Raw genomic sequence first — 108032 nt, 5'->3', positions numbered from 1 at the left:
TGGCCACTTCGGCGACGCCCGGGAGGCTCTTCAGCTCATAGCGCAGGAACCAGTCCTGCAGGCTGCGAAGCTGGGCGAGGTCGTGTCGCCCGCTGCGATCGACCAGGGCATATTCGTAGATCCAGCCGACGCCCGTGGCGTCGGGTCCAAGCGCCGGCTTGGCGGACGCGGGGAGCCGCCCCTGCACCTGGTTGAGATATTCCAGCACCCGCGACCGCGCCCAGTAGAGGTCGGTCCCGTCTTCGAACAGCACATAGACGAAGCTGTCGCCGAAGAAGGAATAGCCCCGCACCGTCTTGGCTCCAGGGACCGAGAGCATGGTAGTGGCGAGCGGATAGGTGACCTGGTTCTCGACGAGCTGAGGCGCCTGTCCCGGGTAGCTGGTGCGGATCACCACCTGGACGTCGGAGAGGTCAGGCAGCGCGTCCACCGCCGTGGAACGGACCGCCCAGAGCCCGGCCAGCAACAGGCCGGCGGCCGCGATCAGCACGTAGAACCGCCCCCGGACCGAGGCGCGGATAAGGGCGGCGATCATCGGGCCGCATCCAGCTTGGCGATCCGCCGAACGGTGGGCACGCCGCCGGCCTGGTCGAAGGCGAAGCGCACCTGATCGCCGGTCTTCAGACCCTCGGCCAACTTCGGGTCGGCGAGGGTGAAGCTCATGGTCATCGCCGGCCACTGCAAGGCTGGGACGGGCTGGTGGCTGAGCGTGATCGACCGGCCGTGCAACCGCTCGAGCCGTCCGGTCGTCTCGTAGGCGGTCGGTGGGGCCGCCGCGGGCGGCCTCGGCTGGATCGGCCGCGCCTGCACGCCGGCAAGGCTGGCCTCTGAGTCGAGCAGGAACTGGCCGGAGGCGACCACCTGTTCGCCCGCCTGGAGACCTGCCAGGATCTCGGTCCGGTCTCCCGCCTCGCGGCCGACCTGCACCTCGGCAGGCCGGAATCGTCCCCCAGGCTGGGCCAGCATGACGAGTGCGCGGCGACCAGTCCGGATCACCGCTTCGGAGGGGACAAGCAGCGCGGGCGAGGCGGCGCCCGCGAACTGCGCCTGTCCGTACATGCCCGGCCGCAGGCGCCCGCCGCGGTTCGGCAGTTCCACCCGCGCGGTGAGGGTGCGGCTCTCGGCGGCCGCTTCCGGCAGGATGGCTGAGACACGCCCGACAAACTGCTCGCCCGGAAAGGCCGTGAGCGTGACCGTCACGGCCTGTCCGGGGCGGACTTGGCCGGCCGTGGCTTCCGGCACCGAAACGTTGAGCCAGACGCTGCCCAGCCCGCTGATCTCAGCGAGCGTCTGGCCCTGGCTCACCGTCATGCCATTGCGCACGCTCAGCGTTCGGATCACGCCGCCACCCGGGGCAGTTATGCGGACGACCGTCTGCGGCCGACCACTGCGTGCGACCGAGGCGATCAGGCTGGGCGACATGCCGAGCAACGCCAGGCGCTGGCGCGCTGCCGCGATCAAGGCCGGATCGCCGGTGCGGCGGATGGCCAGGAACTCCGTCTGGGCGCCGCCCCACTCCGGCACGAGCACATCCGCGAGCGGCGCGCCCGCGGCGATGATGTCGCCGGGCGCACGCGCATAGACACGCTGCACGAAGCCGCCGGCGCGCGCCTGGACGACCACGAGGTCGCGCCCGTTGAAGTCGATGACCCCCGGGGCGGTGATCTCGCTAGGCAGGCGCCCCGGTTCGGCTGTCGTCAGACGCACGCCGAGGCTCTGGACCCTCGCTGGATCGATCTGCACGCCGGCGTCCGCCCCCGCCTCGTCGGCGTATTTCGGCACCAGCTGCATGTCCATGAACGGGGACTTGCCTGGCTTGTCGAACCGTTGGCTGGGGACCATCGGGTCGTACCAATAGAGCACCTGGCGGCCGGCGCTGGTTGGGGCGGGCGCCGGCTTGTCGGATGAGCTCAGCCTCGAGAGGCCGTAGCCGCCGGCGCCGCCCAGCAGGAGCAGGATCATGCCCCCGGCCGCCAGCTGCGCGCGCGTGATGGGGATGCTCATGGCGCGTCGGCTCCATAGGTGAGGGTGATGCGCACCGCGTCGCGGGCCACTGCCGCCTCGCGTTCGAGCAAGGTGAGCCGGGCTTCGGCCAATTCGGTGAAGGCCTGCAGGACGTCGCCGAGCCCCGCGCGCCCGGCGCCGTAGCTGGCGGTCTCCAGATCAGCTTGCCGCTGCGCCGCGGGCAGAACGACATCCTTGGACCGCATCCACTGTTCATGGTGCATCAGGTGGTCGGCGAGATCTCCGTCGAGCCCGGCGCGCAGGGTGCGGCGCGCGACTTCCGCCTCCGCATCCACCCGAGCCGCATCGGCGCGCCGCGCGGCGATCAGCGGATCCTGCCGCTGACCCGCGAAGAGGGGCAGCCGCACCGTCACACCGGCCGAAACCATGTCGCCGAACATCCGGTCCCGGCGCCCGTAGCTGGCCTCCAGCGCAAAGTCCGGGCGCTTTGCCGCCCGCGCGGCGTCCACATCCGCTTGCGCCCTCGATCGCGCCGAGTCGTAGGCCCGCAGGGTGGAATGCGCCTCAAGGCCGGCCCGCAGACTCGCCGGCTCGATGTCGAGCGAGGGCGGCGGTCCGGCGACGGCTGGGTCCGGGTCGCCGGTCCAGCGTGACAGCTCGGCCTTCGCCCGCTCGGCGGCGGCCGCGAGCTCATCGCGCTGGTCCTGCAAGGCGGCTCGCGCGCGGATCGGAGCGAGCGCCATCGCCGGACGGTCCGCGCCCGACGCCACGCCCGCCGGGGCCGAGCGCCAGATCGGCTCGATCTGCCGCAAGATCGCATCCAAGGCCGCGAGGCGGCTCTGGGCGTAGTGCAGATCGACCCAAGCCAGCGCCGCGCCGAGCTGGACCTCACGTGTTGTGACCGCCCGTTGGGCTTCCGCCATGGCGACATCGGCGCGGGCGCCCGCCGCCTCCGCGCGCCGCCGCCCGGCGTTCGGGAACTCCTGCATGACGCCGACTGTCGCCATGGTCATCTCGTCGGCGCCGAAACGGCCCGCCATGGGACCGGAGATCGGGTAATTTTCGACGCCGAACCTCAGCTGAGGATCCGGCAGACGTCCCGCCGCGACCGCGCTGCTCCGAGCCGCCCGCGCCTTGAGGTCGGCGGCGGCAACCGCAGGAGCGGTCTGGCGCGCTCGCGCGAGCGCCTCTTCGTAGGTCAGGGGGCTGCTCTTGGCCTGCGCCGTGCTGAGCAGGCTAGCAGCCGCCGAAGCAACGCACAGCTGGGCAAGTCGAATTGGACGCATGTGGGAACCCATGTTGGGGAAGGCGCCGGCGGCAAGCTATGCCGCCGGCGCCCCTCCGTCTCCCGCAGAGGGGATACTCGAAAGCGATCGGGAGCCGGTCAGCCGTTGGGGGTCGGCGCGACGGCGCGATGGTCGCCCATCATGCGGTGGCACATCGCCCTCATGGCGGCGTCGTCCTTCATCATGGGGCAGTCCGAAGCCTTGGCGACGGCCTGCGTCTTCGGGACTTTTACGATGCGCACGAAAGGGTCCTTGCCGTTGGGCGATCGGACGGTGCGGATGACGTAGCCGTCGTCACCTGCTGCCGCTGCGGACGCAGCGGTCGAAAGACCAGTGATCGTCAGGGCGGCCAGGGCCGCCGAAATCAGCTTGAAGCGTTGCATGTTGCATTCACCTGAAAGGAATTGAGCGAGGCTGCGCGGTCGCGCAGCAGTCGGCCCGGTCCTCGCGAGGCGGCTTGATCGCCGGCTCGTCGCGAACAGGGCATCCCTAGCCGCGGGCGCGGCTGGCTTCAGGCGTGGTGCTTGGGGGGTCGCTTCAGGCCCGGGGGACCGTGGGCGTGCAAGGGCACCGGCGCCGCCGGCTCGAAGCGGGCGTGCACCACGGTGAGTGCGAGCTCCGCCGGCGCTTCGGGCAGGGCGACGTTCACCCCACAGACGACCGCGCAGGCCTGGGCGCAGGCCTGGCTGTCGTGCGGCTTGGCTTTACCGGCATCGTCGTCGCAGCAGGGCATGCCGCCGGCTTTGCCGGCGTCCTGCGGACCCGCCATGCCCATCATCGCGGCCATCTGCGCCGCGTCGTGATGATGCAGGCACGCCGGCGCCGCGGCGGAGGCCGCGATCGGGCTGATCAGCAGGCCGACGAGGGCCAGGAGGGCGAGCAGGACCCGCATGTCGGAGATATGACGTCCCCGTCTGTGACTGTCACATGAAATATTGTTATCGACGTCAGATAGCCCGCGCCCACCAATCCTCCCCCGCCCGTGCTTAGACGGTACGCTCACGAAGTGTCTTCGTTGGGGGCAGACGCGTCCGGTTAGCCGAAGACGATCTGATCTCCGCGGGCACGCTCGAAGGCTGGCTCGGTAGATCATTGTTAAGCCGCCGCGCGCAGCTCGGTGACGGGTACGTCGACGGTGCCCCGCGGGCCGCAGCCGCGGTTGGTTCAGCGCGTGACCTCCACCACCTCGCCGTCCTCCTTGGTGAAGCTCTGCGGTTTGCGATCGAGCAGGTCCAAGACCGCTTCCGAAGGCCGGCTGAGCTTTGCCCCCTTCGGCGTGACAACGATCGGGCGGTTCACCAGGATCGGGTGCTCGACCATGGCGTCGAGGACCGCATCGTCGCTGACGTGCGGGTCAAGCAGGCCGAGCTCGCCGGCCGGCGTGCCCTTCTCGCGCAGGATTTCGCGCGGCTTGGCGCCCATGGCGGCGAGCAGCTCCCGCAGCTGCGGCTTCGTCCAGCCAACCTGCAGGTACTCGACGATCTCCGGCTCGTAGCCGGCGGCTTTGACCATTGCGACGGTATTGCGGGAGGTGCCGCAGGCCGGGTTGTGGAAGATGGTGATCGGGAAGTCGGACATGCAGCTCACCTCGTGATCGGCGGGGCGCAGCGCGCCGCCACCCGTTGAACGGCCGCGCCCCGCTCGTACCAGCCCTTGGACCGGTTCACGATGGCGACGATGGTCAGCATCACCGGCACCTCGATCAGCACGCCCACGACTGTGGCGAGCGCCGCGCCGGAGGAGAAGCCGAACAGGCTGATCGCGGCGGCGACCGCGAGTTCGAAGAAGTTGCTGGCGCCGATCAGGGCGGATGGGCCGGCGACGCAGTGGGCTTCGCCGGTGAGGCGGTTGAGCAGGTAGGCGATCGCCGAGTTGGCGTAGACCTGGATCAGGATCGGCACGGCCAGCATGGCGATGATCGCCGGCTGGGTGAGGATCTGTTCGCCCTGGAAGCCGAACAGCAGGACCAGGGTGGCCAGCAAGGCGGTGAGCGAGACGGGACCCACACGGCCGAGCACGCGCTGCAGCTCGGCTTCGCCGCCGCGCTTGAGGAGCGCGCTCCGCAGGAGCTGCGCCAGGACGACGGGGACGATGATGTAGAGCCCGACCGAGAGCAGCAGCGTCTCCCAGGGGACGGTGATGGCGGATAGGCCGAGCAGCAGTCCGACGATGGGCGCGAAGGCGACAACCATGATCGCGTCGTTCAGCGCCACCTGGCTGAGCGTGAAGTGCGGCTCGCCGCGCGTCAGGTTGCTCCAGACGAACACCATCGCCGTGCAGGGCGCCGCCGCCAGCAGGATCAGGCCGGCGATGTAGCTGTTGATCTCGCCCGCCGGCAGATAGGGGCGGAACAGGTAGCCGATGAAGACGGCCCCCAGCGCCGCCATCGAGAACGGCTTCACCGCCCAGTTGACGAACAGGGTCACGCCGATGCCGCGCCAGTGCTGGCCGACCTGGCGCATGGCGCCGAAATCGACCTTCATCAGCATAGGGATGATCATCAGCCAGATCAGCACCGCCACCGGCAGATTGACCTTGGCCACTTCGGCCGAGCCGATGGCCTGGAACACCGACGGGAAGAGGTGTCCGAGGCCGACGCCGATCACGATGCAGAGCGCGACCCAAAGGGTCAGGAAGCGCTCGAAGCGGGACATGGCCTTGGGCCCCTTGGATGGGGCGGGGGGCTCGATAGTGGTCATTGGGCGGACTGGGGATCGTCGACGGTTCGGCCGATCTCGGCCAGCTTCGTCTGCAACGACATGCGGTCGATCGAAGCGAGCGGCAGGCTGAGGAAGATGCGGATGCGGTTGCCCAGCATCCGCGCCGTCTCGGAGAAGGCGGCGGCGATCTCGGCCTCGGAGCCCTGGACCGCAGCCGGATCGGGCACGCCCCAATGGGCGGTCATCGGCTGGCCCGGCCACACAGGGCAGACCTCGCCCGCGGCGTTGTCACAGACGGTGATGATGAAGTCGAGCGGCGGGGCGCCGGGCTTCGCAAACTCGTCCCAGGACTTGGAGCGGAACGCCGTGTCCTCGAAGCCAAGGGCTCGGGTGATCGACAGGGCGTGCGGATTGACCCGTCCGGTGGGCATCGAGCCCGCCGAGTAGGCGTTGAAGCGGCCGCGGCCCTCCTTGTTCATCAGCGCCTCGGCGATGACCGATCGGGCCGAGTTGCCGGTGCACAGGAAGAGGATGTTGTAGGTCTTGTCGCTCACGGTGGGCTCCTCAGGCTCGGGCGCCTTCGGCCACGCAGCACTGGCTGGCGATGGCGGCGAGCGGCGCGCAGATCTCCGGCGAACCGCCGCAGCAGTCCTCCATCAGGAAGGCCAACAACTCGCGCATGGCGTCGTAGTTGGCGGTGTAGATGATCGAGCGTCCGTCACGGCGCGAGGCGATCAGGCCGGCGTGGCTGAGCACATTGAGGCTGGCCGACAGGGTGTTCGGCAGCACGCCCAGACGGCGGGCCACTTCGCCGGCTGGCAGGCCGTCAGGTCCCGCCTGCACCAGGAGGCGGAAGGTGGACAGGCGAACCTCGTGCGCGAGGGCGGACAGGCTTGCAACGGCAGGCTTGGTTTCCATATTTCGACAATATAGGAAATCTACGACAGTTTGAAGTCGGTTCCACCGCGTTCGAGGTCCAGATGACTGAGTTCCCCGCCCTGCAGCCGCAGTTCCTCGACACGCCAAGCCTGGAGAAGCTGAACGCGCCGACGGCGGCGACTCACCCGCCGCGCATCCTGCTGCTCTACGGCTCGCTGCGGGAACGGTCCTACAGCCGGCTGCTGACGGAGGAGGCCGCCCGCATCCTGCAGCGGTTTGGCGCCGAGACGCGCATCTTCGATCCGCGGGACCTGCCGCTGCCCGACGCCGTGTCGCCGGACCATCCGAAGGTGCAGGAGCTGCGGGCGCTCTCACAATGGTCCGAGGGCCAGGTGTGGTGCAGCCCGGAACGCCATGGGGCGATCTCCGGGATCATGAAGGCGCAGATCGACTGGATCCCGCTGGAGATCGGCAGCGTGCGGCCGACCCAGGGGCGCACCTTGGCTGTGATGCAGGTGTCCGGCGGCTCGCAATCCTTCAACGCCGTGAACACCCTGCGCCTGCTCGGCCGCTGGATGCGCATGATCACCATCCCCAACCAGTCCTCGGTGGCCAAGGCCTACCAGGAGTTTGATGAGGCGGGCCGGATGAAGCCGTCCGCCTATTACGACCGCGTCGTCGACGTGATGGAGGAGCTCTACAAGTTCACCCTCCTGACCCGCGATCGCGCGGACTATCTGGTCGATCGCTACAGCGAGCGCAAAGCCGCCGGTCGCGTCACCGAGGGCGATCAGCTGGCCGCCGCGGCCATGGCGCATGAGGCGGCGACCTGACAAGAGCGCCGGTCGGGGACCGCTGCTGCGCCCGGGGCGTTAGTCGAGGATGTGCAACGACTACCGCTACACGAAGTCGCCTGACACCCTCCGGGAGGAGTTCAGTCAGCTGAAGATCCCGCTGCGGTTCGCGGGCGACGCCACCCCGAACTACCCGCCCTACGACGACATTCGGCCGAACCAGACGGCGCCGATCATCCGCGGCGGTTCGGAGGGGGTGGAGCTTTCCGTCACGCCTTGGGCCTGGAAGTCGTCCAGCGGCAAGCCCGTGTTCAACTTCCGGTCGGAAGGACGCAGCTTCGCCAAGAGCGACCGCTGCCTGATCCCGTCGGACGGCTTTTACGAGTTCACCAAGTCCGACGATCCTAAGCAGCGGCTGAAGGACAAGCACCTCTTCACCCTCGTCGGCGAGCCCTGGTTCTGGATCGCAGGCCTGGTGAAGGAGGGCGCCTTCGCCATGCTGACCACATCGCCGGGACCGGACATCGCGCCGTACCATGACCGGCAGGTGGTGGTGTTGCCGCGCGCGAAAGGCCTCGACTGGCTCAACCTGCGGAGGCCGGAGGCGGAGATTCTCCGCCCGCTGCCCAGCGGCAACCTCATCCACGAACAGGTGCGGTAAGCGCCTGGTGTGCCGGGCGGAATGACTGGCGACTGGGGAGGCTGCGGACGGTTCGCTGTTGTGGGCGGCGCGGCTGCCCACCTCGGCCCGGCCGCCCGGATCGAGATGGCGGAGGGCCGCGGCCAGAACGCGCGCCATTGGATCGCGAAGGGCTTGAGGCTGCCTTCGCGCGTCGCCCATGCATCGCCTCGCCGCCCTTGGGACGACGAGGCGACGATCTGAGAGGTGAACCCTGGCAGCTTACGCCGGGAAAATCCAATCCGAACCGGCGGTGCTGATCCCCGGGACGAAGCCGGGCTCATCGATGAACATGAAGTCGCTCTGCCGGAGATCCGCCTTGAAGACGCCCAGCAGCAAGACGCCGCCTTCCGGATCGGCGTCGCGGTCGGTGTTCCAGGAGACGAACGCCCCTTCCGCGCGATCCACGACGGAGACCTGATCCGGCCGGATGTCGCGCAGCGCGAGGTGGTCGAACGCCCCCTGCGCCTCACCGCGGACTTCCATATCGGTGACGACGTCGAAGCCGCTGTGCGGATCGACGATGAAAGCGTCGGCCCCCGTGCCGCCGGTGATGGTGTCGTTGCCCATGCCGCCTTCGATCATGTCGTGGCCTGCGCCGGCGTCGATCGAGTCCGCGCCCTCCATGCCCATGATGTCGTCGACCATGGCGCCGCCGATCAGGGTGTCGGCGCCCATGCCGCCGTCGAGGCGATCCATGCCGTCGCCGCCTTCCAGTCGGTCGTCGCCAGCATCACCTTGCAGCACATCGTCGCCGCCAGCGCCGAGCAGAGTGTCGGAGCCATCCCGACCGAAGATGTTGTCGACGCTCTCCCCGCCGGTCAGCTGATCGGCTTCCCGCTCGCCGACGAGCACCTGGTAGGTTTCGTCGCCCGTAAAGGTGAGCGCGACATCACCATCCCGCATCGCCGCGTCGGCGGCTTGGTCGAAACGCTCGCCTGGCAGGTCGCCGTGCCTGGGGTCCGGGCCTTCAACGCTGGCTGTGGGCCGCTCGGGAGTGGGCGCCGTCGCCGGCCGCGAGGCGGGCGGAAGGTCCGGCTCCTCCGCGAACATGAAGTCGTCCTGCGCGAGATCCGCCTGACGCACGCCCTCCAGCAGCACGGAGCCGCCCTGCCAGCTGACCCGCACACCCGCAGGGGTGTCTTCGAAACTCAGGTCTTCCCACCGGAGGTCCCGCAGCGCGAGGTGGTCGAACATGCCGGGACCCGCGGTGAAGTCGCGGATCACATCGTCGCCGCTGGTGGGGTCGACCGCGAAGGCGTCGGGTCCGAGCCCGCCGACCAGCGTGTCGTCGCCCATCCCGCCCTCCAGGTCGCCATGGCCCGCGCCCTCGTCCAGGTAGTCGTTGCCCATGCCGCCCATCAGGGCGTCAGCGTCCCTGCCGCCATAGAGCCGGTCTCCGTCCATGCCGCCCGTGAGCCGGTCAGCGCCGTCGCCCCCGCTGAGGGTGTCGGCGCCGGAGTCGCCATAGAGCACGTCGTTTTCGCGGTCCCCGCTCAGCAGGTCGTTGCCGCCAAGTCCCCAGAAGTGATCGCGGTCGCCGCGTCCGACGAGGGCGTCGTTCCCCTCATCCCCGATCGAGACCTGATAGTCGTAGCGCTCGCGACCGGCATCGAAATCGAATGTTAGACCGTCTTGGGCGAGATACTGACTGGCCAGCTCCTGGATGGGAACATCCCTCCAGCCATGGGATAGTTTGTGTGACATTGGCCGTTCCTGCGCAAGATTACAGCGATGGGAATGTTTCTCCCCGCAACAACGGGTGAGCGATCCGTCAACTCTGTATTGAAGCTCGCAGTTCCGAGTATTGTCAGTTCGCCTGTCTCTGCCGCAGCTAAGCTTATCGCGCTCTTGCCTTCACTCGCTCGAGCGGCGTGGTCGGCTCGGCCCCGGCCGTCAGGTCGGCAAGGATGGGGCAGTCCGGACGATCGTCGCCGGCGCAGCAGTGCGACAGGTGCCGCAGGGTGTCCGCCATGGCCTGCATTTCGGCGATCCGGGCGTCGAGATCGGCGACGTGTCGGTCGGCGATCGCCTTGACCTCGCGGCTCGGCCGCTCGCGATCCCGCCACAGCGACAGCAGTTGCGTGATCTCGTCCATCGAGAAGCCGAGACTACGCGCGCGCTTGATGAAGCGAAGCTCGTTGATCTGGCGGGCGTCGTACTCGCGATAGTTGGAGTCGGTCCGGCTCGCGGGGCGCACCAGGCCGATCTCGTCGTAGTAGCGGATCATCTTGGTGGTGACGCCCGAGGCCTTCGAGGCCTGACCGATGTTCATGGCCGTGCTCCTTGGAAGGCGGCGTCGCGGAAGCCTCGCAGGCGAAGCGCGTTCGTCAGGACGCTGACGCTGGACAGCGCCATGGCGCCAGCGGCCACCATCGGGGACAGCAGCAGGCCGAAGGCGGGGAAAAGGGCGCCGGCGGCGACGGGGATCAGCACCACGTTGTACCCGAACGCCCAGGCGAGGTTCTGGCGGATGTTCCGCAGCACCGCCCGGCTGAGCGCAAGCGCGGTGGCCACGCCGCGCAGGTCGCTGCGCATCAGCACCACGTCGGCGCTTTCGATGGCGATGTCCGTGCCAGCGCCCATGGCGATCCCGACGTCGGCTGCGGCGAGCGCCGGGGCGTCATTGACCCCGTCGCCCACGAAGGCCAGCCAGCCGAAGCGGGCCTGCAGATCACGAACCGCCGCGACCTTGCCGTCCGGCAGCACCTCGGCCACGACGTCGTCGAGCCCGAGCTGTTCAGCGACGGCGTTAGCCGTCCGTGCGTTGTCGCCGGTGATCATCACCACCTTCAGCCCTTGGGCATGCAAGGCTTGCAGCGCCGCCGCGGTCGTCTGCTTGATAGGGTCCGCGACGGCGACGATCGCCACCAGCTCGCCGTCGACCGCCGCGTAGAGCGGGGTCTTGGCCTCGCGCGCCAAGCGCTCAGCCTCCGCGGACAAGGCGGCGACCGAGATGCCAAGCCGGGTCATGTACCGGTCGGCGCCCACTTCGACGGTGCGGCCCTCCACCTGCGCCGCCACGCCGAAGCCGGGGATGCTCTGGAAATCCTCCGCCGGCGGGATGCTGAGTTCGCGGGACTCGGCTGCGTCGACGATCGCCTGCGCAACAGGATGCTCCGACGAGGCCTCAACGGCGGCGATCAGGCGCAAGACCTCCGCTTCATCCCGTCCGTGCGCCACCTGAAGATCGGTCAGGGCAGGGCGGCCCAGCGTCAGGGTGCCGGTCTTGTCGAAGGCCACCACCTGGACGTCGCGCAGGCTCTGCAGGGCTTCGCCGCGCCGGAACAGGATCCCGAGCTCAGCCGCCTTGCCCGTGCCAACCATGATCGAGGTGGGCGTGGCCAAGCCCATGGCGCAGGGGCAGGCGATGATCAGGACGGCGACGGCGTTGACGAGCGCAAAGCTCAAAGCGGGCGAGGCGCCGAACAGCAGCCAGGCCGCGAAGGTAAGCGTGGCGATTCCGATGACGGCCGGCACGAACCAGGACGTGACCTGATCGACCAGCGCCTGGATGGGCAGCTTGGCGCCCTGCGCGGCCTCCACCATGCGGACGATCTGGGACAGCATGGTCGCGGCGCCGACCTTGGTGGCGCGGAAGCGGATGGCGCCGGTCTTGTTGACGGTGCCGCCGACGACCGCAGCGCCGGCGGCCTTCTCCACCGGGATCGGCTCACCCGTGATCATCGACTCATCCACGAAGGAGCCGCCGCCCACCACCTCTCCATCGACGGGGATTCGCTCGCCGGGACGGACGAGGACGACGTCGCCGACGCGGACCTCGCCGATCGGCACCTCGAGCGCCACGCCCTCCCGCTCAACGCGCGCCGTCTTGGCCTGCAGGGTCATCAGCCGCTTGATGGCCGCGCTGGTGCGCCCCTTGGCCTGGGCCTCGAACAGCCGGCCCACCAGGATCAATGTCACGATGACGGCGGCGGCCTCGTAGTAGACGTGATCCGCGCCGGCTGGCAGCAGGCCGGGCGCGAAGGTCGCCACCACCGAATAGAGGAAGGCGGCGCTCGCCCCCAGCACCACCAGGGAGTTCATGTCGGGGGTGCGACGAACCAGGTTCGGCACGCCCTTGCGGTAGAAGCGCAGGCCTGGACCGAACAGCACGAACGCCGCGAGGGCGAAGCTCGCCAACCGCCAGGGCTGTTCTCCGATCGCGCCCGCCAGCCAGTGGTGGACGCCGGGGACGAAGTGGCGGCCCATCTCGACAAGGAACAGCGGCGCCGTTGCGGTGGCGGCGGTGATGACGTTGCGCTTGAGCCCTTGGATCTCGGCTTCGCGCGCCTCGCGCTCACGATCGGCGAGCTCCGGTGTGGCCTCCGCCGTGGGTCGCGCGTCGTACCCGGCCTTAGCAACCGCGGCGGTGAGCGCGCCGATGTCGGTCCCGTCCAGCACCTGCACCTGAGCCCGTTCGGTCGCGAGGTTCACCTGGGCAGAGATGACGCCGGGCGTCGCCCGCAGAGCTCGCTCCACTCGGCCGACGCAGCTGGCGCAGGTCATGCCGGCGACGGTGAGCTCGATCCGCCGCACGAGCGGCTCATAGCCGACCTTGCGAATGGCTTCGATGACGGCCGCGGTCTGCCCGTCTGACGTGAGCTCCACGTGCGCGCGCTCGGACGCTAGATTGACGGATGCGGCGGCCACCCCCGGCACGGCGGCGATCGCCTTCTCGACACGGCCGACGCAGCTGGCGCAGGTCATGCCGAGCACCGGAATGTCGATGGGGCGAAGGATTGTTTCGGGCACGGTCGGCTCCTGAACGGCGATGCCCAGCTCAGATAGAGATTCCCATCATGGTAAGGTCAAGGGACCTCGGACGCGTCAGCGTCCTCTAGGTGCTACGCAGCGACGGGGCGTCCCCCCTGAAACTGGAGATGACGCCGCGCCTTTCGCCTGCGCTTTCAGAGGCTGACGGCTCGAAGGCGCAGGGCGTTGCCAACCACGCTGACGCTGGAGAGGGCCATGGCCGCCGCCGCAATGGCGGGCGAGAGCAGCCAGCCGAACACCGGATAGAGCACGCCGGCGGCGATAGGGATGCCGGCGACGTTGTAAGCGAAGGCGAAGAAGAGGTTTTGCCGGATGTTGCGCATCACCGCCCGCGACAGCCGCCGGGCCTGCACGATGCCCTGCAGGTCGCCTCTAAGCAGGGTCACGCCGGCGCTCTCGATCGCGACGTCCGCGCCGGCCCCCATGGCGATCCCGACCTCGGCGGCGGCCAAAGCCGGGGCGTCGTTCACCCCGTCACCAGCCATGGCGACCTTGCGGCCCTCCACCCTGAACTTGTCGACCACAGCGGCCTTGTCCTGCGGCAGCACTTCGGCCTCGACCTCGTCGATTCCGAGCTTGCGCGCGACGGCCTGCGCGGTCGTGCTGTTGTCGCCCGTCATCATCACCAGGCGCACGCCTTCGGCCTTGAGGGCGCTGACCGCCTGCGGAGTTGTCGCCTTGATGGGATCGGCGATGGCGAAGATGGCCGCCGGTCGGCCGTCCAGCGCCATGAAGATGGCGGTGGCCCCATCGGCGCGCAGTGCGTCCGCCTCGGTTTCGAGCGGCTGGGTGTCCACGCCCTGTTCCATCAGGAACTTGCCCGAACCGAGCGCCAGGCGGCGGCCGTCAACGACACCGACAACACCCTTGCCGATGGGCGAGTCGAACTCGCTGGGCTGCGACAGGTCGAGGTTCCGCTCCGTCGCGGCCCGCACAATGGCGTCCGCCAGGGGGTGTTCGCTGGCGCGCTCCAGGCTGGCCGCCAGGCGCAGCGCCTCCGTTTCATCGACGCCCGGCGAGGGTCGGATCGCGGTGATGGCCGGTCGGCCTTCGGTCAGGGTGCCGGTCTTGTCGACGACCAAGGTGTCGATCTTCTCGAAGCGCTCCAGCGCCTCGGCGTTCTTGATGAGCACGCCGGCCTGCGCGCCGCGGCCGACCCCGACCATGATCGAGATCGGGGTGGCCAGACCGAGGGCGCACGGACAGGCGATGATCAGCACGGACACGGCCGCCACCAGCCCGAAGGCGAAGCGGGGCTCGGGTCCGAACAGCGCCCAGACGGCGAACGCGACGACGGCGATCGCGATGACCGTCGGCACAAACCACCCGGACACCTGATCGGCCATCCGCTGAATCGGGGCGCGGCTGCGCTGGGCCTGCGCCACCATCTGCACGATCTGCGAGAGCAGGGTGTCAGCGCCGATCTTCTCGGCTCGCATGACGAAGGACCCGGTCTTGTTGATCGCGCCGCCGACCACCTTGTCGCCCGCTTCCTTGGTGACCGGCATGGATTCGCCCGTGACCATGGACTCGTCGATGGACACCCGTCCTTCGAGCACTTGCCCATCCACCGGGACCTTCTCGCCGGGTCGGACACGCAGCTGGTCGCCGACGACGATCTGGTCCAGCGTCACCTCCTCGTCCGAGCCATCCGGGCGTACGCGGCGCGCGGTTTTCGGCGCCAGGTCGAGCAGCGCCTTGATCGCGCCGGAGGTGCGTTCGCGGGCGCGCAGTTCGAGCACTTGGCCCAGCAGCACCAGGACGGTGATCACGGCTGCGGCCTCGAAGTAGATCGGCACCGATCCGTCCGCGCGCCGGAACGCGGCGGGGAACAGCTGCGGCGCTAGTGTCGCGACGACGCTGTAGGCCCAGGCGACGCCGACGCCCATGGCGATAAGGGTGAACATGTTGAGGCTGCGGTTGGCGATGGACCGGGCGCCCCGCTGGAAGAACGGCCAGCCCGACCAGAGGACGACCGGGGTGGCGAGGGCGAACTGGATCCAGGCCGACGTCTGACCGCCGAGCCGCATGGTGAGCCCAGTGAGGTGGCCGCCCATCTCCAGCGCCAGGACCGGCAGCGCCAAAGCGAGGCCGATCCAGAAGCGTCGGCTCATGTCCTTGAGCTCAGGGTTTGGCTGGTCGTCGGCGCTGACCACCTCCGGCTCGAGCGCCATCCCGCAGATCGGGCACGACCCAGGCCCGACCTGCCGGATCTGAGGGTGCATCGGGCAGGTGTAGATGGTCCCGGCCGGCTGCGCCGGCTTCGGCTCCGGCGCGCTTGCGGAGTAGCGGTCGGGCTCCTTCTCGAATTTCGACTTGCAAGCCGCGGAGCAGAAGAAGACCTCTTGCCCCTGGAACACAGCCTTGTGCGCGGTCTTGGCCGGATCGACCCACATCCCGCAGACGGGATCCTTGACCTCTCCCTGTGGCGAGACGTCGGCGTGATGGTGGGCGTGGCCGTGCTGCCCGTGGGCGTGGCCGTGCTGCCCGTGGGCTTGGCCAGGCTGGTCATGCGCATGGGCGCCGGGGGGCGCTGAATTTTTGTCTTTCTTCATGACCGAAAGCTCCGTCCGCGGTGGGCCGCTCTTGAAAGGCTACGCACCTCGCCGAGGGTAACCCTCGGCTAGGCATCTGCGCTCCAGGCCGCATTGAGCGATCGCAAAGGCGCGGCGAAAACTTCGTGCAGGTTCCCGTCGTTGGAAGGTCAAGATCAGCGTCTTCGGGCAGCGTCCGGCAGAGAGCGGTCGGTACTTAGAAGATCCGAGCCAGCGTCGTTGAATACGCAGACAGTCGGCGTGTCCCTCGTCCAAGGGCGAATGTTTTAGCTTTATTTTCCAGGTTGGAACGGCAGCGCGACGTCCGGGTTGAGGGCTGATCCCACATCCCTCCGGAGGACGACCTATGCACGCCCAGCAGATGATCAGCACGCACCCGCAGGTGCGCGGCAACACCAACGACAGCCTGATCCGGTGCATCGAGGAGTGCTTCGATTGCGCCCAGAGCTGCACCTCGTGCGCCGACGCCTGCCTTGGCGAAGAGATGGTCGCCCAACTCACCCAATGTATCCGGCTGAACCTGGACTGCGCCGACATCTGCTTCGCAGCCGGTCACATCGCCTCGCGCCGCACCGGTTCGAACGAGCCGATCATCCAGCGCGTGCTCGCCGCCTGCGAGGAAGCCTGCCGGCTTTGCGCGGAGGAGTGTGAACGCCACGCCGACATGCACGAGCATTGCCGCATTTGCGCCGAGTCCTGCCGCCGCTGTGAACAGGCCTGCCAAGCGGCGCTGCAGACCTTCCATTGATCGACGCAAGGAGAACCGAGCTATGAAGACGATCGCGATCATCGCCGCCGCTGCCGCGCTTGCCGCCGCGCCCGCCGTGGCTCAGCAGGCCCAGCATCAGGGTCACGCCAGCATGCAGCACGGCCAGATGGCCAAGCAGGACTACATGAAGGCGGTGCAGGATATGCATCAGAAGATGATGTCGGCCGACGACATGGATCCCGATCGCGCCTTCGCCCTGAAGATGATTCAGCATCACCAGGGCGGCATCGAGATGGCTCGGGTCGTGCAGCAGCACGGCGACGATGCCGAGATCAAGCAGATGGCGCAGAAGATGGCCGACGAGTAGCGCAAGGATATCGCTGAGCTTCAGGGCTGGCTCGACAGGCATGGCGGACGGACGCCGAAGCGCTGATGCGCCGGGGCCGGCCACCGCGCCGGCCTGAGCGTCAGGAGACCGCCGGGCGTCGCCTCAGTCGCTTGGCGTCCCGGCCCAGGCGGATCACCAGCAGCACCCATCCGGTGATGACCATCGGCAGCGTCAACACCGCCAGGGCGATGATCAGCGGATGGTTGAAGTTCTCCCCGTCCTTGAAGTCGAGGATGTGGAGCCGCCAGAAGAAGTCATAGAACCGCCAGAGGTTGGACCTTCGGCTCACGACCTCGCCCGTGTCGGGGGACACGTAGAGCGCTGTTCGCTCGGCATCATCGAAATCGACCCGCCACATCGGCCCTTCGCGGCCGGTCTCCTGAGGCGCGGCGCTGAAGTATCGCACAGCAACGGGCTTGCCCGCCCCCTCATAAGCGGATCCGGCCAGTTGCCGGACCTCTCCCTCTGAAACGGGGGGCGCCGCCTTGCCGGTCACCGCATCGAAGGCTCGCGTGGTCCCATCCGGCGTCTTCAGGATCCAGTAGAGCCCTCGGAGGCTGCTCTTCAGAGTGGCCTCGGTAGGGGCCAGGCCGGCCGCCGCCGCCACTTCGGCCGGCGACTTCGCGACGCTCAGGTCCGGTGGCGGCAGCTGGAAGGTGGCCTTGTGATGCTCACCGCGGACCTTCTCGATCGGGATGGCGGTCATCACCACCCCGCCGGCCACCCAAAAGAGGACCTGGACCCCGACCACAAGCGCCAGCCACTTATGTAGCTGCAGCGACCACTTCAGCATCACGCCCCCGACTTTCGCCTCTATCTGTGAAACGTAGCGGCTCTCCGCCGCCCCTCATATGAGGGGTGTTTGAGGCAGCGGCCGTATAGATTCCGGAGGGACAAGTTCGGGGATCGTCATGAGCAACCAGTTCGACGAAGACATGAGGGCCTTGCGGTCCGAGCCACCCGCGCGCGGGTACGATCAGATCGACGCCGCCGTGTGGCGCGGCATCGCCGAGGCCCGGCGCAGCCGCCAAGCCGCGCCGATGCTCTATGCCGTCCGGGCAGCGGCCGTGGTGGGCGCGCTTGGGCTCGGCGTGGCGAGCGGCGGCGCCACCGCTGTCGCGCTCGCCCGGGAAGCGCCGGAAGTCTCGGCCTTCTCGATCAAGGCGGAGCTCGCGCCTTCGACGCTCCTGGACCACGAGGGATGAAGGGCCTCAGCCGGGGCCTGATCCTCACGCTGGTGCTGACCCTGTTCGCCGCCGTCGGCGGCACCTGGATCGGCGCCCGCTACATCTATGCCCAGCAGCATCAGCCCTCGCTCCATGAGTTCGTGCATGAGGAGCTGAAGCTCAACGCCGACCAGCAGACGCGTCTCGCGGCCCTTGAGCAGGACTTCGCAGTCCGTCGCAGGGCACGGGAAGCCGAGCTGCGCGCCGCCAACGCGGAGTTGGCGCGGGCGATCCAGGCGCGGCACGAGTACTCCCCCGAGGTCCAGGCCGCCGTGGAACGCTTCCATGACGCCATGGGCGAGCTGCAGAAGGAGACCATCCTGCACGTGCTCGCCATGCGCGCGATCCTGACGCCGGAGCAGGCTCGGCAGTTCGACGCGCGGATCAGCGAGTCTCTGACCGAACAGGCGTCGTGATCCAGGCGAGCGAGGTGGAGCCCGACCTCGTCGCCCGGGCGCGAGAGGGAGACGACCGGGCGTTCGCCGACCTGCTGCAACGCCACAAGCCGAGCCTCTACGGCTTCGTGCGCCGTTACGTCAGCGACGCCGACGCTGCGGCCGATGTCGTGCAGGACACGTTCGTGTCGGCCTGGCGGGCGCTCGCGCGCTACGACCCGCGTCGGCCGTTTCCAGTCTGGCTGCGCGCGATCGCGCTCAACAAGTGCCGGGACCGGGCTCGGCGGCTGGCGGTTCGCCGCTTCATCCTCGGCGACAGGGACGATCAGTCGCCCGAGGCGCTCGCCCAGCCGGATCCAGAACCCTACGGCGAAGCCAATCTGATCCCGGTCGAACGTCGGGCCGTCCTTCAGAAGGCCATCGATCAGCTGCCGGGCAAGCTCAAGGAGCCGCTGCTCCTGACCTATTTCGACGATCTGACCCAGCAGGAGGCCGCCGACCTCCTGGGCGTCACGGTCAAGACGATCGAGACCCGGGTCTATCGGGCTAGGCAGCGGCTGATGGAGCTTCTCGACCGCTCGTCGATTTGAGGATCGCAAGTCAGGGGTTGGCCGCTGCGCTGCGTTGATCCTTGAAAGGCCGACGGGTTGACCTTCCCACGGTGGGAAGCCTGATCCTGCGCCTAAATTCAGTTTCTAGGATCGTTGATGCCTCCGCGCACCTTTGACCTCAATCGCCGCTCGCTGGTACGCGGCGCCGCCATCCTCGGCGGCGGCGCGGCGATCAGCTCGCTCCTCCCCAGTTGGGCGCTCAGCGCATCCCCCGGCATTCTGTCGACCCTGCAGACGCTCTCCGGCGAGGACATCAAGCTCACCATTGGGCACACGCCGATCACCATCGACGGCAAGCAAAGCCATGCGGTGACCATCAACGGCACCGTCCCGGGGCCGCTGTTGCGCCTGAAGGAAGGCCAGCGGGTGCGGATCGCCGTCACCAATACCCTTGACGAGGACACCTCGATCCACTGGCACGGCCTGCTGGTGCCGTTCCAGATGGACGGGGTGCCGGGCGTGAGTTTCCCCGGCATCCCGCCGGGACAGACCTTCGTCTACGAGTTCCCGGTCATTCAGTCGGGCACCTACTGGTACCACAGCCACTCGGGCCTGCAGGAAGCCGAAGGCCATTACGCCCCGATCGTCATCGAGCCGGCCGATGCCGATCCGGTCAGCGCCGACCGCGAGCACGTCGTCGTCCTGGCCGACCACAGCGAGATGCACCCGCACCTGATCTTCAAGCGGCTGAAGCAGCAGGGCGGCGTCTTCAATTACCAGCGCCAGACAATCGCCGGGCTGCTGGCGGGGAAGGACCAGACTCTGGCCGAGCGGATCGAGTGGGCCAAGATGCTCATGGATCCGACCGACATCTCCGACGTCACCGGCGCGGTGCAGACCTTCCTGATCAACGGCCATGGGCCCAAGGACAACTGGACCGGGATCTTCACGCCCGGAGAGCGCGTGCGCCTGCGCTTCATCAACGCCGCGGCCCAGATGATCTTCAACGTCCGGATCCCTGGCCTGAAGCTTACGGTCGTCGCCGCCGACGGCCAGAACGTGCGCCCCGTCGAAGTGGACGAGTTCCAGATCGGCAACGCCGAAACCTACGACGTCATCGTGCAGCCGGCCGAGGACCGCGCCTACACCCTCGTCTCAGAAGCAATCGACCGTTCCGGCATGGGGCGCGCGACGCTGGCGCCCCGCCTGGGGATGACCGCACCTGTGCCGCCGCTCCGTGAGCGGCCCATCCTGACGATGAAGGACATGGGCATGGACATGTCGGCGCACAGCGGCATGTCGGGCATGGACCACTCCAGCATGCCTGCGATGGATCATTCCAACATGCCAGGCATGGATCACTCGAGCATGGCGGGTATGGATCACTCGGCCATGGCGCCGAGCCAACCCTCGACGATGGCTGGGATGGATCATGGCGGCATGGCCGGCATGGCGTCCTCCGCGCCGCCCGGCATGGCGCCACCGCGAAGCCGCGGCTCCGACGTGATGGGTGACATGGGTGGCATGTCGATGAACATGCTCGACTACTCGAAGGCGCCCCAGATCAAGAAGGGCCCGGGCGTCCAGATGATCGCCCCAATGCCGATGGACCGCACAGGCGAGCCAGGGCTCGGCCTGGAAAGCGTCGGCCATAGGGTGCTCGTCTACAAGGACCTCATCGCGCTGGCGCCCAACCCAGACCAGCGGCCGCCGGATCGGGCCCTGGACATCCGTCTGACCGGCAACATGGAACGGTTCATGTGGGGGTTCGACGGCTGGAAGTTCAGCGAGAACCCCCCGCCCTATTCCTTCCGTACGGGCGAGCGGGTGCGCATCACCCTGATCAACGACTCGATGATGACCCACCCCATCCACCTGCACGGCCACTTCTTCGAGCTGGTGCACGGACCGGTCGGCTTCATGCCGCGCAAGCACACGGTGAACGTCGCGCCGGGCGGGAAGGTCAGCTTCGACATCACCGCGGAAGCCGGCGACTGGGCCTTCCACTGCCACATGCTCTACCACATGCACGCGGGCATGTTTCAGGTCTTCAAGGTGCGCCCGATGCAAGGAGCGGCGGCATGATCCGGACTTCGCTCCTCGCGCTGCTGCTGGCCGGGTCAGCGACCGCCGCCCTCGCGCAGACCGACCCGCACGCCGGGCACACGATGCCGGCCGCACCAGCCGCCGCCGATCCTCACGCGGGCCACCAAGTGCCGACCGAACCCGGCGCAGCTCCCGCCGAGACTGCGCCGCCGACCTCAGCCGATCCGCACGCCGGCCATCAGATGCCTGCGCCGGCAGCCGGTGCCCCACACGCCGGCCACGCCATGCCCGCGGCTCCTGCGGCCGCGCCTGCGGACCCGCACGCTGGCCATGCGATGCCGGCCGAGCCCCCAGCAGCGGCAGATCCTCACGCCGGCCACGCCACGGAGCCGGCGGCGGGCGGGCAGACCGGCGCGGACTTGCCGGTCGGCAATGCGCCGCCCCCCGAGGTGATCCGGGACAGCGTGGCCGACCGGGTGTTCGGCCGAGACGCGATGGCTCGAGCGCGGTCGATCCTGGAGAACGAGCACGGCGCCGCCCGTGTCTCCAAGCTTCAGGCCGACCTGCTCGAGTGGGCGCCGGATGGCGATCGCTACGGCTGGGAAGTTGAAGGCTGGTATGGCGGCGATATCAACCGCTTCGCCTTCAAGAGCGAGGGCGAGGGACAGTCCGGCGAAGGAGTGGAATCAGCCGAGATCCAGCTGCTCTATTCGCGCGCGGTCGCCCGCTACACGGATGTCCAAGCTGGCGTTCGTTATGACCTCGAGCCGCGCGGGCGGGCCTACGCCACCGTCGGTGTCGATGCCATGTTCCCGTATTGGTTCGAGGCCGAGGGCGCCCTGTTCCTGTCCGACAGGGGCGACCTGCTCGCCCGGGCGGAAGGTAGCTACGACCTTCGTCTGACGCAGCGCCTGATCCTGCAGCCGCGCGCGGAGCTGGAATTCGCCGCGCAGGACATCCCGGAGAGCCAGATCGGATCGGGGCTCTCAAGCGCCGAGCTTGGCCTTCGGCTCCGATACGAAATCCGCCGAGAGTTCGCGCCCTACGTGGGCGTCTCATACGAGCGGTCGATCGGCGACACGGCCGATTTTGTTCGTGCCCACGGAGAGAAGGCGGAATCCACGCGCTTCGTAGTTGGCCTGAGGGCGTGGTTCTAAGGGCGCGTCAGGTTTCGGAGGTTATCGCGCAACCAGAGAGAGGCAGGTTACGATGGATGAGTCTCACCGCCATGGCGCCCACATGAGCCAGAAAACAATGAGGCATCACTATGTGATGCTCGCCGTGAACCTCGGGCTGAGCCTGCTGGTCATGTACCTGGCGATGTTCGCAATGATCTTCACCTGGGGTGAGTTCATCCAGAACATCAACTTCTTCTACATGGCCCTCGTCATGTGGGCGCCGATGGCCGTCATCATGCTGCTGACGATGCGGTCCATGTACATGAACCGGAAGCTCAACCTGGGCCTCCATGCGGCCTTTGTCGCGATCTTCGTTCTGGCGTTCATCGGCATCCGCGCACAGGGTCTCGTCGGGGATCGTCAGTTTGTGCAATCGATGATCCCGCACCATTCCGGCGCGCTCTTGATGTGCAAGGAAGCCGCCTTGAAGGACGCGGAGCTTCGCGAGCTCTGCTACGGCCCGAACGGGATCATGGAATCCCAAAAGAGGGAGATCGCGCAGATGAAGGCGATCCTGACCCGGCTTCAGGACTAGACGCCCTTGACCTTCCCACCGTGGGAAGCCCCATCTGACAAGGCGAGGCGATCAAGAAGGAGATTCCGATGCTTCGCTATCAAGTCAGCGACATGAGCTGCGGCCACTGCGTCCAGGCGATCACCGAGGCCATAAAGAGCGTCGATTCCTCGGCCGAGGTGAACATCGACCTCGCCGGCAAGTCGGTCGAGGTCTCGACCTCGGCCGCGGACGGGACCGTGCGCAAGGCGATCCGGGAAGCGGGGTACACTCCGGCCGAGGCGGCGCAAGCGCCGGCGCCGGCGCGGGGCTCCTGCTGCGGCGGGCGGTGAGACAGGGAAGGCCCGTGATGATCAACCGTCGCCAGATGCTGGGTTCTGCCGCCGCCGCCATGGCGGCGTCTGCCGCGTGGGCGGCCGCGCCGCCGCCCTTAACCGTCTACAAGACGGCCTCGTGCGGCTGCTGCAAGGGCTGGATCACCACCATGACCCGGGCCGGCTATCGCGCCAAGGTGGTGACGGTGGAGGATGTGACGCCGTTCAACAGGCGCCACGGCGTGCCCTTCGAGCTTTCCTCCTGCCACCTATCGACGATCGGCGGCTATGTCGTGGTGGGGCACGTGCCTTCGGCGGATGTCGCACGCCTGCTCCGGGAACGGCCGAAGGCGCTCGGGCTCACGGTCCCCGGCATGCCGATCGGCTCGCCCGGGATGGAGACGCCGGACGGCCGCAAGGAAGCGTACAACACCCTGCTCCTGCTGCCGCGAGCTAAGACCCAAGTGTTCGCCCGGCACGGCTGAACAGGGCAAGGCGGCAACGCCGTGCCGCGGCTTTCTGTTTGTTGATGGTGGCGATTTCGCTGCCGTCGTGCATGAGCCTGCGGTCGAGCGCCGCCTTGTCGCCAGCGTTGCCGCTGACGATGCGCCCGGACTCGCCCCGAACCCCATGGCCGAGACTGGGAGATCGTCTCTGGACTGGCGCGATCACTAATGGTCATCGTGTCAGCCCGCGTCCAACGCTCATCGCGCTCTTGCCGCCGATCCACAAAGGTCGGTGGGTGAGGGCTAGAGCGCGGGGCGCCACGCCTCACATCGCCGCCGGCGGCGCGAGCGTGCCGAGCCAGGCGACCAGCGCCAGCACAGCGAGCCCCACGCCGGTCTCGATGAGGACGCTCCGCCGCAAGGCAGCGAGCGCCGCGCCTTCTCTTTCGGGAGCGCCGAGCCCGAGGCCGAGCGCCGGCGTAAGTTGGAAGCGGTTCGCCGCCGCAAGCCCGAGCATCGCGACAAACAGGACCAGCTTAAGCGATAGGAGCCGGCCGTAGGGCGTCGTCCAGAGGCCGCTGAGATGGTCGGGACCGACCAGGAACCAGCCGTTGATGACGCCGGTCGCGAGGAGCACCGCGACGAGACCCGTGCCGACCCCGGAGAAGCCGTGGAGGGCGCGGTGAAGCGCGACGGTCGCCGCGGGCGTTGGTGTCGGCGTTCGAAGCAAGAGAAGGAAGGCGACCAACGCGCCGATCCAGACCGCCGCTGCCCAGGCGTGCAGGATGTCAGAGATGAGATGGACGGACGAGCCGCCGCCTTCCGTGGCGGCTCCGTGGCCCATCCAGGCCAAGCTCCCTGTCGCCAGGGCGCCGAGCGCCGCAACGGCCATCCAGGTGGTGCGGGAGGGCTTGAGCGATAAGACCAGGATGACGGCAAGCGCCGCCGCGACGGCCCGCGCTATGGCGGCCTTGCCGAGATCCATGCCGGTGACGACGGCGGTTAGGGTCTCCGGCTTCAGCCCCTCGGTGAGAGAGCCGCTGAGAACGCTGGCTTGGCCGATCACGGCAAACAGAGCCGTCACGGCGAGCAGCGCCCCGGCGGCCGCTAGAAGCCGACGTGTCCATGGCGCCTCGGCCGCGGATCCATCTCCTCGCCCCGGCAGTGCGTAGACAAAAAAGAGCGATGATCCCATCAGGACCATCGCTCCCAGATATTGCGCCAGCCTGAGGACGATGACCGCAGGCTCAAGCACGATCAGCCAACCTTGAAGGCGACTTCGCCGGACATCTTGTGGCCATCCGCCGTCGCTGCCGTCCAGACAACCTTGTAGGCGCCGGCGCTCAGCGCCGCCGTGGGCGCGCCCGTGAGGCTCTTGCCGTCTTTGGAGACGGTGGTCTTCACAGCGACCTTCATCCCACCGTGCTCGGGCATGACCACCTCGAACTTGGAGAAGGCCGGCACCAGCTTCTCGCTGAACGTCAGGGTGATGGTCTTCGGCGCGGCGACCGTGGCGTTGGCGGCCGGGTTCGACGACACGAGTTTCGCATGGGCGGCGGCTTGCGAGGCCACGAGAAGGGTCGCCGCAGCGACCGCGACACCGAGGTGATGACGGATCATGGTGGATATCCCGACTGAAGTGTTCAGAGGGATATACGCACCCGGCACATGAACCCCTCATGATCGGGCCTGCCGCCGGCGGTGGCTTGCCGGCGGCAGGTGGGATCAGCCGCCGAGCTTCGACTGCAGTTCGGCGATCTCTTTCGTCTGCATGTCGATGGTCTTCTGCGCCATCCGCCGGATCTCAGGGTCCTTGGCGTCCTGCAGGACCCGCTTCGACATGTCGATGCTGCCCTGGTGGTGTTCGATCATCTTACGCGCCCAGGTCTGGTCCGCGTCGGCGCCGGTCGCCGCCATCATCTTCTGGCTCATGGTCGCTTCCATCTCGGCGAATGGGTTGGCTTGGCCGCCCTGCTCGTCGGCGTGCGCCTGAACCCATTTGTCGAGCTCGGCCCGGTCCTTGGCCTGCATGTCCATAGTCTTCTGGGCCATGTCGTGCATCGGCCCGTTGGGGGACTGGTTGAGCAGCGCCCGCGACATGTCGATACCGCCCTGGTGGTGAGCCATCATCTTCATCGCCCAGGTGCTTTCGACGGTGGAGCCGACCGCTGCAGCCATCTTCTGCTTCATGTCCGTTTCGATCGGCATGAAGACCGCCGCGGGCCCGCTGGCCGGGATCGTCGCATCGGCGCTCGCGGGTGAGGCCGCCGACTCTGCCGGGGTCGCGGCCGGCGCCTCGGTGCTCTCGTTGTTCTTGTTGCACCCGGCGAGACCCAGGATGGCGATTGCTGCGCCCGTCATGAGCCAGGTTGATGCAAGTCCATTGTTCGTCAGCATGGGCGTTCCCTCTGTTCCCCTCGCGGCAACGCCTACAGCGCAGCCAGCGTTCCGGATTTGCAAGAGCAGGAACCAAGTACGGCGGCAGACTCTCCCGTCATGGGATAGTTATGCGAAGGTGTTCGGGGCTTCCGGGGTCCTTTCGATCTTTGGCGAAGGCTTTACCAACGAGGTCGACAATGTAGGGCCAAAGCTGAAAGCAGCGGCCGAGCAGCTCCATGAAGACGGCCTAGTCTCCAACACGTCTCAGTGCGGGACGATGGACGCAGCGAAGCCTACGCCACGCTCTTATTGCTTTCAGGCGGCAAGACCTGGGTCTTCGCTCAGCATGGTTGATCGTTGGCGCAGGTCAGTGCCGCACGAACTCGCCGGGCGGTCCGAAGCGTTCGGCGAGCTCTAGGCGGATGGCCTCGATCTCCGCCTCCAGCTGCGGCAGCTCGGCGGCGTCCGCGCTCTCCGCGCGCGCCAGCAGCGCAAGGCAACGGTCGACCAGCACCATGGCCTCGGGGTTTCCCCGGCAGCGCAGCCGCAGGTCCAGCAGATAGGCGAGCGCGTCCTCCAAGCGGGTCTCCATCGGACTAGCGTGCCGGCGGGCGACGCTCGCCCAAGAGTGCGGTGAGGTCCCGGCGCGAGCCAGCGATCATCGCCTGGGCCTGCAGGTGGTCGTCGGTCCAGATCAGCTGCTCGGCGACCGCGAGCCGGGCGATCACCTCCTCCAGGCTTGTCGCGCCCTGCTTGGGCAGGGCCTCCAGCAGCACGGCGCGCTGCTCCAGGAGGAGCTCCAGCATGCCGTCGATGTCACGGAGCTCCTGCGCGCCTGCCAGCATTCTTCCCGGCTGGGAGGGCTGGTCTTCGATATAGGCTTCGAGCCGCGCCCACCGGCACCGTAGCCGGGAGATCCTGGCGTCGAGGTGGAGCAAGGCCCGGTAGGGCTTCGTGGGGTCCGGAGACGAGGAGCCCGCCGGCAGTTGCAGAGGCGCGGCGCCGACGGGGCGCGCGGCGGCTGCGGCGGAGGCGCCGGCGAGCAGGGTCCGGCGGGAGACCGCTGCCAAGCGCGCCGGGTGTGCGACGGGAGGACGTCCTGAACCCATGATCAAGGGCCCTCACGGGACGGGGCCATGAGCGTCGTGAGATCGCGTCGGGAGCCCAGGATCATGTCGTACGCTTCGGGATGGTCGTCGCGGTAGAGCAGCCGCTCGACCACAGCCAGCCGCGCGGCGACGGTCTCGAGTGTGTCGGCGCCGGACCTGGGAAGCTTGTCGAGCAAGCCATCCCGCTCCGCGCACAGCCGCTTCAGCTGCGCGTCCAGGTCCCGCAGCGCCTGCCCCGCAGGCAAAGCCGCCTGCTCCGCTTCGCTCAGCCGGTGCCAGTTGTGCGTCTCGAACAGCCAACCCTCGATGTCGCCCCAGCGCAGGAGCAGGCGCTCGATCTCTCGATCCAGATGGATCCAGCGCCGGTAGAGGCCCGTGGCGGTCCCGGACGCTGTGACGGACGGGAGCGGATGGGCCACGCCAGCCTGAGGCGCGGTGGCCGCCGCCGAGGTCCCGACCAGGACGGCTCGTCGGGAGAGCGCAGGCAGCCGGGCGCGCTCGCCCGCCGCCGATTGACGTGAGCCCATGATTGTCGCCTACTAATCACCTATGATAAGATTATGATCATGGCGAGCAGGAGGTGCTGTCAACATAAAATGCGCTTAGAAGATCACAAAATTATCACTTCATGCTGACAGCACCCCAAATCCGCGCCGCGCGCGCGCTGCTGGCCTGGAGCCAGCCGACGCTTGCCACCGCCTCGGGGCTGTCCCTGCCGACGATTGTGCGGATGGAGGGGGCGCAAGGTCCGGGGCGGAGCTCCGCGGCTAATGTGGCGGCCGTGCAGGGGGCGCTGGAGGGGGCTGGCGTGGTGTTCATCCCGGCGGACGACGTCCTAGGCCCGGGCGTCCGCCTCAAGCAGGCCTAGTCTGGAGGCTGGAGGGGAAAGCCTTCCCCTGCGGTCGAGCCCTGACGGTCTCGTCCGACCCCTTCCAGCGGGGGAGCGCCCCCCAGGCTGTGCAGAAACTCGCACCGAAAGCGCGGGTGACGCTGCTCGCGGGGATCAGGCGCGTACAGCCGCGAGGGGTCAGCCAGCTCCGGTCAGCTTCTCAGCTCCAAAGGCGTTCATCGCATGCATGATGTTGAAGGCCACTACCGAGAGCGCCGCTTCCGCCTTCACCCTCCTGAGCCCGCGGGTGAGGAACCTGCCCCCGCCCGACATTCGCTTGATCGTGCCGAAAGGGTGCTCGACGGTGCACCGCCTGATCCGCATCAGGCTCGGGTCGGCGTAGATGCGGGCCTCCATGCGGTCGAGCGCGGCTTGGTCGATCAGGCGGTGGATGGCCCGCTGCGCGCCTGGGGTGCAGCGCGGCTTCAGGCTGCACGTCTTGCAGGCGGGCGTGCGGTACCGGATCGCCCGGTTGCGTGTGTGGATGCCTGACGGTCGCATTGTCTGCCCGGCTGGGCAGCGGATGGTGTCGCTTGCCTCGTCGTAGACGAACTGGGTGGGCCGGAAGTGCTCGCTGTTCATCGCGCCGCGCTTGATCGGCGCCGACACGGTGATCGCCTCGGCCTCGCAGCGGGCCACCTCTTCCGCGTTCGAGTAACCGCCGTCGGTCAGGACGTGCAACTCGTCGGCCGCGAGCACCTCCTTCGCCGCGAGCGACATGGGGCGCAGCATATGGCTGTCGTTCGCGTCGTTGAACACGTCGTGGTGAATGATGAGGCCGCTCTCCACGTCGACGACGCTCTGGAGATTGTATGACGGCAGCTTCGGCGCGTGAGCGTAGCCCATCGGCTTCGCTTCGGGCTCGCCGAAGACGAGCACCTTCTCGTCGCGCCGCGCCAGCTCGGCCTGTCGGCGGGCGAGCCGGTCCTTGCGCCGCTTCAGCGATGCGATCGCGCCGGCGAAGGCCTCGCGGTGCGCTGGCTGGTCGTCGAACCCTTGCGCCACCTGCTCGTCGATCGCGTCCAACCGGTCGAGGTAGTAGGCGATCTCGCGCTCGGTGTGGGCGAGGTCGCGGGTGAGCCTCTCGGCGCCGGCGATGTTCTTGGGGCTGGCAGCGGCGCGCATTTTGGTCCCATCAAGCGCGACCGTATGCCCGCCGACGAGACCCTGCTCGCGGCAGAACTGCACGAAGGCAGCACTCGCGCGCACGATGGCTTCGGGGTTGTCATGCCGAAAGGCGGCGATGGTCCGGTAATCAGGCGCGAGGCGGCGCATGAGCCAAAGCGCCTCCAGGTCGCGCACACAGGCGCGCTCGAGATGTCGAGACGAGCGGACCTGGTTGAGATAGCCCCACACGTAGAGGCGGAGCATGTCGGCTGGATGGAAGCCTGGGCGACCCGTTGAGGCGGCGATAGCGCGGGCAAACCCAAGCTCGGCCAAGTCGAGGCTGCCGATAAACGCGTCGACGATCCGCACTAGAGCTTGGGGAGCAACGTAGTCGTCGATGCAGGCCGGCAAAAGACTGACCTGACCTCGATCAAATCCTTCGATGTGACCCACTCCGAACCTCCGCCGACGCTTGATCGATGCGGATTCTGGCAGATTTGCTGGGATGAATCAGCAGCAAAGCAAGCACATTTAGGCTGGAGCAGCCGTTCCCAGCCGCTGGATAGCTCGGACATAGACGAGCTCGCTCACAAGCTCGACGAGCGTCTGCGCGACGATGATCGCCGGCAGAATCGGAAGCGCACCGGGCACGGAGAGCGCGAGCGGGAGCACCACGAGCGAGTTGCGGGTGGCCGCGCTGAAGGCGACGCCCCGTGCCTCGCTGCCCTGCAGACCGGCCAGCCTCGCCACTCCCCACCCAACGAAGGGGGCAAGGAACGCGAACGCCATGTAGGATGGGAGGACGGTCAGCACGGCGCTCCAGGCCTGCCCGAGCTGCGGCACGACGGCGGCGACGACGACGAAGAGCACGAGCGCTGTTGCCGGCACCGGAAGCATACCGAGAGCGGAGGCTGCTTTCGTGCCTGTCTCCGATCGGCTCGCCCAAAGTTGCACCAGGCCGGCAAGCGCCAGCGGCATGGCGATGAGCCAGAGGAAGGCGTGGAGGAACGGGCCGACCTGAACGAGGCGGGCCGCTTCATCGCCGAGGAAGAGAGTCAGGTAGATCGGCAGCAGCGCCATCTGGAGGAGCAGCAGCGCCGGCGTTGCCGCCAGCAGCAGCTTGGCGTCGGCTCGGCCCAAGTGCGCGAAGGTCACGACGTAGTCGATGCAGGGCGTGAGCAGCACGAGCAGCACGCCCAATCGGATGAGCGGATCGGGCGGCAGGAACTGCGTCAACGCCGCCACGAGTAGCGGGATCGCCAGGAAGTTGGCGGCGAGCAGCGGCGCCACGAAGCGCCAGCGCGTGAACGCGCGCCCGAGGTCGGCGAGCGGCACCTGGAGGAAAGTGACGAAGAGCATGAAGGCAAGCGCCGGGTTTATCACCGCTTCGAGCCTGCCCGTGCCCGGCACCAACACCGCCACGGCCGCCGCGATTGCGACCGCGCCGAAGTAGATCGGCACTTGGCGGGCTTCGAGCAGATCCCGGGCTTGCTGGACCAACACACTCTCCCATTCCGAACACCGCCCACGACCTAGTGACGGACCGCCGACACTAGCAAGGTGAAACGGTGCGAACTCGTCGGCCAGGATCCCGCGGTGAGTTTTTGCACAGCCTGCCCCGCAACGCCCCCGCTCCCAGGACCTGTAGGCCCGCTCCTCCCCCAGGTCGACTCGCAAGAAGGTGACTTTGTCAGTCCTTCGAAGCTTGCGGAGCGCGCTCATGCCCAACCCTGTCATCACCCGCTGCATCCGACGTGCGGAGCTGCGGAGGCTCGTGCCGCTGAGCGACACGACGATCTATGAGATGGAGCGCCGCGGCGAGTTCCCCCGTCGCTTCAACCTGACGCCCCGTTGCGTCGCCTGGAGCTTCGACGAGGTCCAAGCCTGGCTCGCGGCGCGCCGGGATCCGGCTCCGGACCAGGTGCTCGAACGCGCACCCTCACCCGACGTGCATCAGCGCCGCACGAGGCCCGTCGGCAGCCTAGGAAGCTGACGCCCTCGCAGGGTGGGAGAGCGCCGGGCGGTCGCTCGCTGTCCCGCCGCGCCGGGCGCGGCTCCTGCGGGAGCGACCCTTCGGGCGCACCGCGCCGCCCGACGCTCGCGGCAGCGTCCCGCCATGCAGCGCCGGCTCCGCCGCGCGCAGGCTCCTTGCGGCCGCATCCTTGCTAAGCGGTCGCCGGCGCGTAACGTTTCAGCCGCTGGCTGCGCTGCAGCACGACGGTGCTCCGCCGTTCGCGCGAGCTTCTTGGACCGGCGGGCACGGAACGTCGGCGTACGAGCAATAGACGCAACAATCGCCGGCGTTCGGCTTGAGAACTGCGCTGCAACACGGGCAGTCATAGAAATACTGGCAGGCGTCCGTCGGCATGGTCTCCGTTGTCCGCCCACCGCACTCGGGGCAGGTCAGCGTGGAGCGTAGCTCAAAGGTCATCGCGTTCATGCGCGTAAGGTCCTCAGGATCATCAGAGCCTTTGGCTCTACGAACGGCTGCCAAAGGATCGCCAGCACCAGCAGCGCTGTCGCGAGTGAAAGCAGGATCACGGACAGCTGAGAAGGCGGCGCACAGCCCCCAGCGATCTTGCACGCCCGCGCCCGGCGTCCGATGCGCCACCAGCCAGCGCCCAGGACCAGGGCTGCGCCGATGGTCAGCCACAGGCGTTGGCCGGCGACGAAGGCTGCCCCGGTTAGGCCCAGGCCTGCGGCCGCGAGGGCCATTGGCAGCACACAGCACGCGGCCCAGGCGAATACCGCCAAGCACGCGGCGCAAACAGCTGACCAACTAAGAGCCGCGTCTTTGCGCGCGGATGATGCTGTCGCCTGGATTGTCACGCTCGCGCTTCCCTCTAACCGTTGCTACCTCTCCCACCCGTAGCGACTACAGGGTCAAGGCTTAATCACATGCGCGCTTCCCGAGGCCTCACGATCGGGGGGTTGGCGACCGCCAGCGGCGTCAATCTCGAGACCGTCCGTTACTATGAGCGAATCGGCCTGATGCCGGCGCCGGACCGCACCGCGGCGGGCCACCGCGTGTACGAGGATCACCATCTGCGACGCCTCGTCTTTGTCCGGCGGGGCCGACAGCTTGGGTTTTCCCTGGATGAGATTCGTGCGCTGCTGGACCTGGCCCAGCCTGGGCGACGCGCGTGCGGTGACGTCAAGAAGCTCGCCGCGATGCACCTGGACGAGGTCCGCGCAAAGATCGCTGATCTTCGCCGGCTGGAGACCATTCTCAGTGACACCATCCGCAAGTGCGACGGACAAGCCGATGCGCCCGCATGTCCGGTTCTCGACCTGCTGGAAGCGGATGCTGTCGCCTCGTCATAGTTCCCATCGCCGCGCCTTTGGCCCGGCGCCCGCTTAGGGCTCCGCCCTCGGCGCGCTTCGGAGCGGCTTCCGCCCAGCTTCGGTCCCCTCCGCCGGGCGCCACAGGCTGACGGGCCTCCAGGACCCTGCAGCCGGTTCCCCGCGAAGCCGCCCCTCCGCTTGCACACCCGGTCTCGCCGACGGGCAGGGCTGCAGGCGCGGCGTGCGCCTGCAACCCAGGCCCAAGGAGGACCTTATGACCGTCCAGACCGTGATCGAGTCCGGCGCTGTGATCGAAGTGCCCCTCAACAAGCTCAAGAAGTCGCCGAAGAACGCCCGCAAGACCCCGCACGGCGAAGCGGCCATCGCGGCCCTGGCCGCGTCCATTGCCGCCAAGGGCATGCTGCAGGCGCCGGTGGTGGAGCCGGAAGTGGGTGAGGACGGCGCGCCCACCGGCTTCTGGCTGGTGACCATCGGCGAGGGCCGCCGCCTCGCCATGCTGCTCCGCCTCAAGCGCAAGGAGGTCCGCAAGAGCGAGCCCGTCCGCTGTGTGGTCGACACGACCAACGACGCCCACGAGATCAGCCTGGACGAGAACGTCACCCGCACCGAGATGCACCCGGCGGACCAGTTCGAAGCTTTCCGGCGGCTGGCGGCAGAACGCGGTCTTGGCGCCGAGGACATCGGGGCGCGCTTCGGCGTCTCGGCCCAGGTGGTGCGCCAGCGTCTGCGGCTCGGCGCGGTCTCGCCCAAGCTGATGGCGATCTACCGCGAGGGCGGGCTGGCGCTCGATCAGCTGATGGCCTTCGCGGTCAGCGAGGATCATGGGCGGCAGGAGCAGGTCTATGACCAGCTCACCTTCAATCGCTCGCCGGGGGTGATCCGCCGCGCCATGACCGAAGCCAAGGTCCCGGCCAGCGACCGGCGGGCGATCTTCGTGGGGGCCGAGGCTTACGGCGAGGCCGGGGGGACCATCCTGCGCGACCTCTTCACCGAGGACGGCGGCGGCTGGTTCGAGGACGTGCCGCTGCTCGACCGGCTGGTGACTGAGAAGCTGGACGCCATCGCCTCGGAGGTCCAGGCGCAGGAGGGCTGGAAGTGGGCGGCGGCCTCGCTCGACTACCCGCACGGCCACGGGATGCGGCGGGTCTACCCGCACCCGGTGGAGCGCTCGGAGCCGGACACGGCGCAGATCGACGCTCTCTCCGAGGAATACGACGCCCTGGTGAGCCAGTGGGACGCGGTGGAGGAGCTGCCGCCCGAAGTGGAGGCCCGCTTCAAGGAGATTGATGCCGCCCTGGACGCCTTCGGCGACGGGCCGGCTTACGATCCCGACGAGGTGGCGCGCGGCGGCGTGTTCGTGATCCTCGGCCATGACGGGCAGGCCCGCATCGAGCGAGGGCTGATCCGGCCCGAGGACGAACTGCCGGCGGCGGAGGCCGAAGCCGAAGACAATGCCCAAGGCGAGACGGAACCGGATGGTGACAGCGATGGAACCGCGCCGAAGGAGGCCGAGCCCGAGGAGGATGCGGGCGCGCCCTTGTCGGAACGGCTGTTGCTGGACCTGACCGCCTACCGGACCGTCGGCCTGCGCGACGCCGTGGCGACCGACCCCACCCTGGCGCTGACCGCCCTGGTGCACGCCCTGGCGCTCAAGGCCTTCTATCCGCCTTGCGAGCAGGCGTCGTGCGTGGAGGTGAAGCTGGTCAGCGCCTACCTCGACGGCCATGCGCCGGGCGTCAGCGACAGCCCAGCTGGACGACGGATCGCCGAACGGCACGAGGCCTGGGCGGCGCGCCTGCCGCGCGAGCCCTCGAAGGCGTGGGACGCCGTGTCGGGCTTCGGGGCGGGCGAGCTGATGGACCTGCTGGCCCATTGCGTGAGCCTCGGGATCAGCGCCGTGCGCAATCCGCTCGACCGCAAGCCGGCGGCCTGGGACCACGTCGAGCGGCTGGCGCGCGCCGCGGGGCTCGACATGACCACCACGTGGGCGCCGACCGCCGAGCGCTACCTTGGCCGCGTGACCAAGGCGCGCATCCTGGAGGCCGTCGCCGAGGCGCGGGGGGCGGAGGTCGCGGAGCGGATCAGCGACCAGAAGAAGACCGAGATGGTGGAGACGGCCGAAGTCCTGCTTTCGGGGACCGGATGGCTGCCGCCGCTGCTGCGCACGACGAAGGCCGAGACGCCGGAGGCGCCGGTGGACTCGCCGGCGATGGCCGCCGAGTAGGCGCTCCTGCTCGGCCAACTCGCCCGCGCGGGTCCGCCTGCGCGGGCTTCCCTCTGCCTAATCTTCCTCTGGAGTTCGAGTTGCGTGAGGATCGCCTTCGAGCTTCCCAACCTCGGCTTCCACGGCGCGCATGTGGAACATGGTGGCTTCGCCGATCAGCCGGCTCCGTTCCGCGAGGTTCTGTGTCTCGGCTGCCTGACGCAGCAGCTCCTCCGCCCTGCGGCGATTGAAGTCCCGATCCGGCATCTTCCCGAACGTCGTCTTGTCGACCCAATCCTATGGAACCTCGAACCGTGGTCCTCTGTCCACGGTTTCAGCGCGGCCATTGCCGGGCGACAGACATGCGGCGGTTGTTGGCGGACCAACGGCCGCCGGGCGGCGGTCAGAAGATCGCGACGCCCAGGCGCCGTAGCGTCGCCGCAAGCTGCGCCCTCCGGTCCAGCAGGGCTCCAATTCGTGTGGCAGCGAGCTTGGGCAGCGCCCGCTCGAAGACCGCGAGGTTCGGCTCGCCAGTGAACCGGGACAGGTAGATCAGCCCATCGGGCTGGAGGTCATGCGCGTGGAGCGCCGCAGACCAGAGCTGGCCCAGCCGCCAGTCCGCCGCATGCGCCACGTCCGACGGGATGCCCATGCGCAGCGGCCCGTCGCCGCGCAGGTCCGCCAGCCGCAGCGGCGTCACCACCTCGATCTCCGCGCAAGCCCAGGCCTCGAACTCGGCAAGTTCGATCGGGAGGTCGCCAAGCCGGCCGTCGCCGCGATCCCGCACCAGGGTCTCGGCGACCGTCACATTCACCGATGAGCCGAGATAGACGATGCCGTATCGCTCGGCGGCCTCAGGCGGCGGGCTGAACCGGCTTTTCGCCGACCCTCCGAACCCCAAGGGATCGGGAAAGGTCCGGCGATAGAGCCGCAGCCATTTCGCGCCGGCCGGCTCGTCGTGCAGGACGAGCGAGCGGCTGCGAAATCCCTCCGGCGGTTCGGTCGCCACTCAGCCGAAATCCCCGCGCGCCTGGCTCTCAGCTAGGTCCAGGACCTCTGCGACCTTGCCCCTGCGGAGCCTATCCTTCGGCGCCTCGCCTTCCAGAGCCGGCGACGGCTGCGTCAGGAAGCGGAACACCGCCCAGGGGCTGTCGCCCAGCAGCTCGAATACCGTCGGCAGGCCCGGCAGCAGGCCGCCGTCCCGGGTCACCTGCCAAGCCGGGTAGCGGACGCCGCGCTTCGCGCCCTGCAGCCCCAGGATCTCCCGGCGCTTGAGCTTCTGGCGCACGGTCTCGCGCGTGGCGCCGATCAGCCCGGCGAAGTCGTCGGCGCCCAGCATGTCAGGCCCGGCGAGGACCTCCGCCGCACGGGCCTCGCCGCGGGCGCGCGCGTCGCGGAGCGCGGCTTCGAGCTCATCGTCCGCCGGGGGGCGTCGACGCAGGGCAAGCCCGCCGATCCGCGCGGCGAACGTCGGCACATCTCTCGTGGATGGCGCGCGATCCACCAGGTCGGCCAGGTAGCGGACGCCGCCTAGCTCTCTGAACGCCGCGTCGCTTGAGAACTGCTCCGCCATCACGATCGGCTCGGCGAGCTTCCCGCTGCGCCAGGCGTCTTCCAGGGCGGCGAACAGCCGCTGGTGGAACGGCTCGTAGAAGTCCACCCCGGTGAGCGCCGCGCCCAGGTGCTCGAACCCGTCATTGTCGTACAGCAGGGCCCCCAGCAGCGCCTGTTCTGCTTCGATGTCGGCGGGGAGCGCGTCCGCCGGCAGCGGCTCGACGTCGATCTCTGCCTGAGACGAGGAACCTTGCAGCCGGACGGTGAGCTGGGTCGGCCGGCCCGTGCTGTAGGCGGCGCGAACGGCGTGCTCCACCTGGTGCAGCAGAGCGGCGAGCGCTGGGCTGGCTGTGTCCGGCGCGCCTGCGGCTGGCGCGCCACCGCCGAAACGGCCGGCCGCAGCGCTTCGCCGGCCAACGTCGGCCAGTGTCCCGTTCTTCTTGGTGGCGGCGCGGGTCATGGCGAGCTCCTGGAGATGCCAAGGTGGGCAATCTCGTCAACTTCGTCAACCTGACGTTCGTTCCGGCGCGGACGAGGGGGTCTGAGGCCCGTTTCGTGAGGCCGATGCTTGGCGGCGCCGGCGGCCATTCGTCTTCCTCGCGCGAGTCCCGGCCCGGCGCGGTCTCTCTCGCTGGCTGATCTGGGCGAAGCCGATCCGGACCTTCAACGCCGACCCGCCGGCTTTCTTCCCCTGAGGCGTACGCCTCATTCCTCGCGAGGCAAGAAAGCCTCTGGGTCCAGCGCCCTCCGCTGCGCTCCGGCCCTTCGCCACCCCACGCGCGGGCGCGTGCGGACCGGCAGGGTGAAGGCCCGGCCTGGCTCCGCCTGACCGATCGCCATCGAGACCGCGATGGGCGCGGCTCGCCAGCGAAACGGAGACTTCCCATGGCCACCATCGGCGCCTTCCACAAGCAAGCCGACGGCTCCTACAGCGGGGCCATCAAGACCCTCACCCTCAACGTCAAGCAGGCCCAGTTCCGGGCGGCCGACAAGGACAACGAGAAGGCCCCCGACTTCCGCATCTTCTCCGGCCAGACCGAATTCGGCGCCGCCTGGAAGAAGACCTCTCGGGAGAACCGCGACTACCTCTCGGTCAAGCTCGACGACCCCAGGTTCCCGGCGCCTATCTACGCCTGCCTGGTCGACGCCGTGGAGGGCTACAGCCTGTTCTGGTCTCGCTGCCGCAGCGCCGAGTTACCGCCCCGAGCCGCCGCCCCGCACGGGGGGGGGGCGCCCCATCCCCATCATCCAAGTTCAAGGAGGCCGCCATGTCGCGCGCGCCCGAACACACTCGCCCCGACCTCTACAGCCGCGTCACCCAAGCCATCGTCGAGGACCTGAAGCGTGGCGTCCGCCCCTGGACCAAGCCCTGGTCCGCCGAGCACCTCGCCGGCCGCATCGGCCGCCCGCTCCGCCACTCCGGCGAGCCCTACAGCGGTATCAACGTGGTCCTGCTCTGGGCCGAAGCCGTGGCCCACGGCTACGCCGCGCCGACCTGGATGACCTTCCGCCAGGCGCTGGCGCTCGGCGCCCACGTCCGCAAGGGCGAGCACGGCGCGACTGTCGTCTACGCCAACCGGGTCAAGCGCACCGAAGCCGGCGACGACGGCCAGGATGTCGAACGCGAGATCCCCTTCCTGAAGGCCTACACCGTGTTCAACGTCGAACAGATCGAGGGCCTGCCGGCGCATTTCCACGCCCCGGCCGCACCGCAGCCGGAGCCGCAGCAGCGGGTCGAGCATGCCGAGGCCTTCTTCCGGGCCGTGGGCGCCGACATCCGCCACGGCGGCGGCCAAGCCTACTACGCCATCGGTCCAGACTACGTGCAGTGCCCGCCGTTCGAGACCTTCGTGGACCCGGAGGCCTACTACGCGACCCTCGCCCACGAGTGCACGCACTGGACCCGCCACCCGAGCCGCCTCGACCGCGACTTCGGCCGCAAGCGCTGGGGCGACGCGGGCTATGCTCGCGAAGAGCTGGTCGCAGAACTCGGGGCCGCCTTCCTTTGCGCCGATCTTGGGCTGGAGCTGACGCCGCGCGAAGACCACGCGAGCTACATCGACAGCTGGCTGCAGGTGCTCGAAGGCGACCGGCGGTTCATCTTCGGCGCCGCCGCCTACGCCCAGCGGGCCTGCGATTTCCTGCATGGTCGGCAAGCGCGAGCGGCCGACGCCGCCTAGCGGAAGCGGCGGCGGCTCCGGGCCGCCGCCGCAACCTTGCGCCTCAACCCTTGCCCGCCGCCCGTCTTGGTAGAAGTATGCCTGGTGGGGGCGCGCGAACAGCGAGGCGCGCAATGTCCGAGGCCGAGCACCACACGCTCCTCGACGGTAAGGTCCACGTCTATCGCCGGGCGAACAGCCGGTACTGGCAGTGCTCGACCTACCTCGGCAGCCGCAACCATCGCCAGTCCACCCGAGAGGAGAACCTCGCGGCGGCCATGGACTTCGCCCGCGACTGGTACATGGACGTCTACACGGAGCATCGGGTCCGCAATCGCGGCGGCGAGATCGTCGCCGCCGAGGAAGCTCGCTTGCGCCAAGCACGCCTGCCGGCCCCGCGTGGGCGGAGCCACACCTTCACGGAGGCCGCCGAGGGATTCCTCGCCGAGTACCAGGTCCTGACCTTCGGCGAGCGCAACGCCGTCTATGTGGAGGGCAAGGTCCGACACGTGCGCCTGCGGCTGGAGCCCTTCTTCGGAAGGGCGCCGCTGCACCGCATGACCGCGGGCCGCATCCAGGCCTACCGCGTCAGCCGCATGACCCCGCCGGAAGGCGACGCGGCCAAGGCGTGGCGGCCGCCGGCCAAGAGCACCCTGCACCAGGAGTTGGTGACGCTTCGGCAGATCCTGAAGTGGGCAAACCGGCAGGGCTGGATCCATGCCTTGCCGGACATGAGCGCCCCCTACCGCCAGTCCGGCAAGATCTCGCACCGGGCCTGGTTCTCGCCCGAGGAATACAAGCGGCTTTACGAGGCCACGCGGGAGCGGGCCCGGACGCCGAGGAAAGAACGCTGGCGGGCGCAATCGGAGAAGCTGCACGACTACGTTCTGTTCATGGCGAACACTGGCCTCAGGCCCGACGAGGCCTCGCGGCTGCAGTTCAGGGACGTCAGCGTCATCTCCGATACCGGCAGCGGTGAACGCATCCTGCAGATCGAGGTGCGGGGGAAGCGTGGGGTCGGCTTCTGCAAGAGCATGCCGGGCGCGGTGCTGCCCTTCGAGCGGCTGGCCAAGCGCGGCGCGCCGGCCCAGGCCGACCTGATCTTCGGAAAGGTGCAGCGGCAGCTCTTCAACGCCGTCCTGGCGGAGCTCGATCTCAAGCACGACCGGGAGGGCAATGTCCGGACCGCCTACAGCCTGCGGCACACCTACATCTGCCTGCGGCTGATGGAGGGCGCCGACATCTACCAGATTGCCAAGAACTGCCGGACGAGCGTCGAGATGATCGAGAAGTTCTACGCCTCGCACATCGCAGGCACGATCGACGCCTCCGCGGTGAACGTCAGGAAGGCGGCGGAGCGTCCGGCGGCCGGGCCGAAGCGGCCAGGCCGGGCGCCGTCGGCGAAGGCTCCGGCTCCGAAAGCTGCGGCGCGTCGGCCGCCCGCGCGGCGATCCGCATCGCCCGCGCCTGAGGCGTCGCCAGCGTGAACAGGCCCCGGAACTCCGGGTCGGCGTAGTAGCGCACCTTCTGCGCCACGACCGGCGCCTCGCCGGGCCGCAGCAGGATCTCCAGCGACGGATGCAGCCGCATCACCTCGTCCGGGGTCATCAGCTCGCGGCGGGCCAGGTGCGTGCTGGTCGACGACCCATGGGTGCTGAAGAACTGGTTTGGGGCGCGCGAGACGGATGTGCCGGACGTCTCATACGCCACAGTGGTGGCGCCCAGCGACTTCGAGATCCACTCGGCGGTGTCGTAGTCGGCGACGTTGAAGACCTGCAGCAGACTGGCGTTGGAGAGGAAGGTGCCGGCGCGCTCGCCATAGGCGCCCCACAGCTGATGCATGTCCTGCAGGATCGGCCAGAGCTGGACGCCATAGCCGGCCATCAGGCCGAAGGCGCGCTCGATGGGCTCGAGCCGTCCGAGCGTGGCGAACTCGTCCAGCAGGAAGAGCACCGGCGGTCCTTCCTCGGCCGGCGTGCGCGCCAGTTCGCGCAGGCCCTGCGCCACCAGCAGCCGCAGCCAGCGGGCGTAGGTGTCGATGCGGTCCGGCGGCAGTACGAGGAACACCGTGCACCAGGAGGTCTTGAGGTCGGAGAAGCGGAAGTCGCTGCCGGACATCGCGGCGTTCAGCCGGGCGCTGTCGAGGAAGTGGGTGTGCCGCTGCGCCGACGAGAGGACGCCCGCCGCCTCGCGGTCGCTCTTCGACAGGTGGCGGTTGGCGGCGCGGCGGACGAGGCCGCCAGCGCTCGTGCTCTTCTGCATTTCGGCCAGCGTGCCGTCGAACTCGTCGGGGCTGCCGCTCAAGAGGTCGCGGACCTTCGCCAGCGTGCGCTCCGGCTTTGGGCGGCTGCAGGCGACGTGCAGCATCAAGCCGGCGATCAGCGCCTTGGCCTCTTCGTTCCAGTGCGCTTCGCCGAGATGCGCTGGCGGATCGTAGACGAGCGCGTCGGCCAGAACGGCGGCGTCCTCCGCGAGGTCCGGGTTGTCGGGATCGAGGACGTCCATCGGATTGTAGCGGGCCTGCGGCATGCCCGTGACCCCGAACGGATCGAGCACGTGCACCGACCCGAGTTGCCGGCGCCGGTCGTAGGTGACGCCAGTGTTCTCGCCCTTGGGGTCGAGGCAGAAGACCGAGCGATCGCAGGCCAGCAGATTGGGGATGATCGCGCCGACGCCCTTGCCTGATCGGGTGGGCGCGATGGTGAGCAGATGGCCGGACGCATCGTGGCGTAGGAGCGCGCCGCCACGGCGGTTTTCGCGGCCGACGATGAGGCCGCGGTCGCGCCGCAGAGTCTGGCGGACGCGCTTGTCCGACGCGAACTGCGCCGAGCCGTACACGGTGTCGTCCACCCGTTCGTAGCGAAGGCGCCAGTTGCCGAAGGCGATGACGGTGCCGAATAGGGCGCCGCAGAAGATCGACACCCGCCGCCAGATGTCGCCGGCGCCCATCACCTCGTCGATGAACCAGCCGGCAAGGCCGCCCGCAATCTGGCCCAGCACAATGCCCCAGATGACGAAGATGACGCAGAGGATGTAGCGGCCGATCACGGCGTCACCGCCGGCTGAGCGGTCAGGGACGCCTTCGCGTCCTGCTCGGCCTCGAAGGCGCGCTGCCCGCGACGGCGCCAGAGCGCCAGCGTCGCCTGCCGGTCGGCCGGAGACAGCGTCTCCGCCAGCGACAGCAGAGCGCCGTAGAGTGTCGCCCGGTCGTCGCCCACGGCATCGGCCAGACCGGACTTCTGGATCAGGCCGCCGAGTTCGATCAGCCGATGGGTGCGTTCGCGTCTTTCCACGACCCAACTCCGCGTATCTGTGCGCGCCCGGTAGGCTTCCGCCCGCCGAACGGCGGCGGCGTTGCTACGGAGCGCCCGGAGCGTGTTCCTCAGATCCGTTGCGCGGCGCGCCGCTCCGGCGTGCGCGTTGAAAGAAGGCGGCGCCCTTGCGGCGCCACGCCTCCTTCGCGGCCGCGTCCTTCTCTTCGACGGCGCTGAGCAGGACGCCGGCCAGGGTGTCGACGTCCAAGCTGTCGGCACCGGTGGCGGCGACCAGTTCGCCGAGCTGGGTGATCTTGCGCGCCTTGAGGCCCTTGGCCTTGTCCGCGAGCGCCTTGAGTTCGGCGTCGATATCGCGAGGTTTGCGCATGCAGGTACGCTCCTTTCAGCGGATGCGCCCCCGCCAACATGCTAGCTCAGGTTGAGTTCGTCCGCCAAGTGGGCGATGCTACACCGCCCCGCCAGTCACGAACGGCCGCAGGTCTGAGTGCGCGCTTATACGTCGTGACCGACGTCGGCTGCGGAGTGACGCCGTCATGGCGATCTATCACTTCTCGGCGAAGGTGATCAGCCGCGCCAACGGCTCCAGCGCGGTGGCCGCCGCTGCGTATCGTTCGGCGTCGCGCCTGAACGACGAGCGGCTCGGCCGGCACCACGACTTCAGCAACAAGGCCGGCGTCGTCCACTCCGAGGTCATGCTGCCCGACGGCGCACCGGAGCGTTGGCGCGATCGCGAAACGCTCTGGAACGAAGTGGAGGCCGGCGAGGCGCGCAAGGATGCGCAGCTCGCCCGTGAGGTTGAATTCGCCATCCCGCGCGAGATGAACCAGCCCGACGGCGTGCGGCTGGCGCGCGACTTCGTGCAGCGCGAGTTCGTCGACCGCGGCATGGTCGCCGACCTCAACGTGCATTGGGATGTGGCGGAGGACGGCGCGCCCAAGCCGCACGCTCACGTCATGCTGTCGATGCGCCAGGTGGAGGGTGACGGTTTCGGCCAGAAGGCGCGCGACTGGAACCGCACCGAGCTCTTGTCGCATTGGCGTGAGGCCTGGGCTGAGCATGTGAACGCGCGCCTCGCTGAACTCGACATCGACGCCGCCATCGATCACCGCAGCCTGAAGGACCAGGGGATCGACCTCGAGCCGCAGAACAAGATCGGCGCCGCGGCCTCCGGTCGCGCAGATCGCGGCGAAGTGGCGGAGCGGCTCGCCGAACATCGCGAGATCGCGCGGCGCAACGGCGAGGTCCTGGCGGCGAACCCGTCGGTCGGGCTGAACGCCATCACCCGCCAGCAGAGCACCTTCACAGACCACGACCTGATGCGCTTCGCGCACCGGCACACCGATGACCGCGAGCAGTTCCAGCGCGCCCTCTCGGCGATGCGAACGTCGCCGGAGGTGGTCGCGCTGGGCAAGGACGGCGCGGGCCGCGAGCGCTTCACAACCCGGGAGATGCTGGCGGTCGAGCAGCGGCTGGAGGACGCCGCCGAGCGGCTCGCCGCCCGCAAGGATCATGCGGTGCGCCCGCAAGAAGATGGCGGGCGCGCCGCCACCCTCGGGCGGGAGCAGTCCGAGGCCCTGGCGCATGTCACCGGCGGCGGCGATCTCTCGCTGGTCGTCGGCTACGCCGGCTCCGGTAAGAGCGCCATGCTCGGCGCGGCGCGCGAGGCGTGGGAAGCCGATGGCCTGAACGTCCGCGGCGCCGCGCTCTCCGGCATCGCGGCCGAGAGCCTGGAAGGCAGCTCCGGCATCAAGTCACGGACCCTCGCCAGTCTCGAGCACAGCTGGGCGAACGACCGCGACCGGCTCGGTCCCAACGATGTGCTGGTCATCGATGAGGCCGGCATGGTCGGCTCGCGCCAGATGGAGCGGGTGCTGGGCCATGCGGAGCGGGCTGGCGCCAAGGTCGTCCTCGTCGGCGACGTGGAGCAGCTGCAGGCCATCGAGGCCGGCGCGGCCTTCCGCGCACTCGCTGAACGGCACGGCGCGTCCGAGATCACAGAAGTGCGCCGGCAGACGGCCGACTGGCAGCGGCAGGCGACGCGGGAGTTCGCCACGGGCCGGACCTCGCAGGCGCTTGATCGCTACGCGGCGCACGGGTCTGTGGTCGAGCACGCCACGCGAGCTGATGCGCGCGTCGGCCTCGTCGAGCAGTGGGACGAGGCGCGCCGCGCCAACCCTGCGGACCGGCAGATCATGCTGGCGCACACCCGGGCCGACGTCGCCGAGCTGAACGGCCTCGCGCGGCAGCGGCTCAGAGACAGCGGCCACCTCGGCGAAGAACACCTGATCCAGACGGAGCGTGGCGAGCGAGCATTCGCCGCCGGCGACCGCATCATGTTCCTCCGCAACGAGCGCTCGCTGGGCGTGAAGAACGGCTCCCTCGGCGAAGTCGAGCGCCTGGACGGCAGCACGATCTCCGTGCGGCTCGATGGGCCGGGCGCTCGCCAGGTCACCTTCTCGACTCACGAGTACGCCCACATCGACCACGGCTACGCCGCCACCATCCACAAGAGCCAGGGCGTCACCGTTGACCGGGCGCACCTCCTGGCGACGAGCGGCCTCGACCGGCATGCGACCTACGTCGGTATGACGCGCCATCGCTCCGAGGCGACGCTGCACTATGCACGTGAAGACTTCCGCAGCCGGTCGGAGCTGGCGGCGACGCTCAGCCGCGAACGGCCGAAGGACACGACGCTCGACTACAGCGATGGGTTCGCAACGCGCCATGGCGTCACCGACAAGGATCCGGTGACACGCCGCGCCGACCGGTTCATCGCCGAGTGGACGGAGGCAAAGAGCCGATCAGCGAAGACAGGCGGCGACATCTTCGCGCGCCGGGCTGCCGAGCGGGAGTTCCATCGCCTTGCTACGCAGCTACATCGCGATCCTGAGCTGCGGCAGGCGCTGGCTCATCGGCGAAGCGAACTTGGCATCGACCAGAGCGGTCCTCAGCGCGGTTTGACAGACGAATTGGCGCGCTCAGTCGGGCGAGGGAGAGGACTCGACCGCGGTCGCTAAGGCAGCTCGTGACTCTTAGCTGACGTTCGCAAGAGCCGCTTTGTGGTCATCGGGTTGGCTTGGTTCGACGCGGGCCTAGGGGCGAGCAGAATGCCTCGTCATAGCCACTCCGGTGGAACGAGCGCGACGTTGCCCGGCCATTCTTCCGTCAGGGTGACACCTTCGATCTCGCCCCAAACATCCGGGCCGGCATGGTCAAGGACGATGGCCTGAAGACGCCCTTTCGCTCGGATGATCTCACTGCCGATAGCCTCGAAGACGGAGCGGACGGCTGCGATATCCTTGTCACGAGACCGACCCGGAAGCGGCGCATGTTCAACGTCGAATCCCCGAGGGAAGTAGACTTGGCTAGGCTGATCATAGATCAGGAAACTGGGAACAGGATGCCCCGGCTCTTCAAGGAAGAAGCGTTGCAGGGCGAGGCTGATCGCGACGTGGTACGCGAGCCAATTGGCGCCGCTGCCGATCTCCCACAGGTAGTCCCGCCGGTCGCGATTGATGACGCGGACGGTAAGGTCTTCCGTCACCAACTCGATCGGCGCCTCTGGCCACTCGGCATCAAGCATCGGAAGGATCCGTGAAGCGGTGGTCTGCACCCGCTGAAGCGCGTTCGCCTTTTTGCTGTTGACGGCTCCCTCGGAATAGATCTTGCGCAATTCGGCCAGAGTTCGCTGAAGGCGGGCGATGCTGTCGGCGAGCTCGGAGCCTTCCTCGGATCGATCGAGCGTGGTCAGAGCATATTCCAGTCGTCCAATGAAACGCTCGACTTGGTCCTGGCGAAAGGTCTCAGCCCGCGCCTCCTCTGAGCGTTGCTCCAGTTGTGCTATTTCCTGGCGCACGCCGATCAGTTTGCCCGTGGCCTCATCCACCTCGCGGCGAAGTCGCAGGCGCTCTTTGTCGAAGGAGTCGGACAGGCCCGGTTGGGTGCGAAGCTGAATTTCGATCCCGGCCAAAGCAGTCGTCAAAAGTTCCAGCTTCTCGCGGCCGGCGCTCGCCACCGCGACCAACGGGTCTTCGCTGTCTGCGAGGCGCTCCTGCAGCCAGCCAGAGATGTTCAGGCGGTCTCGCTGAATCTTGATCGCAGCACCATAGGACTCGCTACTGTCCACCAGACGCTGCATCTCATTCAATCGTTGCCGGCTGTCGGCCAGCGCCTTGGCCGCCTGGCTCTCCTGCTGCCGCAAGGTCTGGAGTTGCGCGAGCGCTACCTCCACCGCCGTCACGGTCACATAGGCGCTACGGGAATTGGTCTGGACGGCCCGCCGAAGCAGATCGACGATTTCATGCCACTCAGTGGGCACGACAGTGTTTTCAGGGAGAAGGCCGAGCTCGATGGCGCGCCTCACCCATCCTTGGGTCTCGTTCTGCCAAGCCCGGACGCCCGCCTTGGTAGCCGCCAAAGCCGACTCCTGGCGGCGGAGTTCCCGCGTTAGTCGATCAATCTCCCATCGCGCCGCCAACATCTCGGTGGTTAGGGCACCGAGCACGAAGGGGAAGATGGCCTTCAGGGTCTCCCGATGCTCGCTGGTGTCGGCGTTAAAGAACAGCACCATCGGGTTGGCCACGATGTATTGTGGCTGGAAGGTGAACGCCATTAGGTCGCGGAACGAGACGCGCGACTCGTAACCTGATGTACTGTCCGGATTGAGGCCAAGCTGAGACAGCCCGGACAGGCGATCCAGCATCTTCTTGACCTGATCTGCGGTCGTGTTTTTGGTCGGCTCTTCCTCGGGAACCTCCACCGAATCGCCTTCGAGCACGAACATGTCGCCTGTCTGACGCGCGTCTCCCGGCTCTCGCCTAGCCAGAAGTTTCTCGCCTTCAAGGGTCTGGATGACGACGCCGAACCAGGAGCAGGCCTCGCGGATCGTCCCCACCGGAATGCTGCATTTTCCAGATGCCAGGCAGTAGTCGATGATCGGGATCACCGCCGACTTGCCGGTCTTGGAGGCACCGCTGATGACGTTGACCATGCCGGGCTGGAACTCGATCACCCGCGGCTTGTGCCCGGCACGGGACCACAGGATGAGCTTGAGGATTTGAAACTGCATCAGGGTTCGATCTGCAAAAGCGAAAAGACCTGATTGGCCGGCAGGCGTGCGAACCAGCGCCCCAGCTTTTCGGCCCCAGCCGTGTGGGCTCGGAGGCGGTCCGGGGGTGGAGGAAGCTTGAGTTCGTTGGCGCGCACCAAGGCGCTCTCATAGTCGAGGTGGAGGAGCTTGGTTGCGATCCCGACGCCGAGCGACTGCAAGGTGAGACCGCGCATCGCTACGGCGCGATCATGCACCGCGAAGAGGCGTTCACGCTCTTCAGCAAGCTTCGCCACAAGCTTGAGGAGCCCGGAAGGCAGTTGCGTCGACTTGATGTCTGACAGGGTCGGCGCATGGAAGACCATCGGGAGCACCAGGAAGAAGGGCGGCAGGTCGGGGAGATCGCCGACCTTCTCGGCCTGGTAGCCATGCGCGAAATTCCACAGCACCTGGGCCCCGAAAGCCGGGTTCTGAACGATCTCGACAGGCGACAGGTCCGAGGTCATCGACGCGACCTAGCCGTCTTCCGGGAACAAGGTCTTGAAGTTGGGATGCCATCCCACCCTGCGAGCCTCGGACAGCCCATTAAACGCGCCAGAGACGAAATGGCTGGGAAGGGCGCGCCCCTCCAGGGGCAGTGTCTTCCCAGAACACCGGCGGTAGAGCGCACGGCCGCGCTGGGCATCCGTGCTGGCCGCCATGGTATCTTCGATCTCGTCCCGGGCGAGCTTGTGCTCCCTCACCAGCTGTTCGTCGAATTCGTCCAAGCTCTCGGCGACGATGCGTCCCTCATCGGCCCAATCGATCTTGTCGCTTACAGTGCGCAGGTAGTCGCTGACCGCCGTGATCAACAGCTCTTCCGTGCAGTCCACGGCCTGTAGCTGCTGAACGAAAATCGGCTTCTGCACCACCACGGCTTCAACTTGGTCCGTGGGAGGTGGAGGCGTACTTGAGATCAACAGGCCGAGAAGATCATGCTTACGCGCGAAGGCGCCAAAGCGCTTGCGGAAGGCTCGGGCGTCGAGTTTCGCATGCAGTTGCTTTCGAAGCAGGGCGTCAGCCTCCTCCTTGGCGAACCCGATCGCGGCCTGACAGAAAGCGTCTAGTGTCTCGGCCGGCAAAGTCGGCCGCAGTTGCTCACGGACGGCCTCGGTCGGCTCGGGTTCGACGATCAGGCGAAACCGTCGGATGATCTTTGCGCAGACGAAGTCACCCTGGCTGAGGAACCTGGTCACGTGGGGCGCACAGCCGACGCCGGGTTTCTTCGGGTCGACGAGCGCATTGATCCGCTTCAGCCCGTCTGCAATCGACTCGTCCGTTATGGCGGCGTGAAGGGCCTCAACTAACGGCCCCGCCTTCACCGGCGTCACATACAGATCGAAGAAGGCCTTGTCGGGATTCAGCCCCTCTTTGCAGCGGTCCGCCCAGTTGGCGAACGTGTTCCAAAGCGCTTCCGCGCGGTCGCTGATGGGGTTCGATGCCAGCGCGCTCTTGCATTGTTCCAATACTAGGTCGCCGTTAGCCCGATACACGGTCACATCGTCTTCGGCCTCGATACCCACGACATCACCATCTGAGGCTTTGAATAGATGGTGGCAGAGGCGCACCGATTGGAGCGAAAAGCCTAGATAGGGGCCCGGCGCCGCGCTCTTGGGTGGCTTGAGTTCTACAGCGCTCATCAGACTCTCGGCATGAGCTTGGCCCGCCGTGTCGGCAACGAGCGGACTCGGCTCCTATCCCGAGCTTAACTGTGATCTTCGAGCGTGCAACTATGCAGCGAACGTTCGCGAGGGGTATCAAAGGCCACCGCCAACGCCTCAGAGAGCCCGCGGATCGACTGCCGTTTGATCGATTGGCGTCCCGGAAAGGCAGCCACAAAGCGCGTCGGTTGCTGAACGTAGTGCTCGGATGCAGCCTGGAAGCGAATAATGTACATCGAACGGTTGGTTCTTGCAGGGTTTCGAGGGTTTGGACCCGAGCAGACGACGATTGATCTTACGCCAGGCCTTACCGCCTTTGTGGGCGCCAACGGCGCGGGCAAGACCGCTGCCATGCAGGCCATGCAGCGATTGTTCGGCATAACCGCTGACCAGCGTCGCCTGCGCCGGCAGGATTTCCATATCCCAGCGAACGAAGACGCAACGCCGGCACAGCGGACCTTCTTCCTGGAGGCGATCCTCGCTTTTCCTGAGCTGCAGGGCGGCGGGGACGCCGCTGCCGTCCCCGAATTCTTCCAGCAGATGGCGGCGGACGAAGCCGGGCACCTGAAGTGTCGTCTCCGCATGGAAGCTGTATGGACCGACGATGGGTCGCTGGAAGGTTTGATCGAGCAGAAATACTGGGCAGTGCGTACGTTCGGCGCCTTCGCCGAAGCCGACTGCATCGATCTCAAGGCGACGGACCGCGCCCGGATCCAGCTGATCTATGTGCCCGCTTCAAGGGATGCTGCCTCGCAGGTCACCGCCTTCCTGCGTGGGCGGCTCTGGCGGGCGATCAACTGGTCGCAAGGAGTGCGTGACACGTTCGCGACCGCAGGCGCCACCCTCAACAACGCCTTCACAGGCGAGGCGGCGGTTGATGTCGTAGTCGGCGCGGTCCACCGCCGCTGGCAGGAGGTTCATACCGCGGGGACCGACACAACGCCGGTATTCCGACCCATTGACCTGCGGTTCCAGGAATTCATCCGCAAGGTGGAGGTCGTCTTCCGCCCCGACGAAGCGGGCCGTGAACGTGCGATCGAGGATCTCAGCGACGGCCAACGCTCGCTCTTCCACCTGGCCATGACGGCCGCGACCCTCGACGTCGAGGGCGAAGTGGCAGCCGATCCGGCCGCCGTCGGGTTTCAGGCCGGCGGCGTCCCGTTGCCGGCGCTCACCTTGATCGCCATCGAGGAGCCGGAGAACAACCTAGCGCCATTCTACCTCGGCCGGATTGTCCGCCAGATCGAAGACCTAACGCAGGGTGAGCGAGCGCAGGCCGTGGTCTCAAGCCATTCGGCAAGCATCCTCTCGCGCGTGGATCCTGAGCAGATTCGGCATTTTCGGCTGGACCCCGCCGACCGCACCGCGCGCGTCCGGGCAGTCCGGTTGCCTACTGGCCAAGAAGAAGCGGCGAAATTCATCCGCGAGGCGGTCAGAACCTATCCCGAACTTTACTTCGCCCGGTTTGCCGTGCTCGGCGAGGGGGCGTCCGAGGAAGTGGTCCTACCGCGGCTCGCCGAAGCGCTCGACATCGATGTCGATCGCTCCTTCGTGGCCATCGTGCCCCTGGGCGGCCGCCATGTGAACCATCTCTGGCGGTTGTTGTCAGATTTGGAAATCCCGTACGCCACCTTGCTCGATCTGGATTGGGGGCGTGTCGGCGGAGGCTGGGGGCGGATCAAAACGACCTGCGCGCAATTGCTCGCGATCGGCGTCCAACCAAACCAACTGTTCAATCCGCCCGATCCGTTGGGACCACAAGCCAACTTGGCCGCCTTCGACGGCTACGACCAGGCGAACTCTCAGTTGATGCGCGATTGGGTGCGCTTTCTCCGCAACCACCATGTCTTCTTCTGCACGCCGCTCGACCTAGACTACTCGATGCTGACGGCGTTTCCGGCGGCCTATCAAGTGATTGAACCGGGCAGGCAAGGACCCTCTCCCAACGGCGATCCTCGCTCGGCGGTACTGGGCGAAAATGGGCGCGGCGACCTTTACCCGGCTGGCAATGATGTGGCCTTGCGGTGGTATCGGTATCTGTTTCTTGGGCGCGGCAAACCCAGCACGCACGTGCGCGTCCTCAGCAGCATGGACGACGTCGCGGTGGCGGCGGCGGCTCCGGAGGTGTTGACTGCGCTGTTGCAGTCCATTGTCGATCGCCTCTCGCCGCCGGCCGGCGCGGACCTGGTTTGACGTGGCGCTAGTGCGACCCGAAGACTGGCGCCCGCGGGGCATCGCCGACCTAGAGCCGGCGGGATGGGCGGCACTCCGCCAGGACGGGTCGACATCCGTGGTGGCCGGACCGGGGGCGGGTAAGACCGAGTTCCTTGCGCAGCGCGCGGTCTACCTTCTCGAGACCGGCCTCTGCCCGCCGCCGTTCAGGATTCTCGCCATCTCCTTCAAGAGCGACGCGGCCAAGAACCTGACCGACCGCGTACGATTGCGTTGCCCGGCTGAGTTCGCCCAGCGGTTCACCTCACTGACTTTCGACGCCTTTACCAAAGGGCTTGTCGACCGCTTCCTGACCGCGCTGCCGGAGACTTGGCGACCCTCGCGCCCCTACGACATCGCCTTCCCCACCCGTCAGCAGCTGGAGGGCTTCTTGACCGGTGCCCGGTTGGCGGCGCCGCCGCCGTGGCAGGCGGCAATCGCGGCCATGGGAGGCTTCACGTTCGAGTCGCATCGGGTCGGACCATACCGTCTGCCGCATCCACGCCAGCCGCCGACAACGCCCGACGAGTTCGCCGTGCAGCGCTGGTGGGACAGCGCCTTGGCCGCGCAACCGCGTTCGGCACTAACGTTCGTCACGTTGAACAGGCTGGCCGAACTGGCGCTTCGCGCCGCGCCCGACATCAAACGGGCGCTGCAGCTGACTTATCCCTTCGTTTTCGTCGACGAGTTCCAAGACACCACCTACGCGCAGTACGATTTCCTGCTCTCGGCGTTCTGCGGCGAAGGGATCAGCGTCACGGCGGTAGGGGACGACAAGCAGCGCATCATGACTTGGGCCGGCGCGCGACCTGACGCATTTGCACGCTTCGAGGCGGACTTTGGCGCGGCCCGCATCCCGCTGGTCTTCAACTTCCGGTCTTCGCCGGATCTTGTTCGTATCCAGTATGTCGTTGCCCGGGCGCTCGACCCGAATGCTGCCCTAACCGAGGCCAAGGCCCAACAGCAGGTCGATGGCGATGTGGCCCAGGTCTGGAAGAGCCCCACCAAAGCGCGAGAAGCGCAGCACTTAGCCGAGTGGCTCGGTGCCGATATGGCCGCGCGGGGGCGAGCACCCCGCGATTATGCCCTCCTCGTGAAGCAGAAGTCCGACGACGTGGAGGCAGATTTGGCCCACGCGTTCGCTCAGCGAGGCCTTCGGATGCGCAACGAAAGCCACGCGCTGGGTAAGACCACGCTGCAGGACCTCCTCGCCGACGACTTCTCGCGTGTCGCCTTGGCGCTGCTGCGGTTGGGTGCCGTCCGCCGCGCCCCGTCGTCCTGGCAGACGGCCTCAAGCGCGGTTCTGGCGCTGAGAGCCGTTGCCCCAGACGACGAGATCGGTGCGACGCGGGTCGAAGCTCAACTGGCCGAGTTCCTGAGGGCGCTGCGCTCAGACATGGCGGCCACCTTGCCCACATCCACTGCGGCCGTCGTCTTCGCGGACCAAGTGTTCGACTTCATCGACCTACCTGCGGTCCGGCATAGCTATGCCGAGTACGCGGCCGGCGATCTGCTCGACATCATGGTAGACGCCTTCCGTCGCCATATCGCAGCCTCAGCTGAGGGCGTCGCCACCTGGGCCGCTTGCCTCGACGTGTTCGAGGGCCTTGACCAGATCCCGCTGATGACAGTGCACAAGAGCAAGGGCCTCGAGTACGACACGGTTATCTTCGTGGGCCTCGACGATCAGGCATGGTGGGCTCACAAGCCAGGCGACCTGGAGGGTCTCGCGACCTTCTTTGTCGCGCTCTCACGGGCTAAGCAGCGGGCGATCTTCTCGTTCTGCGAACAGCGCGGCGCGAGGGTCAAGGTCGCGGAGCTCTTCCAGCTCCTGACCGACGCAGGTGTCCCTGAAATCGCAGTCTGAACAGCCGACAGAATGTCCACTTTGGGCGCGGGCCAGAATGTCCGCTGTTGGCGCTGTACGGCCCCCCCCCAGCCTTCTCGCTTGAGCGGCGAGCTTACACAGTTGGTTACACACCTGGACGCCGACGCGACGAACCATTATACTTTTCAAGACTTTATCTCAGGTGCGCCGGACTCAAAATCTGCTTTCCGCGAGGGAGTGCTGGTTCGAGTCCGGCCTGGGGCACCACACGATGGCGGTGAACCGCACCGGTCGCGGGGTGTTTGGGCCGCGGGATGCGGCGCAGGCGACGCCGGGCGGTGCGAGCGATGGCGCAGGGTTCGAGACTGGCGATCTATGCGGCGGCGGCGGGCAACCTCGCGATCGCGGCCAGCAAGTTCGTCGCCTTCGCCTTCACCGGCTCCTCGGCCATGCTCACCGAGGGGATCCACAGCCTCGTCGACACCGGCAACCAGGGCCTGCTGCTGGTCGGCCTGCGGCGCGCCGCGCGGCCGCCGGACCCCGGCCATCCCTTCGGTCACGGGATGGAGCTCTACTTCTGGTCCTTCGTCGTGGCGCTGATGATCTTCACCCTGGGCGGCGCCTTCTCGATCTACGAGGGCGTGCTGAAGATCCTGCGGCCGGAGCCCATGTCGAGGGCGTGGATCAACTTCCTCGTCCTGAGCGTGGCCATCCTGTTCGAGGGCCTGTCGTTCACGGTCGCCTGGCGCGAGCACCGGCGCCGCGCCGGCCGCACGCGATTCCTGGCCAGCGTGCGCAGCAGCAAGGACCCCAGCCTGTTCGCCGTCCTGCTGGAGGATTCCGCCGCCCTCGTCGGCCTGACCATCGCGCTGGCGGGCGTCAGCGCCGCGGTAGCCTTCGACTGGCCGCAGGCCGACGGCGTCGCCTCGGTCGGCATCGGCCTGCTGCTGACCGGCGTGGCGGCCTTCATGGCCAACGAGACCCGCAGCCTGCTCACGGGCGAGGCCGCCGCCCCGGCCGTGGTGGCGGACGTGCGGCGCGTGCTGGAGGCCGATCCGCGGGTCGAGCGGGTGGTGGAGATCCTGAGCTTCCACCTGGGCCCGCAGGAGATCCTGGTGGGCGTGACCATCGACTTCCGCGACGACCTGCCGGGCGGCGAGATCGAGCGGGCGGCCGAGACCCTGGCGCGGCAGGTCCGCGAGGTCCGGCCCAGCATCACCCGCCTGTTCCTGCGGCCCGGCGAGGCGGTCGGCCCGCAGGGTCCGGTGGCCGCCCCCGCATAAGGCAGCTCCGGCAACCATTCGACGCGGGCGCGGTTGTGGCTGCGGGACCAGGGAGGCGCCGCCGTGCGCATCACGCTCGACATCAATGGAGAGGCGCGCGAGGTCGACGTGCCGCCGGACATGCCGCTGCTCTGGGTGCTGCGCGACGTCCTCGGCCTGACCGGCACCAAGTACGGCTGCGGCATCGCCCAGTGCGGCGCCTGCACCGTCCATGTGGACGGCCGGCCGGTGCGGTCCTGCGTGCTGCCCGTCCGGGCCGCCGGCGGCCGGATCACCACCATCGAGGCCGTAGGGACCACCCCGGCCGGCGCGGCGGCCCAGGCCGCCTGGCTGGAGGTCGAGGTGGTGCAGTGCGGCTACTGCCAGTCCGGCCAGGTGATGAGCGCCGCAGCCCTGCTGGCCCGCAATCCGAACCCGACCGACGCCGACATCGACGTGGCGATGAGCGGCAACATCTGCCGCTGCGCCACCTATCCGCGCATCCGCGACGCCATCAAGCGGGCGGCGCGGCGATGACCCTGCAGGCGCCGACCCTGCCCACCGCCGAGGTGGAGGTGGTCACCGACCGCCGGCGCTTCGTCCTGGGCGGCGGCCTGGTGCTGGGCTTGGCGGTCGGCGCGACCAAGGCCTGGGCGCAGGACCGCCGGGTCAACCCGGCCGGGCCGCAGCCGCTGAGCACCGAGGACGTCTCGGCCGCCGCCGGAACCGGCTTCCGCGGCTTCGCGCCCGACGCCTTCATCCGCATCACCTCCGACAACCAGGTGATCCTGATCATCCCCAACGTGGAGATGGGCCAGGGCGTCTACCACGGCGAGGCGACGCTGATCGCCGAGGAGCTGGAGGTGGGCCTCGACCAGGTGCTGATCGCGCCGGCCCCGCCGAACGAGGAGCTCTACAAGCAGCCGCTGCTGCAGTTCCAGGGCACCGGCGGCTCGACCTCGATCCGCGGCGCCTGGGAGCCTCTGCGCAAGGCCGGCGCGGCGGCCCGCACCATGCTGATCACGGCCGCCGCCAACCGCTGGGGCGTACCGCCCGGCGAGTGCGTCGCCGAGCGCGCCATGGTCATGCATCCGCCCACGGGCCGGCAGCTCCCCTACGGCCAGGTGGTGGACGACGCCGCCCGCGTGCCGAAGCCCGAGCAGGTGGCGCTGAAGGACCCCAGCCGGTTCAAGCTGATCGGCAAGATGATCCGCCGGGTGGACACGCCCACCAAGGTGAACGGCGCCGCGATCTACGGCATCGACGTGATGGTCCCGGGAATGAAGTTCGCCGCCGCCCTTCCCTGCCCGTGGCGCGGCGGGCGGCTGGCCGCCGTGGACGACAGCGGCGCGCGCGCGATCCAAGGCGTCCTGCAGGTGGTCCGCCTGCCCGACGCCGTAGCCGTGGTGGGCGAGCACTTCTGGGCGGCGCAGCAGGGGCTGAACGCCCTGAAGGTGAGCTGGACCCCAGGCCCCAACGCCGGGATGAGTTCCGAGCAGCTCTGGGCCTCCATGGAGCAGGCCTCGCTGAACGGCCCGGCCGCGGTGGCGCACCGGGCGGGGAACCCCGAGCGCGCGCTGGAGGACGCCCGCACGCGGGTGGAGGCGGTCTATCGCCAGCCCTTCCTCTGCCACGCCCCGATGGAGCCGCAGGCCGCGGTGGTCCACGTGCGCGGCGGCGGGGCGGAGATCTGGTGCGGCACCCAGGTGCCCACCTCGGCGGTGGCGGCGGCGGCGAAGATCCTGGGCGCCGCCCCCGAGGCCGTCCTGCTGCACAACCACGTCATCGGCGGCGCCTTCGGCCGCAAGCTCGAGACCGACTATGTGGAACAGGCGGTGCGGGTGGCGCAGCAGTGCCCCTATCCCGTGAAGCTGGTCTGGACCCGCGAGCAGGACACCCGCCACGACAACTACCGGCCGCTCTACGTGGACCGCATCTCCGCCGGCCTGGACGGCGACGGCCGGCCGGTGGCCTGGCGCCACCGGGTGACCGCCGCCTCGGTCACCGCCCGCTTCGCCCCGGCCGGCATGCGGCCGAACGGCGTCGACCCCGACGCGGTGGAGGAGGTGGAGGACACCGTCTACGGCCAGTTCCCGAACATGCACGTGGACTATGTGCAGTGGCGCCCGCCGCCGGGGCTGATCGTCTCCTGGTGGCGGGGCGTCGGCCCCACGCACGGCGTCTTCGTGGTCGAGAGCTTCGTCGACGAGCTGGCCCATGCCGCCAAGCGCGATCCCTACGAGTACCGCCGCGACCTGCTGAGGAACCAGCCGCGGGGCCGCGCCGTGCTGGACGCGGCGGCGAAGGCGGCCGGCTGGGGCTCGGACCTGCCGGACGGCGCGGGGCGCGGGATCGTGGTCCAGAAGTCGTTCGGCAGCTTCATGGCCGTGGTGGTCGAGGTGGCGGTGACCGATGAAGGCGACGTGCGCCTGCGCCGGATCACGGCGGCCGTGGACAGCGGCATCGCCATCAACCCGTCCGTCCTGAAGCAGCAGGTGGAGGGCGGCATCCTGTTCGGCCTCTCGGCGGCGCTGTTCAACGAGATCACCTTCCGCGACGGCCAGGTCGAGCAGTCGAACTTCCACGACTACCGGCAACTGCGGATCAACGAGACGCCGCCGCTGGAGGTGATCCACCTGCAGACCAACCATCCGCCGGGCGGCATCGGCGAGGCCGGCACCACGGCGGCGGCGCCGGCGCTTTGCAACGCCATCTACGCCGCCACGCGCGTGCGGCTGCGCGAGCTGCCCGTCCGGCGCCGGCGGCTGGCCCGGGACGCCCGGCGCGAGAGCCGCGGCGCGGGTCTCCTGCCGCTCGGCGTCGGCGCGGGCGCGGCCCTGCTGGCCGGCACGGCCCTGCTGTCCGGCGAGGAGGATGAGCCGTGAGCGGCCGGGCGCGCCGCATCTGGAGCGTGCTGGCCGGCCTGGTGGTCCTGGGCCTCGTCGTCATCCTGGCGATCCTGCTGTGGCCGGTTCCCCGCGCCGAAGCGGTCGCCGCGCCCGCCGCCTCGCCCCAGCTCGTGGCCCGGGGCGCCTATATCGCCACGGCCGCCGACTGCGTGGCCTGCCACACCGTGGAGGGCGGCCAGCCCTACGCGGGCGGCCGGGCGTTCAGGCTGCCGTTCGGCACGCTCTACGCCCCGAACATCACCCCCGACCGGGAGACCGGGATCGGCGCCTGGACCGACGGGGAGTTCGTGCGCGCGGTCCGCCACGGCGTCGGCCGCGAGGGCGAGCAGCTCTATCCGGCCTTCCCCTACACCTCCTACGCCCGGATGCCGGAGGACGAGATCCTGGCGGTGAAGGCCTACCTCTTCAGCCTGCCGCCGGTGCGCAGCGAGGTCCGCGAGAACGGGCTCGCCTTCCCGTTCAACCAGCGGCCGCTGATGCGCTTCTGGAAGATCCTGTTCCTGCGCGGCGGCGCGTTCGAGCCCGCCCCGCAGCAGACGGCGGAGTGGAACCGCGGCGCCTATCTGGTCAACGTGCTCGGCCACTGCGGCGAGTGCCACACCCCGCGCAACCTCGCCTTCGGCTACTTCCGCAACACGCTCTCGGGCGAGACCATGCAGGGCTGGACCGCCTGGAACATCACCTCCGACCCCCGCCACGGGATCGGGGCGTGGTCGGCGGACGAGCTGGTGAGCTACTTCCGCACCGGCTACGCGCCCGGCCGCGCGGTGGCGTCGGGCCCCATGAAGGAGGCGGTGGACTTCAGCCTCGCCAAGCTCACCGACGGCGACCTGCGGGCCATGGCCGTCTATCTGAAGAGCAAGCCCGCCAGCGACCAGGGACCGGTCCCGAACCAGGGGGCCGGGCGGCTCGCCCGCGCCAGCCTGATGGCTCCGCCGCCCGGGGAGGAGGCCAGCGAGGGCCGGCGGATCTTCGAGGGCGCCTGCGCGAGCTGCCACGCCTGGAACGGCGCGGGACAGCAGACGCCGCTGGCCGCGCTCGCCGGCCGCCGCGCGGTGGCCGCGCCGGACGGGGCCAACGTGGTGCAGACCATCCTCAGGGGGGGCAGCATCAACGCGCCGCAGGGCCACGCCTTCATGCCGGCCTTCGCCCGGGCCTATTCGGACGCAGAGATCGCCGCCGTCGCCAACTACGTCGTCGAGCACTTCGGCGGCGTGGACGGCGAGGTCGGCCCGAGGGACGTGGCGCGGGCGCGGCGCGACTGACACCTTGAACGTGGACGCGCCCGCCCGTAACTGATAATCGTTCGCAAGAACGACGTCAGGGGCCCGCTCATGCACGACATGCTCGCCGAACCGACGGACGCGCGGCCGCTCGCGGCGGCGGGCGCGGACGACCGGATGGTTCGCCTGGGCGCGCTGCGGCCGGGCGACAAGGGCGTGATCGTCGACGTGCGGGTCGAGGCCCGCGGCGAGGGCCACGGCGTCGCCGAGGCCGAGCTGGAGCGGCGCCTCCTGGAGTTCGGCTTCGTGGAGGGCGCCCGGCTGGAAGTCCTGCACGAAGGCGCGATCCGCCGCGACCCGATCGCGGTCCGCCTGGACGACATGCGCGTGGCGCTGCGCCGCCGCGACGCCGAGGACGTCTGGGTTCTGCTGGAGACGAAATGAGTCAAGGCGTAGCGGCCGCGCGCATCGCGCTGGTCGGCAATCCGAACACCGGCAAGACGGCCCTTTTCAACGCGCTCACCGGCAGCCGCCAGAAGGTGGCCAACTACGCCGGCGTCACGGTCGAGCGGAAGGAAGGCTTCCTGACCACCGCGGAGGGCCGCAGCCTGTCGGTGCTCGACCTGCCGGGCACCTATTCGCTGCGCGCCCGCAGCCCGGACGAGGCGGTGACCCGCGACGCGGTGCTGGGCAAGCTGGCCGGCGAGGTTCCGCCCGACGTGGTGGTGGCCGTGGCCGACGCCACCAACCTGCGCCTCGTGCTGCGCCTGATCCTCGAGCTGAAGGCGGTCGGCCGGCCGATGGTGCTGGCGCTGAACATGTACGACATCGCCCAGCGGCAGGGCCTGCGCATCGACCTGGAGGGCCTGCAGCGCGAGCTGGGCTGTCCGATCGTCACCACCGTCGCCACCCGCAGGCGCGGCGTCGACGAGTTGGTGGCCCAGGTGGACGGCTTGGCCGCCCGCGGCGAGCTGGGCTCCGAAAACACCTGGCGGGAGCCCGACGCGGGCGAGATCCGCCAGGCCCACCGCGAGGCCCAGCGGATCCTGAAGACCTACGTCCGTCCTCCCGAGCGGCCAGACACGCTCACCGGCCGCATCGACGCGGTTCTGCTGCATCCGGCGGCGGGGCTCGCAGTGCTGTTCGCCCTGCTCTTCGTGATGTTCCAGGCGGTGTTCAGTTGGGCCGCGCCGGCCCAGGACGCCATCGAGGCGAGCTTCCTGGCGCTCGGCGGCCTGGTGGGCGACGTGCTGCCCGACGGCCTGCTGCAGAGCCTGATCGTCGACGGCCTGATCGCCGGCGTCGGCAGCGTGCTCGTCTTCCTGCCGCAGATCCTGATCCTGTTCTTCTTCATCATCCTGCTCGAGGACTTCGGCTACATGGCCCGGGCCGCGTTCCTGATGGACCGGATCATGGGCGGCGCGGGCCTGCACGGCCGGGCCTTCATCCCGCTGCTGTCGAGCTTCGCCTGCGCGATCCCTGGGATCATGGCGGCGCGGGTGATCGACCAGAAGCGCGACCGGTTGACCACCATCCTGGTGGCGCCGCTGATGACCTGCTCGGCGCGGATTCCGGTCTACACCCTGATCATCAGCGCCTTCATCCCCGAACGCACCGTCGGGCCGGGCCTGAACCTGCAGGGGCTGGTGATGTTCGGCCTCTACGCCGCCGGCATCGTCAGCGCGCTGCTGGTCTCGTTCGTGATCCGCAAGGTGTTCTGGCGCGGCGCCGTGGAGCCGTTCCTGATGGAGCTGCCCACCTACAAGCTGCCCTCGCCGGAGAACGTCGCGCGCAACCTGCTGCTGCGGGCCCAGATCTTCCTCGCCCGCGCCGGCCGTATCATCCTGCCGCTGATGATCCTAGTGTGGTTCCTGTCCACCTTCCCGGCGCCCCCGCCGGGCGCCACGGAGCCGGCCATCGACTACAGCTTCGCCGGCATGATCGGCCACACGATCCAGCCGCTGTTCGAGCCCGTGGGCTTCAACTGGCAGATGGTGGTGGCGCTGATCCCGGGCTTCGCCGCCCGCGAGGTCGCCGTGGCGGCGCTCGGAACCGTGTATGCGGTGGGCGACGCCGAGGCCAATGTCGGCGCCCTGGCCAGCCGGCTGGCCGAGAGCTGGTCGCTGGCCACCGGCCTGTCCTTCCTGGCCTGGTACATCTTCGCCCCGCAGTGCGTGGCGACGCTCGGGGTCGTCAAGCGGGAGACCAACTCCTGGGCGTGGATGGGCGTGATGTTCGCCTACATGCTGACGCTCGCCTACCTGGCCTCATTCCTCGTCTACCACGGGGCCGTGGCGCTGGGCTGGGGGTGAGACAGGGGGTGTGGCCCGGTTCCTGCATTGCGGCGGGACCCGGCCGCAGCCGGCGCCGATCCCGTTCCAATGCGGGATTCCCATGGCCCCCGGCGCCGCTGCGGCACAACCTTCGCGCCCAGTCTGAAACCTGGAGCTGCAGTTAACCTTGTGTTCGCCTTCGCGTTTAACGCATGGGTAAACGACGCCGTGGCAGCGTAGCTTCGCCATGGGAAAGAACCTGGATAACCCCTCCGACACGCGTTCCGGCAAAAAGCCGGTGCGGGGCGCTCAAAACCTCGCCAAGCACGTTCGTGAGGTCCTCCTGATGCTCGGCGGCGAAGCGCACCGGGCTCTGGTGATCGAGCAAGTGGCCCGCACCCTGGGCCACGACGTCCGTCAAATCCCCGAGGAGCTGCAGACCGCCCTCATCCACACGTTCGAAGAGAACTGGCGGGATGAGCGCCGGCGCGCCGCCTACGGCTTCCACCTGCCGTTCGGCGAAGGCTCGCACCGCTGGGGCTGCAAGGACGTCGCGCTCGTCCACTGAGGACGCGGCGGCCTAGGCCAGCCTCGGCGGATCGGCCTCTCCCGCGAGCTGCCCGGCCGCGGCCTGCAGGCGCGCGAGCAGGCGCTTGAGCAGGGCCACGTCCTCCGGCGACAGCCCGGCGATCAGCGCGGCCTCGTAGGCCAGCGCCAGCGGCGCGATCTCGGCGTGCAGCCGGGCGCCCTCCGGCGTCAGGGTCAGCACATGCGAACGGCCGTCGGCGGCATGCTCCGTGCGGCCGACCAGGCGGCGTTTCACCAGCCCCTGCGCCGCGCGGCTCACCGTCACCTTGTCCATCACCGTCCGAGCCACGATCTGGCCCTGGGTCAGCGACCCGTCCTCGGCCAGCACGCAGACCAGCCGCCACTGCGGGATCGTCAGGCCGAACCGATCCTGGTAGGCGCGGGCGATCAGCCCCGACACCGCGTTGGAGGCCACCGACAGCCGATAGGGCAGATAGGCGTCGAGCCTGAGCTCCGCCTGCTCGGCCTCCCTCGCCTCCGCCTGGCTCATGCCGGGCGCACCTCCTGTTCGATCGCCCCGAAGATCGTGTGGCGCTTGGCGTCGCGCATCTCAATGCGGACCGTGTCGCCGGCCTTGAGGAAGGGCGTCTTCGGCGCGCCTTCGAGCAGGGTTTCCACGGTTCGCAACTCTGCGAGGCAGGAATAGCCGACACCACCCTGGGTCACAGGTTTTCCTGGACCGCCGTCCGGACCGCGGTTCGAGACCGTGCCCGAGCCGATGATCGTGCCGGCCACCAGGCTGCGGGTCTTGGCGGCGTGGGCGATGAGCGTCCCGAAATCGAAGGTCATGTCGACGCCGGCGTCCGCCTCGCCCAGCGGCTGACCGTTCAGCTCCACTTCAAGCTTGCCGGAGAGCTTGCCGTCCCGCCAGCCCGGCAGGCTGTCAGGCGTCACCGCCACGGGCGAGAAGGCCGACGCGGGCTTGGCCTGGAAGAAGCCGAAGCCCTTGGCGAGCTCGCCCGGGATCAGGTTGCGCAGGCTGACGTCGTTGCAGAGCATGACCAGCCGGATGTGCCCCAGCGCCTCCTCGCGGGAGACGCCCTGCGGCACGTCGCCGGTGACCACCGCCACCTCGGCTTCGAGGTCGCAACCCCAGGCCTCGTCGGCCAGAGGGATCGGATCGCGGGGCCCGAGGAAGCCGTCGGAGCCGCCCTGATACATGAGCGGATCGGTCCAGAAGCTCTCCGGCATCTCGGCCCCGCGGGCCTTCCGGACCAGCTCCACGTGGTTCACATAGGCCGAGCCGTCCGCCCACTGGTAGGCGCGCGGGAGCGGGCTCGCCGCCGAATGCTCATGGAAGCGCTCCTTCGGCACCGCCCCGTGCTCCAGGCTCTCGGCCAGGCCGCGCAGCTCCGGCTCGATGCGCCACCAGTGGTCGAGCGCGTACTGCAGGGTCGGGGCGATATGGCTCGCGTCCGTGAACCAGGCCACGTCGTTGGAGACCACCACCAGCCGCCCGTCGCGGCCGCCCTTGAGCGAGGCCAGCTTCATGTCTTCTCTTCTCCCTTACGCGGTTTCCCGGTGGATCGTGCGCACCAGGCTGACGCCGGCTTCGTAGGCCTGTGGTTCGTAGACGGTGACCTCGACGCGGATATCGCCGCCGGGCTCCCCCTCCCAGAGATAGCTGCGCTCGAAGCAGACGCCGCGGCCTTCCGGCGTGAAGCCCTCGAAGGTGTCGCCCCAGGGCGTGTGGGCGCGGAGCTGCCGCCAGCCGAGCGTGCAGGCCCGCTCGATCTCCTCGCGCGCCGCCGGCGCCAGGTCTTCCTCGATCGGGTCCACGGTCACCTCCGCCCTCGCACTTACGGCCGGGCGGTCGTCCGGCTGCCGACGTCGGTGGGATCCTCCACCGAAGCGGCGGCCTCGCCAACCTCCCACGGACGGCGAACCTCGCTGCAGGTCTCGGGGGCGCGAGGCCCGCCCGGCCGGTCGTCGCGGTTCGCCATCAGGGATCGTCCTTGTAGATGCCCACGACCAGCGGCTGGCCGTCGGCGATCCTCGCCCGGTACATGCCCGACGTGTTGAAGCTCCAGGCCATGTCGCCGTCGGGGGCGATCGCGATGACCCCGCCGTCGCCCTGGAGCGCGGTCAGGTCCTTCTGGATCACCTGGTCGGCGGCCGCCTGCAGGCTCATCCCCTTGTGCTCGACCAGGGCGCAGATCTCGCGGGCGACGGTGAGGCGTATGAAGAACTCGCCGGTCCCGGTGGCCGAGACGGCGCAGGAGCGGTTGGAGGCGTAGGCGCCCGCGCCGATGATCGGGCTGTCGCCCACCCGGCCCCAGCGCTTGGCGGTCGTGCCGCCGGTGGAGGCGCCGGCCGCCACGTCGCCGTTCGCGTCCAGGGCGACGACGCCGACAGTGCCGAACTTCTTGTTGAGGTCGATGAGCCCGCTGTTGCGGCCGCCGTCCTCGTCGTGGGCGAGGTCGGCGGCGGCCTGGCCGGGCGGGGGCGCGCCGGCCGGCCGCGGCGGGATGGGCAGGCCCTGGCGCTTCAGCTCGCGCTCGAGGCCCTGCCAGCGCCGCTCGGTGAAGAAGTAGCCGGGCTCGACCCGCTCGAGGTCCTGGGTCCCGGCGAAGGTCTCCGCCCCATCGCCGACCAGGAAGACGTGCGGCGACCGCTCCATCACCGCCCGCGCGAGGCTGATCGGATGCCTGACCGTGGTCACCCCCGCGACGGCGCCTGCCTTCACGTTCGAGCCGTCCATGATCGAGGCGTCGAGCTCGTTGCGCCCCTCGGCCGTGAAGACCGCGCCGCGCCCGGCGTTGAACAGCGGGTCATCCTCCAGCAGGCGGATGGCCGCCTCGACCGCGTCCAGCGCCGAGCCGCCGCGCTTCAGGACCTCGGCGCCAGCTTCGGCCACGCGGGCCATGGCGTCGCGATAGGCCGTCTCCTGCTCGGGCTTGAGGTGCTTGCGCTCGATCACGCCGGCGCCGCCGTGCACGACCAGGGCCCACTTGGGGCGGGCGTCCGCCGCCGTACTCATCGCCATCACCGCCACCGTAATGAGAACCCTGAGCCCGCGTCAGCCCGCCTCGGCGGACGGCGCTCCCCGAGAGGCCTGGTCGAGCTCGGCGCGGGACCGGATGTTCACGGCCAGATCTCCTGTCGCGGGCGTTGGTATCAGTTGAAACCAGTTCGTTCCAGCGGGCGAGACAGAGCCGGCGCCCCCTGCTAACAACGCCCCACCTCCCCGCACGGATCGCCGATGTTCCGAAAGATGTACGACTGGGTGATGCGGCTCGCCGCGTCGCGCCACGCCCCCCGGTCCCTTGCGATCGTCTCCTTCGCGGAGAGCAGCTTCTTCCCCATCCCGCCCGACGTGATGCTGGGCCCCATGGTGCTGGCCAAGCCCAACAAGGCGTTCGTCTACGCCGGCATCTGCACGGTCGCCTCGGTGCTGGGCGGCCTGCTCGGCTACGCCATCGGCGTCTTCCTCGAACCGGTGGGGATGCTGATCCTCAAGCTGTTCGGCCACCCGGAGGGGCGCGAGGAGTTCCAGCGCTGGTTCGACCACTGGGGCCTGGGCGTGATCCTCATCAAGGGCCTGACGCCGATCCCCTACAAGCTGGTGACCATCACCGCCGGCTTCGCCCGCTTCGACCTGTTCACCTTCATCTGGGCCTCGATCGTCACGCGCGGCGCGCGGTTCTTCATCGTCGCCGCGATCCTGAAGTACGCCGGCCCGGCCATGCTGAAGGAGTTCGAGCGGCGGCTGAACCTCTACTCCGTGCTGCTGCTCCTGCTGCTGGTCGGCGGCATCGTGGCCGTGAAGGTCTTCCTGTAGGCGTGGGCTTGAGGTCTTATCGCGCGCGATGCTGAAGCCCTTCCTCGACCGCTGGCGCCTCGTCGCCCTCCTCGCCTCGGCCGGCATGCTGGCGACCGCCCACGCCTTCCAGACCTTCGGCGGCTACGCGCCCTGCACGCTTTGCCTGCGCCAGCGGGAGGTCTACTGGACCGCGCTGGGCCTGGGCGCGGCCTTCATGATCCTGGTGCGCCTGCCCGGCGGGCCGAAGTGGCGCGAGGCGACCTGCTGGGTGCTGGGCCTGGTCTTCCTGGTGGGCGCGGGCCTCGCCGCCTACCATGCGGGCGCCGAGTGGAAGTTCTGGCCAGGTCCGACCACCTGCGCCTCCACGGGGTCGGGGATCAGCGTCGGCGACATGGAAGCCTTCCTGAAGGGCGCCGAGGTGAAGCCGCCCGCCTGCGACGAGGCGGTGTGGGTGTTCGCGGGCCTGTCCATGGCCGGCTGGAACGCGGTGATCTCCCTGGTGCTTGTGGCCCTGAGCGTGATGGCCGCGCTCCGCGAGAGAGCCAAGCGATGAGCGACAAGCCGATCCCGCCGCGGCCGGGCCAGGGCGCGTTCCGCCAGCGCCTCGCGGAGATCCTGCGCGTGGACCACGCCGGGGAGCTGGGCGCCGTCTCGATCTACCGCGGCCAGCGGGCCGTCCTGGGCGAGGCGCCCGGCCGCGAACGGATCGCAGGCCAGCTCGCCGAGATGGAAGGCCATGAGGCGGAGCACCTGGCCCGCTTCGACCGCCTGCTCACCGAGCGTCGGGTGCGGCCGACCGCGCTTGCGCCCGTCTGGCGGCTCGCCGGCTTCGCCCTGGGCGCCGGCACCGCCCTGCTCGGCGAGAAGGCGGCGCACGCCTGCACCGAGGCCGTGGAGAGCGTCATCGAGGAGCACTACGCCGGCCAGATCGAGGAGCTCTCCGAGCTGGAGCCGGAGCTGGCCGCCGAGCTCGAGCGGTTCCGGCAGGAGGAGCTGTTCCACCGCGACCTGGCCATCGACGAGGGCGCCCGCGAGGCGCCGGGCTATGGCCTGCTCTCGGCGGTGATCCGCAACGGCTGCCGCGCGGCCATCAAGATCAGCGAGAAGCTCTAGGCTGACGGAGCGTCGCGGGCGCAGGCTCGCCGCATGATCAAGCTCACCTTCTGCCTGCGGCGCCTGCCGCACCTGAGCCGCGAGCAGTTCCAGGACTACTGGCTCAACATCCACGGGCCGCTGGTGGCCAGCGTCGCCGAGACCCTGCAGATCCGGCGCTACGTCCAGCTCCACAGCCTGTCCGCCGAGCTCAACGCCGGCATCCGCGCCGCCCGCGAGGCTCCGGAGGAGTACGACGGCGTCGCCGAGCTCTGGTTCGACAGCCTGGAGGCCATCGTCGAGAACGGCCGCCGGCCCGAGGCGCAGGCCGCCGGCGTCCTCCTTCTGGAGGACGAGCGCAGGTTCATCGACCTCCCCCGCTCGCCCCTGTGGTTCGGGCAGGAGCGCGTGGTCGTCGGCTAGGGCTGGGCGGCCTGCGCGGGCTGCCCCGCCTCGGCGACCGTGCCAGGGGCGCGGCTGCCTTCCATCTCGCTCGCGGAGGAGCCCGCCGCGACCATCTCGCTTTGGCCGGCGGTGTCGTTGCGCGGTCGCGCGATGAACACGACCAGCAGGATGAGGAGGCTGGCGGCCACCAGCAGCCAGACGAACTTGCGCCCGCCCGGCTTGGAATTCACAGGCGCGCCATTCGCGCGCACCCGCCCGTCATCGACACCGGGGGCGGAATCGGCCGCATTTGTGCGGGTCTCTCTGGGGTTCTGCATCGGTCATCTCCCGTAGGCCTGCCTCAACCGGGCAGCGACGGGGCGGTTCCGACGCCGTGCCCCATCCTTCAGGTTGCACCACCTGGAAAGCACATCTTCCAGGGAGTCGCATGAGCGCAGGAGTTCTGCTTTTGTTCTATCAACGGAGGCGCGCCATGGCGGACGGGACAACTCACATCGCGACGGCCTTCAACACGCCGCGCCTCGCCCAGGCGACGCAGGCGCGCTCCAGCCTCTGGGCCCGCTGCCGCTGCGGCCGGACCGCGGCGGTCGACCCCTCGCCGTGGATTTGCCAGGGCCTGGCGCGTCAGCCGGTGGAGACGCTGGAGAGCCGCCTGCGCTGCGTCTGCGGCGCGCGCCGCGTGCGCCTGGAGGTCCGCGGCCTCGCCGAGGCGCCCCGCGGAATCACCGGCGGGATCTACATCTTCCGGTGAGGGCCGGGCCTCAGGGCGACTTCGTCAGGCTCTCGAGATCCTCGTGGGGCTTCAGCCCTCGCCTCACCAGCTCCTGCCACACACCGTCGGCAGTCTCGGCGAAGCCGAAGAGGTCGAGGTCCTTCTGGGCGATCATGCCGCGCCGGGCCATCTCGTCGAAGTTGATGATCCCGCGCCAGTAGCCCTCGTCGAACAGGACCACCGGGATCTCGGGCGACTTGCTCGTCTGGCGCAGCGTCAGGATCTCGAACAGCTCGTCGAGGGTGCCGAAGCCGCCCGGGAACACCACCAGCGCGTTGGCCCGCATCGCCAGGTGCATCTTGCGCATGGCGAAGTAGTGGAAGCGGAAGGTCAGCTCGGGCGTCGAATAGGCGTTGGGCTCCTGCTCGTGCGGCAGGGTGATGTTGAAGCCGACCGACGGCGCGCCCACGTCGGCCGCGCCGCGGTTGGCGGCCTCCATGATCCCGGGCCCGCCGCCGGTGGCGATGACGTTGTCGCGCACCGGCCCGCCCTCCAGGAAGGCGCCGCCGCGCTGCGAGGCCAGCGCCGCGAACTCACGGGCCGCGGCGTACCAGCGGGCGTGGTCGGGGTCGCCGTTCTCGCGGACCCGGGCGGAGCCGAACACGACCACCGTGGAGCGCACGCCCCAGGCCTTCAGCGCCAGGTCCGCCTTGGCGAACTCCAGCAGGAAGCGCACGCCGCGCAGGCTGTCCGACAGCAGGAAGTCCTGGTCGAACACGGCCAGCCGGTACGAGGGCGAGGCCATCTGGGCGGAGTTGTCGGGCGGGGACGCGGTCATGGGCGCGATCTAGTCCCTTTCCCCGTCCCCGTCGACGCGGGTCAGCTCGCCAGCTTGAGCTCGGCCTCGATCTGCAGGGTCACCTCGTCGCCGATCGCCGGGATGTAGGTCGTGATGCCGAAGTCGCTGCGCTTGATCTTGCCCTTGGCGTCGAAGCCCAGGGAGTACGCCTTGTCGATCGGGTTCACGCCGGCCTGGTTGAACTCGGCGGTGAGGGTGACCGGCCGGGTGACGCCATGCAGCGTCAGGTCGCCGGTGATCTCGGCCGTGCGCTCGCCGGTGCGGCGGACCCGCGTCGCCTTGAACTCGGCGGTGGGGAACTTGGCGACGTCGAGGAAGTCGGCCGTCTTCAGGTGCTTGTCGAGGGCGGCGTCCAGCGTGCCCACGGAGTTGGCGTCGACGGTGACGGCGAGCTGGCTCGCCTCGGGCTGGCGGGCGTCGAGCCGGAGCTGGCCGGTCACCTTGCCGAACTGGCCCACATAGGTGGAGAAGCCGAAGTGGCTCACCGACCAGGTGATCTTCGAGTGCGCGGGATCGAGCGCATAGGTCCCCGACCGGACCTCGGCGGGGGCGCGGGTGAAGGCGTCCTGCGCATAGACGGAGGCGCCGCCCAGGGAGACGGCGGCCACCACGGCGAGCGCGGCGAAGCGGGTGTTGCGGAACATTCTCGACCTCTGGATAGGCGGCCGCCGGGGAGCGGAGGCCGCGATGACGGGCCGGCGCGAGCGGAGCTGCGCCGTCCGTGCCCAGATGATGCATTTGTCCCGCGACGATAATCCGCCGCGCGCGGAGCACACTGCTTCCATTCCGGAAGCAATCGCTGGTCAGGCCTCCAGCTCGATGTCCCAGTAGAGGACGCGGAGACAGCCCCACGAAACCGCATCAAGCGGTTGTTTTGATTGTCTTTTTCGCCGCGAGAGACACCAGATCATTTTTGTCGGTCATCACCCGGTCATCACGCCGTTTTGATCGCGACCGAGCAGCTCTCTTCTCCGTCACCTCGGACAATGTCGGCCCTCTGATCGCGCGCAGCCTCTCGACCCGGCTGATGTCAGGCTCGAACGTCGGAGGCAGCATGAAGTGAGCCCCCGCCTCGGCCGTCGGCGCGAGCTCCGCAATTACCGGCAGCCAGCGGATCAGATAACTGGCCTGGCCGTATCGCCCCAGCTTCATGAACCAGGAGCCCTTTCGAGGAGGAAAGATCGCGACTAAGTCCAATGACTGCAGCGTCATGCGCTCGACGATCTTGCCGCGCATCGCCGGATCTCCGGTGACGATGCATCTGCCTCCACCCGCTTTGAAGGCCGAGAGCCAATCTACGTCTGCCCGACCTCCGTCACCGCATTCCAGGGCGTGCTCGATCTCAATGCCAGCGGGGACGCCGAAGGCCTTCATCGCCGCCACGATGCGGTGCGAGATGCACTCATCGAAGCGGATGCGCGTCACGCAGCCGCCGAATGCTTCTCGAAATCGACCGCTTGGCGAACCGCCTCCGCAGAGACGCCGTACCAGTCCGCGGCCCCAGACTGGCCTTCATGGGTCGCGGCTTCAGCCAAGGTGGCGGTCGGCACCGCAACAGCTCCCTCGACGACGACCGGCCGGCCGAACGCTCTCCGGGGGTCAATGCGTACGAGAGGGAAGACCTTGGGATCCGGTTCCAGGTAGAGCGCTCGAGCACCGTCGTAGGCTACGTGGCCTCGCAGCGCGGGGCGCAGGAGCACCGCATCCGCGTAGCAGTCATTCAGGAGGTTCACGAATCGCTCCCCGTCCTTCTCAAAGACGCGGTCGCCAGTCGTCGAGATCGCATCACGCCGCGCAAGCGGGTGCCTTTGCTCGGTCTTCGCGCGCAGGTGCTGCATGAGCCCGCGGAGCCGCGGCCGCCCTAGTCCACTCTCGAGGAGGTAAGCGATAACGCGAGCCTCAATCAGCCCCTCGAAAGAGAGCAGCCGCCGATGCTCCACCGGCTCGTAGTCGGATAGGATCAGAGGCGCCTGACCCTGAAGCCAGGACCTGACCTCCTTGGTTTCAACCCCAAGCAGGCGAGCGACCTGGTCCGTGGTAAACGCACCCGCGGTCGCCATCTCGGTATAGGGCATGGGCGCGTTCATGCTCTAGCCGCCTCCTGCCGCATGTTCTGAGCCAAGCGTGCACAAAGTGCAAATCCGGCGGCGCCGTCTGGCGGGCTGGCGAAAGCTGCCGCGTCCTCCGGCGCGACGCGGCAGGAAGTCGCCCATCCCCCTACGCCTCCGCTCTCCGCCACCGCGAACGCGGGGGGCCTCGCCGCGGCTCGACACCGCCGCGCGGCCCGCTGATCCTACGACTCATGGAAGCCCACCCTCCCCCCCTAGGCCTCGTCGCCAAGACCCTCCTGTGGCTGAAGGACTTCGCAGCCATGCCGGGGCGCATACGCGAGCTCGCCGAGGCGGCTCGGGCTGATCGCGACCGCCGGCCTGTCTGCACGTCCTGCGGTACGGGACGGGTTGGCGGGATCGAACGACGCGAGGCGGGGTACCTATACGGAGCCCAAGTGTTCGGCACCTGCCAAGGCTGTGGCGTGGTCTGGGAGCTGACCGACGACGGCGGCGCCCTTTCCCGGCCAGCGCGACCGCAATGAACGACCTGAACGAGCAGCTGCTGGCTGCGATCATGCTCCGCATGATGGCGGCCATGGTGAAGCGCGCTGGTGGCGAGCTCGTCGTGACGGAGCAGGATCTCATCGAGACGACATTCGAGCGCCTCGCGCGTGAGATGCTGTCAGACGGGTCAGCGCGCCTCTATCTGCAGCCGGACCTGGAGCCGCGCGGCACCGCGCAGTAGCGGGCAGATGGCCGGCGACCGGAGCCGCCGGCGGCTGATGCCGTGGTCGCGGAGGGCGGAGGCGTAGGGGGACGGGGCGACGCGCGTCTCCTCGGGAGACATGCGTCCCATGGCGACGTTGCCCTTCGCCCCCGCCTCGGCCGGCGTCGCCCGCGCCAGCCCCCGGCCCTGCGCAGCTCTTATGCGCGCTCTCCCTCGGCATCGAAGGTCCGGACCTCCCCGGTCGCCTCTATGTGAAAGGTGACGTAGGCTGTTGCGCGGATCGGGAAGAACACGCCCGAGAATTCGCTCAGCTTCATGCCGGCGCGTCTCGCGTGCTCCATGGCCTGGGACGCCGCTGGGCTGAACCAGAAGCCCTCCGCATAGTCCGCCCAGGCGGGGCGGTGAGCGACGCTCATCACAGCGCCCTCACTGCGAAGTAGCCGCTCACGTTCTCGTGCGGCGACCGCGCCGCCGCCGGCCGCTCCGTGAAGACGGGGAGCGCGCTAAGTTTCGTCTGGTCACCCTCATCCTGCCAGTTGCAGCAGCTGTAGCCGCCGCCTCCCGTCTCATCCGGCTCGCTGTCGGTATCACAGCCCTCGTCCTCGCACTGGGCGCCCTCATCCTCACACTCGAGCTCGAGATCCGCGTCGCCCTCCAGCCGGTCGAGCTCTTCGATCATCGCATCGCGGAGGCTCTCCAGATGGTCGAGGAGAGCCCTAATGCGGTCGGCGGGGTGGGTGGGTAGGGCAAGCGGGTCAAAGCCCGCCAGCGGCGCTCCTGAGGGCGCGCTGAGGTCATGCTTCATGGGTGGTGCTCACTAGTTCGGCCTCTCACAGCCGCGCCAGGTGGCGGACCTGACAGCCGGGGGGTGAGAAGCCGCTAGTGAGACGGCTCGACGTGCTTTTAAGCTTTCGCTCTGGACATGGCGCGCCGCCCCCGGCCTAATGGCCAAGGTCAGCCCGCCGCCAAGCGGAGCTGCGAAACGAGCCGCCAAGCTCGCCGTCAGGCCCTTCCGGCGCCAACCGGGTCAGGCCCCTATCACTAGTCCGGGTTCTCACACCCACGGACATGCTGAACGAGAAGCCCCCGCGCCGCAAGGCCGGGGGCTCTTCGCATTCGGGGGCGGCACCATCATGATGCGCATATGAGCGAGCGCCGCCGACGAGAGCGTAAACCTCCACACCCCCGCTTCGCCGGGATCCGGGTGGACGCGAACTTCTTTCACGACACGATTCCAGCCGAGGAGCGTGCGGCCGCGGACCGGTTGATTCTGCTCGCCGAGCAAATGGTGCTGTCGATCGCGATACCGCACACCGTTCGCCGCGAACTGGACCACCCCAACACGCCACTGTCGGCGCAACGCCGGGCGAACAGGCTTGTGTACACGCTCGATACAGGGCTGGGTGACCGCAGCCGGCTCGATAAGGTGCGCCAGGTCATGCAGGGAAATGCGACCCCCGGGCGCCACCACAGCGACGCGGCGCACCTTCATGATACCGCTGCCTGGCAGGCGGGCTACTTCGTCACATGCGACGGACGAATCCTCAAGAAGGCGAGCGAGATCACGGCGGCCATTGGAGACATCTGGATCGTCCGGCCAACCGAACTCGCCGCCATTTTCGACAAATACGAAGGCACCGAGCAGAGGGCGCCCGCCGCGCCGGAAGACGACGGCGCGGCGGGCTGATCGCGGGTCAGAAGTCACCCCCGCGACTGTCTCGGTTAGGTCTTGGGCGGGTCCGGAGGGTCGACGCCCAGATCGGCGGCAGCCCTCACAGCCTCCCGATAGGCGCCGTCGATCACCTGACGGATCTCGAAGCAGCGCCTGGCGGCTTTCTCGTCCTCCAGCTGCTGCTTGTGGCGGGCCTCGGCTTCCAACAGACCGGAAAGCTCCTCACCCAGGCCAACAACGGTCCGCTCGTACCGATCGAGCTTCGCCTGGGCGACGTCCCTTGCCTGCTGCTGTGCGCCGGCGGCTTGGCGCGCGCGGCGCTCCTCCAGCTTGCGGAGGTAGCCCCGGATGTGGAGCGCTTCGACCATCTGCTGCGCCGGCGCCTCCGTCGACCGATCGCGCCAGGTGAACCCCCGCAGCCCCAGGGACGTGGACCAGGGGCCGATGTTGCGCCCCTGCCCGCCGGCTTCTTCCGGATCGTAGTCGCGGAAGTACCGGCTCCTCAGGGTCGCGCGCTCGGATTCCGTCGGCGGCCTCAGCTCAGCGTTCCGCCCGAGGTGCTGCTGCAACAGCTCGAGCTGCTCCTTCGCCGCGGCTTCACCCACGACACCGTGCCCGCTCGCGGTCTGCATCGGGCGCAACGGCCAGTCCGGACACGCCTCCGCGTCCGGCCAGGCCTCCGCGGGGTCCAGCACGAGCGTCAGGTCGAGGCTCGTCTCCCGGGTCTCACCGAAGGCCACGACTAGTCCGCCTTCGGCAGCTTGAAGGCGCCGCCGATCGCCGGCCGGCGCTGATTGCTCGCGGGCTCGCGCTCGTCGCCCTGGTTGCCCTCGATCTCCGAGATCGCGGCCTCGATGCCGGCCTTCACGGCGTCTTTCACGGCCTGGGTGATGCTGTTGAGCGCGGCCTGCGCCTTCTGCTCGGGGCTCACGTTGGTGATGGGGGTCTTGCTCATGGTGGTCTTCCTTCTGGCTATGCTCGGGAGCGAGCGATGCCCGCGCGGACGGCGGACGACAGGAACATTCCGACCGACGGGGCGGCGGATGCGCGGACTAGGGACAGGGCGCCGGCGACCGCGTTGGCGACGTCGTCGTGACCGTGCGGAGGGTGGTCGATGCTTTCCTTGCCGCCGCGTGCGACGCGGCGCTCCAGGGCGCAGAGCTGGGTGACGATCTCGGGGAGGTCGAGCAGCTCGACCTTACCGCTGTTCAGGGCCGGCAGCAGGTCGCGGTAGAGTTCGCTGCGGGTGCGGTCCGCGTGGTGGTAGGGTACGCCGGCACGATCGAACGCAGAGCGAACCCACTCGGCCCCATAGCGATCGCCGGTGACCTCGGTGATGCCGTAGAGCTTCAGGAGGGCGCAGAACTCGGCCACCACGGCCTCGGGGCTGAACGGCGGCTTCCGCTCCCGCACGGCGTCGAGAACGGCCGTCTCGCCCTCCTGATGGGCGATGGCGAGGGTCATGGAGTCGTTGAGGCCGCCCGAGGGGTCGACGAAGGCGACGTAGCCGTGCTCGTGGATCCGGCCGCGCTCGCGCACGCCCGGCAGCACGCAAGCCTCCACGACCTCGCGGGTCACGAAGGCGGCGATGTCGTTTCTGAATTCGCCCCCAAATTCAGAGGCCGCGACCTCGGGATCACGCGCATAGGCGCGGTCTATCGTCTTCTGCGGCAGGGTCGGGTTGAACGATCGCGACGGGCCTTTTGCCACCAGCACCGCCGGGTCGCCGGCCGGGCCGTAGTCGCGCCTGAACGTCTTGTAGACCTCACCGCGCTTCGCGTGCGGGCTCGAGATCACCATCAGCGGGCCGCCGGTCGTAGCCAGTGAGGGGCGAAGCGCGTTCAGGATCTCGGCGTCCGGGTTCGCCGTCCCCTCGATCATCCAGAAGGCGACCTCGTCGCAGATCGCAGCGACGGCCGTGATCGAGCGGATCGTCCGGAAGTTGGCCGGCCGGACCACGACGTCAACGCCGCTCGCCAGCCGGATCGTGTCTTGGGTCGGCTCCCCGTCGAGCATCTCAGCGAGCAGTGGCGAGTGCTCCAGCACGCCGCGGACGTGCATGAAGGCCCGGGCGGCCCCGTCGAGGGACTGGGCGAGGATGGGGATCACGCCTCGCTCACCAGGCGCCAGGTATTCGGAGTGGTCGCAGAGCGTGCCGACGTAGGCGCCGAGCGTGCCCGCAGCGCGCGTTTTCCCGGCGCGGCGACCGCAGATCGCGACGAGCTCCTCGACTAGGCTCAGCGGCTCGCGCTCGCGGCCTGTAAGGGCGGTGAAGATCGCCCGCTCCTCGTCGGTCAGCGCCTCGCCCATGGCCGCGATCAGCAGCGTGCGCCACGGCAGCCAGGAGTCGCCGGGGATCGCCCCGCCCAGGAGCTGCGGGTCGGCCAGCGCGTCGCGCATGGAGACCTGGGGCTTCATTGGCTGAGCCCCCGCGCGACGGTGTAGGCGATGCCCTCGAATTCGTGAGCATTCACCATCAGCCCGTTCGGCGCCTGCCAGCTATGGGCATGCTCGATCGCGGAGGCGTGGGGGGCACTGTTGCACAGGTAGACGCTGGGCCCGGCGCGGAAGTCCTGCAGCAGGCCGAGGTTGTGGGCCTCCCGGTGATCGGTGGCGGTGGTCGTCTCGGCCGTGGGCGCCCCGATGCTTAGGAACCACGAGGACTGCAGGTTGCCGGGCCGATAGTCGGCGGGCGGCGGCGCCTTCCAGAACTCGGGCTGGCCGTAGGGCGTCCAGTCGGTCACCAGGCTCTGCGCGAACTCCCTGACGGTGCGCGCCACGATCTCGGCGGGCAGCTTCTCCACCCGCTCCCGCTTGAAGTGCCTGAGCTGCGCCGCGAACGACCGGCCGGGGAGCTGTCTCATTCCGCGGCCATCCTGCGGGCCGCCAGCACGTCGCTCAGGCCCACCTTGCGCTTTGCCTTGGCGGCGGGCCGCAGCCGGCGGAGAGCCGCCAGGGCGCGCGTGGCGCCGTTCGCGGCACGGGTGAGGGCTTCCGCATCGACGGCCTCCCCTCTGGCCTGGGCCGCGGCCAGGTCTTCGGCCAGCACCTGAAGGGTTGCCGCGTTCCGGACCTGCAGCAGCTCGGCCGCGGACAGGTCGCCCCCGATCTCCCGGCTGAGATCCTCGACGATGTCCCGATAGCGGCGGGCGCCGGCCGACCGACCGTCCACGCCGATCAGGACGCGCGACCCGTTGCTGATCGCGCTTCGATTGGCGGACTGGCGGGGCGCGACGGCTTCGCGATGCATGGGCGGCCTTCTGTTCGACTGGCCGCCTGCGTGATGCCCGGGTGATGACCGAAACATCCGTAGCCGCCAAGTTGGCAGCCAATTTCCCTTATTTATCAACGTCTGAATAGAGCAACGCCAGCCTACTCAATGTCCCTCTATAGGACATCAGGCGACGAACGCCGGTCGCCGATCAGCGAAGCAGCAGCCGAATCGCAGCCGGATCGACGCCCGCTCGGGCCTCCTGCCAGCCGGCAGAACCGCGAAAATGATCGCGGCGGATTTTCTCTCTTCCAGGGGGTCCCTTCATCATGGGCGCGGCCCCCTTAAAGGGGCGCGTAGCCCATAGGGGGGTATGGGGGGAGTGAGAGCACCCCGAGAGCACCCCGAAGGCACGCCGAGAGCATACCGAAAGCACCCCCGAGAGCAGGCCGAGAGCAGGGTGGAAACGGGCGAGAGCAGGCCGAGAGCAGGGGTCATTTGCCCTCCCCCGCCGGCGCCCGAGCGATGCGCCTCTTGTCCTTCGAGGGTGGCCCGTAGGGCTGAACGATGATGCTGCCGCTGGCGAACAGGCGCCCCATGGCGGAAGCCAAAGCGGGCTTGCCGACGCCGTTGGCGCGCGGATCCCGGGCGAACAGGGCGGGCGCATAGGTGTGCCCGGTGTTCGGGCCGACCCAGCGGCCCTCTTGGGTGAACGCGTCGAGCAGCGCCAGGAAGGTGTGCTCCGCCCTGGCTTCGGCGATCTGGCGGTCAACGGCGCCCACCGCACGAGTGCCGGGGCCGTCGGCCCGGAACACGCCGCCTGCCCACCGCAGGCGCACCTCGATGCTGCTGGGGCCGTAGTTCGCCTTCTTCACGGTGAGGACCCGCGCATCTGGGTCCGCGGGCGCCTCCTCCGAGCCGGCCGGCTTGGTGAGGTAGAGGCGAGACCGCACGCTGTTGTTCCACGCGGTCGACCCGCTGGATCCCGAGCCGGAGGCGATCCCCGCCAGCGAAGGGTGGCCGATGAGGACCACCGTCGCGCAGATCTCGCGAGCGAGGCCCTGCAGCTGGCCGATAAACTGGCGCGCCTGCGGGCGGGAATTCTCCTCACCCGCGAACACGTCTGCAAGGTTGTCGATCGTGATGAGACTGGGCTGCCAGGCGCGGGCGAGCTCGGCGAACTCGTGCCAACGGGGCGTTGGCTGCAGGCGGCCCGAGCGCTCGGCGTCGGCGAGAACCGCATCCTCGCCGCAGAGGTCGACCACCTTCAGCCCGGTCAGACTGTCCAAGGCGACGCCGTGCTCGAGCGTCACCGCGGATAGGCGCCGGTGGATCTCGTCGCGGTCGTCTTCGGCGCTGAGGTACAGGGCGTTCCCCCGCCGCACTTCCTGGCCGAGCCACGGCTTGCCGAGCGTCGTCGCAGCAGCGAGCTGCAGCGCCAGGAGGCTCTTACCCGTGCCGCCGTCGCCCTGCAGCAGCGTCACGGTCCCCGCCGGCACCAGCTGCGGCACGTGCCATGCGCGCGCCGGCGGCTCCTCGAGGCCGAGCTCGTCCGCAGTGAAGGCGAGTTCGTCGAGGCCGCGCAGCCGGACCGGAGCGCGCCTCTCCTGACGTTCGCCGGGGATGAGGGTTACGGGCTCGGTCATGCGGCCGCCGCCCCCGCCTGGCCGCGGTGGTAGTCGTTCCAGTCGCCGAAAGGCTCCGGCGGCCAACGCACCGTCACCGCCAGTCCCTGCTGTGCGTAGCGGTCCGCGGCCATCTCGGCCGCGGCACGGCCTGGAGCATCGGCATCGGCGAAGATGTGGACCTCGCGGACCGCTGACGGGAGAGCGATCCGCCCCAGGCGCTGGCCGCCGAGGCTCGCCCAGCACGTAACGCCGCTGAGCTCCATCGCGCTGAGTGCCGTCTCGACCCCCTCCGCAACCCCGAGGACCGGACCGGCGGGCCCGAGCCGCACCGCACCGTGCCCGAGGGCGCCAGTGGTGTGCCTGGAACTCGTCAGCGGCGCCTTGGTGGCCTTCCAGGTCAGAAGGGTTTCCTGAACCGCGATGACCTGGCCGCTCGGCGCCTGCACCGCCGCCACCATGCAGGGGATGGGTATGCGACCGAACTTGAGATGAATACCCTGGCGGAGCGTTGGGGGCGTCGAGCGGATGCCGCGGCCGGCGAGGTAGCGGCCCAGGATCTCGCCGCGGGTTACGGCTTCGCGCCAAATCGTGACGGCTGCCGGATCAGGTCGATGCTCCGGCTCCGCGCGCTGGAGCGAGGGCCGCTCTTGCGTCTCGGGCGGCGCGTCGCCGTCAGCGTGCCCCTCCCGCCTGAGCGCCTCGAGCACGTCGCGCGGGTCACAGCCGGCGTGGCAGTGGACCAGCAGGGCGGTGTCGCCGTCGCGGATCGACAAGCTTGGCCGACGGTCGCCGCGGCCTTTCCCGTGGCTTGCCAGCGGGCAGCTGACCAGGAAGCCGTCGCCGCTGGGCACGCCCCGCCGCGCGCGAGCGATGTCTGCGGCCCTCATGTCCGGCCTCCGCACGGCCCAGCGGCCGGCGCAGCGCCGTTGGCGATCAGCAAGGCGAGCGCGTACGTGGTGCTCGATGCGGCGCCGAACTGCGCGAGCACCGCCTCCTGCATCCGGCGAGCCTCCCCGCCTTCCTCGCGGTAATGGCCGATGAAGTCCGCGACTGCGCGGACCAGGGCGGGATCCCGGTCGGCGGTCATCGCGCCACCTCCAGGCCCTGCCAGCGCCCCGCCTCGTCGTGGATGCTGCGGAGGATCAGCTGAGCTTGCCTGGGCCGGGCGAGGCGACTACCCTGCCCGGGCATTTTGCCGCCAAGCAATGCGCTGGAGCCTCGGGCGCCGCTCACCGGCCCCGGGGCTTCTTCATGTCTGGCCATGACTACGCCGCCCGATCGGACGTCGACGTGGTCGTCTTGGAGGCGGCCCAAGCGTACAGATCGCCAATCCGATACCGAACGGCCCGGCCGAACGTGCTGTAGGCCGGCCCGCCGCCGCTGACGCGGAGTCGGTTCAGGTAGTGAGGCGAGAGGCTGAGCATGTGGGCCGCGACCTTCACGTCGACGTAGCGGTCAACGTGGGTCGGGGCGCCTTCGCCGGAGGTGGTGGGTTCCATCGAGTTGCTCCCGAGTGACACCGGCCAATCCGGTGCGACAGGAGCAAGCTGCCGTGGCCCGCCGCCTCAAACAGGCGCCACGCTTTTGCGCTAGGCGCTACGCTTTCGCTCGCCGCGTCTTCGGCTTGCCGGCCGCTGAACTCAGGGCCGGATAGTCGGTTGCCACAGCGTCCCACACCCTCCTCGCCCCGCGCTCGGTGAGGGTGTGCTTGCGCTGCGCCTCCTCGCGCCAGAGATTGCCGACTGGCCTTTCCCCCGCCTGAGCAAGGGCGCGCAGCTCCGCTTCCGCGGCCGCCTCACCCGCCAGGGTCGCGGACCGCTGGACATCGCCCGCCAGCCGATCCACCTCAGCGTTCCGACGCCGCAGCTCCGCCCAATGCAGCGCGACGGCGGTGAAGGCCTGCGCCACGTGCACTACTTCGCCTGCCGCGAGCGCCTCGCTGGCCCACTTGATCGCCCAGCCCAACTGCGAGGACAGCTCGTTCAGCGAGCCTGGCGCCATTGGCAACCACTCGCCCGAAGCGCGCGCCGCGTCGGCCAGCAAGCCTGCGAGATGCGCATGCTCCCAGCCCGCCGCTCTCAGGTAGCGCGTGATGTCGTCGGCATACCCGGGCGCGCCGTGAACCGCGTACGCTTCGGGGCAGAATTCCTCGCGAGCGCGCGCCGCCAGGTGGGCGGTCATTTCTCTCAAGTCGTCCGGCCCGCTCACGCGCCTGCCTCCCGGAGCGGCTTCACGTCAGAGGCCCCCCCGCTCATCGCAGCGGCGACGGCGCCGGCGATCTTGTCGGCAGCGGCCTTGACCGGATCGTCGGCCAGGTGGGCGTAGCGCTGCGTCGTGGCGACGTGCGAGTGCCCCAGGAGCTTGCCGATCAGGAATAGTCCGGAGCCGCCAGAGACACCCACCGACGCGAAGCTGTGGCGGAGGTCGTGGATGCGCACATCATCCAGGCCAGCGCGCGTCCGGATCCCCACCCAGAACCAATCGAGGTTGCGGATCGGGAGCGAGGTGTCCCGCGGATCAGGGAAGACGTAGGGGCTCTTGGTCCGAGCTACCTCGCTCAGGATCTCCTGAGCCGCGGCGCCCAGGCGGATCACCTTGCGTCCGGTCTTGCTATCCTCGAGCTGCAGCAGGCCGCGCTCAAGGTCGACCTCCGACCACCGCAGCTGGGCGATCTCGTTCTTCCGTGCGCCGGTGAGCGCCAGAAGCCGAAGGATCGCGACGTGATAGGGGTGCGCCCCCTCACCTGCGGCCGTGGTCAGAACGTCACCCAGACGCCCCAACTCCGCCGGCGACAGGAAGCGCTCGCGCTTACCGTCGGCGAACGTCTTCACGCCCAGGGTCGGATTCTCGACGCAGAGCTTCCGCGCCATGGCGAAGTTGAAGATGGCCCGAAGGAGCTTGACCGACTTCGTTGCTGCCGTCCGGCCACCACGAGCGTGCGGATGATCCTCTGAGCGCACCTTCCCGTCGGCGATCGCGTTCATCATCCGCTCGACGTCGCCAGCCCCGAGCTCGGTGATCTTGCGGCCGCCGATCAGCGGCTTGATGTGCCGCTCGATGCGGATCGTGTCCAAGGCGATGGTGCTCGCCTTCTTCGTCGCAACACCCTCGGCCATGTAGGCATCGCAGAGCGCCGCCACGGTGGGCGTCTGCCGGGCCTCGACGCGTTCGGCCTGAGGGTCCTTGCCCATCTCGACCAGTGCAAGCGCCGCCTTGGCCTGGTCGCGCGCCTCGTCTGGGGTGAGCTTGTTCGCGCGGCCGATCTTGAACTGCCGAAGCGTGCCGGTGCGACCGCCGCCCAACCGATAGCGGACCACGTAGGTCTTAGTCCCGCTGGGCTCGACGCGGAGGCCGAAGCCCTTCAGGTCCGCATCCCACACTGTGTAGCGATCAGCCGCCTTCGCCGCCGCCGCAACAGTGCGTCTCGTAAGGCGCTGCTGCGCCGTGTCTTTGCTGGTCATCATCCGCCGCCAAGCTGGATTTGGTCATCACGCGGTCATCACCGTTTCGGGCAAGACCACACAACGTAGTGTGACGTCAGGCGACGAAAACGCAAGCTTTTCAGAGGGGAGGACAACGCCAAACAAGCCGAAACAAGCCTAGGCCTCAAGCTCGATGTCCCAGTAGAGATAGTCGAGCCAGCTCTCGTGCAGGTGATGCGGCGGGAATCTCCGCCCCCGCTCCTGCAGCTCGTAGGCGGTGGGGCGCCTGGGCTTGTGGTGCGGGTGCATGTGCGCCTCGGCCGGCGTGCGGCCGCCCTTGGCCAGGTTGCACGGCGCGCAGGCGGTGACGATGTTCTCCCAGGTGGTCCGGCCGCCCCGGGAGCGGGGGATCACGTGGTCGAAGGTCAGTTCCTCGCCGGCCGAGCAGTACTGGCAACTGAAGCTGTCGCGGAGGAACAGGTTGAAGCGGGTGAAGGCCGGCGGCCGGTCCTGCGCCACATAGCTCTTGAGCGCGACGACGCTCGGCAGGCGCATCTCGAAGGAGGGGGAGTGGACCTTCTGGTCGTAGGTGGAGACCACGTCGACCCGGTCGAGGAACACCGCCTTGATCACCTCCTGCCAGGGCCAGAGGGACAGCGGGTAGTAGCTGAGCGGGCGGAAGTCCGCGTTCAGCACGAGGGCAGGCCAACCGGACGGCGGATGACTAAGCACCTGCATCGCCGGACCTCCCGGAGCGCGTCGCCGCGCCTATGACGTACGCCTGTGGACTGAAGACAAAGCCCCTCTATGCGTCACGCGCCAGCCCTATCGGCTGCAGCTCACACGATAGCGGAGATTCGGAGACATCTCCATGACGACGCTCCGCGAACGGCGCCATGCGCCTCGCCCCGGGCGGGCCCGCGGCGAGGCTTGAGGCGCGCCCCACATCAGGCGCCCAGCGCGGCGGTGGCGCCGGCGACCGTCAGGCCCAGGGCCACGATCGCGTAGGAGGCCACGACGTCGAGCATGCGGTTCCACAGGATCGACATGTCTTGTTTCCTTTCCTTGTCTGCGGCGGCCGGCCGATCCGGCCGCCAGGCCCATCTGGACATCGTTTAGATACCACGATCCGAACGATGTTCAGATAATCTTTTACGAGGTTCAGCTATGCACCGATGAATGGGGGTCGGGGCGACGCGCCGAGCGGAGGCGCAAAGAAAAAGGGCCCCGGACGGGGCCCTTCTCCGGTCCGTCCGATCGGCTGCCCGTTCAGAGCACCAGGCCCGCCGTCGCGCCCGCGGCCGTCAGGCCGAGGAACAGCAGCAGGGCCGGAGCCAGGCGGTCGAAGAGCCGTTCGAAGTTGGAGATCGCGAGAGACATGGAGACACACACCTTCAGTTGAAACCCCCGGGGGAGCAGGGGCGTTTGGTTATTTGAACGATGCTAAGATAGCACCCATCTGAGCGGCGTCAAGATCATCTTTACGGCGATCAGATCGAGATTTACAGTGACGCCCGATGAGAGAATCTCACGCCGCAGAATCCCGCCCCTATCACCACGGCGACCTCCGCCGCGCCCTGGTGGACGCGGCCCGGCGGCTGCTGGAGACGGACGGCCCGAGCGCGCTGTCGCTCCGCGCCGTTGCCCGCGAAGCCGGCGTCAGCCCGGCGGCGCCGTATCACCACTTCAAAGACAAGGGCGAGCTGCTCGACGCCGTCGCGCACGAGGGCTGGATGATGCTCGACCAGGCCATGGCCGACGCCAAGGCCAAGGCGGAGGGCCGGGCCAAGCTCACCGCCATCGGCATCGCCTACGTCTGCTTCGCCCGGGACAATCCGGCCCTCTACCGCGTGATGTACGACGCCGCGCGGGACAAGGAGTCCCTGCCCATGGAGGTGAAGGAGGGCGAGGACTCGGCCTACTGCAAGGTGCGCAACACCATGGTGGAGCTGGGCGCGGACCCCGACGCCGGACTGGACCTCGAGCTCGCCACGGTGGCGGCCTGGTGCGCGGGCCACGGCCTGGCCGAGATGGCCGGCTTCCGCCAGTTCGACCACCTGAAGGAGGAGCTCGGCGGGGAGGAGGCGTTCCTGCACGCCGTGTTCAGCCACATGGGCCTGTTCCCCGGGCCGCACCAGGCCTGATAGACCCCCGCGGGTGACCGCCGCCTTCGTCACCCGCTTCGCGCCCTCCCCCACCGGCTACCTGCACCGGGGCCACGCGTTTTCCGCGCTTGTCGCCTTTGAGGCGGCGCAGGCGGCGGGCGGGCGGTTCATCCTGCGCATCGAGGACATCGACCGCACCCGCTGCCGGCCGGAGTACGAGGCGGCGACCTACGAGGACCTGGCCTGGATCGGCCTGGCGTGGGAGCAGCCGGTGCGCCGCCAGTCCGAGCACATGGACGACTACCAGCGGGCGCTCGACCGGCTCGCCGCGGACGGCCTGCTCTACCGCTGCTTCCGCACCCGCCGGGAGATCGCCGAGGAGATCGCCCGCGCGCCGCACGGCGCCATGGAGGTGTTCCGCGGCGCCCCGCTCGCGGCCGAGGACGAGGCCCGGCGCCTGGCGGCCGGCGAGCCCTTCGCCTGGCGCCTCTCCCTGGCCGCCGCCGCCCGGCGGCTCGGCGGGTTCGACGGCCTGGCCTTCGTCGACGAGGGGCGCGGGACCGTGCCCGCCCGGCCCGAGCTCGGCGGCGACGTGGTCCTGGCCCGCAAGGACGTGGGCGTGGCCTACCATCTGGCGGTGGTCGTCGACGACGCCCTGCAGGGGATCACCCACGTGATCCGCGGCGAGGACCTGTTCGAGGCGACGCACGTCCAGCGCCTGCTGCAGGCGCTGCTCGGCCTGCCGACGCCGGTCTACCGGCACCACCGCCTCCTCACCGCCCCCGACGGCCGCCGCTACGCCAAGCGCGACCGCGCCGAGACGCTGCGCGAACTGCGCGCCCGGGGTATGAGCCCCGCGGAGCTGCGGCGGGAGATGGGCTTTTGAGCGGACAAGCAGGGCCCTCGACGGCCGAGCGGTGGCAGGCCCTGGGCGTGCTGCTGCTCGGCGCGGCCGTGATCGGGCTCTCGCCCATCCTCGTCCGGCTCGCCGACGCCGGGCCCGCGGCGGCCGGCTTCTGGCGGCTGACCTTCGCGCTCCCCCTGCTCTACGCCATGACCCGGCAGACCTCCGCAGGTCCCGGCCGGCCCTCACGCTACGGGCTCGCCGCCGGCCTGATGTTCACCCTCGACCTGGGCTTCTGGCACTACGGGATCAGCTACACCTCGGTGACCAAGGCCACGGTGCTCACCAACCTGACGCCGGTGGTGGTCACCGCCTTCGCCTGGATCTTCCTGAAGGAACGTCCGCGGGCGCTGTTCCTGGCCGCCGTGGCCCTGGCGGTCGTCGGCGCCTGGACCATGGCGGCGGCCAAGGGGGCCGGCCGGCCGGGACCCAACGAGCCGCTGGGCGATGCGCTCTCGCTCACTACGGCGCTCTGGTACGCCCTCTACATGCTGGCCATCGGCGAGGGCCGGAAGCGCGAGACCACCGGCCGGCTGATGTTCTGGTCGAGCGCGGTGGGCGCGCCCCTGCTGCTGGTGGCGGCCCTGGCGTTCGGCGAGCGCCTCCTACCGGGAAGCCCGGGCGGCTGGGCCGCCTGCGCGGCGCTCGGGGTGATGCACGTGGCCGGCCAGGGCTCGATCGCCTGGGCCATGGGGCGCCTGCCGACCTCCACGGCCTCGGTCGTGGTGGTGGTGCAGCCGGTGGTGGCCGCGCTCCTCGGCTGGCTCCTGTTCCACGAGATCCTGGGGCCGCTGCAGGCGCTGGGCGCGGCGGTGGCGCTCGCGGGCGTGGTCCTGGCGCAATGGGCCTCGCGCACCAAGGCGGTCAGCCCGCGCTCGCCAGCAGCCCCATGACATAGACCACCACGAGCACCGGCACGGGAACGATCGCGATCCAGCGCAGCAGGCCGCGCATCGGAGTCTCCTGAGCCTCCCGCCCAGCGAACGGAGCCCCGGGCCGTCAGGTTCCTTGCGCGGGCAAGGCCCAGGCGATCCGCGCGGCCTCGATCTTGGCGAGCTTGGCCTCGAACGGCTCCCAGTCGTCGCGCTCGGCGATGGGCGCCCAGATCTGCTCGATCTCGTCGTAGAGCAGCTCCTCCGGCTCGTGTCCGGCGAAGTAGGGATTCGAGAGCCGCTCCGGCCGGTCCGGCTCGTATCCCGAGACGAGGTCGCGGAACGGCTGGGCGCCTTCGCGGCGATAGATCTCGCCGCGCCGCCCGGCGAGCGCCCGATCCTGGTCGCCGCAGAACCAGTCGAAGAAGAACGGCTCCCAGCGCAGGGCCTCGCCACCCTCGGCGAGCGCCCCGAACGCGGCCTGCACCAGGGCGGCGTCCGCCTCCTCGCCCTGAGGCTTGAGGCCGAGCCGGTCCAGCATGGCGGCCACCAGCTCGCGCCGGTAGGCCTGGCCAAAACCGTTCAGCACCTCGATCAGCCGGTCGCTCTCGGCCACGTAGGTGAGGCAGCCGCCGAGCTGCTGCAGGTTCCAGAACACCGCCTCCGGCTGGCGGCCGAACGCGTAGAGGCCGGCGTTGTCGAAGTAGGCGGCGGTGAAGCCCGGGTCGGAGAGCGGCAGGAACCTGTAGGGCCCGTAGTCGAAGCTCTCCCCCGTCAGGCTCATGTTGTCGGTGTTGAGCACGCCGTGCACGAAGCCCGCCGCCATCCAGCGGGCGGTGAGCCGGGCCATGCGGGCGGTGACCGCCTGCAGCAGGGCGACCGGCCGGTCCGCCGCGCCGGCGAGCTCGGGGTAGTAGTTGTCGACGACGTGCTCGACGAGGGTGTTGATCCGGTCGGGCCGCTCGAAGAAGGCGTGGCGCTGGAAGGTGCCGAAGCGGATGTGGCTGTGCGACAGCCGCACCAGCACGGACGAGCGGGTCGGGCTGGGCTCGTCCCCACGGACCAGCGCCTCCCCCGTCTCCACCAGCGAGAACGAGCGCGAGGTCGGCACGCCCAGCGCCTCGAGCAGGGCCGTCGCCAGCACCTCCCGCACCCCACCCTTCAGGGTCAGCCGCCCGTCGCCCGAGCGCGACCAGGGCGTGCGCCCGGAGCCCTTGGTGCCGAGGTCCAGCAGGCGGTCGGTCCCCTGCTCCCGCATCTGGGCGAAGACGAAGCCGCGGCCGTCGCCGAGCTCGGGATTGTAAACCCGGAACTGGTGGCCGTGGTAGCGCTGGGCGAGCGGCGGATCGATGTTGCCCGGCAGCGGCTCGAAGCGGCCGAAGTGAGCGACCCACTCCTCGTCGGTCAGGGTGTCGAGGCCGACCGTCGTCGCGGCGCGGTCGTTGCGGTAGCGGAGCAGGGTCTTCGGGAAGGCCTCCGCCTGAACGGGGTCGGCGAACTCCGGGCCGAGGTCGGGGAACTTCGGGTCCGGGCGGTAGGCGGGGGAGACGGGCATCCCGCCCACATGACCCTTCGGCCCCGGCGCGGCAAGCACGGCCGCGGCCGGCGCGGAGCGCCCCTGCCCCGCCGCCTCGCATTTGAGAAACCGCGCGTCGGCCTGCTTCACAAAACTGTCACAAACGCCTAGAGCGGCGCATCCCGCGGCGGAGGCGCGCGCATGATCCGATGGTTCCAGGCCCTGATGCCCCGCGAGGAGGGCTTCTTCGACCTGTTCGAGGCGCACGCCCGCACGCTCTGCGCCGGCGCCCGATCCCTGCGTGACCTGCTGGACGGCGGGCCGGACGTGCCCGAGCACTGCGCCGCCGTCGCGCGGCACGAGGAGGAGGCCGACCGCATCGCCCGCGAGGTCATGCTGGCGGTCAGCCGCACCTTCATCACCCCGTTCGACCGGGCCGACATCCGCAACCTGATCAGCTCGATGGACGACGCCATCGACCAGATGCACAAGACCGCCAAGGCCGTGACCCTGTTCGAGCAGCGCGAGTTCCAGCCGCTGATGGTCGTGCTGGGCGACGTGATCGTGAAGTCGGCCGACCTCACCGCCGAGGCCGTGCCGCTGCTGCGCCAACTGCGCAACAACGCGCCGCGGATCAACAGCATCACCGAACAGGTGGCGCGCCTGGAGGAGGACTCCGACGGCCTCTACGACCGCGGCATGTCCGAGCTCTACCGCGGGCCGGCCCGGCAGGATCCGATGGCCTTCATCGTCGGCGCCGAGATCTACGATCACCTGGAGAAGGTGGTGGACCGCTTCGAGGACGTCGCCAGCACGATCAGCGGCGTGCTGATCGAGCACCTCTAGGAGCCGGCGCGCCGTGGATCCGGCCCTGCTCCTGATCTTCCTCGTCGCCGTCGCGCTGGTCTTCGACTTCCTGAACGGCCTGCACGACGCGGCGAACTCCATCGCGACGATCGTCTCCACCCGCGTCCTGCCCGCCAACTACGCGGTGATGTGGGCGGCGTTCTTCAACTTCATCGCCTTCCTGGTCTTCCCGCTGCACGTGGCCAGCACCGTGGGGAAGGGGATCATCCATCCGGAGATCATCTCCGACGCGGTGATCTTCGGCGCGCTCGGCGGGGCGATCACCTGGAACGTCCTCACCTGGCTGCTGGGCATTCCGTCCTCGTCCTCCCACGCCCTGATCGGCGGCTTGCTGGGCGCGGGCATGGCCAAGGCGGGCCTCGATCCGGTGGTCTGGGCGGGGGTCATCAAGACCGCCAGCGGCATCGTGATCTCGCCGACGCTCGGCTTCCTGCTGGCGCTGGCGCTGGTGCTGCTGGTCTCGTGGCTGTTCCTGAGGTCCACGCCGGCCTTCGCGGATTCCACCTTCCGCAAGCTGCAGTTCGTCTCCGCCTCGCTGTTTTCGCTGGGCCACGGCGGCAACGACGCCCAAAAGACCATGGGGATCATCGCCGTCCTGCTCTATTCCCACGGGCATCTCGGCGGGGAGTTCCACGTTCCCTTCTGGGTGGTCATCTCCTGCCAGCTCGCGATGGGGCTGGGCACGCTGATGGGGGGCTGGCGGATCGTGCACACCATGGGCTCCCGGATCACCCGGCTCTCCCCCCAGCAGGGCTTCTGCGCCGAGACCGGCGGGGCCATCGCCCTGTTCTTCTTCACCAACCTGGGCATCCCGGTCTCCACCACCCACACCATCACCGGCTGCATCGTCGGCGTCGGGGCCGCGCGGCGGATGTCGGCGGTCCGCTGGAGCATCGCGGGCCGCATCGTCTGGGCGTGGATCATCACCCTCCCGGCGGCCGCCGCCATGGGCGCGGCCTTCTACTTCCTCGCCCGCCTGGGCGACCGGCTGTTCGGCTGATGGGCAAGAAGCAGGTCCCGCTGCGCGCCGAGCCCGATCGGGAGCCGCGGGAGCAGTACGCCGCCCTTCCCTGGCGCCGCGCGGCCGACGGCGCGGTCGAAGTGCTGCTGATCACCTCGCGCGAGACGCGCCGCTGGGTGATCCCCAAGGGCTGGCCGATCAAGGGGCTGAAGTCGCCGAAGTCCGCCGCCCGCGAGGCGTACGAGGAGGCCGGCGTCACCGGCGACGTGGCCAAGAAGAAGCTCGGCGTCTACCACTACGACAAGCGGCTCGCGAGCGGCCGGATGCAGCACGTGAAGGTCACGGTCTTCCCGCTGCGCGTCGAGGCTGAGGCGGACGCCTGGCCCGAGCAGGGCCAGCGCGAGAAGCTCTGGACGCGCGTCGAGGACGCCGCCCCGCGGGTGGACGAACCCGAGCTGCAGGCCCTGATCGCCGCCTTCCGGCCCGAGTGACGCACCACCCGCCGTTGCGGTCGGCGTCGAACCGGCGCTCAATCAGGCAGCGGCCCCATCCAGCGGCCGCTGACGGAGGCGCCCGGCCATCGACCTCACCCTGACCCTGCTGGAGCTCGCCGGCTTCGCCGCCCTGCTGCTGTGGGGCGTGCACATGGTGCAGACCGGCGTGCAGCGCACCTTCGGGCCGAAGCTCAGGGCCTTCCTGGGCGGGGCGCTGCGCAACCGGCTGAAGGCCTTCGGGGCCGGCGCGGCGGTGACGGTCGCCCTGCAGTCCAGCACCGCCACCGGCCTGATGCTCACGGCCTTCCAGGCCGGCGGCCTGGTGGAGCTTGCACCCGCCCTCGCCGTGATGCTGGGGGCCAATGTCGGCACCACCCTCGTGGTCCAGGTGCTGTCGTTCAATGTCGCGGCGCTCGCGCCGATCCTGGTGCTGGCCGGCGTGGTCCTGTTCCGCCGGGCGCAGGACGCGCCGCACGATTTCGGGCGCGTCCTGATCGGCCTCGGACTCGTGCTCACCGCCCTGCACCAGTTCCTGGCGCTGCTGGAGCCGGTGGTCGCCTCCCCCGCGGGTGAAGCCTTCCTGGCCCAGGTCGGGCGCTACACCCCGCTGGCGGTGATCGTGGCGGCCGTTCTCACCTGGGCCGCGCATTCCAGCGTGGTGACCGTGCTGCTGGCCATGTCGCTGGTCTCGGCCGGCGTCGTGCCGCTGGAGACCGGCGTCGCCCTGGTGGTGGGCGCGAACCTCGGCTCGGCGCTCAACCCGCTGCTGGAGGGCGCCGACTGGGCCGACCCCGCCGCCCAGCGGCTGCCGCTCGGCAACCTGCTGAACCGCCTCGCCGGCCTGGTCCTGGTGATGGGCGCCTTCAGCCTGGCCTTGCCCCTCGTGGAGCGGCTGGGGCCGAGCGACGCGCGCGCGCTGGCCAACTTCCACACCCTGTTCAACGTCGGCCTCGCCCTGCTCTTCCTGCCGTGGATCCGCACCTACGCGAAGCTGATCGCCCGCCTGCTGCCCGCCAAGGACACCGCCGATCCGGGCGCGCCGCTCTACCTGGACCCCGAGGCGCGGGCGACGCCCTCGGTGGCGCTGGGCGGGGCCACCCGCGAGGCGCTGCGGATGACCGACACCCTGGAGGAGATGCTGAAGGGTCTGCGCGAGGCCCTGCTGGTTCCCAGCCGCACGCCCATCCAGGCGACCCGGCAGATGGACGATGTGCTGGACCGGCTGAACACCGCGATCCGCGCCTACCTGGTCTCGATCCCCACCGACGCGCTCACGCCCGACGAGGCCAACCAGCTCGCCCGCATCCTGACCTTCGCCACCAACCTGGAGCACGCCGGCGACCTGGTGGACCGCAACCTGCTGAGCGTCGCGGCGCGGAAGCTGAAGCGCGGAGTGGTGTTCTCGCCCGAGGGCGAGGCCGACCTCGCCGCCCTGGTCGACCGGCTGCTCGCCAATGTCCGCCTGGCGGCCGCGGCCTTCGTCAGCGGCGACCGCAGCGCCGCGCGCCTGCTGGTCGCCGAGAAGGAGTCGTTCCGCGAGCTGGAGGCCGAGGCCGTGCGGGCCCACTTCGGTCGCCTCCAGTCCGGCGACGCGGACACGGTCGACACCAGCTCGCTGCATCTCGACGCGCTGCGCGACCTGAAGCGGGTGAACACCCACCTGGTGGAGGGTGCGGCCTATCCGGTGCTCGAGGCGACGGGCGAGCTGCTGCCCACCCGCCTGCGCCCGGTGGCCACCCGCGGCTGAGACCGCGGCATCCGGCGTTGGCGCGCCGGCCGGCTGTTGCTAGGCAGGGCTCGTGTCCACCCGCTCGCGACTGGCCTTCCTGAGAACCGAAACCGGCGCGGGCCTGCTCCTCGCCGCCGTGGCGCTGTTCGCCACCGCCTGGGCCAACTCGCCGTGGGCCGGCGGCTACGCCCGGCTGATCGGCGAGACGGTCACCGTGCAGTTCGGTCCGTTCGCCGAGACCATGACCTTGGCCGCCTGGGTCAAGACCGCGCTGATGCCGGTCTTCTTCTTCGTGCTCGGCCTGCAGGTGAAGGACGAGGTGGTCCGCGGCGAGCTTTCCAATCCGCGCCGGCTGGCCCTGCCCCTGCTGGCGGCGGCCGGCGGCGTGGCGGTCCCGGCGGCGATCTACCTGGCCATCAACGCCGGCGAGGGTGGCGTCGCCCAGGGCTGGCCCACGGCGGCGGCCACGGACATCGCCGCGGCCCTGGCGGTGCTGGCGGTGGCCGGGCCGAGATTGCCGCCGATGCTGCGGGTCTTCCTGCTCACCGTGACCCTCGTGGACCTGGTGGCGGCCGTGCTGCTGGCCGCCGTGCTGTTCACGGAGGCGCTCCGCCCCTGGATGCTCGGCGGAGCCGTCGCCACCCTGGCGGTGCTGGCCGGCATGTCGCGCTGGCGGACGGCGCCCTACGTCTTCTGGACCGTGGGCTTCATCCTGCTCTGGGGGTTCGTCCTGAAGTCGGGGATCGACACGGCCGTGGCCGGCCTCGCCGCGGCCGCCGTCGTGCCGCTGCGCTCGAAGCGGCCGGGCGGCGCGGGCGTGCTCGACGAGCTGATCGCCGCCCTGCACCCCTACGTGGCCTATTTCGTCCTGCCGCTGTTCGTGCTGACCGCCGCCGGCTTCTCCTTCGCCAATCTGCCGGCGGACGCGCCCACCGCGCCGGTGGCGCTGGGCGTCGGCCTTTCCCTGCTGCTCGGCAAGCAGCTCGGCGTGTTCGGCGCCACAGCACTGGCGATCGGCCTGAAGCTCGCCCGCCGGCCCACAGGCGCGAAGTGGCTGGAGCTCTATGGCGTGGCCGTGCTCTGCGGGATCGGCTTCACCATGAGCCTCTACGTGGGCGAGCTCGCCTTCCCGGCCGGCGACGCGCTCGCGCAGACCAAGGTGCGGCTGGGCGTGCTGGCCGGCTCGCTGGCCTCGGCCCTGCTCGGCTGGGCGGTGCTGGCCTGGTGCAACGCCCGACGGCCGGCGGCCTAGCCGATCTTCGCCTTCAGCGCCTCGGCCGTCTCGCGGGCGGCGGTGGTCACGGCCGGCGAGACGTCGGCCATGATGTAGAAATCGTGCGGCAGGGCCGGGTACTCCACGTGCCGGGCCTCGACGCCCGCCTGCTGCAGGCGCTCGGCGTAGGCGCAGCCCTCGTCCTTCAGGCAGTCGTGCCCGGCGGTGACCACCAGCGCCGGGGCCACGCCGGCCACGTCGCGGGCGTCCAGCGGCGACAGCCGGTGCGCCTCCGGATGCTCCCCGGCGGCGAGGTTCTTCTCGAACCAGCGCATCACCTCGAAGGTCAGGGTCGGGCCGTCCAGGGTGCGGCGGGACTCCGTCTTCCACTCGGCCGTGGTGGCCGGATAGAGCAGGAGCTGGAAGGCGACCTTCCGGGCCGGATCGTCCTTCAGGTCGATGGCCACCGAGGCGGCCAGGTTGCCGCCGGCGGAGTCGCCGCCGACGGCGATGCGGCTCGGGTCCGCGCCGATCTCCGCGGCGTGGTCGAAGGCCCAGCGGACGGCGGCGAGCGCGTCGTCGTGGCCCTTGGGGAATTGGTGCTCCGGCGCCAGCCGGTAGTCCACGGCCATGACCCGGCAGCCGCCCCAGGCGGCCAGCCGGCGGCAGTGGCCGTCGTGGGTCTCGAGGTCGCCGATGGTCCAGCCGCCGCCGTGGAAATAGACCAGCAGGCCGGAGGGGCGGGCGAGGCCGTGCGGCTCGTAGAGGCGGACCGGGATCTCGCCGTGCGGGCCGGGCAGCGCGAAATCGCGGACGTCGAGGTCCCTGGGCGCGTTCTGGTCCTGGCTCTGCCGCTGCATGCGGTAGCCGGCCCGCAGCATCTCGGGCGGGACCTGATCCAGCGGCGGCATCGGATTGGCCTTGAGCAGCGCCGCCTGGGCCTCGAGGAAGGCGCCGAAATCCGGATCGATGACGGCCATGCGCGGCCCTCCCCTAAGAGATGGGGGCCGCCCGGTGGGCGGCCCCTCGTTGTGGCTCGGCTTACTCGGCGGCCTTGGGCGCGTAGCCCATGATCGCCTTCGTCTCCAGGAACTCGTGGAAGGCGTAGTCGCCCCACTCGCGCCCGTTGCCGCTCATCTTGTAGCCGCCGAAGGGGGCGGTCATGTCGCTGGCGCCGTTGATCGACACCTGGCCGGCGCGGATCTGGCGGGCGACCTTGCGGGCCTGCTCCAGGTCGGCGCCGTTCACGTATCCGGCGAGGCCGTACTCGGTGTCGTTGCCGATCGCGATGGCCTGGTCGACGCTCTCGTAGCCCATGATCGACAGGACCGGGCCGAAGATCTCTTCCTTGGCGATGGTCATGTCGCTGGTGACGTTGGCGAACACCGTCGGCTTCACGAAGTGGCCCTTCTCCAGGCCTTCCGGACGGCCCGTGCCGCCGGCCACCAGGGTCGCGCCTTCGTCGATGCCCTTCTGGATCAGCCCCTGGATCTTGTCCCACTGCAGCTTGGAGACCACGGGGCCCAGGTTGAAGTTGCCGTTCGGGTCGCCGACCGTGATCTGCTCGGCGGTGGCCTTGGCGACCGCGGCCGCCTCTTCCATCCGCTGCGACGGGACGAGCATCCGGGTCGGCGCGTTGCAGCTCTGGCCGGAGTTGGTCATCACGTGCTGCACGCCGCGCGCGACGCTCTTCGAGAAGGCGTCGTCGTCGAGCACGATGTTCGGGCTCTTGCCGCCCAGCTCCTGGTGGACCCGCTTGACGGTCGGGGCCGCCGCCTTGGCGACCTCGATGCCGGCGCGGGTGGAGCCGGTGAACGACACCATGTCCACGTCGGGGTGGCTCGACAGCGCCGCGCCAACGCCCGGACCGTCGCCGTGAACGAGGTTGAACACGCCCGCCGGCACGCCGGCCGCATGCATGATCTCGGCGAAGATGTGCCCGCTGAACGGCGCCACTTCCGAGGGCTTCAGCACCATGGTGCAGCCCGTGGCGATGGCCGGGGCCACCTTGCAGGCGATCTGGTTCAGCGGCCAGTTCCAGGGGGTGATGAACGAGCAGACGCCGATCGGCTCCTTCACGATCATCGTCGCGCCGCGGTCTTCCTCGAACTTGAAGTCCTTGAGGATCTGGGCGGCGGTCGCGAGGTGGCCCATGCCGGCCGGGACCTGCGCGCGCTGCGCGAGGCTGGCGGGCGCGCCCATCTCCTCGGTCACCGCGGTGGCCAGGTCGCCGAAGCGCTTCTGGTACTCGGCGAGGATCCGCTGCAGGACCTCCAGGCGCTCCTCGCGGCTGGTCTGCGACCAGCTCTCGAAGGCGCGGCGGGCGGCCTTCACCGCCTTGTCGACGTCGGCGGCCGAGCCCAGCGCAATGCGGCCGACGACCTCTTCCGTGGCCGGGTTCTCGACGTCGAGGGTCTTCATCTCGACCGGATCGACCCATTGGCCGTCGATGTAGAATTTGAGGTATTCGCGCATGAGGCCTCCTGGACCGCTTAGCTTGGCTTTTCCTGCCCCGCCGGGGATCGCCGCCCCGACTTCAAACACTCATTTTAATGATCAGCGATAAGCAGGGAAGAGGGACGCTGGGTCAGCGTTGATGGACGTGCGGCTGGCCGGCCGTGGGCGACCTCGCCTGCAGCACATAATCCGCCCGGATCGAGCCGATGTAGAGGTCCCTCAGATCGGGCCCGCCCCAGGTGACGTTGGTCGGATGGTTGACGATCTTGCCCGACGGGTCGTGGACGACGGTGACCACCTGCAGCCTGGGCGTGATCGCCACCACCCGGTTGGCGGCCGGCAGGCAGACCCAGAGGTTGCCCTCGGCGTCGAAGCCGATGCCGTCGGTGTAGCCGAGGGTCGCCGGATCCGGCGCCGGCCCGCCCGGCTCCATCAGCTCGCCCAGCACGGGGCCGTAGCGGTGGCCGGGCCCCAGCCGCGCGCCCTCGTGGATCTCGAAAGCCAGCACGTCGGCGGCGCTGGTTTGGGCGCAGAACAGTTGCTCCTCGTCGGCCGAGAGCGCCAGGCCATTGGGGAATCTCAGCCCCTCCGCCACGATGGAGGCCGAGCCGTCGGGCCGCAGCACGTAGATGAAGCCGTCGTCGCGGCCGTCCAGCGCCTGGGGCCAGGTCTCCGCGTGGGTGGAGTTGGCGCACCAGATGTTCCCCGCCCGGTCGATGACCGGATAGTTGGAGGAGGTGAGCCGGCGGCCCTCCACCTCGGTGAGCAGCGTCTCGTGCAGGCCGGTCTCCGGATCGAACCGCTGCAGCGGCCCCGGCTCGCGGTCGTAGATCCCGAAGTTGGCGATCACGATCCGCCCCTGGAGGTCCATGTTGATCCCGTTCGGCGCCCCGCCCTTCGGTCCCATCCGCTTGACCGCCCCGCCGGGCAGGATCTCGGCCACGGCGCACTGGTGGTCGGCGGCGAACACCCGGCCGTCGCGGCTCACCACCACGTCCTCCGGCCGGTCGATGCCGAGCGCGATCTTCTCGAAGGCCGACAGAGGGATGGGCGCGAGCGGCATGGCGTTTCCCAAGATCGTCGTTTTCCTGAACCTTGACGGCGCCTTCGCCCGTTGGACAAGCGTCCTTGCGGCCGAGGCGCAGCGTCGCTAAAGCCCGGACGACTGATTTTTCCGGAGCCGCCCCATGATCGGGATCCTCACCGTCGTCATCTTCCTCGTGGTGATGGCCGCGCTGAACATCTTCGAGTTCGGCCGCCTCGACTAAGGAGCCCCGCGACATGGCCAGCCGCGGCGCGGCGCTGATCACCGGCGGCGCACGGCGGATCGGCCGGGCGCTGGTGCGGGCCGCCGCCGAAGCCGGCTACGACGTCGCCATCCACGTCCGCACCGTCGACGACGAGGCGGAGGCCGCCGCCGGCGAGGTCCGCGCCCGCGGCCGCCGGGCGGCCATCGTGGCCTGCGACCTGCGCCAGGAAGGCCGCGCCGTCGCCCTGGTAGGCGAGGCCGAGGGCGAGCTGGGGCCCGTCACCCTCCTGGTCAACTCGGCCAGCGTCTTCGAGGAGGACGCCTTCGCCGACATGAACCGGGCCTCCTGGGACCTTCACCTGGAGACCAACCTGCGCGCGCCGCTGGTGCTGTCGCAGGTGTTCGCCCGCCGCCTGCCGCCCGAACACGACGGCCTGATCGTCAACATCCTGGACCAGCGGGTGCTGAAGCCCACGCCCGAGTTCTTCTCCTATTCGCTCAGCAAGGCGGCGCTGTGGGACGCCACCCGGCTGATGGCCCAGGCGCTCGCGCCGCGGGTGCGGGTGAACGGCATCGGCCCCGGCCCCGTCCTGCCCTCGATCCACCAGGACCAGGCGGCGTTCGACGCCGAGGCGGCGGCGACCCTGATGCGGCGACCGGTGGATCCCACCGAGATCGCCGCCGCCCTCCGCTACCTGATTGACGCGCCATCGGTGACCGGCCAGATGATCGCCGTCGACTCCGGCCAGCACCTGGCCTGGAAGAGCTGAAGCGACGCGCGTATGGCAGCCTCCCCCCGCCCCGAAGATGGCCCGGCGGCCGCGCCGGAGGCCCGTGTCGTCATGACCAAGGTCTTCGTCACCGGCGTCGAGGTGCAGGCCGAGATCGGCGTCTACCGTCACGAGATCGGCCGCCTGCAGCCGCTGATCGTCGACGTGGAGCTGGACGTGCCCACCGCCGGCGCCGAGCGGCTGGCCGACACCCTGAACTACGAGACCCTCCTCGAAGCGGCCCGGAGCGTGGCCGGCGAGGGCCACATCGCGCTGGTGGAGACCTTCGCCGAGCGGCTGGCCCGCCGCTGCCTGGCCGATCCCCGCGTCAGCCGCGCCCGGGTGCGGGTCGAGAAGCCGCTGGCGCTCGCGCCGCACGCCACCGGCGCGGGCGTCGAGATCACCGTGGTGCGCAGCTAGCGGCGGCGACGTTGAATTCTCCCCGCGAAGGGGCACATCATTCCCATGAGCCTTCAAGGAGCGCGGCCATGACCGATCGTCTCGAGTACGGCGCGACCGAGGACCGGACCATGCCGGCCATCGTCTACGCGCTCTATCTGCTGGCGTTCGCCACGGGCGTCACGGTGATCGTCGGCCTGATCCTCGCCTACGCCCAGCAGGGCTCGGCGGGACCCAAGCTGCGCACCCACTACACCTTCCTGATCCGCACCTTCTGGATGGGCATCGCCTGGTGCGTGGCCGGCGGCCTGCTGTTCGTGGTCGGCCTGCCGCTCAGCTTCGTGCTGGTGGGCATCCCGCTGCTGATGCTGAGCTGGGCGATCTGGGCGCTGGTGGGGATCTGGTACGCCATCCGCTGCATCGTCGGCGTCATCTACCTGGCCCGCGACGAGGCCTACCCCCGGCCCTACGCCTGGCTGGCCTGAACGTCCCGGGCGCACGCGTGAACGCTCCCGCCGACCCGCGCCTGATCCTGCGCGAGGACGAGCTCGACGCGGGGGTCGAGCTGCTGATGCTGGCCGAGGCCTCGCTGTGGGCCTCCGTCGACGCCGGCCTGGAGGCCGAGGGCCTGGGCCTCGGCCGATCCCACTGGCGCGCCGCCTTCCTGCTCCGCCGCCGGCCGGGCGTCGGCGTTCAGGAGCTCGCCCACCTGACCAGCCTGTCCAAACAGGCCGCCAGCCGCATCCTGGTCGACCTCGCCGGCAAGGGCCTGGTGGAGAAGACCGCCGGCGATGAGGACGGCCGGCGCCGCAGCGCCGCGCTCACAGACAGGGGCCAGGCGTTCGAGGCGGCGATCACCGAGCGACTGCGCGCCCAGCTCGCCCGCGCCTACCGCACCGCCGGCCTCGACGGGGTGGCGGGCGCGCGGCGCATCCTGGCGGCGCTGGCCGGCGGACGCACACGCAGCCCCGGCGCGGGCGGAGGCATGGCATGACCCTGACCGAGGTCGCCCGCCGGGGGCGCCACCTGCTGATCGTCGACGACGACGACCGGATCCGCGATCTCCTGAAGGAGTATCTCGCCCGCGCCGGCTTCCGGGTGACGGCGGCCAACGGCGGCGCGCCCGCCCGCCGGCTGATCGAGAGCCTCGATTTCGACCTCGCCGTGTTCGACGTGATGATGCCGGGCGAGGACGGTTTCTCGCTCACCCGCTGGCTGCGGGACCAGCGCGGCCCCGCCGGCCGTACGCCCGTGCTGATGCTCACCGCCAAGGGCGAGCCGGGCGACCGGATCGAGGGCCTGAAGCTGGGCGCCGACGACTACCTGCCCAAGCCCTTCGAGCCCGAGGAGCTGCTGCTGCGCATCGAGGCGATCCTGCGCCGGGCGGCCGACAAGCCGAGCGGCGAGGGCCCGCTGTCGCTCGGCCGCTGCGCCTTCGATCCCGACCGCGGCGAGCTCACCTGCGACGGCGAGCCGGTGCGGCTGACCGAGGCCGAGGTCGCCCTCCTGCGCCAGCTCGCCCGCACCCCGCACGAGCCGGTGGACCGGCTGGAGCTCGCCCGCGGCACCGTGGACCCCTCCGGCCGCGCGGTGGACGTGCAGGTCACCCGCCTGCGCCGCAAGATCGAGGACGACCCCAAGGCGCCCCGCTACCTGCAGACGGTCCGCGGCGTGGGCTACCGGCTGGCGCCGGACTGATGCGCCTCGTCCCGTCACGGGTGCTGGCCCGCTGGCTGAAGCGGCAGTTGCCGAAGACGCTCTTCGGCCGCTCGCTGCTGATCATCGTGCTGCCGGTGGCCCTGATGCAGATCGCGGTCACCTACATCTTCTTCGACGCCCACTGGCAGACGGTGACCGCCCGCCTGTCGGAAGGCCTGGCCGGCGACATCGCCTGGGCCGTGGAAAGCTACCACGACGACCCGAGCCCCGAGGCCTTCGCGCGGCTGTCGGAACGGGCCGAGGAGTCCATGGGCCTGTCGGTGGCCTTGCAGCCCGGGCGGCAGCTTCCGGCGCGGCGGCGCGACCCGCCCGCGGCGCTGGAGCCGTTCTTCGCGCCCATCGACCGGTCGCTCGAGCGGGCGCTGGAGGCCCGGCTGGACACGCCCTACTGGTTCGACACGACCCGCTACCCGGCCTACGTGGACGTCCGCGTGGCGGTGCCCGGTGGGGTCATGCGGGTCCTGGCCCCGCGGGAACGGGCCTTCGCCACCCAGGGGCACATCTTCGTGCTCTGGATGACCCTGGCGACCGTCATCCTGACCAGCGTCGCGATCCTGTTCATCCGCAACCAGGTGCGCGCCATCGAGCGGCTGGCCAACGCCGCCGAGGCGTTCGGCCGGGGCGCCGAGGTCCCCTACTTCAAGCCGCACGGCGCCCGCGAGGTCCGCCGCGCGGCCCACGCCTTCATCGACATGAAGGGCCGCATTCAGCGCCACATCGACCAGCGCACCACCCTGCTCGCCGCCGTCAGCCACGACCTGCGCACCCCCCTCACCCGGCTGAAGCTCGAGCTCGCCCTCGCCGAGCCCTCCACCCGCACGGCGGCGATGAAGAAGGACCTCGCCGAGATGGAGCACATGATCGACGAGTACCTCGCCTTCGCCCGCGGCGAGGGCGGCGAGGCCGTCGAGACCGTGCGCCTGCGCGAGCTGCTGGACGAGGTTTCGGAGGGCGCCCGCCGGGCCGGGGCGCAGGTGACGCTGACCGCCGAGCCCGAGCTCACCGCCCGGGTGCGGCCCAACGCCCTGAAGCGGGCGCTGTCCAACCTGGTGATGAACGCCGCCGTCCATGGCGAGCACGTGGAGGTCACCGCCCGCCCCCGCCCGTCCGGCGGCCTGGAGATCGTCGTGGATGACGACGGGCCGGGCATCCCGGCCGAGCAGTACGAGGAGGCGTTCAAGGCCTTCGGCCGGCTGGACGAGAGCCGCAACCAAAACACCAAGGGCGTGGGCCTGGGCCTGGCCATCGCGCGCGACGTGGCCCGCGGCCACGGCGGCGACATCACCCTGGAGGCCTCGCCGCTGGGCGGCCTGCGCGCCGTCGTCCGCCTGCCGGGGTGAGCGCCTTCAGCCGCGGTTAAGCGTTGAGGGGGAAGCCTGCCGCCAATCCGGAGGATCCCCATGCGCCCGCTGATCGCCCTCGCCGCCCTGATGCTGTCCGCCGCGCCCGCGCTCGCCGCCGACCCGGTGGAGGGCGACTGGCTGAGCGAAGGCGGCCGCGCCAAGGTCCGGCTGGCCCCCTGCGGCGCCGAGCGGCTGTGCGGCACGATCCTGTCGCTGAAGGAGCCGAACGATCCCGAGACCGGCTCGCCGCAGAAGGACAAGAACAACCCCGACCCGAAGCTGCGCGCCCGCCCGGTGGTCGGGCTGCAGTTCCTGCGCGACTTCAAGCGCGCCGAGCCCGGCCGCTGGACCGGCGGCAAGATCTACGACCCCGAGAGCGGAAAGACCTACGACTCCAAGCTCAAGCTGAACCCGAACGGAACGCTGAAGCTCGACGGCTGCGTGCTGATGATCTGCCGCGGCCAGACCTGGCGCCGGGCCAGCTAGGCGCCCAGCTCCTTCGAGCGCTTCACGGCGCGGACCACCGCCTCGCGCAGCAGGCTGGGCAGCCCGTCGGCGCCGAGCAGGACGTTGAGCGCCGCCTCGGTGGTGCCGCCGGGCGACGTCACCTGCCGCCGCAGCTCCGCCGGCTCCTCGCCGCTGTCGGCCAGCAGGGCGGCCGCGCCGGTCAGGGTGGAGCGCGCCAGCCGCCGGGCCTCCTTCTCGGGCAGGCCGGCCGCCATGCCCGCGCCCTCCAGGGCCTCCACGAAGGCGTAGAGATAGGCCGGCGCCGAGCCGGAGACGGCGGTGGCGGCGTGCATCAGCCCCTCGTCGGCGAGGTCCACCACCGCGCCCAGCGGCTCGAACAGCGCGTGCGCCCGGGCCAGCGCCGCCGGGTCGTCGGCGTAGAGGCTAGCGGTGCCCTGGCCGATGGCGGCGGCGGTGGTCGGCATCACGCGGGCCACGCAGCGGCCGCCGAACTCCTTGGCGATGTCCTGGGACTTCACGCCCGCGGCCACCGAGACGATCACCGCATCGGCGGCGAGCCAGGGCGCGGTCTCGGCGGCGACGTCGCGCCAGAGCTGCGGCTTCACGCAGAGCAGGACGGTCTTGGCCCGGGCCAGCTCGGCGTCGGGCGGATTGAGCAGCGCGCCCTCGGCCTCGAGGGCCTGGGCCTGCGGGCCGGGCTGCGGGTCGCGGATGACGAGGTCGGTCGGCTGGAAGGCGCCCGCGCGCCGCCAGCCCTCGAGCACCGCGCCGCCCATGCGGCCGGCGCCCAGCATCAGAATGGGCGTGATCATCGCCGCGACCCTAGCGGGGGCCGCGGCGGTGGCAACCCTCGGGCGTCAGGCTTCGCCGACGGTCTCGAACATGCAGGCGGCGATGGCGTCCTGGGGCGACTTGGCGCCGCGGACCAGGAAGTCGAACGCCGGGTAGAAGCGGTCGCCCGCCTCCACCGCCACGTCGATCATGGCGGCCGCCTGGGCCAGGCTCGGCTGCTCGCCCGTCATCAGCGCCATGCCGTGCCGGAAGATGATCTCGCCGTCGTCCCAGAGCTCGAAGTGGCCGAGCCAGCAGCGCGGGTTGATCTGGGCGATGAGCTCCTGGGCCGCCGCGCGCTGCTCCTTGACGACCGTCTGGTCCATCGACAGGCAGAGCTGCAGGCAGTCGGCTTCCGGCCGCCAGGCGAACCAGAGTTCGTAGTCCTTCCAGTCGCCGGCGAGGGCGAAGGCGAGATCCCCGTCTTCTGTACGGTCGAACGGCAGGTTTTCCGCCGTAAGCACATGCTCAACCACGTCCAGGGGATCGTTCCCGAGGAGGACGGTGTCGTCAGACTGGGTGATGTCCATGAGACCCGAGGTCCTTTCGCAAGGGGCGGAGAACGGAGGGCCGCTCCCGAATCGCCTGCGATACTGAAGTTAGTCCGCTTTGCCGCTCGGTCGTCACCACGTTCTTGTGGCCGGCGACCGGCATTCGCGCGAAGAGTTGTGGGTAAGTCAGGGCCTTAACCTTAAGGGATATCTGTCGGCGCGGCCTGCGCCTTGGACTTGCCCTTGGTCGCGCGGAGCGCCTCGACCTCGGCGCGCAGGGCCGCGACCTCGGCTTTCAGGGCCTCGAAGTCGTCGCGGCGCACGAGGTCGAACTCGGCGGCCACGCGGTCGGCCTGGGAGCGGAGCGCGGCCTTCGCCTCCTCGCCGGCCGCCTGGGCGAGGCCCATGGCGGCGGAGGTGAGCTTGGCCATTTCGTCGAGGAACGGGTTCTGGGTCTGCATCTTACGCTCTAGGGGCGGCCAGGATGGACCGCCTGCTCTCCTATATGGCCCCGCGGGGGGTGAAAGCGAAGGGCTGTTCGTCTAAACCCTCCGAACCTGAACGCTGGAGCCGCCCAAACCGTGCCCTTCCCGGATTTCGACCCCGTTCTGGTGCAGATCGGCCCCTTCGCCATCCGCTGGTACGCCCTCGCCTATGTGGCGGGCATTCTGCTGGGCTGGCGCTACGCCGTGGCCCTGGTCCGCGACCGCAGGCTCTGGATCAACCGCCCGCCGCCGGTGACCACCGAGCAGATCGACGACCTGATCCTGTGGGTCACCGTCGGCATCATCGTCGGCGGCCGCCTGGGCCACGTGCTGTTCTACACCCCCGGGATGATCGCCGAGGATCCGCTGCAGATCTTCCAGGTCTGGAAGGGCGGCATGAGCTTCCACGGCGGCGCCATCGGCGTGTTCCTGGCCATGATCGTGTTCGCCTGGCGCAACGGCGTCGACCTGTGGCGCCTGGCCGACGTGGTCTCGCCGGTGGTGCCGATCGGCCTCTTCTTCGGCCGCATCGCCAACTTCATCAACGGCGAGCTCTGGGGCCGCCCCACCGATGCGCCCTGGGGCATCGTCTTCCCGGGCGCCGGGCCCGAGCCGCGCCACCCGAGCCAGCTCTACGAGGCCGCGCTCGAGGGCGTCGCCCTCTTCCTGCTGCTGCTGTGGGCGACCTACGGCGCGAAGCTGCTGAACCGCCGCGGCGTCGTCATGGGCCTGTTCGTCGCCGGCTACGGCCTGATCCGCGTCAGCCTGGAGAACGTCCGCGAGCCAGACGCCTACATGCCGGACTTCCCGCTCGGCCTGACCATGGGGATGATGCTGTCGATCCCGATGATCCTGTTCGGCCTGTGGCTGATCTGGCGCGGGATGCGCGAGCCGCTGCCCCCGCCGCTGCCGGCCGAGGCCCGTGTCCCGGCGCCCGAGGCCAAGCGCGTCGCCGATGAGCCTGCGTGATCGCCTGGCGGCGGAAATCGCCGCCGGCGGGCCCATGAGCGTGGCCCAGTTCATGACCCGGTGCCTGCACGACCCGGCCGACGGGTACTACGCCACGCGCCCCGCCCTGGGCCCCGAGGGCGACTTCGTCACCGCGCCCCTGGTCAGCCAGATGTTCGGCGAGCTGATCGGCGTCTGGGCCGTGGCGGCCTGGCAGATGATGGGCGCACCTGCCCGCGTCCGGCTGGTGGAAATGGGCCCAGGCGACGGGACGCTCATGAGCGACCTGCTGCGCGCCGCCCGCATGGCGCCCGAATTCACCGCCGCCGCCGAGGTCTGGCTGGTGGAGGTCTCCGAACCGCTGAAGGCCAAGCAGCGCCGGCTGCTGGGCGAGGCCGTCCACTGGGTCGGCGCGCTGGCCGACGTGCCCGAGGGCGCGCCGCTGATCCTGGTGGCCAACGAGTTGCTGGACTGCCTGCCGGCCCGCCAGTTCGTCCGCACCGCCACCGGCTGGGCCGAGCAGGTGATCGGCCTCGACGCCGAAGGCGAGCTCGCCTTCGGGCTCGCCAACGCCCCGCAACTGCCGTTCCCGGACGCGCCCGCCGGCGCGGTGTGGGAGCAGTCCGCCGCCCAGGCCGCCCTTGGCGCCGAGCTCGGCTCACGGATCGTGCGCGACGGCGGCGCGGCCCTGCTGATCGACTACGGCCGCGGCGAGCCCGGCTTCGGCGACACCCTGCAGGCGCTCCGCCGGCACGAGAAGGTCGATCCGCTGGCCTGCCCCGGCGAAGCCGACCTCACCGTCCATGCCGATTTTCCCGCCGTGCTCTCCGCCGCTCGGGCGCAGGGCGCCGAGACCGCGCTCCTCACCCAGGGCGAGCTGCTGGCCAGGCTCGGCGTCGGGGAGCGAGCCGAGGCCCTGGTGCGCGCCCGGCCCGAGAAGTCCGCCGTGATCGGCCGGCAGCTCAACCGGCTGGTCGCCGCCGACCAGATGGGCGAGCTCTTCAAGGCCGGCGTCATCCATTCGCCCGGCTGGACGCCCCCCGCCTACGAGGACGCCTGACGTGAACGACCTGACCAAGACGCACCCGCCCGTGATCGCCTCGCCGCTGCTCGACCTGCCGGGCGTGCGGCACGCCTTCTTCACGCGCCAGGGCGGCGTCTCGCAGGGGATCTACGCCAGCCTGAACGTCGGCCTCGGGTCGAAGGACGACCCGGCCGCGGTGAGCGAGAACCGCCGCCGCTGCGCCGCCTGGTTCGGCGCGCAGGAACTGGTCACCGCCTACCAGGTCCACTCCGCCACCGCGCTCGTCGCCGACGGCGCCTGGCCCGCCGGCCCGCCCGAGGCCGACGCGGTGGTCAGCGCCGCGTCCGGCGTGGTCTGCGGCGCGCTGGCGGCCGACTGCGCCCCGGTGCTGATGGCCGACCCGGAGGCCCGGGTGGTGGCCGCCGCCCATGCCGGCTGGAAGGGCGCCCTCACCGGCGTGGTCGAGGCCGCGGTCGCCCGCATGGAGACGCTCGGGGCCCGCCGCGACCGCATTCGCGCCGCCGTCGGGCCCTGCATCGCGCCGCAGTCCTACGAGGTCGGCGTCGAGTTCCTCGAGCGCTTCACCCACTTCGACCGCGCCTACGGGCGGTACTTCGCGGCGGGGGCCAGCCCCGACAAGCGCATGTTCGACCTGCCCGGCTTCGTGCTCGGCCGCCTGCGCGCCGCCGGGGTCGAGCAGGCGGAATGGGTCGGCCACGACACCTGCGCCGACGCCGACCGGTTCTTCTCCAACCGCCGCGCCTTCAAGCAGGGCGAGCCCGACTACGGGCGGCTGCTGTCGGCCATCATGGTTACCGCCTGAGGGATAGACTCGTGCGGTTCCGCTGCTACAAGGCCGGCCCATAGCGACATCGCCGCGGGGGACCTCATGAAGCTGCTGGCCGGCAACTCGAACCGTACCCTGGCCCAGGCGATCGCGGACTACCTCGACGTGCCGCTGACGCGGGCCCAGGTCCGCCGGTTCGCCGACAACGAGGTCTTCGTGACCATCGACGAGAACGTCCGCGGCGAGGACGTCTTCGTCATCCAGTCGACCAGCTACCCGGCCAACGACAACCTGATGGAGCTGCTGATCTGCGTCGATGCGCTGCAGCGCGCTTCGGCCCGCCGGATCACCGCCGTGCTCCCCTACTTCGGCTACGCCCGTCAGGACCGGAAGACCGGCGGCCGCACGCCCATCTCCGCCAAGCTGGTGGCCAACCTGATCACCCGCGCCGGCGCCGACCGGGTCCTGACGATGGATCTGCACGCGGGCCAGATCCAGGGCTTCTTCGACATCCCCACCGACAACCTGCTGCCCGCCCGGCGCATGGCCGACGACATCCACCGGCACTACCGCGGCGGCGCGGACCTGATGATCGTCTCGCCGGACGTGGGCGGGGTGGTGCGGGCCCGCGCGCTGGCCAACCGCCTGGGCGCCGACCTGGCCATCGTCGACAAGCGTCGCTCGGGGCCCGGCCAGAGCGAGGTGATGAACATCATCGGCGACGTCTCCGGCCGCCACTGCATCCTCTACGACGACATCGTCGACTCCGCCGGCACGCTCTGCAACGCCGCCGAGGCGCTGAAGCAAGCCGGGGCCACCGAGGTGTCGGCCTACGTCACCCACGGCGTCCTGTCCGGCGCGGCGGTGGACCGGGTGGGCAAGTCCGTGCTGCGCGAGCTGGTGGTCACGGACTCCATCGAGGCCACGGACATGGTCGCCAAGAGCGACAAGATCCGAATCGTGAGCTGCGCGCCGCTGATCGGGGAGGCGATCCGCCGCATCGCCAACGAAGAGAGCGTGTCGAAACTCTTCGACTGAGGGACTTCCGCGCGGCCGAAAGGCCAAGCTTGCTCAGCAAGAGTTTACCATGTCGGGCCACAATCTCGCCCGCGCTCCGTGTATCTTCGGCTCCACTGATCTTCAGGGGGAAGGCTCTCCGCTCATGACGTTCGCGTTCCGGGTCCGCCGGACCCTGTCCTTTGCCGCCCTGGCGGCCGCCGCGGTGCTCGCCGCGTGCGCCGAGCCGCCGGCCCCGCAAGCCCCGCCGCCGCCTCCGGCGGCCAGCCTGTCGCCCAAGGTCGTCGAGCAGGCCGCGGCCTATCGCGCCTATGTGCTGAAGGCCCAGGCCATTTCGCCGCAGTTCACCAACGGCCAGGCCGTGGCCGAGGGCGTGCGCACCGGCGCCGCCTACGAGCCGCAGCAGATGGTCCGCGGGGCGATCGCCTACGGCGCCGTCGCCGCCATGCAGGACCAGGCCTTCGTGGCCGGCGTCCGCAGCTACGCCATCGACGCCCAGCGCCGCCAGCAGGTGGCCTACGAGATCATGAAGGACCCGGCCTATGTGGTCGGCATCGCCGGCTCGTCCAGCGCCGCGGGCCACGTGATCGCGGCCATCGGCGGCGACGGCCAGAAGCTGCTCGAGCAGGGCCGGATGGTGAAGCAGGCCGCCTACGACGTGCAGCGCTCGTCCTGGTCGAAGGCCGAGGTCGCCGGCCGCGCCGCGCGCCTGACGCTGGCCAAGCAGCTCTCCACTACGCCCGTCCTGCCGGACGTCGGCGAGACCTCCCGCCTTCAGGCGGCCACCGTGGGCGCGCCGGCGCTCGGCCTGGTCGCCCAGCCGGCCACCCCGCCCTACTCGCCCGTGGTCATCCGCGCCATGGCCGTGGCGGCGCTGGCCAACCTCGGCTACGGCGACGACGCGTCGCTGGAGCAGGTCATGCCGCTGCTGGCCGACCCGGCCTCGGCGTCCTGCCTGAACATGTCCAAGCTCAACCTCTACCAGTGCCTCGCCGTCTCCAAGCCGCACTACGAGGACGTCTTCTGCCTCGGCCAGCACGTGCTGATCGATACCGGCAAGTGCCTGATGAAGGGCGCGGGCCTGCCCGAGCCGACCGATGGCCGGATCGCGGTGGCCGCCAGCGTCCCGCCCACGCCGGTGGGCGCCGAGAAGGCGATCGGGACCAGCACCCGCACCCGCTGACGATCGCGTGAAAACAGAGGCCCCGCCCCCGTTGCATGGGGCGGGGCTTTTGTGTATCTACGCGCACCCTATCGACCCCTGGGTCACGGATTTCCGTCGCCGCGCGGGCCTTCGCGCGGCGGCTTTCGTTTTGAGGCAAGGCGATGGCCGACATCATCCTGAACGTTGAAGTGCGCGAGCGCACCGGCACCGGCGGCGCGCGCGAAGCCCGCCGCTCGGGCATGGTCCCGGGCATCCTCTACGGCGGCGACAAGGACCCCGTGGCCATCTCGGTGAAGTCCAACGAGTTCCGCAAGGCGCTCTACACGGGCAAGCTGCTGGGCCACCTGGTGACCCTGAAGTACGGCGACGAGACCCAGCCGGTCATCGCCAAGGCCGTGGACATGCACCCGGTCACCGACGAGCCGTGGCACTTCGACCTCTATCGCGTCGACGCGCACCAGCAGATCAAGATCGAGGTCCCGGTCCACTTCCAGAACCAGGAAGACTCGGTCGGCCTGAAGCGTGGCGGCACCCTGAACATCGCCCTGCACGCCCTGACGGTCGCCTGCGCCGCGGACCACATCCCGGAAGAGATCGTGTTCGACGTCGGCCCGCTCGACATCGGCGCGACCATCCGCGTCTCCGACCTGAAGCTGCCGGCCGGCGTTGAAGCCGCCGTCGACGGCGACACCGTGGTGGCCAGCATCGCCGGCGCCATGGCCGAGGTCCAGGAGACGGCCGAGGGCGGCGAGGCCGCGGAAGGCGCCGAGTCCTAAGCGACGTCGCGCGGTTCCGGCGGGGGCGAGATGCTGCTCATCGCGGGCCTGGGCAATCCGGGCCAGGGCTACGCCAAGAACCGCCACAACATCGGCTTCATGGCCGTTGACGAGATTGCGCGCCGGTGGGGCTTCTCACCGGCGCGTTCTCGTTTTCAGAGCCTGGCTCAGGAGGGCGCCATCGAGACGCCGGAGGGCCCCGTACGCGCCCTGATCCTGAAGCCGCAGACCTACTACAACGAGAGCGGCCGCGCGGTCGGCGAGGCGCTGAAGTTCTTCAAGCTGAAGCCGGCGGACCTCGTGGTCTTCTACGACGAGATCGACCTGGCCCCCGGCCGCTTCCGGATGAAGACGGGCGGCGGCGCGGCCGGCAACAACGGCATCCGCTCGGTCGCCGCCCAGGTCGGCCCCGACTTCCGGCGCGCCCGGCTCGGCACCGGCCACCCCGGCCAGAAGGAGCTGGTGCACGGCCACGTCCTCTCCGATTTCCACAAGGTGGAGATGAAGTGGGTCGAGCCCCTGCTGCAGGCCTGCGCCGACGCCCTCCCCCTGCTGGCGCTGGGCGAGGACGAGAAGTACCAGGCCGAGGTCATGCGCCTGGCGCCCGCCGAGAAGGTCGATCCGAGGAAGGCCGCTCGCGGCGATTGAGCCGCCGCCCTTTCGGGATATGATACCGGTGTCATTTCGTGGAGAGACACCGATGCGGGCCGCTTCCCTCGCCCTCCTGCTGACCGTCCTCGCCTCCCCCGCCCTCGCCGACTCCGTCCCGCCCGACGTGGCCGCGGCGGTGAAGGCGGCCATGCCGCAGATGACCATCACCGAGGCGGAGCTGAAGGAGCGCGACGGCCGCCGCTACTACGACGTGGAGGGCAAGCTCCCGGACGGCGCCGAGATCGAGCTCGACATGCTGCAGACGTCCCGGGGCTGGGAGGTGGTGGAGATCCAGCGCGACATCGCCTGGAGCGCCGCCCCCGCCCCGGTCCGCGCCGCCGCGCCCACCGCCAGGCCGGTGCGGGTGATCGAAAGCCGGCAGACGGACGGCGCCGTGGTCTACGAACTCTTCGCCGAGGGCCAGCCGAAGGACCCCGCCCTCGAGGTCATGTGGAAGGATGGCCAGGCCACGGTCCTCGAGAACCGCTGGCCCCACTGAGGCGGCGATCCGCGCGCGGGACATCGCGCGCTTTGTAGCGGCTTGCCGCCCATGCTAGGTCCGGCGCCTTCGAGAAGGATCTGCACCTACCCATGGCCCTGAAAGTCGCCATCGTCGGCCTGCCCAACGTGGGCAAGTCGACGCTGTTCAACGCGCTCACCCAGACCGCCGCCGCCCAGGCCGCGAACTATCCCTTCTGCACCATCGAGCCGAACACCGGCGACGTGGCCGTGCCCGAGCCGCGCCTCGAGAAGCTGGCGGCGATCATCCCGTCCAAGGAGATCATCCCGGCACGCATGAACTTCGTGGACATCGCCGGCCTGGTGCGCGGCGCGTCCAAGGGCGAGGGCCTGGGCAACCAGTTCCT

121 protein-coding genes and 2 pseudogenes (1 of these 123 running past the window's edge) are annotated in these 108032 nt (G+C 69.5%); 60 read left to right on the top strand and 63 right to left on the bottom strand.

The genetic code is table 11. The features are described 5' to 3' along the window. The 9 genes from ACE3Q8_RS11295 to ACE3Q8_RS11255 form a co-directional block, all read right to left on the bottom strand. A protein-coding gene (locus ACE3Q8_RS11295) for an efflux RND transporter permease subunit (protein ID WP_374470379.1) crosses the window boundary here: on the bottom strand, nucleotides 1-535 show its start. 2618 nt of this gene lie to the left of the window's left edge; the window shows 535 of its 3153 coding nt (coding positions 1-535); the start codon lies at nucleotides 533-535; its stop codon lies beyond the left edge, outside the window. Continuing rightward, nucleotides 532-2004, bottom strand: coding sequence for an efflux RND transporter periplasmic adaptor subunit (locus ACE3Q8_RS11290; protein ID WP_374470378.1), 1473 nt, complete (start codon nucleotides 2002-2004; stop codon nucleotides 532-534). Before ACE3Q8_RS11290 ends, ACE3Q8_RS11295 begins: the two co-directional genes overlap by 4 nt. Continuing rightward, nucleotides 2001-3251: a TolC family protein gene (locus tag ACE3Q8_RS11285; protein WP_374470377.1), complete on the bottom strand. Its 1251-nt coding sequence runs from the start codon at nucleotides 3249-3251 to the stop codon at nucleotides 2001-2003. Before ACE3Q8_RS11285 ends, ACE3Q8_RS11290 begins: the two co-directional genes overlap by 4 nt. Nucleotides 3252-3349: 98 nt before the next feature. After that, the gene (locus ACE3Q8_RS11280; protein ID WP_374470376.1) at nucleotides 3350-3634 is read right to left on the bottom strand and encodes a hypothetical protein; all 285 of its coding nucleotides are present in this window, start codon (nucleotides 3632-3634) and stop codon (nucleotides 3350-3352) included. Nucleotides 3635-3762: 128 nt separating this feature from the next. Beyond that, complete coding sequence (locus ACE3Q8_RS11275; protein WP_374470375.1) at nucleotides 3763-4143, bottom strand: hypothetical protein; 381 nt, start codon at nucleotides 4141-4143, stop codon at nucleotides 3763-3765. Between the two features lie 272 nt (nucleotides 4144-4415). Beyond that, nucleotides 4416-4829, bottom strand: a complete 414-nt coding sequence (gene arsC / locus ACE3Q8_RS11270; RefSeq protein WP_374470374.1) for an arsenate reductase (glutaredoxin) — start codon at nucleotides 4827-4829, stop codon at nucleotides 4416-4418. A 5-nt stretch (nucleotides 4830-4834) separates the two neighbouring features. Then, a complete protein-coding gene (gene arsB / locus ACE3Q8_RS11265; RefSeq protein WP_374470373.1) occupies nucleotides 4835-5905 on the bottom strand; it encodes an ACR3 family arsenite efflux transporter in 1071 nt (356 codons plus the stop codon). Between the two features lie 41 nt (nucleotides 5906-5946). Continuing rightward, nucleotides 5947-6465 carry an arsenate reductase ArsC gene (locus ACE3Q8_RS11260; protein WP_374470372.1) on the bottom strand — a complete coding sequence of 173 codons (519 nt, stop codon included), beginning with the start codon at nucleotides 6463-6465 and terminating at the stop codon, nucleotides 5947-5949. Between the two features lie 10 nt (nucleotides 6466-6475). Next, a complete protein-coding gene (locus ACE3Q8_RS11255; protein ID WP_257817660.1) occupies nucleotides 6476-6829 on the bottom strand; it encodes a helix-turn-helix transcriptional regulator in 354 nt (117 codons plus the stop codon). A 62-nt stretch (nucleotides 6830-6891) separates the two neighbouring features. Here ACE3Q8_RS11255 and arsH point away from each other — a divergent pair, with 62 nt between their 5' ends. Then, on the top strand, nucleotides 6892-7623 hold the full coding sequence (gene arsH, locus ACE3Q8_RS11250; protein WP_374470371.1) for an arsenical resistance protein ArsH: 732 nt from the start codon (nucleotides 6892-6894) through the stop codon (nucleotides 7621-7623). A gap of 49 nt (nucleotides 7624-7672) precedes the next feature. Next, complete coding sequence (locus tag ACE3Q8_RS11245; protein ID WP_374470370.1) at nucleotides 7673-8245, top strand: SOS response-associated peptidase; 573 nt, start codon at nucleotides 7673-7675, stop codon at nucleotides 8243-8245. Nucleotides 8246-8485: 240 nt separating this feature from the next. Here the strand turns inward: ACE3Q8_RS11245 and ACE3Q8_RS11240 are convergent, their stop codons facing one another. From ACE3Q8_RS11240 to ACE3Q8_RS11225, 4 genes are all read right to left on the bottom strand, one after another. Next, entirely contained in the window at nucleotides 8486-9970 is a 1485-nt protein-coding gene (locus tag ACE3Q8_RS11240) for a calcium-binding protein (protein ID WP_374470369.1), read from the bottom strand. A 133-nt stretch (nucleotides 9971-10103) separates the two neighbouring features. Next, nucleotides 10104-10538: a Cu(I)-responsive transcriptional regulator gene (gene cueR, locus ACE3Q8_RS11235; protein WP_257817678.1), complete on the bottom strand. Its 435-nt coding sequence runs from the start codon at nucleotides 10536-10538 to the stop codon at nucleotides 10104-10106. Beyond that, nucleotides 10535-13018 carry a heavy metal translocating P-type ATPase gene (locus tag ACE3Q8_RS11230; RefSeq protein WP_374470368.1) on the bottom strand — a complete coding sequence of 828 codons (2484 nt, stop codon included), beginning with the start codon at nucleotides 13016-13018 and terminating at the stop codon, nucleotides 10535-10537. The genes cueR and ACE3Q8_RS11230 overlap by 4 nt, the downstream gene beginning before the upstream one ends. Before the next feature lie 155 nt (nucleotides 13019-13173). After that, nucleotides 13174-15594 (bottom strand): heavy metal translocating P-type ATPase, encoded by a 2421-nt coding sequence (locus ACE3Q8_RS11225; protein ID WP_374470367.1) that lies wholly within the window; start codon nucleotides 15592-15594, stop codon nucleotides 13174-13176. A gap of 346 nt (nucleotides 15595-15940) precedes the next feature. Here ACE3Q8_RS11225 and ACE3Q8_RS11220 point away from each other — a divergent pair, with 346 nt between their 5' ends. Further along, entirely contained in the window at nucleotides 15941-16342 is a 402-nt protein-coding gene (locus ACE3Q8_RS11220; protein ID WP_374470366.1) for a four-helix bundle copper-binding protein, read from the top strand. 22 nt (nucleotides 16343-16364) lie between these two features. Beyond that, complete coding sequence (locus ACE3Q8_RS11215; protein WP_374470365.1) at nucleotides 16365-16670, top strand: DUF305 domain-containing protein; 306 nt, start codon at nucleotides 16365-16367, stop codon at nucleotides 16668-16670. A gap of 100 nt (nucleotides 16671-16770) precedes the next feature. Here ACE3Q8_RS11215 and ACE3Q8_RS11210 read toward each other — a convergent pair whose 3' ends face one another. Further along, entirely contained in the window at nucleotides 16771-17484 is a 714-nt protein-coding gene (locus ACE3Q8_RS11210; protein ID WP_374470364.1) for a PepSY domain-containing protein, read from the bottom strand. A 118-nt stretch (nucleotides 17485-17602) separates the two neighbouring features. Between ACE3Q8_RS11210 and ACE3Q8_RS11205 the strand changes: the two genes are divergently transcribed. The 8 genes from ACE3Q8_RS11205 (at nucleotide 17603) to ACE3Q8_RS11170 (ending at nucleotide 23400) form a co-directional block, all read left to right on the top strand. Then, nucleotides 17603-17896 (top strand): hypothetical protein, encoded by a 294-nt coding sequence (locus tag ACE3Q8_RS11205; RefSeq protein WP_374470363.1) that lies wholly within the window; start codon nucleotides 17603-17605, stop codon nucleotides 17894-17896. Continuing rightward, nucleotides 17893-18333, top strand: coding sequence for a Spy/CpxP family protein refolding chaperone (locus ACE3Q8_RS11200; RefSeq protein ID WP_293421439.1), 441 nt, complete (start codon nucleotides 17893-17895; stop codon nucleotides 18331-18333). The genes ACE3Q8_RS11205 and ACE3Q8_RS11200 overlap by 4 nt, the downstream gene beginning before the upstream one ends. A gap of 14 nt (nucleotides 18334-18347) precedes the next feature. Next, the gene (locus tag ACE3Q8_RS11195) at nucleotides 18348-18902 is read left to right on the top strand and encodes an RNA polymerase sigma factor (RefSeq protein WP_374470362.1); all 555 of its coding nucleotides are present in this window, start codon (nucleotides 18348-18350) and stop codon (nucleotides 18900-18902) included. A 117-nt stretch (nucleotides 18903-19019) separates the two neighbouring features. Continuing rightward, entirely contained in the window at nucleotides 19020-20948 is a 1929-nt protein-coding gene (locus tag ACE3Q8_RS11190; RefSeq protein WP_374470361.1) for a copper resistance system multicopper oxidase, read from the top strand. Next, nucleotides 20945-22066, top strand: coding sequence for a copper resistance protein B (locus ACE3Q8_RS11185; RefSeq protein WP_374470360.1), 1122 nt, complete (start codon nucleotides 20945-20947; stop codon nucleotides 22064-22066). The genes ACE3Q8_RS11190 and ACE3Q8_RS11185 overlap by 4 nt, the downstream gene beginning before the upstream one ends. A 52-nt stretch (nucleotides 22067-22118) precedes the next feature. Further along, nucleotides 22119-22622, top strand: a complete 504-nt coding sequence (locus tag ACE3Q8_RS11180; RefSeq protein ID WP_374470359.1) for a DUF305 domain-containing protein — start codon at nucleotides 22119-22121, stop codon at nucleotides 22620-22622. 68 nt (nucleotides 22623-22690) lie between these two features. After that, the gene (locus tag ACE3Q8_RS11175; RefSeq protein ID WP_374470358.1) at nucleotides 22691-22933 is read left to right on the top strand and encodes a heavy-metal-associated domain-containing protein; all 243 of its coding nucleotides are present in this window, start codon (nucleotides 22691-22693) and stop codon (nucleotides 22931-22933) included. 17 nt (nucleotides 22934-22950) lie between these two features. Continuing rightward, nucleotides 22951-23400 carry a DUF411 domain-containing protein gene (locus ACE3Q8_RS11170; RefSeq protein ID WP_374470357.1) on the top strand — a complete coding sequence of 150 codons (450 nt, stop codon included), beginning with the start codon at nucleotides 22951-22953 and terminating at the stop codon, nucleotides 23398-23400. A 286-nt stretch (nucleotides 23401-23686) separates the two neighbouring features. Here ACE3Q8_RS11170 and copD read toward each other — a convergent pair whose 3' ends face one another. From copD to ACE3Q8_RS11140, 6 genes are all read right to left on the bottom strand, one after another. Further along, the gene (copD, locus tag ACE3Q8_RS11165; protein ID WP_374470356.1) at nucleotides 23687-24616 is read right to left on the bottom strand and encodes a copper homeostasis membrane protein CopD; all 930 of its coding nucleotides are present in this window, start codon (nucleotides 24614-24616) and stop codon (nucleotides 23687-23689) included. Nucleotides 24617-24618: 2 nt separating this feature from the next. Next, the gene (copC, locus tag ACE3Q8_RS11160; RefSeq protein ID WP_293421750.1) at nucleotides 24619-24981 is read right to left on the bottom strand and encodes a copper homeostasis periplasmic binding protein CopC; all 363 of its coding nucleotides are present in this window, start codon (nucleotides 24979-24981) and stop codon (nucleotides 24619-24621) included. A gap of 105 nt (nucleotides 24982-25086) precedes the next feature. Continuing rightward, nucleotides 25087-25758, bottom strand: a complete 672-nt coding sequence (locus ACE3Q8_RS11155) for a DUF305 domain-containing protein (RefSeq protein WP_374470355.1) — start codon at nucleotides 25756-25758, stop codon at nucleotides 25087-25089. Nucleotides 25759-26107: 349 nt separating this feature from the next. Next, nucleotides 26108-26320, bottom strand: a complete 213-nt coding sequence (locus ACE3Q8_RS11150) for a hypothetical protein (RefSeq protein WP_374470354.1) — start codon at nucleotides 26318-26320, stop codon at nucleotides 26108-26110. Nucleotides 26321-26336: 16 nt separating this feature from the next. After that, complete coding sequence (locus ACE3Q8_RS11145) at nucleotides 26337-26585, bottom strand: hypothetical protein (protein ID WP_374470353.1); 249 nt, start codon at nucleotides 26583-26585, stop codon at nucleotides 26337-26339. Between the two features lie 266 nt (nucleotides 26586-26851). After that, a complete protein-coding gene (locus tag ACE3Q8_RS11140; protein ID WP_374470352.1) occupies nucleotides 26852-27376 on the bottom strand; it encodes a helicase in 525 nt (174 codons plus the stop codon). Between the two features lie 101 nt (nucleotides 27377-27477). Between ACE3Q8_RS11140 and ACE3Q8_RS11135 the strand changes: the two genes are divergently transcribed. Next, nucleotides 27478-27717 carry a transcriptional regulator gene (locus tag ACE3Q8_RS11135; RefSeq protein ID WP_374470351.1) on the top strand — a complete coding sequence of 80 codons (240 nt, stop codon included), beginning with the start codon at nucleotides 27478-27480 and terminating at the stop codon, nucleotides 27715-27717. A 159-nt stretch (nucleotides 27718-27876) separates the two neighbouring features. Here the strand turns inward: ACE3Q8_RS11135 and ACE3Q8_RS11130 are convergent, their stop codons facing one another. Next, on the bottom strand, nucleotides 27877-29298 hold the full coding sequence (locus tag ACE3Q8_RS11130; protein ID WP_374470350.1) for an IS1182 family transposase: 1422 nt from the start codon (nucleotides 29296-29298) through the stop codon (nucleotides 27877-27879). Nucleotides 29299-29376: 78 nt separating this feature from the next. Continuing rightward, nucleotides 29377-30345, bottom strand: coding sequence for an arsenic resistance protein (locus tag ACE3Q8_RS11125; protein WP_374470349.1), 969 nt, complete (start codon nucleotides 30343-30345; stop codon nucleotides 29377-29379). Nucleotides 30346-30565: 220 nt separating this feature from the next. Between ACE3Q8_RS11125 and ACE3Q8_RS11120 the strand changes: the two genes are divergently transcribed. Beyond that, entirely contained in the window at nucleotides 30566-30838 is a 273-nt protein-coding gene (locus ACE3Q8_RS11120; RefSeq protein ID WP_374470348.1) for a helix-turn-helix transcriptional regulator, read from the top strand. A gap of 198 nt (nucleotides 30839-31036) precedes the next feature. On the opposite strand, the gene ACE3Q8_RS11115 is transcribed toward ACE3Q8_RS11120, so the two are convergent. Beyond that, nucleotides 31037-31285: a GDCCVxC domain-containing (seleno)protein gene (locus tag ACE3Q8_RS11115; protein WP_293383824.1), complete on the bottom strand. Its 249-nt coding sequence runs from the start codon at nucleotides 31283-31285 to the stop codon at nucleotides 31037-31039. Beyond that, nucleotides 31282-31560: an MFS transporter permease gene (locus ACE3Q8_RS11110; RefSeq protein ID WP_293410871.1), complete on the bottom strand. Its 279-nt coding sequence runs from the start codon at nucleotides 31558-31560 to the stop codon at nucleotides 31282-31284. Before ACE3Q8_RS11110 ends, ACE3Q8_RS11115 begins: the two co-directional genes overlap by 4 nt. A 216-nt stretch (nucleotides 31561-31776) precedes the next feature. Here ACE3Q8_RS11110 and ACE3Q8_RS11105 point away from each other — a divergent pair, with 216 nt between their 5' ends. Both ACE3Q8_RS11105 and ACE3Q8_RS11100 read left to right on the top strand, forming a co-directional pair. Further along, nucleotides 31777-32169, top strand: a complete 393-nt coding sequence (locus tag ACE3Q8_RS11105) for a helix-turn-helix domain-containing protein (protein WP_293383827.1) — start codon at nucleotides 31777-31779, stop codon at nucleotides 32167-32169. 235 nt (nucleotides 32170-32404) lie between these two features. Further along, complete coding sequence (locus ACE3Q8_RS11100; RefSeq protein ID WP_374470347.1) at nucleotides 32405-34375, top strand: ParB/RepB/Spo0J family partition protein; 1971 nt, start codon at nucleotides 32405-32407, stop codon at nucleotides 34373-34375. A 382-nt stretch (nucleotides 34376-34757) separates the two neighbouring features. On the opposite strand, the gene ACE3Q8_RS11095 is transcribed toward ACE3Q8_RS11100, so the two are convergent. Both ACE3Q8_RS11095 and ACE3Q8_RS11090 read right to left on the bottom strand, forming a co-directional pair. Beyond that, entirely contained in the window at nucleotides 34758-35363 is a 606-nt protein-coding gene (locus ACE3Q8_RS11095) for an RES family NAD+ phosphorylase (RefSeq protein WP_374470346.1), read from the bottom strand. After that, on the bottom strand, nucleotides 35364-36368 hold the full coding sequence (locus ACE3Q8_RS11090) for a DnaB-like helicase N-terminal domain-containing protein (RefSeq protein WP_374470345.1): 1005 nt from the start codon (nucleotides 36366-36368) through the stop codon (nucleotides 35364-35366). It lies immediately after the preceding gene. Nucleotides 36369-36793: 425 nt separating this feature from the next. On the opposite strand from ACE3Q8_RS11090, the pseudogene ACE3Q8_RS11085 reads away from it, so the two are divergent. From ACE3Q8_RS11085 to ACE3Q8_RS11075, 3 genes and pseudogenes are all read left to right on the top strand, one after another. Continuing rightward, nucleotides 36794-37093 (top strand): annotated as a pseudogene (locus ACE3Q8_RS11085) (DUF736 domain-containing protein); the annotation flags it as partial. 83 nt (nucleotides 37094-37176) lie between these two features. Beyond that, nucleotides 37177-38088, top strand: coding sequence for an ArdC family protein (locus tag ACE3Q8_RS11080; RefSeq protein ID WP_374470344.1), 912 nt, complete (start codon nucleotides 37177-37179; stop codon nucleotides 38086-38088). A 113-nt stretch (nucleotides 38089-38201) separates the two neighbouring features. After that, nucleotides 38202-39554, top strand: coding sequence for a tyrosine-type recombinase/integrase (locus ACE3Q8_RS11075; RefSeq protein ID WP_374470343.1), 1353 nt, complete (start codon nucleotides 38202-38204; stop codon nucleotides 39552-39554). 19 nt (nucleotides 39555-39573) lie between these two features. Here the strand turns inward: ACE3Q8_RS11075 and ACE3Q8_RS11070 are convergent. The 3 genes and pseudogenes from ACE3Q8_RS11070 to ACE3Q8_RS11060 form a co-directional block, all read right to left on the bottom strand. After that, nucleotides 39574-41016: pseudogene (locus ACE3Q8_RS11070) on the bottom strand (type IV secretory system conjugative DNA transfer family protein); the annotation flags it as partial. Between the two features lie 95 nt (nucleotides 41017-41111). Further along, entirely contained in the window at nucleotides 41112-41360 is a 249-nt protein-coding gene (locus ACE3Q8_RS11065; protein ID WP_374470342.1) for a conjugal transfer protein TraD, read from the bottom strand. A 64-nt stretch (nucleotides 41361-41424) separates the two neighbouring features. After that, the gene (locus ACE3Q8_RS11060) at nucleotides 41425-41709 is read right to left on the bottom strand and encodes a conjugal transfer protein TraD (RefSeq protein ID WP_374470341.1); all 285 of its coding nucleotides are present in this window, start codon (nucleotides 41707-41709) and stop codon (nucleotides 41425-41427) included. Between the two features lie 166 nt (nucleotides 41710-41875). Here ACE3Q8_RS11060 and traA point away from each other — a divergent pair, with 166 nt between their 5' ends. Further along, nucleotides 41876-44359 (top strand): Ti-type conjugative transfer relaxase TraA, encoded by a 2484-nt coding sequence (traA, locus tag ACE3Q8_RS11055; protein WP_374470340.1) that lies wholly within the window; start codon nucleotides 41876-41878, stop codon nucleotides 44357-44359. A 98-nt stretch (nucleotides 44360-44457) separates the two neighbouring features. On the opposite strand, the gene ACE3Q8_RS11050 is transcribed toward traA, so the two are convergent. Genes ACE3Q8_RS11050 through ACE3Q8_RS11040 form a run of 3 tightly spaced genes read right to left on the bottom strand, consistent with a single transcriptional unit; the run spans nucleotide 44458 to nucleotide 48068 of the window. Continuing rightward, entirely contained in the window at nucleotides 44458-46410 is a 1953-nt protein-coding gene (locus tag ACE3Q8_RS11050; protein ID WP_374470339.1) for a DUF3732 domain-containing protein, read from the bottom strand. Beyond that, nucleotides 46410-46895, bottom strand: a complete 486-nt coding sequence (locus tag ACE3Q8_RS11045; protein WP_374470338.1) for a three component ABC system middle component — start codon at nucleotides 46893-46895, stop codon at nucleotides 46410-46412. Before ACE3Q8_RS11045 ends, ACE3Q8_RS11050 begins: the two co-directional genes overlap by 1 nt. Before the next feature lie 9 nt (nucleotides 46896-46904). Further along, nucleotides 46905-48068: an ABC-three component system protein gene (locus tag ACE3Q8_RS11040; protein WP_374470337.1), complete on the bottom strand. Its 1164-nt coding sequence runs from the start codon at nucleotides 48066-48068 to the stop codon at nucleotides 46905-46907. 249 nt (nucleotides 48069-48317) lie between these two features. Here ACE3Q8_RS11040 and ACE3Q8_RS11035 point away from each other — a divergent pair, with 249 nt between their 5' ends. The 9 genes from ACE3Q8_RS11035 (at nucleotide 48318) to ACE3Q8_RS10995 (ending at nucleotide 60363) form a co-directional block, all read left to right on the top strand. Further along, nucleotides 48318-50282: an ATP-dependent endonuclease gene (locus ACE3Q8_RS11035; RefSeq protein WP_374470336.1), complete on the top strand. Its 1965-nt coding sequence runs from the start codon at nucleotides 48318-48320 to the stop codon at nucleotides 50280-50282. 1 nt (nucleotide 50283) lies between these two features. After that, nucleotides 50284-52167: a UvrD-helicase domain-containing protein gene (locus tag ACE3Q8_RS11030; protein WP_374470335.1), complete on the top strand. Its 1884-nt coding sequence runs from the start codon at nucleotides 50284-50286 to the stop codon at nucleotides 52165-52167. Between the two features lie 308 nt (nucleotides 52168-52475). Beyond that, nucleotides 52476-53411 carry a cation diffusion facilitator family transporter gene (locus tag ACE3Q8_RS11025; protein WP_374470334.1) on the top strand — a complete coding sequence of 312 codons (936 nt, stop codon included), beginning with the start codon at nucleotides 52476-52478 and terminating at the stop codon, nucleotides 53409-53411. Nucleotides 53412-53474: 63 nt separating this feature from the next. Continuing rightward, a complete protein-coding gene (locus ACE3Q8_RS11020) occupies nucleotides 53475-53927 on the top strand; it encodes a (2Fe-2S)-binding protein (RefSeq protein WP_374470333.1) in 453 nt (150 codons plus the stop codon). Then, nucleotides 53924-56275, top strand: a complete 2352-nt coding sequence (locus ACE3Q8_RS11015; RefSeq protein ID WP_374470332.1) for a molybdopterin cofactor-binding domain-containing protein — start codon at nucleotides 53924-53926, stop codon at nucleotides 56273-56275. Before ACE3Q8_RS11020 ends, ACE3Q8_RS11015 begins: the two co-directional genes overlap by 4 nt. Further along, the gene (locus ACE3Q8_RS11010; protein ID WP_374470331.1) at nucleotides 56272-57564 is read left to right on the top strand and encodes a cytochrome c; all 1293 of its coding nucleotides are present in this window, start codon (nucleotides 56272-56274) and stop codon (nucleotides 57562-57564) included. Before ACE3Q8_RS11015 ends, ACE3Q8_RS11010 begins: the two co-directional genes overlap by 4 nt. A 69-nt stretch (nucleotides 57565-57633) precedes the next feature. Continuing rightward, nucleotides 57634-57966 carry a ferrous iron transport protein A gene (locus tag ACE3Q8_RS11005; RefSeq protein ID WP_374470330.1) on the top strand — a complete coding sequence of 111 codons (333 nt, stop codon included), beginning with the start codon at nucleotides 57634-57636 and terminating at the stop codon, nucleotides 57964-57966. Continuing rightward, complete coding sequence (gene feoB / locus ACE3Q8_RS11000; protein ID WP_374470329.1) at nucleotides 57963-59834, top strand: ferrous iron transport protein B; 1872 nt, start codon at nucleotides 57963-57965, stop codon at nucleotides 59832-59834. The genes ACE3Q8_RS11005 and feoB overlap by 4 nt, the downstream gene beginning before the upstream one ends. Before the next feature lie 208 nt (nucleotides 59835-60042). Further along, on the top strand, nucleotides 60043-60363 hold the full coding sequence (locus ACE3Q8_RS10995; RefSeq protein ID WP_374470328.1) for a hypothetical protein: 321 nt from the start codon (nucleotides 60043-60045) through the stop codon (nucleotides 60361-60363). Between the two features lie 12 nt (nucleotides 60364-60375). On the opposite strand, the gene ACE3Q8_RS10990 is transcribed toward ACE3Q8_RS10995, so the two are convergent. Genes ACE3Q8_RS10990 through ACE3Q8_RS10970 form a run of 5 tightly spaced genes read right to left on the bottom strand, consistent with a single transcriptional unit; the run spans nucleotide 60376 to nucleotide 63369 of the window. Then, nucleotides 60376-60873, bottom strand: a complete 498-nt coding sequence (locus tag ACE3Q8_RS10990; RefSeq protein WP_374470327.1) for a MarR family winged helix-turn-helix transcriptional regulator — start codon at nucleotides 60871-60873, stop codon at nucleotides 60376-60378. After that, nucleotides 60870-61874 carry a fumarylacetoacetate hydrolase family protein gene (locus ACE3Q8_RS10985; RefSeq protein WP_374470326.1) on the bottom strand — a complete coding sequence of 335 codons (1005 nt, stop codon included), beginning with the start codon at nucleotides 61872-61874 and terminating at the stop codon, nucleotides 60870-60872. Before ACE3Q8_RS10985 ends, ACE3Q8_RS10990 begins: the two co-directional genes overlap by 4 nt. Nucleotides 61875-61889: 15 nt before the next feature. Then, nucleotides 61890-62162: a hypothetical protein gene (locus ACE3Q8_RS10980; RefSeq protein ID WP_374470325.1), complete on the bottom strand. Its 273-nt coding sequence runs from the start codon at nucleotides 62160-62162 to the stop codon at nucleotides 61890-61892. Nucleotides 62163-62182: 20 nt separating this feature from the next. After that, entirely contained in the window at nucleotides 62183-62326 is a 144-nt protein-coding gene (locus ACE3Q8_RS10975) for a hypothetical protein (RefSeq protein WP_374470324.1), read from the bottom strand. Continuing rightward, complete coding sequence (locus ACE3Q8_RS10970) at nucleotides 62326-63369, bottom strand: isoaspartyl peptidase/L-asparaginase family protein (RefSeq protein ID WP_374470323.1); 1044 nt, start codon at nucleotides 63367-63369, stop codon at nucleotides 62326-62328. Before ACE3Q8_RS10970 ends, ACE3Q8_RS10975 begins: the two co-directional genes overlap by 1 nt. Nucleotides 63370-63585: 216 nt before the next feature. Between ACE3Q8_RS10970 and ACE3Q8_RS10965 the strand changes: the two genes are divergently transcribed. The 4 genes from ACE3Q8_RS10965 to ACE3Q8_RS10950 are packed head-to-tail and all read left to right on the top strand — an operon-like array spanning nucleotide 63586 to nucleotide 65661. Continuing rightward, nucleotides 63586-64164, top strand: coding sequence for a YqaA family protein (locus tag ACE3Q8_RS10965; protein WP_374470322.1), 579 nt, complete (start codon nucleotides 63586-63588; stop codon nucleotides 64162-64164). A gap of 28 nt (nucleotides 64165-64192) precedes the next feature. Next, entirely contained in the window at nucleotides 64193-64699 is a 507-nt protein-coding gene (locus ACE3Q8_RS10960; protein WP_374470321.1) for a disulfide bond formation protein B, read from the top strand. Continuing rightward, the gene (locus ACE3Q8_RS10955; protein ID WP_374470320.1) at nucleotides 64696-65259 is read left to right on the top strand and encodes a demethoxyubiquinone hydroxylase family protein; all 564 of its coding nucleotides are present in this window, start codon (nucleotides 64696-64698) and stop codon (nucleotides 65257-65259) included. Before ACE3Q8_RS10960 ends, ACE3Q8_RS10955 begins: the two co-directional genes overlap by 4 nt. A 33-nt stretch (nucleotides 65260-65292) precedes the next feature. Further along, nucleotides 65293-65661 carry an EthD domain-containing protein gene (locus ACE3Q8_RS10950; protein ID WP_374470319.1) on the top strand — a complete coding sequence of 123 codons (369 nt, stop codon included), beginning with the start codon at nucleotides 65293-65295 and terminating at the stop codon, nucleotides 65659-65661. On the opposite strand, the gene ACE3Q8_RS10945 is transcribed toward ACE3Q8_RS10950, so the two are convergent. Further along, entirely contained in the window at nucleotides 65658-65960 is a 303-nt protein-coding gene (locus ACE3Q8_RS10945; RefSeq protein WP_374470318.1) for a hypothetical protein, read from the bottom strand. The two genes, ACE3Q8_RS10950 and ACE3Q8_RS10945, sit on opposite strands and share 4 nt — an antisense overlap. Nucleotides 65961-66115: 155 nt before the next feature. Here ACE3Q8_RS10945 and ACE3Q8_RS10940 point away from each other — a divergent pair, with 155 nt between their 5' ends. Beyond that, nucleotides 66116-66394, top strand: a complete 279-nt coding sequence (locus ACE3Q8_RS10940; RefSeq protein WP_374470317.1) for a hypothetical protein — start codon at nucleotides 66116-66118, stop codon at nucleotides 66392-66394. 10 nt (nucleotides 66395-66404) lie between these two features. Here the strand turns inward: ACE3Q8_RS10940 and ACE3Q8_RS10935 are convergent, their stop codons facing one another. The 4 genes from ACE3Q8_RS10935 to ACE3Q8_RS10920 all read right to left on the bottom strand — a co-directional run bounded on the left by ACE3Q8_RS10935 (nucleotide 66405) and on the right by ACE3Q8_RS10920 (nucleotide 69301). After that, nucleotides 66405-67193, bottom strand: a complete 789-nt coding sequence (locus tag ACE3Q8_RS10935) for an LOG family protein (RefSeq protein WP_374470316.1) — start codon at nucleotides 67191-67193, stop codon at nucleotides 66405-66407. A gap of 41 nt (nucleotides 67194-67234) precedes the next feature. Continuing rightward, on the bottom strand, nucleotides 67235-67858 hold the full coding sequence (locus tag ACE3Q8_RS10930) for a YceI family protein (RefSeq protein WP_374470315.1): 624 nt from the start codon (nucleotides 67856-67858) through the stop codon (nucleotides 67235-67237). A 217-nt stretch (nucleotides 67859-68075) separates the two neighbouring features. Next, nucleotides 68076-68639: a hypothetical protein gene (locus tag ACE3Q8_RS10925; protein WP_374470314.1), complete on the bottom strand. Its 564-nt coding sequence runs from the start codon at nucleotides 68637-68639 to the stop codon at nucleotides 68076-68078. After that, nucleotides 68636-69301, bottom strand: a complete 666-nt coding sequence (locus tag ACE3Q8_RS10920) for a hypothetical protein (protein ID WP_374470313.1) — start codon at nucleotides 69299-69301, stop codon at nucleotides 68636-68638. The genes ACE3Q8_RS10925 and ACE3Q8_RS10920 overlap by 4 nt, the downstream gene beginning before the upstream one ends. A 502-nt stretch (nucleotides 69302-69803) precedes the next feature. Between ACE3Q8_RS10920 and ACE3Q8_RS10915 the strand changes: the two genes are divergently transcribed. Beyond that, nucleotides 69804-70010: a hypothetical protein gene (locus ACE3Q8_RS10915; protein ID WP_374470312.1), complete on the top strand. Its 207-nt coding sequence runs from the start codon at nucleotides 69804-69806 to the stop codon at nucleotides 70008-70010. A gap of 179 nt (nucleotides 70011-70189) precedes the next feature. Here the strand turns inward: ACE3Q8_RS10915 and ACE3Q8_RS10910 are convergent, their stop codons facing one another. Continuing rightward, nucleotides 70190-70408, bottom strand: a complete 219-nt coding sequence (locus ACE3Q8_RS10910; RefSeq protein ID WP_374470311.1) for a hypothetical protein — start codon at nucleotides 70406-70408, stop codon at nucleotides 70190-70192. Further along, nucleotides 70408-70797 carry a hypothetical protein gene (locus tag ACE3Q8_RS10905; RefSeq protein WP_374470310.1) on the bottom strand — a complete coding sequence of 130 codons (390 nt, stop codon included), beginning with the start codon at nucleotides 70795-70797 and terminating at the stop codon, nucleotides 70408-70410. The genes ACE3Q8_RS10910 and ACE3Q8_RS10905 overlap by 1 nt, the downstream gene beginning before the upstream one ends. Before the next feature lie 339 nt (nucleotides 70798-71136). On the opposite strand from ACE3Q8_RS10905, the gene ACE3Q8_RS10900 reads away from it, so the two are divergent. Beyond that, nucleotides 71137-71679, top strand: a complete 543-nt coding sequence (locus ACE3Q8_RS10900) for a hypothetical protein (protein WP_374470309.1) — start codon at nucleotides 71137-71139, stop codon at nucleotides 71677-71679. A gap of 35 nt (nucleotides 71680-71714) precedes the next feature. On the opposite strand, the gene ACE3Q8_RS10895 is transcribed toward ACE3Q8_RS10900, so the two are convergent. From ACE3Q8_RS10895 to ACE3Q8_RS10840, 12 genes are all read right to left on the bottom strand, one after another. After that, nucleotides 71715-72404, bottom strand: a complete 690-nt coding sequence (locus tag ACE3Q8_RS10895) for a hypothetical protein (protein ID WP_374470308.1) — start codon at nucleotides 72402-72404, stop codon at nucleotides 71715-71717. A gap of 2 nt (nucleotides 72405-72406) precedes the next feature. Beyond that, entirely contained in the window at nucleotides 72407-72619 is a 213-nt protein-coding gene (locus ACE3Q8_RS10890; RefSeq protein ID WP_374470307.1) for a hypothetical protein, read from the bottom strand. Between the two features lie 17 nt (nucleotides 72620-72636). After that, nucleotides 72637-74082, bottom strand: coding sequence for a hypothetical protein (locus ACE3Q8_RS10885; protein ID WP_374470306.1), 1446 nt, complete (start codon nucleotides 74080-74082; stop codon nucleotides 72637-72639). Further along, nucleotides 74079-74528, bottom strand: a complete 450-nt coding sequence (locus ACE3Q8_RS10880; protein ID WP_374470305.1) for a hypothetical protein — start codon at nucleotides 74526-74528, stop codon at nucleotides 74079-74081. Before ACE3Q8_RS10880 ends, ACE3Q8_RS10885 begins: the two co-directional genes overlap by 4 nt. After that, nucleotides 74525-74914, bottom strand: coding sequence for a hypothetical protein (locus ACE3Q8_RS10875; RefSeq protein ID WP_374470304.1), 390 nt, complete (start codon nucleotides 74912-74914; stop codon nucleotides 74525-74527). The genes ACE3Q8_RS10880 and ACE3Q8_RS10875 overlap by 4 nt, the downstream gene beginning before the upstream one ends. A 455-nt stretch (nucleotides 74915-75369) precedes the next feature. Further along, nucleotides 75370-76521: an AAA family ATPase gene (locus tag ACE3Q8_RS10870; RefSeq protein ID WP_374470303.1), complete on the bottom strand. Its 1152-nt coding sequence runs from the start codon at nucleotides 76519-76521 to the stop codon at nucleotides 75370-75372. Further along, nucleotides 76518-77390: a toprim domain-containing protein gene (locus tag ACE3Q8_RS10865; protein ID WP_374470302.1), complete on the bottom strand. Its 873-nt coding sequence runs from the start codon at nucleotides 77388-77390 to the stop codon at nucleotides 76518-76520. The genes ACE3Q8_RS10870 and ACE3Q8_RS10865 overlap by 4 nt, the downstream gene beginning before the upstream one ends. Continuing rightward, nucleotides 77387-77590, bottom strand: a complete 204-nt coding sequence (locus ACE3Q8_RS10860; protein ID WP_374470301.1) for a hypothetical protein — start codon at nucleotides 77588-77590, stop codon at nucleotides 77387-77389. The genes ACE3Q8_RS10865 and ACE3Q8_RS10860 overlap by 4 nt, the downstream gene beginning before the upstream one ends. Before the next feature lie 178 nt (nucleotides 77591-77768). Further along, on the bottom strand, nucleotides 77769-78002 hold the full coding sequence (locus ACE3Q8_RS10855) for a helix-turn-helix transcriptional regulator (protein WP_374470300.1): 234 nt from the start codon (nucleotides 78000-78002) through the stop codon (nucleotides 77769-77771). Nucleotides 78003-78099: 97 nt separating this feature from the next. Then, nucleotides 78100-78711 (bottom strand): hypothetical protein, encoded by a 612-nt coding sequence (locus tag ACE3Q8_RS10850; RefSeq protein ID WP_374470299.1) that lies wholly within the window; start codon nucleotides 78709-78711, stop codon nucleotides 78100-78102. Next, the gene (locus tag ACE3Q8_RS10845) at nucleotides 78708-79964 is read right to left on the bottom strand and encodes a tyrosine-type recombinase/integrase (RefSeq protein ID WP_374470298.1); all 1257 of its coding nucleotides are present in this window, start codon (nucleotides 79962-79964) and stop codon (nucleotides 78708-78710) included. The genes ACE3Q8_RS10850 and ACE3Q8_RS10845 overlap by 4 nt, the downstream gene beginning before the upstream one ends. Before the next feature lie 138 nt (nucleotides 79965-80102). Next, nucleotides 80103-80663, bottom strand: a complete 561-nt coding sequence (locus ACE3Q8_RS10840; protein ID WP_374470297.1) for an HNH endonuclease — start codon at nucleotides 80661-80663, stop codon at nucleotides 80103-80105. A 779-nt stretch (nucleotides 80664-81442) separates the two neighbouring features. Here ACE3Q8_RS10840 and ACE3Q8_RS10835 point away from each other — a divergent pair. The 3 genes from ACE3Q8_RS10835 to ACE3Q8_RS10825 are packed head-to-tail and all read left to right on the top strand — an operon-like array spanning nucleotide 81443 to nucleotide 83827. Further along, the gene (locus tag ACE3Q8_RS10835; RefSeq protein WP_374470296.1) at nucleotides 81443-82069 is read left to right on the top strand and encodes a TetR/AcrR family transcriptional regulator; all 627 of its coding nucleotides are present in this window, start codon (nucleotides 81443-81445) and stop codon (nucleotides 82067-82069) included. Between the two features lie 13 nt (nucleotides 82070-82082). Continuing rightward, nucleotides 82083-82916, top strand: coding sequence for a tRNA glutamyl-Q(34) synthetase GluQRS (gene gluQRS, locus ACE3Q8_RS10830; protein ID WP_374470295.1), 834 nt, complete (start codon nucleotides 82083-82085; stop codon nucleotides 82914-82916). Continuing rightward, nucleotides 82913-83827, top strand: coding sequence for a DMT family transporter (locus tag ACE3Q8_RS10825; RefSeq protein WP_374470294.1), 915 nt, complete (start codon nucleotides 82913-82915; stop codon nucleotides 83825-83827). Before gluQRS ends, ACE3Q8_RS10825 begins: the two co-directional genes overlap by 4 nt. A 106-nt stretch (nucleotides 83828-83933) precedes the next feature. On the opposite strand, the gene ACE3Q8_RS10820 is transcribed toward ACE3Q8_RS10825, so the two are convergent. Further along, complete coding sequence (locus ACE3Q8_RS10820) at nucleotides 83934-85361, bottom strand: protein adenylyltransferase SelO (RefSeq protein ID WP_374470293.1); 1428 nt, start codon at nucleotides 85359-85361, stop codon at nucleotides 83934-83936. A 162-nt stretch (nucleotides 85362-85523) separates the two neighbouring features. On the opposite strand from ACE3Q8_RS10820, the gene ACE3Q8_RS10815 reads away from it, so the two are divergent. From ACE3Q8_RS10815 to nhaA, 5 genes are all read left to right on the top strand, one after another. Beyond that, nucleotides 85524-86168 (top strand): DUF47 domain-containing protein, encoded by a 645-nt coding sequence (locus ACE3Q8_RS10815; protein ID WP_374470292.1) that lies wholly within the window; start codon nucleotides 85524-85526, stop codon nucleotides 86166-86168. Between the two features lie 13 nt (nucleotides 86169-86181). Then, nucleotides 86182-87189: an anion permease gene (locus tag ACE3Q8_RS10810; protein ID WP_374470291.1), complete on the top strand. Its 1008-nt coding sequence runs from the start codon at nucleotides 86182-86184 to the stop codon at nucleotides 87187-87189. Next, entirely contained in the window at nucleotides 87189-87641 is a 453-nt protein-coding gene (locus tag ACE3Q8_RS10805) for an NUDIX hydrolase (RefSeq protein WP_374470290.1), read from the top strand. The genes ACE3Q8_RS10810 and ACE3Q8_RS10805 overlap by 1 nt, the downstream gene beginning before the upstream one ends. 88 nt (nucleotides 87642-87729) lie before the next feature. Then, nucleotides 87730-89391: a Na/Pi cotransporter family protein gene (locus tag ACE3Q8_RS10800; protein ID WP_374470438.1), complete on the top strand. Its 1662-nt coding sequence runs from the start codon at nucleotides 87730-87732 to the stop codon at nucleotides 89389-89391. A gap of 52 nt (nucleotides 89392-89443) precedes the next feature. Continuing rightward, the gene (gene nhaA / locus ACE3Q8_RS10795; protein ID WP_374470289.1) at nucleotides 89444-90625 is read left to right on the top strand and encodes a Na+/H+ antiporter NhaA; all 1182 of its coding nucleotides are present in this window, start codon (nucleotides 89444-89446) and stop codon (nucleotides 90623-90625) included. Here nhaA and ACE3Q8_RS10790 read toward each other — a convergent pair. The 3 genes from ACE3Q8_RS10790 to ACE3Q8_RS10780 form a co-directional block, all read right to left on the bottom strand. Continuing rightward, nucleotides 90622-91566 (bottom strand): alpha/beta hydrolase, encoded by a 945-nt coding sequence (locus ACE3Q8_RS10790; protein WP_374470288.1) that lies wholly within the window; start codon nucleotides 91564-91566, stop codon nucleotides 90622-90624. The genes nhaA and ACE3Q8_RS10790 overlap by 4 nt on opposite strands. A gap of 61 nt (nucleotides 91567-91627) precedes the next feature. Further along, a complete protein-coding gene (locus ACE3Q8_RS10785; RefSeq protein WP_374470287.1) occupies nucleotides 91628-93061 on the bottom strand; it encodes an aldehyde dehydrogenase family protein in 1434 nt (477 codons plus the stop codon). A 112-nt stretch (nucleotides 93062-93173) separates the two neighbouring features. Further along, entirely contained in the window at nucleotides 93174-94106 is a 933-nt protein-coding gene (locus tag ACE3Q8_RS10780; RefSeq protein ID WP_374470286.1) for an SMP-30/gluconolactonase/LRE family protein, read from the bottom strand. Between the two features lie 218 nt (nucleotides 94107-94324). On the opposite strand from ACE3Q8_RS10780, the gene ACE3Q8_RS10775 reads away from it, so the two are divergent. From ACE3Q8_RS10775 to ACE3Q8_RS10745, 7 genes are all read left to right on the top strand, one after another. Continuing rightward, nucleotides 94325-95062 (top strand): SDR family oxidoreductase, encoded by a 738-nt coding sequence (locus ACE3Q8_RS10775; RefSeq protein WP_374470285.1) that lies wholly within the window; start codon nucleotides 94325-94327, stop codon nucleotides 95060-95062. A gap of 72 nt (nucleotides 95063-95134) precedes the next feature. After that, nucleotides 95135-95482 (top strand): dihydroneopterin aldolase, encoded by a 348-nt coding sequence (folB, locus tag ACE3Q8_RS10770; RefSeq protein WP_374470284.1) that lies wholly within the window; start codon nucleotides 95135-95137, stop codon nucleotides 95480-95482. Between the two features lie 68 nt (nucleotides 95483-95550). Further along, a complete protein-coding gene (locus ACE3Q8_RS10765; protein WP_374470283.1) occupies nucleotides 95551-95946 on the top strand; it encodes a DUF4870 family protein in 396 nt (131 codons plus the stop codon). Between the two features lie 17 nt (nucleotides 95947-95963). Then, entirely contained in the window at nucleotides 95964-96455 is a 492-nt protein-coding gene (locus tag ACE3Q8_RS10760) for a MarR family transcriptional regulator (protein ID WP_374470282.1), read from the top strand. A 2-nt stretch (nucleotides 96456-96457) separates the two neighbouring features. Further along, the gene (locus ACE3Q8_RS10755; protein ID WP_374470437.1) at nucleotides 96458-97159 is read left to right on the top strand and encodes a response regulator; all 702 of its coding nucleotides are present in this window, start codon (nucleotides 96458-96460) and stop codon (nucleotides 97157-97159) included. Beyond that, nucleotides 97159-98520 (top strand): ATP-binding protein, encoded by a 1362-nt coding sequence (locus tag ACE3Q8_RS10750; protein ID WP_374470281.1) that lies wholly within the window; start codon nucleotides 97159-97161, stop codon nucleotides 98518-98520. The genes ACE3Q8_RS10755 and ACE3Q8_RS10750 overlap by 1 nt, the downstream gene beginning before the upstream one ends. Nucleotides 98521-98580: 60 nt before the next feature. Then, complete coding sequence (locus ACE3Q8_RS10745) at nucleotides 98581-99009, top strand: DUF2147 domain-containing protein (RefSeq protein ID WP_374470280.1); 429 nt, start codon at nucleotides 98581-98583, stop codon at nucleotides 99007-99009. On the opposite strand, the gene proC is transcribed toward ACE3Q8_RS10745, so the two are convergent. From proC to ACE3Q8_RS10730, 3 genes are all read right to left on the bottom strand, one after another. Further along, entirely contained in the window at nucleotides 99006-99800 is a 795-nt protein-coding gene (gene proC / locus ACE3Q8_RS10740) for a pyrroline-5-carboxylate reductase (RefSeq protein ID WP_374470436.1), read from the bottom strand. The two genes, ACE3Q8_RS10745 and proC, sit on opposite strands and share 4 nt — an antisense overlap. Nucleotides 99801-99848: 48 nt before the next feature. Further along, nucleotides 99849-100352, bottom strand: coding sequence for a YbjN domain-containing protein (locus ACE3Q8_RS10735; RefSeq protein WP_374470279.1), 504 nt, complete (start codon nucleotides 100350-100352; stop codon nucleotides 99849-99851). Nucleotides 100353-100513: 161 nt separating this feature from the next. Continuing rightward, complete coding sequence (locus ACE3Q8_RS10730) at nucleotides 100514-100774, bottom strand: accessory factor UbiK family protein (RefSeq protein WP_374470278.1); 261 nt, start codon at nucleotides 100772-100774, stop codon at nucleotides 100514-100516. A gap of 120 nt (nucleotides 100775-100894) precedes the next feature. Between ACE3Q8_RS10730 and lgt the strand changes: the two genes are divergently transcribed. The 9 genes from lgt to ACE3Q8_RS10685 form a co-directional block, all read left to right on the top strand. Next, the gene (lgt, locus tag ACE3Q8_RS10725) at nucleotides 100895-101767 is read left to right on the top strand and encodes a prolipoprotein diacylglyceryl transferase (protein ID WP_374470277.1); all 873 of its coding nucleotides are present in this window, start codon (nucleotides 100895-100897) and stop codon (nucleotides 101765-101767) included. Then, nucleotides 101754-102806, top strand: coding sequence for a class I SAM-dependent methyltransferase (locus tag ACE3Q8_RS10720; protein ID WP_374470276.1), 1053 nt, complete (start codon nucleotides 101754-101756; stop codon nucleotides 102804-102806). Before lgt ends, ACE3Q8_RS10720 begins: the two co-directional genes overlap by 14 nt. A 10-nt stretch (nucleotides 102807-102816) precedes the next feature. Next, on the top strand, nucleotides 102817-103593 hold the full coding sequence (gene pgeF / locus ACE3Q8_RS10715) for a peptidoglycan editing factor PgeF (RefSeq protein ID WP_374470435.1): 777 nt from the start codon (nucleotides 102817-102819) through the stop codon (nucleotides 103591-103593). Between the two features lie 66 nt (nucleotides 103594-103659). Continuing rightward, a complete protein-coding gene (locus ACE3Q8_RS10710; RefSeq protein WP_374470275.1) occupies nucleotides 103660-104595 on the top strand; it encodes a ribose-phosphate pyrophosphokinase in 936 nt (311 codons plus the stop codon). A 124-nt stretch (nucleotides 104596-104719) separates the two neighbouring features. Beyond that, nucleotides 104720-105757, top strand: a complete 1038-nt coding sequence (locus tag ACE3Q8_RS10705; RefSeq protein ID WP_374470274.1) for a hypothetical protein — start codon at nucleotides 104720-104722, stop codon at nucleotides 105755-105757. A 143-nt stretch (nucleotides 105758-105900) separates the two neighbouring features. Next, entirely contained in the window at nucleotides 105901-106515 is a 615-nt protein-coding gene (locus tag ACE3Q8_RS10700) for a 50S ribosomal protein L25/general stress protein Ctc (protein ID WP_374470273.1), read from the top strand. Nucleotides 106516-106545: 30 nt separating this feature from the next. Beyond that, on the top strand, nucleotides 106546-107163 hold the full coding sequence (gene pth, locus ACE3Q8_RS10695; RefSeq protein ID WP_374470272.1) for an aminoacyl-tRNA hydrolase: 618 nt from the start codon (nucleotides 106546-106548) through the stop codon (nucleotides 107161-107163). A 52-nt stretch (nucleotides 107164-107215) separates the two neighbouring features. Next, on the top strand, nucleotides 107216-107665 hold the full coding sequence (locus tag ACE3Q8_RS10690) for a hypothetical protein (protein WP_374470271.1): 450 nt from the start codon (nucleotides 107216-107218) through the stop codon (nucleotides 107663-107665). Nucleotides 107666-107757: 92 nt separating this feature from the next. Further along, a partial coding sequence (locus ACE3Q8_RS10685; RefSeq protein ID WP_374470270.1) for a GTPase occupies nucleotides 107758-108032 on the top strand: 275 nt, incomplete at its 3' end.

It is taken from the genome of Phenylobacterium sp. (assembly GCF_041913825.1).
Lineage (GTDB): Bacteria > Pseudomonadota > Alphaproteobacteria > Caulobacterales > Caulobacteraceae > Phenylobacterium.
The sequence above is the reverse complement of the archived record's forward strand: the minus strand, read 5'-3'. Positions and strand labels throughout refer to the sequence as shown.

Bases quoted from the DNA above. Each gene is read 5' to 3' on its own strand.
- ACE3Q8_RS11290 (WP_374470378.1), bottom strand. From the start codon at position 2,004: ATGAGCATCCCCATCACGCGCGCGCAGCTGGCGGCCGGGGGCATGATC.
- ACE3Q8_RS11285 (WP_374470377.1), bottom strand. From the start codon at position 3,251: ATGCGTCCAATTCGACTTGCCCAGCTGTGCGTTGCTTCGGCGGCTGCT.
- ACE3Q8_RS11280 (WP_374470376.1), bottom strand. From the start codon at position 3,634: ATGCAACGCTTCAAGCTGATTTCGGCGGCCCTGGCCGCCCTGACGATC.
- ACE3Q8_RS11275 (WP_374470375.1), bottom strand. From the start codon at position 4,143: ATGCGGGTCCTGCTCGCCCTCCTGGCCCTCGTCGGCCTGCTGATCAGC.
- arsC (WP_374470374.1), bottom strand. From the start codon at position 4,829: ATGTCCGACTTCCCGATCACCATCTTCCACAACCCGGCCTGCGGCACC.
- arsB (WP_374470373.1), bottom strand. From the start codon at position 5,905: ATGTCCCGCTTCGAGCGCTTCCTGACCCTTTGGGTCGCGCTCTGCATC.
- ACE3Q8_RS11255 (WP_257817660.1), bottom strand. From the start codon at position 6,829: ATGGAAACCAAGCCTGCCGTTGCAAGCCTGTCCGCCCTCGCGCACGAG.
- arsH (WP_374470371.1), top strand. From the start codon at position 6,892: ATGACTGAGTTCCCCGCCCTGCAGCCGCAGTTCCTCGACACGCCAAGC.
- ACE3Q8_RS11245 (WP_374470370.1), top strand. From the start codon at position 7,673: ATGTGCAACGACTACCGCTACACGAAGTCGCCTGACACCCTCCGGGAG.
- ACE3Q8_RS11240 (WP_374470369.1), bottom strand. From the start codon at position 9,970: ATGTCACACAAACTATCCCATGGCTGGAGGGATGTTCCCATCCAGGAG.
- cueR (WP_257817678.1), bottom strand. From the start codon at position 10,538: ATGAACATCGGTCAGGCCTCGAAGGCCTCGGGCGTCACCACCAAGATG.
- ACE3Q8_RS11225 (WP_374470367.1), bottom strand. From the start codon at position 15,594: ATGAAGAAAGACAAAAATTCAGCGCCCCCCGGCGCCCATGCGCATGAC.
- ACE3Q8_RS11220 (WP_374470366.1), top strand. From the start codon at position 15,941: ATGCACGCCCAGCAGATGATCAGCACGCACCCGCAGGTGCGCGGCAAC.
- ACE3Q8_RS11215 (WP_374470365.1), top strand. From the start codon at position 16,365: ATGAAGACGATCGCGATCATCGCCGCCGCTGCCGCGCTTGCCGCCGCG.
- ACE3Q8_RS11210 (WP_374470364.1), bottom strand. From the start codon at position 17,484: ATGCTGAAGTGGTCGCTGCAGCTACATAAGTGGCTGGCGCTTGTGGTC.
- ACE3Q8_RS11205 (WP_374470363.1), top strand. From the start codon at position 17,603: ATGAGCAACCAGTTCGACGAAGACATGAGGGCCTTGCGGTCCGAGCCA.
- ACE3Q8_RS11200 (WP_293421439.1), top strand. From the start codon at position 17,893: ATGAAGGGCCTCAGCCGGGGCCTGATCCTCACGCTGGTGCTGACCCTG.
- ACE3Q8_RS11190 (WP_374470361.1), top strand. From the start codon at position 19,020: ATGCCTCCGCGCACCTTTGACCTCAATCGCCGCTCGCTGGTACGCGGC.
- ACE3Q8_RS11185 (WP_374470360.1), top strand. From the start codon at position 20,945: ATGATCCGGACTTCGCTCCTCGCGCTGCTGCTGGCCGGGTCAGCGACC.
- ACE3Q8_RS11180 (WP_374470359.1), top strand. From the start codon at position 22,119: ATGGATGAGTCTCACCGCCATGGCGCCCACATGAGCCAGAAAACAATG.
- ACE3Q8_RS11175 (WP_374470358.1), top strand. From the start codon at position 22,691: ATGCTTCGCTATCAAGTCAGCGACATGAGCTGCGGCCACTGCGTCCAG.
- ACE3Q8_RS11170 (WP_374470357.1), top strand. From the start codon at position 22,951: ATGATCAACCGTCGCCAGATGCTGGGTTCTGCCGCCGCCGCCATGGCG.
- copC (WP_293421750.1), bottom strand. From the start codon at position 24,981: ATGATCCGTCATCACCTCGGTGTCGCGGTCGCTGCGGCGACCCTTCTC.
- ACE3Q8_RS11155 (WP_374470355.1), bottom strand. From the start codon at position 25,758: ATGCTGACGAACAATGGACTTGCATCAACCTGGCTCATGACGGGCGCA.
- ACE3Q8_RS11145 (WP_374470353.1), bottom strand. From the start codon at position 26,585: ATGCTGGCAGGCGCGCAGGAGCTCCGTGACATCGACGGCATGCTGGAG.
- ACE3Q8_RS11140 (WP_374470352.1), bottom strand. From the start codon at position 27,376: ATGGGCTCACGTCAATCGGCGGCGGGCGAGCGCGCCCGGCTGCCTGCG.
- ACE3Q8_RS11135 (WP_374470351.1), top strand. From the start codon at position 27,478: ATGCTGACAGCACCCCAAATCCGCGCCGCGCGCGCGCTGCTGGCCTGG.
- ACE3Q8_RS11120 (WP_374470348.1), top strand. From the start codon at position 30,566: ATGCCCAACCCTGTCATCACCCGCTGCATCCGACGTGCGGAGCTGCGG.
- ACE3Q8_RS11115 (WP_293383824.1), bottom strand. From the start codon at position 31,285: ATGAACGCGATGACCTTTGAGCTACGCTCCACGCTGACCTGCCCCGAG.
- ACE3Q8_RS11110 (WP_293410871.1), bottom strand. From the start codon at position 31,560: ATGGCCCTCGCGGCCGCAGGCCTGGGCCTAACCGGGGCAGCCTTCGTC.
- ACE3Q8_RS11100 (WP_374470347.1), top strand. From the start codon at position 32,405: ATGACCGTCCAGACCGTGATCGAGTCCGGCGCTGTGATCGAAGTGCCC.
- ACE3Q8_RS11090 (WP_374470345.1), bottom strand. From the start codon at position 36,368: ATGACCCGCGCCGCCACCAAGAAGAACGGGACACTGGCCGACGTTGGC.
- ACE3Q8_RS11080 (WP_374470344.1), top strand. From the start codon at position 37,177: ATGTCGCGCGCGCCCGAACACACTCGCCCCGACCTCTACAGCCGCGTC.
- ACE3Q8_RS11075 (WP_374470343.1), top strand. From the start codon at position 38,202: ATGTCCGAGGCCGAGCACCACACGCTCCTCGACGGTAAGGTCCACGTC.
- ACE3Q8_RS11060 (WP_374470341.1), bottom strand. From the start codon at position 41,709: ATGCGCAAACCTCGCGATATCGACGCCGAACTCAAGGCGCTCGCGGAC.
- traA (WP_374470340.1), top strand. From the start codon at position 41,876: ATGGCGATCTATCACTTCTCGGCGAAGGTGATCAGCCGCGCCAACGGC.
- ACE3Q8_RS11050 (WP_374470339.1), bottom strand. From the start codon at position 46,410: ATGCAGTTTCAAATCCTCAAGCTCATCCTGTGGTCCCGTGCCGGGCAC.
- ACE3Q8_RS11045 (WP_374470338.1), bottom strand. From the start codon at position 46,895: ATGACCTCGGACCTGTCGCCTGTCGAGATCGTTCAGAACCCGGCTTTC.
- ACE3Q8_RS11040 (WP_374470337.1), bottom strand. From the start codon at position 48,068: ATGAGCGCTGTAGAACTCAAGCCACCCAAGAGCGCGGCGCCGGGCCCC.
- ACE3Q8_RS11035 (WP_374470336.1), top strand. From the start codon at position 48,318: ATGTACATCGAACGGTTGGTTCTTGCAGGGTTTCGAGGGTTTGGACCC.
- ACE3Q8_RS11025 (WP_374470334.1), top strand. From the start codon at position 52,476: ATGGCGCAGGGTTCGAGACTGGCGATCTATGCGGCGGCGGCGGGCAAC.
- ACE3Q8_RS11015 (WP_374470332.1), top strand. From the start codon at position 53,924: ATGACCCTGCAGGCGCCGACCCTGCCCACCGCCGAGGTGGAGGTGGTC.
- ACE3Q8_RS11005 (WP_374470330.1), top strand. From the start codon at position 57,634: ATGCACGACATGCTCGCCGAACCGACGGACGCGCGGCCGCTCGCGGCG.
- feoB (WP_374470329.1), top strand. From the start codon at position 57,963: ATGAGTCAAGGCGTAGCGGCCGCGCGCATCGCGCTGGTCGGCAATCCG.
- ACE3Q8_RS10995 (WP_374470328.1), top strand. From the start codon at position 60,043: ATGGGAAAGAACCTGGATAACCCCTCCGACACGCGTTCCGGCAAAAAG.
- ACE3Q8_RS10990 (WP_374470327.1), bottom strand. From the start codon at position 60,873: ATGAGCCAGGCGGAGGCGAGGGAGGCCGAGCAGGCGGAGCTCAGGCTC.
- ACE3Q8_RS10985 (WP_374470326.1), bottom strand. From the start codon at position 61,874: ATGAAGCTGGCCTCGCTCAAGGGCGGCCGCGACGGGCGGCTGGTGGTG.
- ACE3Q8_RS10975 (WP_374470324.1), bottom strand. From the start codon at position 62,326: ATGGCGAACCGCGACGACCGGCCGGGCGGGCCTCGCGCCCCCGAGACC.
- ACE3Q8_RS10970 (WP_374470323.1), bottom strand. From the start codon at position 63,369: ATGGCGATGAGTACGGCGGCGGACGCCCGCCCCAAGTGGGCCCTGGTC.
- ACE3Q8_RS10965 (WP_374470322.1), top strand. From the start codon at position 63,586: ATGTTCCGAAAGATGTACGACTGGGTGATGCGGCTCGCCGCGTCGCGC.
- ACE3Q8_RS10960 (WP_374470321.1), top strand. From the start codon at position 64,193: ATGCTGAAGCCCTTCCTCGACCGCTGGCGCCTCGTCGCCCTCCTCGCC.
- ACE3Q8_RS10955 (WP_374470320.1), top strand. From the start codon at position 64,696: ATGAGCGACAAGCCGATCCCGCCGCGGCCGGGCCAGGGCGCGTTCCGC.
- ACE3Q8_RS10950 (WP_374470319.1), top strand. From the start codon at position 65,293: ATGATCAAGCTCACCTTCTGCCTGCGGCGCCTGCCGCACCTGAGCCGC.
- ACE3Q8_RS10945 (WP_374470318.1), bottom strand. From the start codon at position 65,960: ATGCAGAACCCCAGAGAGACCCGCACAAATGCGGCCGATTCCGCCCCC.
- ACE3Q8_RS10940 (WP_374470317.1), top strand. From the start codon at position 66,116: ATGGCGGACGGGACAACTCACATCGCGACGGCCTTCAACACGCCGCGC.
- ACE3Q8_RS10935 (WP_374470316.1), bottom strand. From the start codon at position 67,193: ATGACCGCGTCCCCGCCCGACAACTCCGCCCAGATGGCCTCGCCCTCG.
- ACE3Q8_RS10930 (WP_374470315.1), bottom strand. From the start codon at position 67,858: ATGTTCCGCAACACCCGCTTCGCCGCGCTCGCCGTGGTGGCCGCCGTC.
- ACE3Q8_RS10920 (WP_374470313.1), bottom strand. From the start codon at position 69,301: ATGAACGCGCCCATGCCCTATACCGAGATGGCGACCGCGGGTGCGTTT.
- ACE3Q8_RS10915 (WP_374470312.1), top strand. From the start codon at position 69,804: ATGAACGACCTGAACGAGCAGCTGCTGGCTGCGATCATGCTCCGCATG.
- ACE3Q8_RS10910 (WP_374470311.1), bottom strand. From the start codon at position 70,408: ATGAGCGTCGCTCACCGCCCCGCCTGGGCGGACTATGCGGAGGGCTTC.
- ACE3Q8_RS10905 (WP_374470310.1), bottom strand. From the start codon at position 70,797: ATGAAGCATGACCTCAGCGCGCCCTCAGGAGCGCCGCTGGCGGGCTTT.
- ACE3Q8_RS10900 (WP_374470309.1), top strand. From the start codon at position 71,137: ATGAGCGAGCGCCGCCGACGAGAGCGTAAACCTCCACACCCCCGCTTC.
- ACE3Q8_RS10890 (WP_374470307.1), bottom strand. From the start codon at position 72,619: ATGAGCAAGACCCCCATCACCAACGTGAGCCCCGAGCAGAAGGCGCAG.
- ACE3Q8_RS10885 (WP_374470306.1), bottom strand. From the start codon at position 74,082: ATGAAGCCCCAGGTCTCCATGCGCGACGCGCTGGCCGACCCGCAGCTC.
- ACE3Q8_RS10880 (WP_374470305.1), bottom strand. From the start codon at position 74,528: ATGAGACAGCTCCCCGGCCGGTCGTTCGCGGCGCAGCTCAGGCACTTC.
- ACE3Q8_RS10875 (WP_374470304.1), bottom strand. From the start codon at position 74,914: ATGCATCGCGAAGCCGTCGCGCCCCGCCAGTCCGCCAATCGAAGCGCG.
- ACE3Q8_RS10870 (WP_374470303.1), bottom strand. From the start codon at position 76,521: ATGACCGAGCCCGTAACCCTCATCCCCGGCGAACGTCAGGAGAGGCGC.
- ACE3Q8_RS10865 (WP_374470302.1), bottom strand. From the start codon at position 77,390: ATGAGGGCCGCAGACATCGCTCGCGCGCGGCGGGGCGTGCCCAGCGGC.
- ACE3Q8_RS10860 (WP_374470301.1), bottom strand. From the start codon at position 77,590: ATGACCGCCGACCGGGATCCCGCCCTGGTCCGCGCAGTCGCGGACTTC.
- ACE3Q8_RS10855 (WP_374470300.1), bottom strand. From the start codon at position 78,002: ATGGAACCCACCACCTCCGGCGAAGGCGCCCCGACCCACGTTGACCGC.
- ACE3Q8_RS10845 (WP_374470298.1), bottom strand. From the start codon at position 79,964: ATGACCAGCAAAGACACGGCGCAGCAGCGCCTTACGAGACGCACTGTT.
- ACE3Q8_RS10840 (WP_374470297.1), bottom strand. From the start codon at position 80,663: ATGCAGGTGCTTAGTCATCCGCCGTCCGGTTGGCCTGCCCTCGTGCTG.
- ACE3Q8_RS10835 (WP_374470296.1), top strand. From the start codon at position 81,443: ATGAGAGAATCTCACGCCGCAGAATCCCGCCCCTATCACCACGGCGAC.
- ACE3Q8_RS10820 (WP_374470293.1), bottom strand. From the start codon at position 85,361: ATGCCCGTCTCCCCCGCCTACCGCCCGGACCCGAAGTTCCCCGACCTC.
- ACE3Q8_RS10815 (WP_374470292.1), top strand. From the start codon at position 85,524: ATGATCCGATGGTTCCAGGCCCTGATGCCCCGCGAGGAGGGCTTCTTC.
- ACE3Q8_RS10805 (WP_374470290.1), top strand. From the start codon at position 87,189: ATGGGCAAGAAGCAGGTCCCGCTGCGCGCCGAGCCCGATCGGGAGCCG.
- ACE3Q8_RS10790 (WP_374470288.1), bottom strand. From the start codon at position 91,566: ATGGCCGTCATCGATCCGGATTTCGGCGCCTTCCTCGAGGCCCAGGCG.
- ACE3Q8_RS10785 (WP_374470287.1), bottom strand. From the start codon at position 93,061: ATGCGCGAATACCTCAAATTCTACATCGACGGCCAATGGGTCGATCCG.
- ACE3Q8_RS10780 (WP_374470286.1), bottom strand. From the start codon at position 94,106: ATGCCGCTCGCGCCCATCCCTCTGTCGGCCTTCGAGAAGATCGCGCTC.
- ACE3Q8_RS10775 (WP_374470285.1), top strand. From the start codon at position 94,325: ATGGCCAGCCGCGGCGCGGCGCTGATCACCGGCGGCGCACGGCGGATC.
- folB (WP_374470284.1), top strand. From the start codon at position 95,135: ATGACCAAGGTCTTCGTCACCGGCGTCGAGGTGCAGGCCGAGATCGGC.
- ACE3Q8_RS10765 (WP_374470283.1), top strand. From the start codon at position 95,551: ATGACCGATCGTCTCGAGTACGGCGCGACCGAGGACCGGACCATGCCG.
- ACE3Q8_RS10750 (WP_374470281.1), top strand. From the start codon at position 97,159: ATGCGCCTCGTCCCGTCACGGGTGCTGGCCCGCTGGCTGAAGCGGCAG.
- ACE3Q8_RS10745 (WP_374470280.1), top strand. From the start codon at position 98,581: ATGCGCCCGCTGATCGCCCTCGCCGCCCTGATGCTGTCCGCCGCGCCC.
- ACE3Q8_RS10735 (WP_374470279.1), bottom strand. From the start codon at position 100,352: ATGGACATCACCCAGTCTGACGACACCGTCCTCCTCGGGAACGATCCC.
- ACE3Q8_RS10730 (WP_374470278.1), bottom strand. From the start codon at position 100,774: ATGCAGACCCAGAACCCGTTCCTCGACGAAATGGCCAAGCTCACCTCC.
- ACE3Q8_RS10720 (WP_374470276.1), top strand. From the start codon at position 101,754: ATGAGCCTGCGTGATCGCCTGGCGGCGGAAATCGCCGCCGGCGGGCCC.
- ACE3Q8_RS10710 (WP_374470275.1), top strand. From the start codon at position 103,660: ATGAAGCTGCTGGCCGGCAACTCGAACCGTACCCTGGCCCAGGCGATC.
- ACE3Q8_RS10705 (WP_374470274.1), top strand. From the start codon at position 104,720: ATGACGTTCGCGTTCCGGGTCCGCCGGACCCTGTCCTTTGCCGCCCTG.
- ACE3Q8_RS10700 (WP_374470273.1), top strand. From the start codon at position 105,901: ATGGCCGACATCATCCTGAACGTTGAAGTGCGCGAGCGCACCGGCACC.
- pth (WP_374470272.1), top strand. From the start codon at position 106,546: ATGCTGCTCATCGCGGGCCTGGGCAATCCGGGCCAGGGCTACGCCAAG.
- ACE3Q8_RS10690 (WP_374470271.1), top strand. From the start codon at position 107,216: ATGCGGGCCGCTTCCCTCGCCCTCCTGCTGACCGTCCTCGCCTCCCCC.